We start from the raw sequence: 115,343 nt of genomic DNA, 5'->3' as shown, positions 1-115,343 counted from the left end.
TCTGACCCACCGGCAGCGACTGCACCGCCGGGCCGGCCGCGCGCTGGCCGGCGCGGGCTACGTCGAGGCGCCGAACTACCCGTTCGTCGGCGAGCAGGTCTTCGACCAGCTCGGCCTGGACTCCGACGACCCGGCCCGCCGCGTCGTCAGGCTGGTCAACCCGCTGAGCGACGAGGAGCCCGCGCTCCGTACGACGCTGCTGCCGGGCCTGCTCGGCGCGCTGCGCCGCAACGCCGGCCGGGGCAGCCACGACCTCGCCCTGTTCGAGACCGGTCTGGTCTTCCACCCGCGCGAGGAGCAGAGGGCCGCCTTCCATCTGCCCGTCGACCGGCGGCCGACCGACGAGGAGATCGCCGCGCTGAACGCCGCGCTGCCCGAGCAGCCGCGGCACGTGGCCGCCGTTCTCGCCGGTGCGCGTGAGCAGGCCGGCTGGTGGGGCAAGGGCCGTCCGGCCGACTGGGCCGACGCGGTGGAGGCGGCGCGCGCCGTCGCCCGTGAGGCCGGTGCCGAACTGACGGTCCGCAAGGGCCAGTACGGCCCGTGGCACCCCGGCCGCTGCGCCCGGCTGGTGATCGTCGTCGACGGTACGGAGCAGGTCGTGGGCCACGCGGGCGAACTGCACCCGCGTGTGCTGAAGGCGCTGGGGCTGCCGGAGCGCACCTGCGCGATGGAGCTGAACCTGGACGCCCTGGAGGCGGCCGGCGACGGTGTCCCGCAGGCGCCGGGCATCTCCACGTTCCCGGTCGCCACACAGGACGTCGCCCTGGTCGTCGACCTGCCGGTCCCGGCCGCGGAGGTCGAGGCGGCGCTGCGCGAGGGCGCGGGCGAACTGCTGGAGTCCATCCGGCTGTTCGACGTGTACGAGAACGCCGAGCAGCTCGGCGACGGCAGGAAGTCGCTGGCGTACGCGCTCCGCTTCCGGGCCGGGGACCGTACGTTGACCGTGGACGAGGCGTCCGCCGCGCGGGATGCGGCGGTTGCCCTGGCGGGTGAGCGCACCGGGGCGGTGTTGCGGGGCTAGCGCCCCTTCCGCCCCTGCATAAATGCGGGTTGGCCTGCGCAGACTCACTCATTCGGGTGGGAATCGCCGGCGATCTGGTCCTTCCGGACCATGCCCTGGACAGAATCGGACCGGCCTTTCGGGGTCGGTCCGTCTGCTTTGTCAGGGACTAATGGGGGATCCAGAGGCATGATCCGTATGAAGGCACGGGCACCCACCGCGCGGGGAGCCGTACTGCCCATGGTCTGGGGCGGTGTGGCCGTCGGCTACCGGTTCGGCTGCCCGCTCGCGCAGCAGGACGGGCTCGGTGCGCGCATCGTCACCAGCGCCGTCTTCCTCGCCGTCGGCACCGGACTCATCGTCCATGTCCGGCGCACCCTGCTGCGGGAGCTGCGGCAGGCCCGCCGGGTCGCGCGGGCGGCGCAGAGTGTCGTACTGCGTCCGCCGCCCCCGCGCCTCGACGGGCTGAACGTCGCCGCCGCCCAGTTGTCCGCCGACCGGGGCGCCTGTGTCGGCGGGGATCTGTACGAGGCGGTCGCCACCGAGCACGGGGTGCGGGTGGTGATGGGCGACGTACGAGGCCACGGACTGGCCGCCCTCGCCACCGTCGCCGCCGTCCTCGGCAGCTTCCGCGAGGCGGCCCACGACGAGCCCGAACTCGGCCGTGTGCTGCGCCGGTTGGACCGCGCCCTCGCCCGCCATCTGCGCGAGCGGGCCCGCGCCGGACACCCGGTCGCGGAGGAGTTCGTCACCCTCCTGCTGCTGGAGATCGGCCGGGACGGCGACGTGCGCGCCCTGAACTGCGGCCATCCCTGGCCGTACCGGGTCAGCGGCACGAACGTCGACCAGTTGACGCGCGTCGACCCGCTGCCTCCGCTGGGCCTGTTCCCGCTGCCGGCGGAACTGGAATCGCACTCCTGCGGTCGCCTGTTCCCGGACGACTCCCTCGTCCTCTTCACGGACGGCGCGGAGGAGGCGCGGGACGCCCGGGGGCGGTTCTTCTCGCTGCCGACCGTGCTGCGGGAGGCCGTGCACGATCACCCGGTGTCCCCTCAGTCGGTGCTGCGCTCGGTCTTCACGGCTCTCCTGCACCACACGGCGGGGCGGCCGACGGACGACATCGCCCTGCTGGTCCTGCGGAACGACCGCAGGCGGGGCACGCTTGCCCGCACGGGGACGGTCGACCCGGCCAAGCCGCCGCTTTTCGAGGGGGAGCCGGTGGCTTGGCCGGGACCCCAGTCAACCGGTAGACCACGCTGAGCGACACCGCGTGTACAGCGCGGATGCATGCGTTCCGTTCACACCCCGTGTGAAACCGAACACACTACGCTGAATGGCACCAGGCCACTCGGGGGGCATCCATGCAGCCCAACACTCTGCTCGACGCGATCCTGGACGAGGCGGGGATCTCGCACGCCGGGCTCGCCGCCCACGTCAACCAGGCGGGCCGCAGACGCGGCCTCGTGCTCCGGTACGAACACACCGCCGTGGCGCGCTGGTTGAAGGGGCAGCGGCCGCGCGGACAGGTGCCCGACCTGATCTGCGAGGTGCTGGCCGGGCGGCTCCAGCGCCCGGTGACCCTCGACGACATCGGCCTCGGGGTGCCGGGCGAGCCGAGTACCCCGCACGCCGGGTCGCTGTCCGGCTTCGTGGAGCGGGCGACCGCCCTGTGGCGCTCGGACGAACAGCAGCGGCCCCATGTGCTGGGCGCCCCCGCCGTCACCGGGACCCCGGCGGTCATGCCGGTGTGGGAGTGGGAGAACCCGCCCGAGGACGTCGACGTCTCCCGAGGCGGCCGGCACCGGGTGACCACGGCCGACATCGAGATGCTGCGGGCCGCGCGGAGCCACTACGAGCAGATGTACCGCAAGGCGGGCGGCATCGCGACCCGCACCCGGATCGTCGGCTTCCTCAACGCCGAGGCGGCGCCGCTGCTGCGCGGCAGCTACACCGACGCCACGGGCCGCCAACTGCACCGGGCCACGGGCGGTCTGGTGGCCGTCACCGGGATCTGCGCGTACGACTCCGACGCGCACGGTCTCGCCCAGCGGTACTTCCATCAGGCGCTCAGGCTCGCAAAGGCCAGCGGGGACAGGGGACTTGGGGCGTATGTGATAGCCCTGCTGGTCAACCAGTCGCTGTTCATGCGGGAGTACCGGCAGGCCGTCGCCTTCGCGGAGTCGGCGCTGCGGGCCGCCGGCCGGCACATCACCCCGGCGCTCGCCTCCGACCTGTACGCGATGCAGGCCAAGGCGTACGCCCATCTCGGCGACGCCGGCAGCGCCCTGGCGTGCATCCGGCGCGCGGAGACGGCCGCCGACCGGATCCGGCGCGGGTACGAGCCCGACGAGACCGGCTATGTGCAGCCGGGGCTGGTCAACGTGCAGGTGGCCGAGGCGCTCCTCAGTCTCGGTGAACTCGCCGCCGCGCGCGAGCACGCGGTGGCGGCCGTCGACAATCCCGCCCACGACCGGGGAAGGGTGCACCGGCTCGCCATGCTCTGCACGATCGAACTGCGCCAGGGACAGGCCGACAAGGCGGTCGCCACCGCCGTGCAGATGGCCGAGCAGGCGCGCGGAATGGAGTCCCAGCGCCTGCGCGACAGGCTGCGCGCGGTACGCGAGCACCTGGTGAGATGCGGCTCGGCCGGCACCGCCGAGGCCGCCGAACTCATCGACGGGGCACTGCGCGTACCGCTGTAGGCCCTCCACACGCCCTCTGTGGGTACCTCGTCCCTGCTGCGATATTGCCACTTACTCATCGAAAGGTGGCAGAACCGTGCAGTGGACGAAACAGAACGAACAAACTGTGTATGCAAATCGCTGGTTCAGCGTCAATCTCGCTGACGTCGAGCTGCCGGACGGCCGGCATCTCGACCACTTCCTGATCCGGCTGCGGCCCGTGGCCGTGGCCACGGTCGTCAACGAGGCGGGCGAGGTGCTGCTGCTGTGGCGGCACCGCTTCATCACCGACAGCTGGGGCTGGGAACTGCCCGCGGGTGTCGTCGAGGACGGCGAGGACATCGCCATAGCGGCCGCCAGAGAACTGGAGGAGGAGACCGGCTGGCGGCCGGGACCCCTGCACCACCTCATGACGGTGGAGCCGTCCAACGGCCTCTCCGACGCCCGGCACCACATCTACTGGTCCGACCGGGGCGAGTACGTCGGACATCCCGTGGACGACTTCGAGTCCGACCGGCGCGAGTGGGTGCCGCTCAAACTCGTCCCCGATCTGATCGCCCGTGGGGAGGTCCCGGCCGCCAACATGGCGGCCGCGTTACTGCTGCTGCACCACCTCAGGCTCGCCGACGGCTAGCGGGCCAGCGCCTGCCAGACGGTGACGACGAGGGCGCCCAGCGCGGTGAGCGCGGCGAGCGAGGGCAGGGGCCAGCGGGCGTGCTCCAGTGAGGCGAGCCGGGTGTTCAGGTCGTCCAGTTCCTTGGCCGTCTCCTTCGTGCGGTGGCTGAGCAGGTTCAGTCCTCCCTCGACCTGTGCGTAGGCCACGTCGAGGCGGCGACGTAACTCTGCGAGTTCTCCCTGGACCACGGGATGCTCTTGATCGGTGGCCACGGGTCCACTCCTTTGCGTAGTCGAAGATGCCGTTCCGCATCCCATTGCATGCGCATGAAGAGTGAACTCGCCTGGTGAGCGTGAGGGGAGAGTGCGCGAGGGGCATATGCGTGCCCGGTGCGCACACGGAGTGTGAAACGCGTGGGCCCGGCACCCATCCCGGTGCCGGGCCCACGCGCGTCGCAGGCAGTAATCAGCCGTAGGTGTAGAACCCCGAGCCGGTCTTCCGGCCCAGCCGGCCCGCCTCGACCATGCGCTGCAGCAGCGGGGGAGCGGCGTACAGGGGCTCCTTGTACTCGGCGTACACGTTGTCAGTGTGCGCGATTGCCGCTCCCACCTGCGGTTTCATGGCCTGTTGCGGGCTGGCGGGGCGCCCAGGGACTTCTCAGGGACATTCGGTTGCGGATCTTGACCGAACCACTCGTCCATGGCGGCGAGGCCCCGCTTGCCCGCCCCGGGCATGAAGTGAGCGTAGTGCGTCAGCGTGGTCTGCGGCGAGGCATGCCCGAGCCACGCCGACACGCTCACGATCGACTCGCCGGCCTCAAGCTGGGTGCTCGCGTACGTATGCCGGAGGACGTGGAACATGTCCTCCCTGGAGAGTTCGTAGATGGGGTACCGACGGCTGCGGCGTCCGTGCGTCCTGACCTTCTCGCCGACCTTCTTCAGTACGCCGGCCGTCGCGAGTGCGGGCCGCCAGCTCAGCCTGTTCCACATCGAGTAGTTGATTCGATTGCCCTGCGAGGTGATCAGGATCAACTGGACGCTGATCGGTTTGCGCTGTCGCGCTTCCAACTCGGTCGTCGGCGGCTCAGGGTTGCGCCACGGGAGCGTGCAGGCGACCGAAGGAAAACGGCGCAGATGGTCCCGGACACGCTTGGCGAGGTTAGGGGAGAGGGGAACGTCTCGCGTCTTGCCGCCCTTGGGCAGGCAGAAGTACGGCCTTCCCTTGGAGTCCCACCGCAGCTGTCGGCGGACGTGTACGACACCGGCATCGAAGTCCACATCCTCCTCCCCGAGGCCGAACGCCTCGCCTTGGCGCAGGCCGAGGCCGACACCGAGGTCCACCGCGATGCGGTATCGCTCCTGGAGGCCCGCCCGGACGGCCTCCACGGTCCGCCTGGCCCATGCCTTGGCCTTCCTCTTCGCTGGTTTGGGCGCCTTGACAGTCCGACGGGCCTTGCAGGGGTTCTTGACCAGGCGGCCGTCGTCGACGGCGGCTTCGAGGATCGTGGAAAGGTGGATCCAGATCACCTGGGCCGTGGACGCCTCGACCCGTGTCAGCAGTTGGGCCTTCCAGGTGCGCAGCACGGCAGCGTCGATGTCCCGGAGCGCGGTTGTACCCAGGAACGGGATGATGTGGTTCCAGATCTTGCTGCGCATGGGGGCAGCGGTCGACGGTTCGTCCGATCGGCTCGGCCACCAGTGCTTCTCGATGTACTGGGCGAGGGGGATCGCCCCATCGCGGGGGTCGACGAATTCGCCACGTGTGGTGTCGGTCTGCGCCTTGGCGAGCCACTGCTTCGCGTCTTCGCTCGTGTCGAACGAGCGGTCCCGGACGCCAGGGATGCCCTTCACCCGATAGCGCTTGCCCTGGCCCCACAGGGCAGTTCGCTCCCGCTTACCGGTGTCCTTGTTGGGCTTCTTCTTGAGCCAGCGGTCTTCTATGTACCCCGCCAAGGGAACGTTCTCCTATGAAATCAGTTGGGTTATGGTCGTATGGCACGGTGGGATGTTGGGCGCCGGGACGCCGAAACACCGACGCACCGCCTTCGGGCTCGTGGACAGCCTTCAAGGAGTGCGTACGGCGCGCTTCGTCGGGCCCTGGGTGAGAGGATTGAGAGCAGCGTTGGAACGTGAATCCGCCTGCTCCTGCGCTATGACCCACTCATCCAGCGCCGAGATCCTGTACATGACGCGGTGGCCCATGCGGAAGCTCGGCGGACCCTGCCGCCGGTGACGCCAGACATACAGGGTGTTTGGTGAAATGCCAAGGTATTCTGCCGTCTTGTTCAGGTTCAAGAACGCGGCTTCATGCGTGGATGTGGTCTGGTCGTGCATTTCCGGTCTCCAGGGTGAGAAATGTTGATGCACTCACGATCCGGAGAAGTCTGGCGTTGGTGAAACCGAGAAAACGTGGTAGTGCGCGCTTCGGCTCTCAGCATCAGGGGGTGCTGAGTGCGACTGTTGATAGCGGGCCTAGCAGTCCATGGCCCTGGATCCTCCCGTCGTTGAGCTGCGGTTTTGCCAGCACCAGTACGTTGACATGGGGTTCGCGCAGGTCTCAAGCCATGGTCGTCTGCCGTAGGCGAACTGCCGCGCGTCGGCGACGGGTGAAACGGCAGCGGACTGATAGCCGCGACGCTTCTGCCAAACGCCAACTGCGGCCTGTGTGATGTTGTGATCAACCAGTTGCCTGCAGGAGGTCGTTCATCCACATCATTGAGGCGCAGAAGTGGAGGGCGGGGAGGTAGCTCTCGGGCTGCGCTGCCGAATATTTCATCCGACCAGGTCGGACAGGCGTGTTGGTATGGGTGGATCACTCGGGCGAGCCGGCCTCGGTATGCCCACGACGGGGCCTCAGAAGGCGGCTCTGCGACCGTCCCGTGCGGCGGGACGTGATGTTGTTGCAGCGTGGCCACAAGAGCGACGATCGTGGTGCCGTTGATCCTCACCGCCTTCCCGTTCGGCCGCAGCGGCCGGGATTGCGGGGCGCAGAATGTGGGAAGCCGGGTCGGCACCGGAGGGCACGCGTTGGTTGGTGGCGATGGCCATCGCATCGCTGTGAAATCGACCCCCTCTGTCAAGTGCTTCGAGCGCTCGCAATATGGTCGTAGTCGTGCGCTTCGACGACAATGAGCCCGTCTTCAAGCGGAGCAAGTGGGGGATGAACCGCTACGAGTACAACCCGCGGAACCCCGTAGGCTTCGCCTTGATCGTGGTGGCCATAGGCTTCGCTGTGGTGATGCTGTTCCTGATGCACAACCACGCAGGGCCATTTGCGCCGCCGGACACGTCATGGAGTCCGGCGCCGGACATGTCGCGGTGGGCGCCGCCAGCAGAGGATCCACCCGGGATAACCCCGTCGGGGTCGGTGTATTCGCCAGGGCCATACAGGTCTGAGCGGGTGGTGAGGTGATCCCTTGAGCGCAGGCTACGCCCGTCATGCGCTGTCCGGGTTGCCCGAACGGCGGTGTAGCAGAGCTCCTGCCAAGGCCGAGTTAGGGGCTCCTTCCGTACCAGCCATTCGAGAGACGCCCCTGCATCTGACGGCGGACGCCGCCCCTGCCCCGTTCCTGGGTGCGACAAGGAGTTAGACAGAGGCAGCGGCGTGGCTGTGACGTACGGCATGGTCACTTTCCGGTCAGTCGCGGGCTATGGGCGGCGTCAAAATTCCGTGACCAGGCAAGATCACGACTATCGTGCCTGGGTTGCTTCTGTTACGGATGGAGATGGCAGGGGCACCACAAGCGAGTGGCTAAGGTGCTGCTGAGGGGCTGGCTGCACGGGGGAGGACTCGATGGCCGATAGCACGGGGGATCCGCAGGCAACTGCGGCTGCGCTGGAAGCGGCTGCCGGCGCGCTGGCCGCGTCCGGCATCGGCCCGATCGCAGGTGCCGGTGCCGCCATGGCCCGGGAGCTGCGGGTCGAGGCCGAGACTCTGACGGCCTTCAAGAACCGGGTGAACGACCTTCTGACTCGGCTGGAGAAGTCGAAGGCTGCTCCGCACAGGATTGCGGACGGCGCCCTGCCGACGGGACGGTTGGGTAACTTCGACGAGGCCGACGCGCTCCACGGTGCCTACGGCCAGGTGCATTCCCAGCTGGAGGGTCTGTCCAAGATGCTGGCACTGCAGATCGAGGGGCTGATGGTCACGGTGGACGCGTCGAAGAGCAACTATCACAATCTCGACGCCGATATTCGCGATCGTCTGCACCGCATCCGTGTCGAGGCCGACAAGCTGGCTGTCAATGAGGCCCGGCCGGAAGTAAAGGGACACGTTGGCGGCGGGGCGGATACGTCCGGCCATGGCCGACACGGCTCCACGTCGGATTCGCAGGCAGGTGACTTGTGATGTCCGTGGTGATGAGACAGCGCGACGGGATGATCTCGACAGGGAAGGCGGTGGGGCTCCATGTCTGACTTCGCCAGCCGCATGTGGGAGACGGTCAGGCAGGAGCGGTTCCTGCTCCAGGATCCCGAACAGCTGTGGGCCATGGTTGAGTCGGCCGACGGGCCGACGGCCAGCGGCCTCGGTGAGCTTCTGACGGAGGCCGCCAAGACGATCAAGGAGATCGGCGTCGATCTGCGGACCCACAGCATGGCGGTCGAGTGGGAGGGCGAGGGCGGCGCGGCGTTCCGGACCTGGTGCTACCAAGCAGCGCTGACCACAGTGAGCCTGGGCGATTACAGCGAGAACGCGGGCAAGTGGCTGGGTCACGCGGCGGACACGCTGCACGAGGTCAAGCCCCAGCTGGAGATCCTGCGGAAGCAGAGCGCGGGCCCGCGCTCGGTGCTGGAGGCGCATGCGGCGAAGGCGACGAACGTCGGCGATCACGGCGGTGGTCCGTCGGACTCCGAGGTGACGAAAGCCAAGACTCAGTACGCCAACACCCGTGCCGAGGCTGGCGGGCTGATGATGAAACTTGCCCAGTCGTACACGGCGTCGACGGAGCAGATCGGCGCGCTGGAGGCACCGAAGTTCCCGGAGTTGCCTCAGCGATTCGTGCCGGATCGGTTCGGCGGCGAAACCCATATTTCCGCCCCTACCGACGGGGGGAAGGGGACTTACCCCGGGACGCCCGTGCGAACAGAGGTACCAGTACGGCAGACAACCGTCGACTCCAGCGTGAGCCGGACAAGTCCTGTATCGAGGGTGTCCCTGTCACACCATCCAACGGATGTAGCCAGCGTGTCAGATGTGCCGCTGCCGCGACATCACGTAGATGCTGCGAACACGGTGATCGACAGCACAGGCACCCTGCCGTCTGCTCCGGTGATTCCTGCCTCCCCGTCAGCGCCGCCTGTCGGACCGGGGGGCGGCCCGGACGGTCGGACACCGTCGGTGACCGGTCCGCTCCCGTCACCTGCGTTCGGGACTGGAGCGCCGCTGCCTCCCGGTATCCGAGGAGGCGGTGAGCGTCCTGTGTACGGTGGCCGGGGCCCTCTGGCCACGCCATCCGGACCGGGTACGTCCGCGGGCCCGCGTATCCCAGGACGCGGATTCTCCGGCCCCTACGGCCCCGGTGTGACCGGCGGTCAGTCCGGCGCTGAGCCCGGGCCGACTGGCTCCTCCTCGGCCAGGAGCGCCAATGGCATCACGGGCGGTCGTCCCGTCTCGCCAACGGCGGGACGGCCTGCCGGTGCGATTCCACGTGGCAACGTCATCGGCGGCACTCCGAACGAGGAGCAAGCTCCCAGTGGCCGTGGCGCCGGGCTGAGAAGCCGTGCCGCAGGGGCCACGCCAGCCCGCGACGACGACCGCGCTGCGAACCGGGAGGGCGCGGCGCGAGGGCGAATGCCTGCCTCGTCCAACGGGATCGTCGGGGGGCAGCCCCGACCTTCCCGAGACCGCAAGCGGGCAGGTTTCACCTCGAGAGGTGTCCGATCCGCAAGCGAAGCGAGCGCAGACGAGCCGCTGCAGCAGCGAGGTGGACCATCCCGTGGTGCCTCCACCCCCGTCCCGAAGCGTGACGACCGTTCAGCCCGCTCCAGGCGCGCTGGCAGCCGCGAGACCGAACAGGCAGAGGCCAGGGAGCACCAGGCAGAGGAAAACGCGGAGCACCAGGCAGTGGAGAAGAAGAACCGACCACTCCCGCCGCCACTGCCCAAAGGGCCCGATGGAGACCTAGGACGAGAAGGATGACCATGCGCAGCCGCAGCGAGCGGGCCAGATGGCGCAGCCGGGCCGTGTCCGCAGCCGCGGGGGCCTTGTTGGCGAGCATTGCCGTTACTCCCGCGCACGCTGGCACCGTCCGCGAGCGGCAGTGGTACCTCGACGCCATGCACGCCGATGAGATGTGGAAGACCAGTACGGGCAAGGGCATCACGGTCGCGGTGATCGACACGGGTGTCCAGGCCGACCTTCCGGACCTGCGGGGCCAGGTCGTGGCCGGCAAGGATTTCTCGAAGCGCGCCGGTGACGAACGCACGGACTACGACGGTCACGGCACCACCATGGCCGTGCTCATCGCCGGCACGGGTGCCAAGGGTGCCACTACGGGCTCGTACGGCCTGGCCCCCGGGGCCAAGATCATGCCGATCCGCACTCCGGGCTTCATCGAGCGCAACCGCGCCGACGGCAACCAGGACGACTTTCCCACCGCCACGGCGAAGGCCATCCGGTTCGCGGCCGATTCCCGCGCCCAGATCATCAGCATTTCGGGAGGCAGCGCTGCGAACTCTCGGGAGCTGACGGACGCTGTCGCCTATGCGTTGTCCAAAGGCAAGCTGATCTTCGCAGCTGTGGGCAATGACGGCGACGCCCTCAACGAAGTCAATTACCCGGGTGCAACTCCCGGCGTAGTGGGCGTCGGAGCGATCGACAAAAGCGTCAAGGCAACGAAGGAGTCCGAGCACGGCCCCCAGGTCGATCTGGTCGCGCCGGGCGAGGACATCATCTCCGCCTGCCTCGGCGGCACAGAACTGTGCAGTTCACACGGCACCAGTGACGCCACCGCCCTCGCCTCCGCCTCCGCCGCCCTGATCTGGTCCAAGCACCCGAACTGGACCAACAACCAGGTCCTGCGGGTCATGCTCAGCACCGCGAGCAAGCCGACAAGCGGCAAGGAGCGCACCGACTACATCGGCTACGGCGCCGTCCGCCCCCGCATCGCGCTGACCGACCCCGGCGACCCCGGCCCGGCCGACGTCTACCCGCTGCCCGACTTCAAGCAAGCGGCACCCAAGACCCCCAACGGGTCGGCCACGGCCTCCGCGAAGGATGACGGCAGCCCATCGCCGACAGCATCCGCATCTGGGAGCGACGGGTCTGCGCTGCCGTGGATTCTCGGGGGTGCGGGAGTTGTCGTGGTTGCGGGTGGCGCTCTCGCAGCTGGGGCGGTACGCAGGCGCCGACGTGCAGCGGCGGTAGCCCAGGCTCACGTAGCCATGCCGGCTGGGCCGGGGCAGACGCCGTGGTACGGAGACAGCAATTACGGGGGGAGGTCCTGAGATGGCGTGGGACGAGTGGGAGCAACTGAAGGCCGACGCGCTGGCTCGTCGGCAGGACGGGATGCGACTGGACAGCGCTGCGGGTGCGGGAGGAAGCGGCGCCGCGGGCGCCCCTGATCTGAAGACGAACAAGGCGGGGAACGACACCGCCGTCAAGGCCTTGCAGGACGAGATACCGCGGGACACGGACAAGGCCGGCAGCCACGCCGACGAGTCCACAGCCACGGCTGTGCGGGAGTTCAGCGGCTGGCAGACCGGATCCGGGCTCAAGGACGCCCACGCGGAATGGGAGTTGCAGGTTAAGAACCTGAAGGGGCGCCTGGGGCAGGACAAGGAGGCGTTGGAGGGCAGCCACCAGCATCTCCAGTACGTCGACTACGGCGTCGGCAGTCGGACGGCGCAGATCAAGGCCGGGCCTCACCAGGGGCGCGAGGTCTAGGAAACCGGGGAAACGGGGACGGGGAGAAGGACGGGCATGCTCAGCTATCAGGACGTGGTCACCATTAAGCTCGGTGCTCTGACGACGGCGGCCACCGACTGGGAGGACATGGCTGGCGGCTTCGAGGACCTGGAGACCCTGTATGCCGCGAAGGTGGAGTCGGCCGCGACCGAGGACACGGCAGGTCTCACTGCTGCGGTCAGGGCCGCGCAATTGGCGGCCACTCGGCAGCAGTTTAAGGATGCGCAGACAGAAGCCCGCGCCATCGCCTCTCTCCTGCGGGAAGCCCATCAGGAGTTCTCCAAACTGATCGGCCACGTGAACGACGTTGTCGATCAGGTGAAGGCGGACCATATGTCCGTCAACGGCCAGGGCGAGGCGGTCTACGACTTCCGCAAGCTCACCCCCATGCGACACGACGAGGACTACCCCAAGTACGTGTCCCGGGCGAAGGCCGCCGAGGCAGCTTGGACGAAGAAGATCAAAGACGCTGTGCAGGCGGTGGATGACGCTGACCAGGGTGTCAAGCACGCTCTCTACGAAGCGGCCGGCATCAAGAGCTGGATCCAGCGTGCGTTCGACGAGGCGATGGGGCAGGGCGGTCACACCTTCAACGGCTCTGCCGTCGGGGACATCGTGGTGTACGAGGCCCGTGAGGCCAAGGGGTACGCGAACGTGATTCTGGCCGGCGACAAGCTGGACGGCGATGACCTGAAGGAGTGGCAGCGCCTCATGCGCGACAACTCCCATGACAAGGTCTTCAGCCAGACCCTCCTCAACTCCCTCGGCGCGGACAAGACCCTCAAGCTCACCAACAAGATCGACGACCTGGCGTACCTCGACGACACGAAGGACAAGAACGCCTACCTGCAGATCAACGGAGGCCTAGCCGACTCGCTGGCGACCGCCACCCGCGTCCCCGACTTCAAGGACGCGAACGGCAAACACATGCCCTTCGGATCAAAGGGCTACAACGACGCCTTCGACAACTGGCTGCGGACCGACGACGCCCAGTTCTACGTCAAGTTCGGCAACGACCTGAGAGAACACGGCACCGACAAGTACGACCTCAAGACTGTCGGGGAGGTCGACAGGGTCGCCAAGGAACACGGACAGCAGGTGCGCGGCTACCAGAGCCTGGTCACCCTGATGCAGCAGGGACACAGCAACTACTCACCGCAGTTCCTCTCCGACGTCACCGACGGCGCGATCGCCGCGGAGAAGGACCACCCGCACATCTGGAACCTCTACGGCAACTTCGACAGCAAGCACGGCGACGGCTGGTTCGCCAACGACCCGGTTGACGGTGCCCTGGGCATCATGAGCCGTGACCCTGAGGCGTCCACCGCCTATCTCGATCCGCACGCTGACGGCAGCAACGACCGCCTCCACTACCTCCTCAAGGACCGAGACTGGAACGTCGTCAATACCATCGAATTTCGGGGGGAGCATGAAAGCGACGGGCCCAATGCTCTGGACACGGACGATCGCAAGGGACTCGGCGACGCCCTGACCGCGGCAGCCACCGGTATCGACCCGCACGGGCCCCGCCCGATGGGAGTGACGTCGCACACGGACGCCAACAACAGGGTGTTCGTGCACGCGCTGGATGACCTGTCCAAACAGGGAGACGCTATGCCGTCGTCCCTGCGCGACGACATGGCGAAGATCATGACCAATCACGGTCATGAGACGTATGTGGCGATGAGCGATCCGAGTGACACCCGGCATCCCGTCGACGGTCCGAAGCTGAGTCGTGACCAGGTGCTGGAGATGACGAAGCAGATATCGCGGAGCCAGGACTCCTACAACCTGCTTCACACGGGTATGAACTACGCGATCATGGACGACATTCACGACTCTTCGCGACGCCCGGAAGACACCCTCCACGCGGCTGGCAGCGCAGTTGGTTTCATGGAGGAGGGCAGGTACCTGGCACTCAAGGGCGACCAGCACGACTACACGTGGGACAAGGCGTGGAGCTACCACCTCGCCGGTGGAATGTTGAACTTCGTCCCCATCTACGGCGATGCCTTGCAGCGTGGAGCCGACGTGATCACCAGTGCCTGGATCATGGACGAACAGCAGCATCAGGCGGACAAGCTGACCAGCGACAGTCAGGCGACCTTTCACCATCGCCAGAACCAGCTCAACGCCATTGCCCACCAGTGGTACGCGACCAACTCCCACTGGGCCGACACCCACACCGACTACTCGCACGGACAGGGCATGTACGACCAGATCAACACATCGGCCAATAACGGCAATGCACAGGCCCGCGGCCTGGCGGGAGCTCAGTGATGACACCGAGGCGTATGGCGGCGGCCCTGTTGTGCAGCGCCGTCATGGCAGCGGCGGCAGGCTGCAGCACCCACGCCACCGTCCCCGCGGACTTCTGCAAGGTCCCGGTGTCGAAAGCAGCCCTGTCACCACTCATCCCGCACGACGGATCCGTCAAGCAGACGTACACCACCTTGGAGACTCAGCCGGGTGCGGGCTGCACCCTGAGTGCCGACGGTCACCGGGTGCTGTACGTCGACATCATGCGGTCGGACCGGACCCCGGACCCGGTGGACTGGAAGACCGTGGGAACACCGTACAAGTACGCCGTCGAGCGGGCCGTGTCCTTCCCGGGACATGCGGTGATCGGAAGCGACCATGCTGTGGTTCAGGCCACTTGCACCTCTCGGACCGCATACATGTCCTTCGCGGTCTATTTCTTCGGTGACCGCGTCGAGAACACCACCACCGGCTACAAGAAACTCCAACGTTTCGTCAACGAATTTGTCCCTCGTGAAACCAAGAAGTTCCATTGCACGGATTAGGAGACGAGGCAGAGGTCGGCAGGGCCATGCTGGCCAGCAAGGAGAAGGAGAGAGATGGCCGTGAATGAGCGAAACCAGACGTCACCGTCATCCGGTCAACCGTGCGATGAGCAATGTCTGCGAGACGCCGACCGAATAGAAAAATGGTCGCTTGTCTGGGCGCTCGTGACGATGGGCATGTGGGGCTGGTTTCTCTACCTACTCCTTGTCGGCTACAAGGCCGGTGGAGTCGAGTGCCGAGCGCCGCTGTTCCATGCCGCCCAGGATTACAGTCCCTGCGACAGCAGCATGCGCCAGTGGCCCGTGCTTCTTGGCGTGCTTGCCCTGGCAGTGATTCCGACTGTCATTGCAGCGATCGCAATGGTGTACGCGAAGCTCCTCTACCGTATCGCCGGTCCGGCGAACCATAACGCAAATTCATCTGCGGGATCGCCTTTGTGAACTCCCGGGCGAGTACTTGAACCTGGACCCACCGCGCGACGGTCGTGACTACGTGTTGAGTGTGGCGTCTACGCAATAGCCATTACTTTCAGTTAGTGCTTCTTCAATATTTTGAAGTAGGTTGTGCCCAGGTTGAGCTGGAACACCATGCCGTACTGTTTGCGGATGGCGGCCACCGTAGTGGAAGACGGTTCGCGCAGACACCGTTTGACCGGTGGGTCATTTTCACACGGGCCTGTCGGTTCGCTGATGAAATTTGGTTTCCATTGGCGGTCGCGTACTGGATCCCACTTCAGGCTCTGGCTTGCGGCGTCACGCAAGGGCACTTCAGGATTTCGTTTGTCATACGGCTTCCGGTAGTAGTCGATGAGCGCTCCGTCGACTGTGTGGTTGAACTCAATGCCGGGTACGTTCCGGTCGCCGGCTGTGAGGATACCGTCGAGGACGGACACGATGTGTTTCGGGTCGGCGCCGAAGTAGGCGGTGACATTCAGACCGCAGCTGATCTTGTACAGGTCGCTGTCCCTGGTCTCCAGCCATCCCTTCGCCGTTCCGCCCCAGCAGTTGTCGCGGACCACGACCAGGCCGAGCTTCAAGGGCGTGTGCTCGACGTACGCCTGAACCACTTCTCTGAGCCCAGCTTCCGACTTCTGCCTGGCGTTGACCGCTTCCGGGCTGCCGGCAAGTTCGCGGACAGTCTTCTCCGGTACAGCCCGGTCCTCTGCCGAGCACGCGGACACCGCCAGCGCCAGAAGCATCAATGCCGCTGTCTTGACCTGCTTGACCCGCTTCATGAACGTGGCTTCCTCCCGTCTGCCCTCAGCATGCAGCCCACGTGCGGCCGGCAGCATGAGTATGTGTACTCAAAAAGCGTGTGGGGAAGCCCTGTTGGACTTCCCCACACGGTCTGGCTGGGTTACTTCTTGGGCCAGGCGCCCAGCGCGGCCTCCAGGGTGTCCGCGTACAGTCGTGCTCCGGCGATCTTCGGATGGAACGACTGCGCGGAGATGCCGAACTGGAAGAACGGCCAGTCGATCTTCGGTTCGTCGCTGTCTGTCAGATCGGTGACAATGCCGTGAATGCTTTCGGGGTCGCCGCAGACGGCCTTGCCGTGGAAGAACGCCTGCGGGTTGGCATAGCCGACGTCCACTCCGTGCTTCCTGACGAGGTCAGCGGTCTCGAACATCGTCTGTGCCAGGTAGTCGGCCACGCCGTTGAGCCACTGCGATTCCTCCGGTGAGATCCCGACGAGAGGGATCTTGTTGAGGCAGGAGGCGTCGTTGGACAGCAGCGGCGGGTAACCCATGAGGACGATCCTGGCATTCGGGGCCTTGCTGTGGATTGCCTCGATCGTCTTCTGGATGCTGGGTGCGACGACATCGCTGATGAGGTCCGGGATGGCTTCCGCGAGCGGCTTGCCCTGGTAGGGGCCGTCAGGGACGCCCTTGCCTTCGGCGTTGCCGAACTTCTTCTCCTGGCACGGATTCCCTGGCCCCATGCACTGGGTGATCACGTAGCCGAACCGGGAGTCGTTGCCGCCGATGGAGATGGTGACCAGGTCGGTGTTCTGGTCCAGGTATCCCTGATTGATCTGCGGCAACTCTCCGCTGTTGTCGTATGTCCTGTCGTTGTTGTCGGCCGGAGCGATCACGTTGTAGGTGCGGGATCCGGAGCAGGCGATGAGGTGGTAGTCCATCCGCGCGCTCCAGTTGTCGTCCAGCTCGCCGATGGAGAGCTGTTCGCCGGGGAGCTTTGCCTGCCGGGACCACGCGTAGGTGGAGCGGTGGCAGCCGTCGCGGTCTCCGGTGACCTTGTTGCGCCAGTTCGTCTCCGGGTAGTAGTCCCGGTTGCCCTCGGAGGCTCCCTCACCACTGGAGAAGGAGTCGCCCATCGCGACGACCGTGTGGTTCGGTTTACCGGGAAGGCCCTGGAAAGCGACCGCGCCCCAGGCGACGTCCTCGTCGCCGGTCCCGTCGGCGGTGGTGTTGGTCAACGTCACGGACGGGGTTCCGGTGAAGTGGAAGACGCCGAGGCTGACCCATCGGCCGGCTCGCTGCTCCACGATCCGTGTAGGGCTGCTCGTGTCAGAACCACCGATCGTGTAGGCGGCCTGCCTGGTCTGCGCCCCGGTGTCGGGAAGGTGGACCAGGACGCGCGCCCAGTTGAGGCTCTGGCCAAGAGTCCAGGTGCCGTCGATGGTCATGTAGCCGCCGTCACCGCCGAAGCGGTCGGCGTTGCGGGTGTGGGTGTACCAGTAGTGGCCGCCGTACCCGCCGCCCACCGAGTGCAGGTCGGCCTTCGCTTCGTACCGGCCTTCCGTACCCGGGTTGAACTTGAACTGGAAACTTCCTGCGGAGTGGATCGTTGCGCAGCCGCTCTGATCGCTCCAGGACGGCGTTCCGTCCGGCACCGAGGCGACGACGTTGGATCCGGCCGGTGCGGCGGAGCACACGGGCGTACCGGTCTGGAGCCGGTAGCCGCGCCCCGGTTCCTGCACCAGCTTCTCGTACTTGATGTTCTCGTGCCCGCAACTGGTGGCGCAGTCGGCCTTCCATGTCACGTTGGGCTGGTTCCACCAGTACTGCGCGTAGCACTCGGCGTCCGGGCACTTCGGCGGCGTGCTGGTGTCGCAGTTGTTCTTGGAGTTGCAGAACGCCTCCAACGGCGGCTGGACGGCGGTGCGCTGGGCAACCAGGGTCCACCAGGCGGGCCGGAAGCCGGCCGAGGAGAAGCCGGACTCGCCGGGCCAGTCCTGGCGGCCGTCGGTGGCGTAGGAGAAGCCGGTGTCCTGGGACCAGGCAGCCCAGCCCATTACCTTCTCCTCGTACGGCCAGTCCTGCGGGTGAGCCGCGTCCTTGTTCGCCGCCGGCCCGTCCACGTCGGTGTTCATGAACGGATGGCCCCAGCCCTTGGCGTAGATCGGGTTGGCCGGGTTGTTGTACCAGCCCAGGCCCCAGTGCCCGGAGTGGCTGCCGGCCTGCGAGGGAGGGTTGAAGCCGAGGTTGTAGTTCCAGACGGCGGTGAACCAGTTCTCCACCCTGGACGAGTCGTCGTTGTTGACGGTGATCTTCTGGCCGTTCTGGTGGACCTCGTTCCACTTGTCGGCGAGGATCTTCAGGGAGGCGGCCACGTTCGTCGCGTAGTCGATCGCGACGAGCTTCTGCAGACCGGGGGACAGGCTGGTCTCGCCCGGCTTCTCGTGACCGGCCATGCGCATGCCGTCGGTCACCTGGCCGACGCCGTAGCCGCAGTCGGACTTGTCCCAGTTGATCTGCCAGTAGGCGGCCGGGTCGTTGGGGTCGGCCTTGTGGCCGTAGTAGCCGTCGACGGCGGCCAGCGGGTTGCCCATCTGCCCGGGGATCGAGCCGCCCTCGGCCTGCCACAGGTTGGACTCCTGGGCCATGATGCCGAGGACCACGTTGGCCGGGATCCTGCCGCCGCCGCTGAGCTTGGGCAGGGGGAACAGAGCCTGCGGGTCGACGGTGCCGAGGCCGGCCTGAGCACGGTAGCCGCCTTGGCGGATGTAGCTGGCGCTCAGATCACCGCGTACGGCCATGTCGACGGCCCACTCGACCTGGTTCGGCGTCGGCTGGAGTGCCTGGACGCTGACGTCGTTGCGGGACACCGCGCACCAACGGTCGTCATCGGTCGGGGAACTCGGTGTCAGGCCCGCCTTCGAGGAGGAGCCCTTCGGCCGGTGCGTCGCGTCGGCCGTGGCGAGGACCGGAGAGGGATCGTGCCCCGAGCCGTCGCCGGTGTCCTGCTGCACGCCCTGTGTCAGCCTGGTCCCGGTGGTGGTGGCGGTGCTCGTGACCGTCACGGCCTGGTCACCCTCATCGGCAGGCGTCGCCGTCCGCGAGGTGGGCTCCCCGGTCTTCGTGAAGCCCTTGCCCGCGCCCTTGACATTCGCCAGGCCGGCGCGCACACCAGGAGTGAGGACCGGGTCGACGGCGAGACGGCCGTGCGAGGACACGTCGGTGCCGGCCGGGGCGGCGAGGCGGGTGACGCCGGTTCCCTCGGTGGCCAGGGCGCCCTTGGGGCGGCCGGTGAGGAAGACCCGGCCGGCATCGCCCTGCACGAGGTCGAGATCGCCGAGCCTGCCCGAGGCGATGCCCTTCGGCTTGTCGTGGCCGGTGAACAGCTTGGCGTGCGCCGTGGAGTCGCCCTTGCGGTCGAGGAAGGCGATCGTGCCGTCGGCGGTGGGCCGGATGTCGAACGGAGCGCTGTCCGCGTCCGCGAGGTTGTTCACCTTGCCGGAGCGGTCGAGGTGGACCAGGCGGCTGCCGAGTGCGGCGACCGTGCCGTCCTTCACCGGTACGGCGCCTGTAATCTCACCGCGGGCCGCCAACCTGCCCGTGGTCCTCCCGGACGCGTTCACGGTGATGACGCGCGTGCGTGTGCTCGCGGCGTCGTTCATGTCCCTGAAGCCGGTGAACGCGGCCTGGTGCGTGGTCGTGTTGCAGGACGGGTCGAAGGACGCCAGTGACGCGGTGAAGGGCAGCTTCGTCACCTTGCCGGTCGTCAGATCGACGACAGCGGCGAACGCGCCGCCCTGCATCAAGTCGGGCTTGTTGGTGAACGTGCGCGGCGCGTAAACGGCCGCGACGTGATCTCGGTCCATCAGGCACTGATTGCCGATCCACGAGTCGGCCGGCAGACCCGGCTCCCCGAGGGTGGCGACCGTCCGCCATGTGTAGGCGTCCTCGCTGTCAGCGGCCAGGATCTTGAAGCCGCCGCTGTCGGCCGCGCCCGTGACGGCCCGGTCCTGGCTGGTCTTCCAGTCCTTCCCGAGCCTGGCATCCGGGTCCTGTACCGCACCGGACGGGGGCGACTGGGGCTTCCCAGACGCCGGCCGAGGCGGGGGCCCGCTGGGTGCTGCCGTGGCCGGAGCGGCTTGCAGAAGGCCGCCCATCAGCGCCGTACACGCCGCAAGGACGGCCAATGGTATGGGTGATCGTCTTCCGGATCTCAAAGAAGTTCCCCGAATTTCTGGTGTGATGGGATGTCCCACGTCCTGGTCCGCGGGCACGCTTTGACTCGCCCATGGGCGCGCAAGGGCGAATCACATGGGCGGTAACTTCAGGTTTTCGAGCCGGACACAGAAACCGCCTTGCCCCGGTCGGGGGGAGCGCGGGGCAAGGCGGTCGACTCAGGGGGCCGGTAACGGGCCTCTATTGCTGGTTGCCGGTCCCGGCGAGGACGGTACGCGGGTTGTGGATCACTCTGAGGTGCTGACGTCGGCGACGCGCACCTCGGAGGGCGTGCCCTCGGCCGAGGGACGTGGCTTCTCGAACGGTGTACTGACCGTTCCCTGCACGGACACGCCGGGCCCGATACGCCTCGTCACGGTCTGGGTGGTCCCGTTCTCGAAATCGAACACCACCGTGTAAGTGACCGCGTGTCCCTCGTCGTTGTGGATGGCGTAGTCGGCGCTGAACACCTGCTTGCCGTGCTCGTACCGGACGCCGGAGTCCGTGATGTTCACGGACTCCGGCGAGCCGGTGTCCGGCTGGGTGCCGGCATTCATGTCGTGCGCGAGCCAGGCCGCCGCCCCAAAGACGACGGCGGCAGCCACGATCCAGCCAACGACAGTTCTCCTGGCCACCACCACGTCTCCTCTGATATCTGACGGCAGGACGGCTCAGCGTGCCGTGCTGACGCTTGCCAGGACGGCACGTGCCTTCTTGAGCAGCAGGGCATCGCGGGTCTTCGCAGCCTCCAGCTGCTGTTTGTGCGACGTGATCTGCTTGTTCTGGTAGGCGGTTTCCGCCGTGTACCAGGTGGCCACCAGCCCGGTGGTGCTCTTGCAGGCGACGTCGTCGGTGGCCATCAGTACCTGTGCCTTCTCAGGCTGAACCCCCGTCCTGCCGGGCTGGGCGAACCGGCCCTCGGCGTCGTCCAGGCTCTTCACCTGGTGTCCGTGGCCTGCCATGCAGGAGGACCAGGACGCGAGGGCGCGCTGCACCACGGGCTGGGAGCGGGTGGCCTTGAGGGACTGCCCGGCGAGGTCTCCGGCGGTGTCAGTGGGAAACAGCACGCCCACCTTCTGGTTGGCCTCGGGGATGCACGTCTCGTTCATCGCCTTGTCCCAGCCTTCGGCCGAGGACTCCTGGTCTTCCCGCGCGAGTTCGGCGTCCTGGTCCGCCTGGCTCGGCCCGCCGGTGTCCTGGGCCACCGCGAACCCGTGGGCTGCGGCCTTCGCGGGGTCGGTGATGCCGTAGCGGCGTTCCATGTTCATCTCGTTGTAGGAGGCCGCCGGCTGCGTGCCCATCAGTTTGGGCGTGTAGGAGAACCCGAGTCGCTTCATACACGCCGACTTGACGACATCCTTGGCGTTCTCGATGTCCACCATGTCGGGATAGCCGAGCATGTACTTCTCCAGCGGAAGCCGCATGCCTTTGGCCAGTCCGGAGGCCACGTCCTGCTTGGGCCAGCTGGCGCGGACCTTCGCATCCGGCAGCTGCATCGCCACCGTCTTCATCTTCTGCTGGTTCCCAGCACTCTTGTCGGCAGCCGAGTTGGCGCCGCAGGCCGCCGTGAGGGCGAGGACCGCGCCGGTGGCGGCGAGCACGAGGGGTCGGGTCTGTCGCATCAGGCATACCTCTTGTGAGAACCGTTGTGGTTCTTGATTCCGGAGCTCAGGTTCCGGGCGTAGCCGTCGGCCTTGGGATACCACTGGTTCTCCCCGCCGTAGCCATCCTCGGAATACACCGAGTACGCGGCATAGGGGTCCTGGTTCCACGCGGACGCGGCATTGTTTTCCACGCCCTGCCCGTCGCCGTCCCCCTTGTAGTGACCGCACGGGAAAGGCATCCCACCGAACGCGTCAGAAGGGAAGTCCTCGAAGACGAACCGGACGACCACCGCGCCCCCGTTCACCGTGTAACCGAACTCACTGGAGCGGTCACGGCGGGTCGCGAAGCAGGCGCTGTCCGACTGAGTCGTGGTCTCCGACCGCGAGTTGTAGTGGATCCGGAAACAGTGGTTCGGATGGCCCGTGTCGCTGGACGTGCAGTCGTTGTGCACGTATGAGGTCCCGGCGTAGGCGGGTGCTGCGGTGAGAACGCCGGCGGCTAGGGCTGCGGCGGTGGCAGCGGTCGCGGCGGCGGATCTGGCGAAACGCAAAGAGCTTCCCCCTCCTTGGAGCGAACGCGTCCGGGAGGCGGATCAGTACATGGACGCGCCCCCCGACGCGCAACGACAAGCCGATGGGCGGATGGTTGGTCTGGTCCATTCGCCCACGGCCCGGCCACTCTAGACACGGCACGAACATGCCGGTCAAGAGGCCAAGGCAGGAGCTATGTCGTCCCGGCGTGAAAGCAACTCCGGCAGCGGCGGCCATCCGGAATGCGGTGATCAAGTGTGCAACCCAGGAGGTACCTGTGTGACTCCTGTGAAGCGGAGGGGGATGCGAGGGGACCGCTGAAGCTGCCAGGGGTGGCCGGATTCAGCCCTGCCTCACCAGCATCCGAGCGAAGCGAGAGGCAGGAGTCAGACTGTGAGCATCGAGGCCGAGCACGCCCCGGTACCCGCCTGCCAGGCACAGGCGTTCGTGCCGAACGGAAGGTGGGTGGCCGAGGTACGGCATCCACAGCTTCCCGACGCCGAACCGCTGGCAGTGGCGGACGCTGATGAGGCTTCGTGAAAATGGCTCTGGCCGCAGTTGTGTGAACCACAGCGCCTGGCGCGCCAGCAGAGACAGATGCGCCGATCGCCCCGTCTCCCGACCGTAGGCCATGCTGTTGTGGTGAGTGATCCTCAACCAGCACAGCAGGCTCGTGCATCGCCACAGCGCTGCTTTTGCTTTCCATCGGCGGGTGCGGCAAGACCACGGCCAAGGCAGGGAAACCTTCATCCCAAAGAGGAGGCCCGAGGCCCCACCGTGACTCACTGCCGGTCGACCCTGCCGCTGCCCAGAAACTGGCCATCCTGTCGAACACGGACGCACACAGCCTCACCAGCATGACCTGACACACGCTGCGTGCCCCCAGCACAGGAAGCCCCTGGAGATGTCCGTTCACGTGCTGCTCTGCATGACCGTCCGAGGCGTTCACCTGCAGCCTCAAGGAAACAGCGTGCGAGTTGCAGCTCTGGGAAGTGCACCCGCCAGGAACGCCCGATGCACGCAGAGCGACAGGTGGCTGATAGCCGCAGTGCCTTGGTCGGCATCGCTACCTGACAAGGTCGTTCACGCTCCCGTGCTGGACAGCCCGACATCTTGAGCCAACTCGACCCATTCCATGTCGTACACCTCGATGCCGTCCGCGTGCGCAGTGAGCGCGTTCCATGAGTGGCGGGTGAACGAGGTCCCGCATTTCTCTCGGGTAGGGCCTGCGGCAGATGGCTGATTCCCGTGAGCACCCGTGGACGGCCTGTCGCTGGATCCGTACGCTGGGTAGCCGGTCTGGGCGGAGCACAGGGGGCGGCGTATGGGCGGTACGTGGGACGCGGATCCGCAGGCGCGGCTGGTCCGGCGCATCGGCGTCGCGCCGGCCGAGCTGGGTACGACTGGGGGCAGGGACGGCTGTCCGGACATCTGGGAGCTCGACAACGGCGACTTCGCGGTCATCGGCCGTGACCTTACGGCGGTCTATTCCGAGGGGCTGCCGGATGATGCGGTGATCGGCGGTGGAGAACGCCTCGTGGTCATCCCGCGCGTCACTCTGCTGGCCGCCAAGACGCACATTCCAGATGCGTGACCTTCTTGGCGCCTCGTCCGGCGAGCGACTGGGACTAGAGGCCTACCGGGAGGACTTCCGCAGCAGGGACTTTGCTGTTGACGGGTGCGATTCGTGGAAGCTGGAACGTTGCCAGCACTTCCGTGAGCCGGGCGATGCGAGCTGGGAGGCCTTTGCCCAGGGGAACTGGGAGGAGGCGCTGAGGCTGATCGAGGCCCAGCGTGCCGAGTTGCTCGACGTATCCCGTCTGGCCGCGCGTCATCGGTGCCGTCTGCTGCGTGTCCGTGTGGTGGAGCAGCCGCTCACGCCGTATCTGCAGTGGGAGCTGCATCTGCTGCGTGTGCGGGCCGAGTGCGGTGAGCTGATCCGCGTCATCGGCCCGCAGCACATCGCGGGATACGAACGCGAGGGTCCAGTACCGGAATTGGTCACGCTGAACGACGACACGGTGTACGAGATCCTTTACGACGCGGAGGGTGTCCTGGAAGGGGGCGTGCGCTACCTCGGTGCGGGAACGAGGGATCGTGTCGCGGCGCGAGTCGAGGAGCTGTACGTGCTGGGTGAGGACATCGGCACGTTCTTCGACCGTGAAGTGGCCCACCTCAAGCCTCCGACGGGTGCATGAGCCGCGCGAGGAAGTCAACTCCTCAATCTCCGGCACCGCCCGTGACGTCGTGCAGGCCCGCGACATACAGGGCGGGATACATTTCCACGCTCCGCCGACCGATCGCGTGCGGCCACCAGTGCCGTACCAACTCCCGTTTGCCAGCCAGGGCTTCGTCAACCGACGCGCTGAACGTGAGGCGCTGGACCGTCTGCTCGATGACGGTCTCGCCCATGCGCGGGTGCTGCTGGTAACCGGCACTGCGGGAGTCGGTAAGACGTCTTTGGTGTTGCACTGGTCGCACGCGGTCAGTGACCGGTTCCCGGACGGCCAGTTGTATGCCGACCTGCACGGCTACGACCCGCAGGCCCCGGTCAGGTACGAGCGGGTCCTTGAAAGCTTCCTGCGGGTGCTGGGCGCCCCTGCGGACGCGGTTCATGCTGAGGGGGAGCACATGGCCGCGGCCTTCCGCTCATGGCTTGCCGGCCGCAGGCTGTTGATCGTGCTCGACAATGCCGCCAGCGCGTCACAGGTCAGGCCTTTGCTGCCGGCGACGCCGGGCTGCCTGGTCATCGTGACCAGCAGGCACCGTCTGCCCGGCCTGACGATCCGAGAGGGAGCGCAGCGCCTCACGCTGGATGTCCTCGACCAGGACGGCTCGGTCGCCCTGCTGCACAGCGTCACCCGGGGCTACCGGGACGGGGACGATCCCGCTCAAGTGGCGGAGCTCGCCTCGCTGTGCGCACGCCTGCCGCTGGCGCTCAGGATCGCTGCCGAGCGTGCGGCGGGGCGGCCGTTGATGCACCTGGCGGATTTGATCGACGAGCTGCGTGACGAGTCCGGTCGGTGGGAAGTTCTGTCGGCAGGCGGCGACGAGGAGTCTGAGGCGGTGCGTCCCGTGTTCACATGGTCTTATCGGGCGTTGCCCTCAGATGCCGCCCGGCTCTTCCGGTTGCTCGGACTGCACCCCGGGCCGGACTTCAGCGACACGGCTGCGGCAGCTCTGGCAGGAGTCGACGTCCGTACCGCGCGACGCCTGCTTGACGCCGTCGCTGCCGCGCACATGGTCGATCAGACCGCGCCCGATCGCTTCCGCCTGCATGACCTGCTGCGCGCCTACGCCGCCGATCAGGCACGGCTGGAGCAGACTCCTCAGGAGTGCCACGACGCGCTGCGCAGGGTGCTGACCTGGTACCTGCACACTGCGGACACGGTCCAGGCCCGCGTCGCACCGCACGAGCCCCGCGTGGAGCTGGTACCCGCCGACGCAGGACTGCCCGAACTGCGGTTCGCCGACGAAGCACAGGCGATGCAGTGGTACGAGGCGGAACGCGACAACCTGGTGGCTGCCGTGCGCGGGGCCGCGAGCAGCGGGCTGGACCGGATCGCCTGGCAGCTTGCGGTGGTCCTGCGCGCCGTCTACATGACCAACAACCCGTTCCAGGACTGGCTCGCCACCTCTCAGATCGGTCTGGAGGCCGCCCGGCGCGACGGCGATCGAGGCGCCGAAGCCGAACTGGAGGAGAGCCTCGGCATGGCGTACGCCCAGTCGCAGTGCCTGGCAGCCGCCGCCGAGCACTACGAGTCGGCGCTGACCCTGCGCCGGGATCTTGGCGATACCTTCGGTGAGGCACTGACGCTCAACGGCCTTGGTCTGCTTGAACTGCGCCGACGCAACCTCACACAGGCACAGACGGCGTTCGAAGGCAGCAGGGATCTGTTCGCGGCGCTGAACGACGGGTTCTGGGAGCCTCGCGTGGCAGTCAACCTCGCGCAGGTGGAGCTGGAACTCGGGCACCCGGCCGGCGCACTCGGCCCGCTGCGCCGGGGAATCGAGGTATTCAGGGCCCACGGCGATCGCCACGCCGAGGGCAATGCCCTTAGGCTCCTTGCCGCGGCGGAGTTGGACAGCGGAAACCCGGATGCTGCGTTGGCACATGCCGAGCAGGCCGTAGCGATCGCCACCGAGATCCGCAGCGCAGCCGCGGAAGGCTACTGGCTGCTGGCCTTGGGCGATGCTCAACGCGCCACCGGGCACCCCACCGAGGCACTTGCCTCCTACCGTCGCGCCGCCGCACTCCAAGAAGAGTTGGGCGACCGCGGCCGCCAAGCCGCAGCCTGGGACGGCCTGGGACAGACGTATCTGCAACTCGGCCGCGCTCAGGAAGCCGCCGAATGGCACCGCCGGGCCGTGGCCACCTACCGCGACCTTGAGCAGACGTGGGAGATGGCACGATCGCTGGTGCACCTGGCGGATGCCCTGAACCGCGCCGGCACACCGCAGGAGGTCGCCGACGCGCGAGCGGACGCATGCGAGCTGCTCACGGCGTTCACCGATCCGCGCGCTGTACGGCTACGGGAAAGCATGGCCCAGCGGTGACCTCACGTCGAGGCCAGCCAGTGATCACGAGCCGGAACCGGCACCGATTCGGTGACCCACAGCGGCCCGTCCCCGCACCGCATCCTCACGCCGCTCACCTCGCTGATGCTGGTCCGCAGCACACTGACCCACTTGCCCCGGACGAGTGCCAGCGGCCCCGGTACGGCAAAGAGGCCGAACCGGTAAGCCCGCACCAGGTTGTGGATCTCCCGGGCCGGCCGGCTCCAGTCGATGACCGCGCTCTCGGGACCCATAGAACCCTCGTACGACGCCAGCGACTCGTCCTGCGGCGTGCCTGCGAAACCGTCTGCGGCCACGACCAGCGCCTGCGGCACCAGAGCCCGGATCGTGGCCCGGATCTGCGCGAAGACCACGTCGCCTACCAGATCGTCCGGCAGGGCAATGCCTCCGCGCTGCGCCACGATCGGGCCGCTGTCGAACGCCTCGTCCATCCAGTGAACGGTCACCCCGGTCTCCTCATCGCCGTGCCGCACGGCCCAATGCACCGGCATCGGCCCACGGTGCCGCGGAAGCAGCGACGGATGGACGTTCAACACCCCAATGCGCGGTACGCGCAGCACAGACGCGGGCAGGCGCCACGGAATCCCGTAACACACGACAACGTCAGGTTCGTATCCGGCGAGGCTGAGCGTGAGACCCTGCGGGCTGCGAGGGACCAGCAGATCGGGTCCTGGCGGCATCGCTGCCAGAACCTCATCCGCGGCAGCCCCACCCCGCGATGCAGCGCACACGTACGCGACCGGGGAGTGGCCGGCTGACTCGCACGCCGCTTGCAAGTCCTCGAAGCCCTCAGCCCCGTACGACATCAGCACCACGCGCATCCGTCAGCCACCTTCCACCATGACGGGCGAAACCGAACCGCAAAGCAAAGGTGCGTGATCATCTCATGGATCCGATGACATCCGTGCTCCTGCCCAGCGCCCAGTCCCTCGTCACGGCGATTCTCACCGACGGCTGGACACACGTTCGCGACGTCCTGGCGCGCCGCTGGAGCCGACAGACCGGCGAAGCGCAAGCCGACGTCGAACGCCGCCTGGACACGGCCCACCACCAGGCCGCCGGCATAGGCGATGACGAGGCAGTTCAGAGAGCGTACTGGGCTGGATACTTCGCTGCCGTTGTTGCGGAGCGCCCGACCCTGCTCGACGTCGTACGCGAGCTGCCCGACATGCCTGACCTGCACAACACCAACAGCGGAACCGTCACGAACCTCATCCAGGCTCGCGACGTCCACGGCAACATCTCCTTCGGGCCGCAGTAACGGGCGTACTGGAGGCGCGCGGCGGTGGACTTCGAACCGGACGCCAGAATCAAAGAGCTTGATCTGTCAAAGCCCGTCGAGGTCGGCCACGTGGAAGTACTGACCGGACGGCACCGTCGATGCGTTCGCGGTCTGGCTCCAGCACTCGCGCGCCGCTGGACGTCGTCCTCGTCGAGCCGGACATGGTCGCGGAGATCGACGTTGACGTAGCGCAGGATCACGGAGCCTGGCCGCACCCGGTGAGACCCGTACGGATCCGGGAGGGACATGATCCCGGAGACGTTGCCGCCTTCGGCGGGCGCGGTGCCGTCCGCTGAGTGACTGCCGCTGGTCACCCGGAGGAACTGTTGGCGGTCGTGGCACTCCCGCACCACCGATGAGGGGTGAAGGTCACACCCCGATCTGGCCGATATCGCCCTCCCGGCGACTGTCTTATCGGAACATGGAACTGCGGTTCCCACAGGGGCCGTCCTGCATGTTGCTACATACCTGCCGATCGTCTGACCGTTGGGACGGGGCGAGAGAGAAGGGACGGACCATGTCGCCGAGGTGGAGGATGACGGTGATAGTGGCTGCTGTGGCGGGAACCGTCTCGACCCCGCTCTGCTGGCTGATTGAGGGGACAAATACCGGCCAACTGGTGGGAGCGACAGTTCAGGCGGCCACAGGGGTGGGCGCATTGATTTGGGCGTGGCTTCAGCCGGCCGCACCACCGACAGCCGTGCTGCAGGACATAGTCGTCCAAACTGGCCGGGCCGAGGCGACTGGTGGTGGCCAGGCACATACGGGCATTCGCCGTCGTGACACTGGGGACAACCGAGCAGCACGGGCGCAACAGACCGGTGAGGCCATCGCCCATGGCCGAGGCAGCACTGCTGGCACCGGAATCGACTACACCGGCTAGAACTGCTCGTGGCGTTGACTGGAAGGCGAGATCGGCAATGAGGTGGCGTCGGGCAGGCAGATCGTCCCGCTCCCGGGCCAGCAAGGGTGGATCGGACCAAGCCGTCGACAGCTACCGAGGCGGTGACGGCTCCGCCCCAGGCGCCGAGGCCGCGGTGCTAGTCGAAAGGTCGGGGAGTGCCACCGCATCAGCCGCGCATGCGGTCGCCATCAGCGGCCACGTCAGCCACCTGACGGTCTCCCCGCCGCCTCCGAGGCACCCGCTGCGCTGGCCGCTCCGGTTGGGTTCAGTGCCAGGTCTTGCATCCGCGTTTCAGGACCGGAGCGCGGTACGTGCTCGGATCGACCAGGCACGCGCAGGGCATGGCACGGTGGTTCTGACTCAGGTCCTTTCCGGTGGCGGTGGGGTGGGCAAGACCCAACTGGCCGCCGCCTACGCCCACCAGGCTCTGACCGAAGGTGTCGAGTTGGTCGTGTGGGTCGACGCCAGCGAGACCGAACAGGTCGTAGGCCGTTTTGCCGACGCTGCTCGCTGTGTGGAAGCCCCACAGGCCGAACTGCCCCAGGGTCCAGAAGACTTGGCTCGGGTCTTTCTCGACTGGTTGGCCACCACTTCGCGCTCGTGGCTCGTAGTCCTGGACGACATCACGGACCCCGAGACCATGCAGCCATGGTGGCCCCCGCAATCTGTGAACAGTCGCGGCCGAGTGTTGGCAACCACCCGGCGCCATGACGCTCTGCTGTCCGGTGGCGGCCGAGCCATGGTGAACATCGACACCTACAGCGCGGAAGAAGCCGGCATCTATCTGTACGAGCGCCTCAGCTCGGCCCGCGCCACGCATTTGTTGGATGACCAAGCAGAGGCGCTGATCAAGTCTCTGGGCTGTCTGCCGCTGGCGCTATCTCACGCCGCTGCATACATGATCAACGAGGACGTGTCCTGTGCTGAGTACGTGAACCGCTTCAACCACAGCGCCGCCACCCTGGATGACCTGTTCCCACGCCAGTCAGACACCGAGGGATACGGCCGACAGGTCGCTACCGCCCTCCTCCTGTCCTTGGGTGTGGCTCAAGCGTGCGAGCCCGTAGGGTTGGCAATCCCCGCTTTGCGCCTGGCCGCTGTCCTGGACCCCGCCGGGCATCCCCATTCGCTGTGGGCGAGCGACGCAGTAAGCAACTACCTCAGCAGGCACCGCACATCACCAGCCGACGGTCCCGCCAAGGTCGCCCCCGACCAGGCGCGCGCAGCACTACGGCTCCTACACCGATACGGCTTGCTCACCGACACAGCGCAGGCCGGTTCACGTGCTGTACGCCTGCACGCTCTCACGGCACGTGCCGTGAGAGAACACACACCTGATGACGCCTGGCCGGGCGTTGTGAAGGCGGCTGTCGACGGACTGACTGAGGTGTGGGAGGCCACCTCCCCGTTCGACCGCGAACGGCTGGCCGTGTTGCGGACCAACATCGACACCCTCGATGGATGCACGGGCGACTTGTTGTGGGAGGTCGAGGGGCACCATCTCCTGCGCTGGGCCGGGCGCACCCTGACCCTTAGCTCGGCGGCGCTCCCCTACTGGCAACGGCTGACGGCCAATAGCGAGCGGCTGCTGGGCCGCACCCATCCCAAGACGCTTCTCGCTCGACGCGATCTCGCATGGACCTACTTCCTTGCCGACCGCCCCAAGGATGCGTTCGCAGTACTTCAGGCGGATTTTCCACACCAGGACCGAAGATTGGCCCCCGAGCGGCTGGCAACTTCGCAGAGTCGTTGCAGGCATGTTGATGCCATTGTGCTGCTGGAGGACACCCTTGCCGTGCGCGAACGAGTCCTGGGCCTCGACGACCCAGTGACTGTCGATTGCAGAGGCAATCTCGCCATCGCCTACTGGGAAGGGGGCAGGACGGCGGAAGCGATTCTCCTGCTCGAGCGTGCCGTCTCCAGCTGGCAGAGGATGCTGGGAGCCGAGCACGCTCGCACAGTCTCGATGGCCAAGCTTCTCCAAAGTTGGCAGACAAAACGCAAGCGACGCTGGTGGAGCAGCAAGGGAAGTTCACGCGCGACTCCCCAAGAAGCCGGGGCCTGCAGGCCCTAGTCTCGGTCCGTTCGGTGAGGGTGACCGTTGGGCACGTGCAGTTCGAGTCGGAGCGCGACGGTCCGGCTTCATCGGCCTTGGTACTGGCGGGCTTACCTATTCAACTGTCGCCAGTTCCTCGTGGAACCCACCCCGCTGATGACCGTGTGGTCGCCGGAGGCATCCCCGCCGGATGCCCCTCGCGGCGAGGACGAAGGAGAGCCGGCGCTGGCGGTGACGTACCTGACGCCGACCCACTGCTACCGGTAGGCCACGGCATGCGGCCGACCTACGGTGGCGTCGGAGCCAGCTGCCCTCTAGGGCTCAGATGTGAGCTGGACGGCGAGGCGGCTGGCTGGCGTGAAACGGGATTGCACGGTGCGTCGCCGGGTGACTGCCGGGGCCAGTGGGTAGTGTCCGAAGAGAACGAACTAGCGAGGCTCGCCCCCATCTCACCTGGGGACGGGCCTCGCGTGTTTGTCGGCAGGAGGTCAGATGCTGCCGAGCCCTTCCCTACAGGGCACGGCCGCTCAGCCCGTCATTTCGCTTGATGTCGGCGATGAAGCTGCCCCACGCCTGGGTGGTGAAGCCGAGAACCGGGCCGTGCTTCTGCCTCTTGGTGTCGCGGACTGCGACGTCGGCGGTCGCATCTGCGGGGTACTCGCCGCACTCCACGCACTCATTCTCCGTGGCACTGCGGCTGGACTTGCGCCAGTTGCGTGCGCCCTGGTCGAGGCTATCTGCCATGTTGTTCCTTCCGCGCTGTGTCAGCCAACTCACGTGGTCGAGATGGCACGACGCAAGTATGTCGCCGTCTCCTTCGTGGACAGTGCTTGGGACTGGAGCTGCGTGAACCGGTTCGCGCTCACGCGAACCTCGTTCGGCTCGTCGTTGAAGGCGTTCGGTCCACCCGACTCCACGTACGTGATGCTCCCGTCCAGCGTGTCTCCGAAGCTGAGCAGCATGAACGCCCCGTTCATGCCAACGTGCGCGCCGGCGGAGAAGGGGAGGAGCTGAAGCGTGATATTGCTCCGTTTCCCCAGGTCCACAAGGTGTGTGATCTGCTCCAGCATTACCTGCGGGCTGCCGACTTCGGTACGGATGACGGCCTCTCCGATGACCGCCCATACCTGCGGCGGGTTCTTCCGCACCAGGACTTCCTTGCGACGCTCACGCAGGGTGAGTGCGTCGTCAACCGGCAATGGGGAGTCAGCCGGCCGGATGGACTTCTGGGCCTCGATGATCGCTGCCGAGTAGTCGGTTGTCTGGAAGATGCCCGGCACAGCGAGTGGCTGGAAGGTACGTACCTCGGTCGCGAGGTCTTCCGCGTCCGCGACGTCCACGGCGGTCGGGCCGACCTTAGAGCCGTAGGCCGTCCACCAGCCGCGCGCCCTGCCGTGCTTGGCGAGCGCGACGAGTCGCTGCTTCACATCGTCGTCTCCAAGGCCGTAGATGCTCGCGTACGCGATGGCGTCGGCGACGCTGACAGCGGTGTGGCCCGACTCCTGGCGTCGCACGGTGCTGTGGCCGACGCCAAGCTTCTGCGCCACGTCCTCGATGGAGATGCCACGCTCTTCGCGCAGGCGGCGGAGCTGCCCGCCGAGAAGCCTCTTTCGGACGGTGGGAACGCCTTTGTAGGCCATGTGACCTCCACGTCAGTACTGGATCGCGCCTGTCAGTGTGTCTGTTTCTGTGCGCTGCACGCCAGTTCGGATACCCGTCAAAAGTGAAAACGTGTCACCGAGCCACTTGTCAGTTTTGGCTCTGTGCGAGATTCTACCGATGTCGCTCACGGTAGGTACCGCTCTCCGCACGACCAGTGATCTCGTGCGCCCGTGCGGCCTTGCCCAGGCGGCGGCCGAGCTACCCGCCCGGCAGCGGCGGCCGGACCCTACCCCTTGGGGTCCGTCCGCCGCCCCCCACATGACTTTCTGCGAGCGAGCCGAGGCGGCAATGACGCCACACGCACCCCAAGAGCACCACCACCCCAGCACCTCCGCGATGGAGCACGCCCGTACCGGGCCGGTGTCGCCCGCTGCCCGCACCTACGCCGACGAACACGGCGACGTTTCCGACTGGACCACCGAATGGTTCGAGATCTACGCGGAGCTGGGAGGCATCCAATGACCAAAGCAACCGCCATGCAGGAGGGGATCGCCACCGCCGCCAGCCGCGACTCGGTTGCCGCCGTCTTATATGTCTGCGTTGAGCGCAGCAAGCTGGCGCCGAGCCAGGCCACCCAGCGCGCGGAAGGCGAGGGCCGATCCTTTGCGGCGGCGCGGGACCTGCGGGTTACGGAGACGATCTGTGACCCGTACGGTGAAGCCGATCCTTGCCGCCGCGAGGGCTGGATGCGCGTGCGGGAGCTGGCGGAAGCCGGTTCGGTCGGCGTCGTGATCGTCCGCTGGCCGGCGGCCATCGCCCCTGACGGCTCACACGAGTTGCGCCACCGTGAGATCCGTTGGCTCATGAAGCGCGGGGTACAAGTGCGCTACTCGTGGGCTCCGCTCTCCCGCTCGGATGCCGGTGAGACCAAGTGAGCGCAGCGTACCCGTCGTTGGCCCTGTGCGATGCAGCCGCAGCCCGCAGTATGAGGGTCGGGTCCGCCCGGCCCGCTGCCCCACGACCCCTGTTCGACTTGCTGGGGGCGCTTGGTGCCGCGCTCGTCGACGACTACCTGGAGTTGGTCCTCGGCTGGGGTGCCGCACCGTTGCAGCCAGACGAGGTTCCGAAGATCGTGTCCTGCTTGCAGGGCTGCCTGTGGGGGCTCGTGACCGAGGCCATGAATCGCGTCCAGGGGCGTCCGGACCAGGAACTGATCAAGCGGATCGGCTTCGCTGTGTGCCTCGACGCCGAGGGGGCAGCGAAGGGATTCCATCCCGATCACGCCTACGTACGCCGTCTCGCCATGCTCGTTTCGGACCTGCTCGACCGGGTGGCCGAGGATGACGACGGTCCGCTCCCGACCTTCGATGCCCGCCCCGCGTTCCGTGGTTGGTGGTCGGCGTGAGCGAGTCGTTGCCGCGCGCGTATTGGTGCCACGTCGACCACGACGGCCAGCAGCTTCAGAACTGGGGTCCGGCCGACATCACCACCGACGCTCCCGGATTGGCCGTCGCGTGGGTGCGTGAGGCCGTTCGCAGTATCAGCTCCACGCTGGGGCGCGAGACCTTCCACGCGGTGTGGGGCTGGCTCGGTGACCACGGCGCTGTCCATGCGGCTGTCGTTGAACTGCGCAGGGGTAAGCCGTACACCTTCACGGTGCCAAGTCCCGCCGGCCGCTGGACGTGGACTGCATACCCCGTCTCCGTGCTCCCCGTGGTGGAAAGCTGCTCCGTCCCGGCTGCCCGTATGCGGCAGTTAGCCCTGGTCGGTGCTATCGGCCGGCGCCGGTGACGGACACATCTGTGCTCACGACTTTGTCAGCGCACCATCTGCCCGGAGAACTCGTCATGACGATCGTTGTTGACGCCCCGGTGAGGCTCGCCCGCCCCACGACCGGAGAAGCGTCGAATGAGTTGAACCGCGCCGCTCGGGCCGCAGGTCTCAGCATCTCGCCGATGCCCGAGATGGACCGGCCCACGGAGTACGTCGACCTGGGCAAGGTCGCTCCGGAGACGGCTGCCGAGTTGGCCCGACTGATTCGCAGCGGCATGCGGCGGGCCTACAGGACCGTCGACGACCTACAGGTTGTCTGCCAGGCGCACGGGCTTGCGATCCCGGACCTGTCCGTGCAGGAAGGCAAGATCGATCTCGGTGACGTCTCCGTCGATGCGGCTGACCGCCTGGCCTGCCTGCTCGGTGCGCCGCCCCAGCCGGAATCCCGTCTGGACTTGAACGAGTGGTCCGAAGCGCGCAAGGTCATGGACCGCCTCAGCTGCGCCTTCAAGGCCGCCACCCGCGGCGGATTCATCGACCTGTATTTCCACCCGGACTGCCTTCGCTGCGACACGGACGCGGCCATCAGCCTCGGGTCCATCCCCGTCAAGACCGCACGCCGCCTCGTCAACGCTCTCCAGTTCGGAGGCTGAGCATGACCACACAACCGCAGCGGCCCGACCTCGCCCGAACCCTCGTCGCCCGTGACGAAAGAGCGCGGGCACACCGGGCACTCCTTGTCCGCGGGCTGCTGAGCCCGACCGAGATCGACATGGAACGGCACGTCGATCGCGCCGACGCCCAGGTGCTGCGGCGGATCGTCAGGGCCCACGGCTGGCCCGGGAAGACCCTGGTCGGCGAGGACGGCGCCGAAGCCGCCTGGCACCTCGCCCTGCACGCTGACTATGACCCGGACCTTCAACAGCTGGCTCTCGGCCTCCTGGTCAGCGCTGTCGAAGAGGGTGAGGCGACGATCCAGCAGTGGGCGCACCTCCGCGACCGGTGCAGCGTCAGCGCCGGACAGCCGCAGGTCTTCGGTACCCAGCACTGCCGCAGCCCCGCTGGCATACAGATGCTGCCGACGCAGGACCCGGATCACCTCGACGCCCGTCGTGCCAGCGTCGGCCTGCCGCCGCACTATGTCGCCTGCGAGGCCCTGCGGCAGCGCCACCGCCGCGAGCCGGAGAGCGAGCAGTCTCGCGACGACGAACGGGCGCGGCCCGCGCTCGTAGGAAGCGCCGCATGACGTCCGTCGAGGAGCTCCCCGGCGACCTGGGACGCGTGGGCTAACGACGGCCGTAACCGCACGCCGCACAGCTCCAGTGGCCGGGAGTGCGTGACGGTCCTCCCGGCCACCGGTCCCAACCACGCAGCCCCCTCTGCACCACGCAGACCTCAACTTCCCTTTCATCAAAGGAACATGGTCATGTCGTTAAGTGAACTCGCCGGATGCACGGTGCTCGTGACCGGCGCGGGTGGTTTGATCGGCAGCCGTCTCACCGCGCAGCTCCGCCGGCTCGGCGCGCGCACGGTGTCGGTGTGCAGGATGGATGCCTATCCGGAGCGCACCTACCGCGACTACTTCGGCATCCGCTCCGACGACCCGGACTTCATCGTCGGTGACATCGCCGAACCCCGCCTGATCAAGAGGCTCATCCCCGGCTGCGACTACGTCATCCACGCCGCTGCCCTGGCCGACGTGGCGGCCTGCACGCGCCAGCCCCTGGACGCGATCGACAGCAACGTGGTCGGCACCCAACGGGTCCTCGACGCCGTGGCCGGCTCGCGGACCGTGCGCCGGATGGTGTTCGTCTCCTCCGCCAGCGTCTACGGCAACGGCGAGCACGGGCAGGCAGGGGCACGGTTTAGGGAGGACGCGCCGATGCGCCCGGTCTCGGTGTACGGAGCCAGCAAGGTGTGGGGCGAGCACGAGACCGCCGCGCTGCTCGGCGGTTCCGGCATCTCCTATGCGATCGTGCGCTACTTCTCGGTGTACGGCGAACCGCAGGTCATCAAGGAGCACAGCCACTCCTGGGTCGTCGCCTGGTTCGCGATGCGCGCCGCACTGGGACTACCGCTGCCCCTCAACGGCGGCGGACGCCAGGTCCGCGACTTCGTCCACGTCGACGACATCGCCACCGGCACCCTGCACGCCCTGACCGCCGAGCGGGCGCACCGGGCGACGGTGAACATCGGCACCGGCCAGGCCACGACGATCCGTGGCCTGGCCGAGCTGGTCTGCTCGCACTACCCCGGCGCCAAGCTCGTGGAGAGGCCGATGCCTCCTGGCGATCCGGAAGGCGGGCACGCCTGCACCCGCAGGATGGAAGATCTCCTGGGCTGGAGGCCGGGCATCAGCGTGGGGGAGGGGGTAGCCCGGTATGCCGCGTGGCTGCGTGAGCGCCCGGACGTGATCCCGCCGTGGCTGCGCGAGCCCACCGCGGCGTAGGCGGACGCCCTGATGCCTTCGCTCAGAGAGCTCGCCGAGAGGGGGCTGCTCGGTGATCACCAAGTGATGGACCAGCCCACGCTGGACTGGATCACCTCCCACCGGCCCGCCTCCTTCCCCGACCAGCCGTCACGTGTGCTGCATCCTCCCCTGCTGCTGATCCCGCGCACGGAGTGGTTCGCCGACGTACGGCTCGCGGATTCCATTCACGGTGTCCTGCACGGTGCCCGCGTCAGTGCGCTCGCCTCGCTCCTCGCGGGCGAGCACGGCCTGAACCGCGAGGAGGCGGCCACGTTGTGCGTCGCGGCGGCGGTGCACGACTGCCGCCGCCGTCACGACCGCGACGACGTCGGCCACGGCCGAAGAGCTGCCCGATGGTTCACACACCACCATCAGAAGGTCAGCCGCGCCTTCGGACACCAGCTCCCACCTGAGCTGATCGCCCCAGCAGCCACCGCCATGGCTCTGCACGACGTCCCCTACGGCGCGTTCTCGGCCGACCAGGTACGCGCCTACGGGCAGGCCCGGCAGTTCACGGACCTGCTGAAGGCCGCTGACTGCCTCGACCGGTACCGGCTGCCGCTGGACCGCTGGTGGCCCGACACCCGCCGGCTACGCGTCCGCGTACCCGAGTGGCTGCACCCGCTGGCCTTCGACCTGGTCACCTTCAGCGAGCAGAGGCGCCTGGACGGGGCCAGCCCGGCCGAAGCCCTCACCCACGCCCGTCAGATCCTCTACCGGTAGGAGACCCCAAGGTGCGCGCCGAATGGGACGACGCCCACACCAACTACGCCGCCCCCGCCCGGCCACCCGGCCCCGTCTCCCTCAGCGAGACCCCCACCCAGTGGCGCGAGCAACTGGAGCACGGCACCCCGAACGGGTGGCTGCTGCGCGGCAACACCATGCTGAAGACCCTGGCCGGCGGGCGCCCGATCCACCTGATGCACACCACCGCGGCCCTGGACGCGATCCGTGCGAGCGGGCAACTGTATGCCGCGGCTGGCTGCCTGGTCGGCAGCCTGTACTGCGCTCCCCTCAGCCCCGAGCCGGCGGGGCTCAGGCCCCACAACATGGGCGCCTATCTGCTGGAGACGAAGCAGAACCGCGACGTCCTGATCATCGAGATCAGCCCCAGCGCGGCGGTGCCGGTCAAGGGCATCGACTATCTACGCCTCGGCCGCATCCACCTGCACACCTACCAGGAGCACCGTGACTGCCTGACCGGCGCCGAGGACGCCCGGATTCGGCAGGCCGCTGTGGAACGCGTACGGGCAGCATCCAGGTTCCTGGACACCCTCTTGGCCGCCGCATGCGGCAGCGCGCCCCGTCCGGACACGGTGTTCGTCGACCGGCTTGCCGCCACCGTGCCGTTGGTTCCGTTCCTGGGCTACCTGTACTTCGAAGTGCTGTCCGAGTACCTGATGCTCCACTCCACCTCCCCGCAGACCAGGGCGTACGCCGACGTGGGGGAGATGAACAACCGGCTCTACAAGCAGCTCGCCTTCTCGGCGGTCGAGAGCATGCACCGTCTGTTCGACCTCGCCCTGTTCGCACCGGGCCACGACCGGCTCGTGGACCTGATCGGCGAGGTCGAACCCGCCCTCGCACCGGGCGTGGCCTCATACGTGCACCGCCGCTTGCCACACCTGTTCGCCTGCACGGCCCTTGACGCCTCACAGGACGCGGCAGCTGTCTCCTTCAAGGACACGGACTTCCTCACCCTCGCCCGTATCGCGCCCTACCTGCTGGGGCAGATGGTCTTCCGCGAGATGCGCACCGTCCCCCGCTACCCGCGGCTCTTCCCGGTGTTCGAACAGGCCAAGGCACTTCAGGCGTACGCCTACTGGAACCGCGAGGGCATCCCGACCCCGTTCAACGGCTTCCTGCCCAAAGGGGAGATCGGCGTCAACCTCGCCTACCCGCAGGGCTCCTACGCGGTGTGGACGGCCGAGGTCTGCGAACGCGGCCTCCTCCACCCGGTCGACCAACTCGACGTGACCTTCATCCCCCGCCTGACCGACCTGCGCGCAACCGCCCTGGGCAAGGCCGCCTTCCCCGCCACCCCCGAGCCCGCCGCACACTGAATCGAAAAGGAGCACCCCAGCGTGCGCATCGTCCTGCTCGGCGGCGCCGGCTACATCGGCACCGTCGCCACCCGCCTCCTGACCGCCCTGGGCCACCACGTGACCGTCGTGGACGGGCTGATCTACCACCGCGGCGACGACCCGGCACGGCTCGTGCCGACCGCCACCGACTTCCTCCACGCCGACCTGAGGGACACCGTTGCGCTCCGGCGCGCCGTCCAGGGCGCGGACGCGGTCGTGCACCTGGGCGGCCTCGTCGGGGAACCCGCCTGCGCCGTCGACGAGCGCCTGGCCGTCGAACTCAACTACGCCTCCCCAATCCTCGCCGCCGAAGCCGCCCACGAGACCGGAGTCGGGCACTACGTGTTCTTCTCCTCATGCAGCGTCTACGGCCAGCACGCCGGGACCGTGGACGAATACACCGCCCCCAATCCACTGGGCATCTACGCCACCACCAAGGTTCTGGCCGAACGCCGCCTGGCCGCCACACTCGACGACACCGCGTTGACAGTGCTGCGGCTCGCCACCGTGCACGGCCGCTCACCACGCCAGCGCCTGGACTCGGTCGCCAACCGCATGACCGCCCAGGCCGTCGTAACCGGCCGTATCCCGCTCAACGGGGGCTCCCAGCGCCGCCCCCTGGTCCACGTCGCCGACGTCGCCGAAACCCTCGCCGCAGTCCTGAACACCCCCCACGGCCACCGCGTGTTCAACGTGGGATCGGACCGGGCCAACTTCACCATCGCCGACATCGCAGAAACCGTGCAGCGCACGCTACCCGGTACCAAGATCGACCGCGGCCCGGAGCGCGACGAGACCGACGCCCGCGACTACCGCACATCCTTCGCCCGCCTCGCCGACGCCTTCCCCGGAGCATGCCGGCACTGGCTCCACGACGGCATCCGCGAGATCGCCGAGGCCATGGAGACCCGCAAACTGGGCAACCCGGACCGTCCCGAGTACGACAACCTCAAGGGCCTCATCCTCGCCCGCGGCGCCGCGCACCTCACCGCCCGGCGCACGCCTGAGTGCGAGCGCCTGCACGCCGAGTACACAGCCAGCGGCTGGAGGACCCGATGACCCCCACCGCCCCCGCCGGCACGCCGTTCTTGCCGTGGAACCAGCCGTCCATCGGCGAGGAGGAGATCGCCGAGGTCACCGACACCCTCCGCTCCGGCTGGCTGACCTATGGCCCGAAAGCGGCACGCTTCGAGGACGCCATACGCGAGGCCCTCGGCGTCCAGGACGCGTTCGCCGTGTCCTCCTGCACCGCAGCCCTACACCTCGCGTTCCTCACTCTCGGGCTCGGCCCCGGTGATGAGGTGATCACCCCGAGCCTCACCTTCTGCGCCGCCCCCAACGCGCTGCTCCAGGTCGGCGCCCAGCCCGTCTTCGTAGACATCGAGCCCGCGACGCTCAACATCGACCCCCAGGCGGCCGAGGCAGCGATCACCAGCCGGACCAAGGCCATCGTCGTCATGCACTACGGCGGCCACCCCTGCGACCTCACCGCGTTCCGCAAGCGGGCCGACGACCACGGGCTCACCCTGATCGAGGACGCCGCCCACGCCCTGCACGCCAGCCGCGACGGACAGCGCGCCGGCGCGGTGGGCGACCTCGCCGTCTTCAGCTTCTACGCGAACAAGGTGATGACCACCGGCGAAGGCGGCATGCTCGTCGGCCGCTCCGACCTCATCCACAAGGCCCGGCCGCTGGGCCGCCACGGCATCGACTCCTCCGCCTGGCGCCGGCACGGACAGCGCAACACCGCCAACTACGACGTGATCGTGCCGGGACTGAAGTACGTCATGCCCGACATCACCGCCGCCATCGGCCTGCGGCAGTTCACCAGACTCCCGGCCTTCACCGCCCGCCGCAGCGAGATCGCCACCGCCTACACCGAAGCCCTCGCCACTCTGCCCGGCCTGACCATTCCTACCGTCCTGCCCGGCGTCGAGCATGGCTGGTTCTTGTACTCGGTCCTCATCGACCCCGCCACGGCGCCCCTGGATCGCAACCAGGCCGCGCAGGTGCTGCGCGATGTGCACCAGATCGGCACCAGCGCGCACTTCAAGCCCGTGCACACCCTGGCCCCCTACCAGGGCCTGGTCACCGGCCCTCTGCCCGTCACCGAGACGGCCGCCGCCCAGCAACTGTCGCTGCCGTGCTACCCGGCCATGACCGACCGAGACGTGGACCGCGTGATCACCGCTATACGAAGGCTCTGGTCTTCCTAGCCGCCCGCCCGGAGCGTGAAGACGGCGCGCTCCGGGCCGTACTGCCTCGCCGCTGACGGCCACAGCACGCGGGCGCCCATGCCGTAGGCTGACCGCCCGCAGCACAACGAAGGGGAACATCGGCGTGAACAACGGCGCAACGCGACCCACCGTGGGGGCCGTGGTCCTGACCATGAACGACCGGCCGGACGAGTTCCCGAAGGCCATGTCGTCCCTCCTGGCTCAGGAAGGCGTCGATCTGGACGTCGTCGTCGTGGGCAACGGCTGCACCCCCCAGCAGGTCCCTGACGGTGTGCGCACGGTCACACTCGCCGAGAACGTCGGCATCCCCGAGGGCCGCAACATCGGAGCCGACCGGGTGACGGGCGACTACCTCTTCTTCTTCGACAACGACGCCCTGCTGCCGACCCCCCACGTGCTGGCCCAGCTCGTCGCCCGCCTGGAAGCCGAGCCCCGCCTCGCCTACACGCAGCCGCGCATCGCCGACCCCGACAGCGGCATCACCCTGCGCCGCTGGGTCCCGCGCCTGCGCGCGTCCGATCCGACCCGGCCCGGCATCGTGACCGTCATGGCCGAAGGCGTCGTGATGGTCCGCCGCTCCGCGTTCGACAAGGTCGACGGCTGGCCCGGCTCCTTCTTCCTCTACCACGAGGGCGTCGACCTGGCCTGGCGGCTGTGGGACCACGGATACCGCGGCTACTACATGCCCGACGTGATCGTGCACCACCCCGCCACCCACCCCTCCCGCCACGCCGCCTTCTACCGGCTCAACGCCCGCAACCGGGTCTGGCTCGCCCGCCGCCGCCTGCCCCGCCTCCTCATCCCCGTCAACCTTGCCGTCTGGGCCGCCGTCACCCTATGGCGTACACGCGGGCTGCCTGCTCTGCGTGCTTCGCTCGCCGGCTTCTTGGAAGGCCTTCGAGACGCGTGCGGGACACGGGAGCCCATGAGCTGGAACACGGTCGCCCGCCTGACTCGTGCTGGACGGCCTCCGGCCTTCTGATTCGCCACACGAATCGAGGACGCTGACAGCATGTCGGTAGCTGCTGGGCCGGAGCGTTGACGGTGCCGATGTGCAGGTCCATCTCCGCCTCGAGATGCGCTGAGAACATCATCTTCAAGTACCCGCGTGCCGGTTGAGCTTGCCGCACGAGAGGGAGGTGAGTGTCACCTTCTTCCTCGGCGGCGTTGTGAGCGCTACCACATAACATTCCGAGACGGCGGCACCGGAAAATGATCCAGGTGAGGCGTACGGGATGTTCACCTGGAAGGTCACGGAAGTGCCCGAGCTCGTTCTGACGACGACGGGTGTGCCCAGCTGCAGTGAGGTTGCCAGCTGCTGAATCCGGTCCTTGCCGGGCAGGGAAGACCCGGATGTCTTGTCCAGACGTGTTGCGAAATCGTGTGCGGTGTCGTCAGCCTCGTGAAGCGCCTTCAGGCGATTGCGGTCTGCCTGCTGGCCGTTGTCCTGCTGTCCCCATGCGAAAGCGGCAAATACCGCGACCGTGATCAGGCATATCGCTGCGCCTGCGATACTAAGAAGACGCCGGTAGCGAATCATGGAATTTTCCCTGTCCGGTGTTGCCCGCCCGCGGACTTGCTCCAGTCGGGCGGGCCCCATTTCGGTCTCTAGCTCTCTGAAGGCCTGCCTGGACGTTGCTACTTGTTCAGCGCAGCCTCCAGGGCGAGAGCGTACCGTGTGGTCCCCGTGTTGTTGGGGTGGAAGCTCTCCATGCTGACGCAGACCCAGGTGGTCGGATCTGGCTTGACGGGGCAGGAGAAGTCCCCTGGGCCAGTGGGCGCGGCAACGAAGTCGTTGATCCCAGGTGTTGATGATCCGCAGTCCTCATAGCCCTTGAATTGCGGTTCCGCGTCCTGGAAGACGACGGGGATCTTCTGGCTCTGGAGCGCGGCCACCATGGTCGTGTCCTTCTGGGTGAAGTAGTCACCCCAGCTGTTGAGCTGGATCATCGCGGTGACGCCCACGACTGACGTGCACACCGTGCTGGTGTCGAACAGGTGTGGATAGCCGAGCAGGACGATCTTCGCGTGTGGCGCCTGGGTGTGGATGTCCGATATCACCTGGCTCACTGCGGAGGCCGTCGTGTCGATCTGGCCTTTAACCGTCGAGTCTGAAGGGCAGCCGCCCCCGAGCGGAGGCACCAGGGTGCACGATTTCACGACATCGCTGAACCCGGCGTCATTGCCGCCGATCGTGAGCGTCACCAACGTGGTGTTGTTGTCGAGGAACCCGGAGCTGAGCTGCTGAACCTCGTGGTACTCGCCGAGGGTGCCCCAGTTCTTCGCCTGTCCCAGCGCAGGGTCCATTTCCCAGGTGTACGCACCGGAACACGCCACCGAATGGTAATCGAGGCTCGGGTCACTGGAGTCCGCCAACGTCCCGATCGTGCTTGTCCGGCCCGGCAGAACGGTCTGCCGAATCCAGGAGTTCTTACTCCTGCGGCAGGCGTTCCACGACCGTCCGGGAGAGGTCTGGGTGGACTGGTCGGCGTACGGCCCGACATCGGTTCCCGGTAGATAGGGCTCGGCCCCTTCTCCGGAGGAGTACGAGTCGCCCATCTGGACGACGAAGTCCTTCGGCTTTACGGAGAGAGGCTGGAAAGCGACCGAGTCCCAGGCGATGTCGTCGTCGGCGGTTCCATCGGGGCTGTAGTTCGAGAGGCTGACGCCCTGGAAGTCGCCGTTGGCCGTCGGGACGAAGTCGAACACCCCGAGGCTCACCCAGGTGTTGGCGTCAAGGTGCGTATTGATGACCCTGTTCTCGTCGGCGCCGGCGCCGGTGTGCACGGTGTAGATCGCCTGCTGGGTTTGCGCCCCGGTGTCCGGGATGTGCACCATGACGCGCGTCCAGGCGTTGAGTTGGTTGGACAGTTTCCAGGAGCCGACGATGGACATCGGTCCGGTGGCACCGTCGACGCTGGAGGACAGGCCCACGCCGGAGACCCCGGCGCTGTCGGCCCGGGTGTGGGCGTACCAGAAGTGCCCGCCCCAGCCGCCGCCGACCTGCTGAAGGTCCATGCGGGCCTCGTAGTGGCTCTCCGCATCCGGCTGGAAGCCGAAGGAGAAGGTGCCGGCGTCACCGCTGACGTTCCCGCAGTCGGAGTAGGTTGGGGTGCCGTTGGGGACGGTGGTGACGATCTGTGCGCCGGAGGGCAGCCCGCCCGAGCACTGGGGTTCCCCGTAGAGGAGGTTGTAGCCGCGACCGGGTTCGGCGCGCAGGGCGTCGTACTTCAGGCTCTCGTGGCCGCAACTGGTGGAGCAGTCCGATTTCCAGGTCGCGATCTGCTGGTGCCACCAGTGCGGGACGTCGCAGGAGGAGCCCAGGTGCTGCGGCTCGCACTGCGGCGGGGAGGCAGTGTCGCAGGCGTTGGCGCTGGAGCAGAACGCTTCCAGCGGCGGCTTGACCATGATCCGGTCCTTCTCGGTGTCCCACCAGGCGGGCCGGAAGCCCGCCGTGGAGTAGCCGGAGGCACCCGGGCGGTCCTGGTTCCCGTCGGTGTCGTAGGAGTAGCCGGTATCGATGGACTCGGTGGCCCAGCCCATCACCTTCTCCTCGTACGGCCAGTTCGCTGGGTGCGCGGCGTCGACGAACGAGGGCTTGTCGGTGACGTTCGTGGCCCCTGACTGCGCGCACATGACCCACCCGGACTCCTTGACGTTCCCGGGCAGCGTGCAGGTGATGTTCCCGTCGAGGAACGGGCCGCGTGCGGGGTCATAGAGCGGGTTGGCGGGGTTGCTGTACCAGCCGAGCCCCCAGTTTCCGTTGGCGGAAGCCTGCGACGCCGGGTTCAGGCCCGAGTTGTAGTCCCACACGGCCGCGAACCAGTCCTCCAGGTGGGCCGGGTTGTCGTCGTTGACGGCGATGGTCTGGCCGGGCTGGTGGATTTCGTTCCACTTGGTGGCGAGGATGCCGGCGGCGGCGGCCACGTTGACTGTGTAGTCGACTGCCACCGCGCGTTGCAGGTTGGCGGGCAGCTCCGTCTCGCCCGGCTTGGGGTGAGAGGGCAGGCGCATGCCGTCGGTGATCTGCCCGACCCCGTAACCGCAGTCGGACTTGGACCAGTCGATCGCCCAGTAGTCCGCGCCGCTGTTCCCGGGAGCGGAGGCGCGGCCGTAGAAACCGTTGAACGCGGCGAGCGGGCTGCTCATCTGGCCCGGCACGGCACCGGGCTCGGCCTGCCACAAATTGGACTCCTGCGCCAGGATGCCGAGCAGCACCTGGGCGGGAATGCGCCCGCCGCCCGTCAACGAGGGGAGGAGGAAGAGGCTCTGCGGATCCACGGTGCCCCCGCCCTCCTGGCTGCGCCACCCGCCCTGGGCGATCCATTGGGAGCTGAGGTCACCCCGGACCGCCATGTCCACGGCCCACTCGACCTGGTTCGGAGTGGGCTGGAGCGCGAGCGTGTTCGGGTCGTTGCGGGGAACTGCGCACCAGCGGTCGGTGTCGATGGTGGAGTTCGACGTCGCAGCCGCCGGGTGAACCTTGACCCCCGTCCGGGCTCGGCTGCCGCTGCCAGAGAGAGCTGGGGACTTCGCCTTGCCCTGCGGAGCGGTGACAGCGGAAGTGAGCGGCGCGACCTGCTCGGCAACCTGCTTTCCGGTACCGGTGACGGTCGCGGTCAGGGTGATGAGCTGCGCCTGGTCCGGGCGCGGCGGCGCGGGTGAGGACGGAGCGGGCTCGGTGCCGCCGCCGGAGTGGGACAGGTCCCGGCCGGCCCGCGCGATGTTCTCCGTTGCGGTGCGCACGGACGGGGTGAGCACCGGCTGCACCGCGAGGCGGCCCTCGGTGGACACGCTGTCATGGGCGTCGGCGTGCGGCAGGAGGCGCACCCCCCAGCCGTCTCGCCCGGAAGTGCTGCCGGTGGTGAAGACCCGCCCGTCGGTTCCGGCGTGCAGCGCCAGGGAGGTCAGCGGTCCGCCGGCGATGACGGTGGGCTTCCCCGAGTGCAGGACGTGCGCGGTGGCAACGCCCCGGTGCTGGTCGAGGTAGGCGATGACGCCCCGGTCGCCCGGGGTCAGGTCATAGGCCGTGCCGGTGGTACGTGCCGAGACCGTGGTGTGTCCGGCCGTATCGATGCGCACGATGCGATCGCTCTCGGCCGCCACCACCTGACCGTGGCCGCCGCTTGGCACAGCAGAGGTCACCTCGCCGGGTGCGGTGGCCCGGCCCACGATGTCCCCGCCGGTGTCGACGGTGGTGATCTGTGTGGCCGAAGTGCCAATGGCTGTGAAAGCCGCCGTGTGCTCGGTGGTGTTGCAACCGGGATCGAAGTACGCCAGCGTCGCGGTGAAAGGCAGCTTGACGACCCGTCCGGTATCCAGGTTCACGACGGCGGCGAACGCCCCCCGTTCCATCAACTGCTCGCGGTTGGTGAACGAGCGCGGGGCGTACACCACCGCCGCGTGCGAGCGGTCCATCAGGCAGTCCTGGCCGATCCACGCGTCGGTGAAGCCGGGCTCGGCCAGCATCGCAGCCGTTCGCCACCGGTAGGCGTCCTTCGAATCGGCGAGAAGGACACGCAGGCCCGCCGTGTCGGCGGCGGTGGTCACGGCCCGGTCGCTGCTGTTCTTCCAGCCCTGGCCCAGGGCATGGTCGGGGTCGGGAACACTGGTTGGGGTGTGGGGCGCAGGAGTGCCGGACTCGGCAGCTGAGTGCTGCGATAACGAGGCAGCGGCAGGCGGAGCTGCGGCATGGGCGGGAGCGGCGAGCCCCAGCACCGGCACGGCCGCCGCGGCGAGCGCGGCGCACGTGCGTCTGAGTGGTATCCGCATGCGCGGAGATCTCCTTCCGGTCGGTGTGTGTGCTGGGAAGGGCGGGGACTTTCGTCGTCCCGCGCGATGAACGGCTCGGGGCGGACGGGCGCCCGGGTGGGTGAAGTGGTCACGGACCCACGGGAAAGAAACGTGGGCAGGCGGGGACGGACCCGCCTACTCGACAAGGGCGAGAAGACCGAGGTGCCGTCGCCAGAGAGCCTTGCGAGAGGGCGGGCGCGAGTTCGGGGCGAGTCAGCCGGTGGTGGAGGCGAGGACGGTGCGTACGACGGCCTCGGCGGTCTCCGGCCGGTGTGAGCTCTTGGCCACGGTGGCCACTACGGCCCAATCGCCGCGGTAGGCGGTGAACCAGCCCATGATGGGTTGGTCACTGTCGGCGAAGGTATCGGCGTACGCACGCATGAGCGCCCGCAGCTCGTCCGCGACAGGGCCGGGCAGGGGGCGGTGGGCGCGGGCCGGTGCCTTCCCGCTGGTCTTCGGGTCGACGAACAGGGGTTGCTGGAAGGAGTCGCGCTGGATGGTGGCGGTGAGAGAGGCGAGGTTCAGCGTGTTGAGGCGGGGCCTCGCCCTGGCCGATGGCAGCGGCGGCTTTGTCGGCGCCGTCGAGTTCGGCTACGGCACCGTCGGCCGTGGTGAGACCGGTCTGCCAGTCAAGGCCCAGGCCGAATACGTCTCGTGCTTCGGAGGCGAGGTCCTTGCCGGTGAGTTTGTCGGCCACCGGGATAAAGCCGGTGTCGCAGGCGTGGGTGAACACGTCGGTGAACCGGGCGTTCTGGGGGCTCCAGTTGTCGGGATTGGTGAAGGTCTGACCGCCGTAGGAGGCGCTGGCGGGGCAGCCGACCGGGGTGCTGGAGTTGACTGCGCCGTGGTCCAGGAGGGCCGCGGTGGTGACGAGTTCGAAGATCTGTCCTGGGGCCTGTACGCCCTCCGGCGTGGGGTCGGCTTCTGTGCCGGTGGTACGGGTACCCAGTACGTCGCTGGTGCTGGGGCAGATGACGACCACGGATACGCCCGGATACTTGGCGGCCGCCGTGTCCACGGCCTGCTGCACCTCGGCGTCCAGTCGCGTGAGGACGTGTGCGCCCTTTCCCCCGTTCAGGGCGGTGACGATGTGTCCGCCGCCGCTGTCGCCTGCGGAGGAGAGACCCAACTTTCTCTGACGCATGAGCCCCCCTCATGTCAATGCATGGAGTGCGGAGGCAACTCGGTACCTGTGCCAAGGCGTTCCCCCGCCTTTGCGCGCGTTCACGCCGCCACTTGGCAACTGGTCTAGTCCACCTAGCGGAGCGCCTGATCATTAGACACGGCGCACACAGACTCCACAAGGTTTCTTTACGGCCGGTCGACGACCGGATTTCCACCCACCTTTCCGACGGGCAATGACCAATACTCCGTCGGCGGGCTTGCTTTCATAGGGTAATAAAGTGAAAGGCCATAATTTCAGAGGTTGCGGAACCCGATCGGCGGAGGCCGCAAGGGTGAGTTTCGGCTTCTCCCGGCAGGTCTACTTTGTAGATCTTTGAACATGGTCATGACATTGCTTGACTTCCGGCTGGGCGGGTGAATTATTCATCACGCTGGCCGCGACTACGGGTAGTTCGTAATTGGTGCGGCTGCTGCGACGGGGGCATCGCCCTGTCTGCCTCCCCAGACCCACCGTGTGCTGTGGGCGATGCGAGTTGTCGACAACTGCCCACCTGCGGGTTCGTGATCGCGGGTCGCGTATCAGCATCTTTTTTCGACCTCAACCTCCGAAGTGATCTTCACAGTTCTAGAGTTGAGGCCATGGTTGATCAAGGGGGCACAGCGGCGGCGGAGACGGATCAATCTGGGCGGCGCAGTCATACGAGGCGTCGTTCGGGGGCTGCGTCCGGGGGCCTGCTGCGCTCGTCCGCATTGATGGCCGCGGGCAGCGTGGTGTCGCGCGGAACGGGGATGTTCCGATTGATGCTCCAGGCCGCCGCGCTGGGCACGCAGGTGGTCGGCGGCGCGTACAACACCGCGAACACCCTGCCAACCAGTCTCTACACACTGTTGATCGGTGGTGCGCTGAACTCGGTGCTCGTGCCGCAACTTGTCCGGGCGCGCACCGAGCATGCTGATGGCGGACAGGCCCACGAGCAGCGGTTGGTCACCCTGGTGCTGAGCGTCCTTGCGGTCGGGACCGTCGTCGGCGTGGTTCTCGCTCCGGAGATCGTGAGCCTCTACATGCCGGACACCCCGGGCAACCACCAACAGTTCGCGTTGACGGTGGCCTTCGCCCGGTTCCTGTTGCCGCAGATCTTCTTCTACGGGCTGTTCTTCATGCTGGGCCAGGTCCTCAACGCCCGCGGCAGGTTCGGGGCGATGATGTGGACGCCGGTCCTGAACAACATCGTGCTGATCACCATGTTCGGCCTGTACCGGTGGCTCGTGCCTGCTCCCGGTGACGCCGCGTCCGTGACACCGGCCGAGGTGCGGCTGCTAGGGATCGGCACCACGACCGGGATCGCTCTGCAGGCGGTCTGCCTGATCCCCTATCTCGCCGAAACAGGGTTCAGGTGGCGCCCGCGCTTCGACTGGCGCGGCACGGGCCTGGGCAAGAGCGTGGCTGCGGCGCGCTGGACCCTGCTGTTCGTGGGGGTCAACCAGGTCGCCCTGACAGTGGTGACGCGCTACGCCAACGCGGCGGACGCGGTCGCGCAGGGGGCCGGCGCCGGCAACAGTGCCTACTTCTTCGCGCAGAACATCTGGATGCTCCCGCAGGGCATCATCACGGTCTCCCTGGTCACCGCGATGCTGCCGCGGATGAGCCGAGCGGTGACCGAGCATCGCCTGGGCGACGTCCGCGAAGACCTGTCGCGGGGCCTGCGGGTGACCGGTGTGGCGATCGTCCCGGCCGCCTTCTTCTTCCTGGCCTTCGGCCCGCAGATCGCCACGGTGATGTTCTCCTACAGCAGCAGCGGAGCGGCCTCGGCACAGCCACTGGGCCAGATGCTGCAGGCCTTCGCACTCGGCCTGGTCCCCTTCTCCGCCCAGTACCTGCTGCTACGCGGCTTCTACGCGTTCGAAGACACCCGCACCCCCTTCTGGATGGCGGTCTGGATCTCCGGCCTCGACATCATCCTGGCCACCGGCTGCCACCTCTTCCTGCCCCCGCGCTGGGCCGTCATCGGCATGGCAGCCGCCTACGCCGCGTCCTATGCCGTCGGCCTGCTCATCACCGGGCTCAAGCTGCGCCACCGTTTGGAGGGCCGCCTGGACGGAAAGCGGCTCGTACGTACGTACGGGAAACTCACGGCTGCGGCGGGCGCCGCCAGCGCCGTCGGCTGGGCGGTGGCCCGCATCTGCTCCGGTGCCGTCCCTGCTCCCGTCGTCGGCTCTGCGCTGGCACTGGCTGCCGGCGGTGTCACGATGCTGGTGCTGTTCGTGCTGCTGGCCCGCCTGCTCCGCGTCTCCGAACTGCGGAGCCTGCCCGGCCTGGGCTGACCAGTCTCAGCCGCTCTCGATTCCAGCGAAGCGGTGACCACTCGATCCCTGACCGCCGGGACGGCATCGGATGGGCCGACTGGATCTGCCCTTCATCGTTCAGCTGTGGAAGGGACGCCCGACGGCTAGGACAAGGCGTACGCGCCTGAGGGCGTCAAGCTCGACGAGGGGGTTGCCGTCCACTACGAGGATGTCGGCGCGGTACCCCTCAGCCAGTTGTCCGGTGTCGGACCCGATGCCCAGCGCATGGGCCGCGTTGACGGTGGCCATGTCGATGATCTTCGGGAGGGGAATCCCCAGGTACTGGTAGAACTCCATGCTGTTGACGATCTTGTCGAAGACCGCCCGCGTCACGCCGGCGTCTGTACCGGCGATCATCGGGACATCCAAGTGCGCCATCCAGCGCATCGACGTGAACAGTTCCTCTGCTCGGTCGTGACCGACCCGTTCGGCAAACGCTCGCCAGTTGGGGCTGGTGGCCGTGCAGACGTGGATCCCGGCGGCCTTGATCTTGGCAGCGAGATCCTCACGGAGGTCGAATCCGCCGTCCTCGGCCATCCAGGTGCAGTGCTCGATCGTGCTCACGCCTGCGGCCACGGCCGCCTCGATACCCTCGGTGCCATGCGCGTGGACAGCAACGGGCAGACCGGCGTTCTGGGCTTCCTCGACCACGATGCGGAGGTCGTCCTCGCTGAACTGGGACTGCCAGATCGCGGGGCCGCCACGGGTGAGTCCGCCGCCGGTGGCCATCACCTTGATGACGTCCGCTCCAGCCCGCACGTTGCGTCGCACCAGGGCACGGATGGCGTCTTCGCCCTCGACCTCGCCGCCGAAGAACCAACAGTGGCCCCCGGTTGAGGTCAGCGGTGTGGTGGCGGAGAGGATCCGCGGCCCAGGCAGGGCTCCATCGGCGATCACATCACGAAGGCGTACGGCAAGTCCGTTACGGTCGCCCAGGTCGCGCACCGTGGTCACTCCACTGCCAAGCAACTGGCGTGCCCGGTCGGCCATGCCGGCCATCAGCGTCTCGTCATCGCTGCCTTGCAAAGCAGCCACCGGGTCCGAACTCGCGTCGAAGGCAAGGTGGACGTGGGAGTCGATGAGCCCCGGCATCACCGTGGCGTCCGGGAAGGACTTCGTCGCAAGCCCCTCGGTTGCCAGCCCCGCGAGCGTCTCGCGCTGGCCGACCGCGGCGATGGTGCTCCCGCGTACGAGCACGGCACCGTCCTCGACGCATTCGCCGCCAGGTCCGGTGAGCACCCGACCGGCCGTGATCAGTAGGTCCGTCATGAAGTCATTCCTATCCACGTGTTGCGAGTGCGTCTGAGAGGGCCACCAGCTGTCGCGCGTCGGCGTCGAGGCTGTTCTCGCCTGGTAGGGCCACCGCGACGGCGTGGGTTGGCGCAGGCTCGCCTGCCGCTTGGGATCGCAGTGCCGACCGCAGGTAGCCGGCCAGGGCCTCGGGCGTGGCTCCGGTCTGCACGTCCTGGTGGGCCATGTAGGGGCTGGCCCTGACCAAGCCGTCCCGGCATTCGATGACTCGCCGGTAGTAGCGGCGGTGCACTCCGCGTACCGTCAGGTTTTCGCGCCACAGACCAGCGGGCTCACGGTGTAGAGCGTCCTCCGGGAACGCTTCGTGCAGCAGCTGCCACAGCGGGCGAAGGCGTCGGTAGGTCCGGCGATGCTGGCGCCAGATCCGGAATCCGGCCAGACGCAGCATGACACCGGGATAGCTCAGGCCGACGACGAAGGCCGGCACGGCGAGCGCGAACAGCATTGCCACGCTCTGGTTCAGCCCCGCCGGGACGGCGCTACCGTGCCAGGCGATCAGGTCCATCGCGATGCGGAGAGTGTTGGCCGTCGCCATGCTGACCAGTGAACTCGCGGTCATCCACAAGCCGATGGTCACGGGCTTCTGCGACATCCGGGCATAGCGGCCGGTCCACCAGGCTGTGGTCGCAAGCGCGTAGACGAGGTAGAGCTGGGCCGCGATGAAGAACACTGCGACCTGTGGAGTGTGCAGATCGGCAGTGCCATACGGACGACCTCGCACTCCGGCCGGTGTGGCGATGGTCGCCAGCGTGATGACGATCACCGCCATCGCCAGCGGCACCGCTTCAAGGCGGGCACGCCGGCTTGCTCGTTGACGATCGGTCGCGGAGTGAAGGTAGAAGGAGAGCAGCCAGTAAACGGCGCCGAGGAGCAGCACGTTCGATGCCAGGCTGGCTGCGCCCGTGCCCGCCAGGGCGTTGAGGGCGTGGTTCTCCGCTTGGAGCCCAGTGGAGAACGAACCAGCCGTGCAGAGGAGACAGAAGGTGACCGCGCGCAGCGCACGGTCCTGGGGGGCCTGGAATAGTTGGTAGACCTTCCAGAGTACAGCGAGAAGGAGGAGCGCGGCCGTCAGGTACATCGCGGAGTTCACAGCCACCCCCGCCGGTCGCCGAGGGCGGCCTGGACGCGCTGCATTGACGGATCGCTTGCCTGACGGGGAGTCACGCGGTCCAGAACGGAAGCCCATTCCAGGATGATCGTGGCGACCAGCTCTGCCTGGCGCTCGTGCGCCTCGTCGTACGACGTGCGCCGCAGTGCGCGGGTGACCATGCCCGGCGAAAGCTCGGGCATGGTCGTCTGCAGGAATGAGTCGTCGGTGTCGACACCCTGGTGATCAGCCATGATGTGGCCGACCTCGTGCAGGATTATGTGGTCCTGGTGGGTCTTGCTGGTCTCCTGTTGGTACAGGATGTAGTCGGCTGAATCCGTTGCGATCCATACCCCGAACGGCCCAGGCATCGGAAGTGGATGGGCTACCAGTCGGATGGGGCGTCCTCGACGCTCGCCAAGCTGCTGGCAGAGTGCCTCCACTCGCAACGGGGGTCGCACGTCCAAGGCCCGCAGTTCCCGCTTACAGCGGCGTCGAAGCTCTCGCTCCTTCACGAAGATCTCTCCTGCACAGATACGGCACGATCCTCCCCCTTCCTGCCTGACGGTTAAATTTCGGTACTGATCAGTCGTTCATGGGGCGGCGGCGCTCTGCCTGCTCCAGCTGGTAGACCACGTCCAGGAGATCCATCACCTGTCTGCGACGTTCCGGCGACAGCTCGCCGGCGCGCATCGCCATCAGCTTCACATCACCAGTGCCGATGGCTTCGCTCACGCGGACCTGCTGGGCCTGCAGCGCCTCCAGCTTCCCGTCGACTTTGCTGGCCACCCCGTCGTCGACGAAGTAGGCAACGGGAACGCCGAAGAAATCAGCCAGCGCCTGCAGGTGGCTGATGGTCGGGTTGTCCTTCTTGCCTTTGCGCAACTGCCAGATATAGCTCTGGGAGATGGTGGTAGCACCGCTCTTCCCGATCTCGGCGGCTACATGCTCGTTGCTGTACTCCTGCCCGCTGGGCGACCTGATGGTGTCGAAGAGATGGTTGATCTTCTCCGCCAGGGTGCGGAGCCCCTGCTCGCTCACGTGTCCTCCTTTCTGATCGATGGACCCGGGCCACTCTACCTGAGTGAAAGCACTCCCAGGCGCTTCATTCACCACAGTGGAGATCCTGCTACGCTCCCCCGCATGATTTCCACTGAGGTAGGAAGCTGTGGCAGTGAAGCTCTTCACGTCAGTGGATATCGTCGGCGCTCGCGAGGCTGACGGGACCCCAGCATCAGTGCGTCCCATCGGACTGCAAGGAGCCCCAGCGGCCCGGGGCCGACTGTTGGAAGACAGGGTCCAGCTCGGAGAGAAATGGCTGGTGGGACAGGGTGGAACACCGCTGGACTGATGCCGCAGCGTGCTCATATGGTGCTGCTCCCGCAGAGGGCGGGAGCCAACCGGCGAAGGGGGGACCGATGACGTACAAACCGCCGTGATCGCCGAACCGGGGTGGACATGAGACCGGCGCCCTGGAGCTACCAACTCCTGGACGCCGGGCCAGCACCCCGAGGGGCACCGATTCACATCTCGCGGGCGGCGGGGCTTTTGCACGAGAACCGCCGTACCGCGCTCCTACGAACAACGGAGTATCGCATGCTCGCCATGCCCAGCGGAACCCCGGCCTGCCCGGACACCGGCCGCCGGCACCGCCTCGCCGCTCAGCTCGCCGACATGATCCCCGGCGCGGCCACCATCCGCGTCAGTCTCACCGACCCGAGGCAGGCATGGCCCCACCCGCACGCCATCGTCGAGGACGAGGCCGGGGAGACGATGCAGTTGGATCGGACGACTACCCGGGTCGCAGCCCGCTGGATCCTGCGAGTCTGGCCGCACGCGGACTGGACCCGTCCGCACACCTTCGACCTCGCCGACGCGACACTCACAGGCAGCGACCTCGCCGCCGCCCGTCGGGGCCGCTGACATGGCACGGATCCGCACGATCAAGCCGGAACTGTTCATCAACGACAGGTGCAACGAGGTATCGGTCACCGCGGTACTGACCTACATCGGCCTGCTTCCCCAGGCCGACGACCACGGTCGGCACCGGGACAACGCGGCCATCATCGGCGGAGTCATCTGGCCGATGCGAGCCGAGCACACCGCCGTGCACGTCGAGGACGACCTCACCCAGCTCGCCATCGCCGGGCTGATCTGCCGGTACACCGGATGCGACGGCAGGCGGTACCTGCACATCGTCGGCTGGTTCGAGCACCAGAAGATCGACAAACGGGGCCAGTCCCGGATGCCGGTCTGCACCGACCACCACCCCGACCACCGATGCGGGCCATGCGAGGGCACCTGCACCAAGCGAACCGAGGAGTCTCCCACCCCTACCCGAGTGTTCGCCGAGGCTTCCCCGAGCACTCCCCGAGCCCTCGATCTGCCCGCGCCGCCCGCGTCGACGCCTCCCGCGCAAGGCAGCAAGGCCCCGACCGCTCAGCAGGAGGCGCCCGCAGGTATCGCCGACACCTCTGACAAGAGCAGCAAGAAAACCGCAGTTCACGCGGCATTCTCCGAGGGCTCCCCGAAGCCTCCCCGAAACCCCGGAGAGGGCTCGGCGCCTGGATCTAGGATCTTGGATCCTGGATCTTCTTTCCCTACGGGGCGCACAGCGCCCGCCGCCACCGTCTCGGCCAACGACCTGATCGGCGAATACGTCGCCTCGTGCGACGAGCGCCCGCCCAGCGACGTGATCGGGCACCTCGGCCGCATCGCCAAGAAGCTCCTCGGCGAGGGGATCGCCCCGGAGCACGTCCGCACTGGACTGCGGCGCTTCGCGGACATCCAGGGCCACCCCAGCCGCCTGCCGAGCCTGGTCAACGACGCCATGAACACACGGTCCGCTGGTTTGGTGCGACCGGGATTCGGGCTTAACGTGCCCGCTCACCAGGCGTGGACCAACCCGGTCAATGCTGCCGCCGCCTACGCCGAGGAGCTGTGATGCGCACCCGTACCCGCGACCCGCAGACCCTCGGCAGCGCGGGCACCCTGGACCGGATGGCGCGCATCCTGGCCGCCCGCAACATCGACCCGGCCACCGTCGCCGCGCTGGCCGACGAGCGTGAACCCTTCTGCCCGCTGGACGCCTTGTCTGTCGGAATGCCCCCGCGTTATCGGGGCGCGGTCGCCGACCACCCGAAGGTCCTGGCCTGGGCCCGGGACGTCGCACAGCAGGCCGTCGCCCCCAATCTGGGAGCCCGGAGGCAAGTGACCACCGGCCCGAGCCTCCTGATGGCCGGAGTGGTCGGCGCGGGCAAGACCCACCAGGCGTACGGCGCGGTCCGACGGCTGGTGCAGAGCGGCGTCGGCGTGCGGTGGCGCGCGACTACCGCCGCTGACCTGTACGCCGACCTTCGCCCTCGGCCCGGGACGGACAGTGAGCGGGAGCTGGCGGCCGTCAGCCGGTGCCCCCTGCTGATCATCGACGACCTCGGCGCGGCCAAGGCATCCGAGTGGGTCGAGGAAGTGACGTACCGGCTGATCAACCGCCGGTACAATCACATGCTCCCGACGCTGATCACCACCAACCTGGCGATCAAGGACCTCCGGGCCTACCTCGGCGACCGCGTCACCTCCCGGCTCGCGCAGATGACCACCCGCGTCGAGTTCGAGCCGGTCGACCGCAGACGCCACCGCCCCGCCGCCTGACTTACCGCCGGCCGCACCGCCGGGCCGCGTCTCCAGCGCGCCGCCCCGTGCACCTCCCGACCCAGCGCACCCCTCCGCCGACGCCACTGCGCGCGGAGAGCGATCGGAGCAACCCGCATGACCACCACGACGATCAGCCCTGCCCGCCACCGCTCGCTCGGTGACCACACCTGGCAGGACCAGGCCGTCTGCCAGAGCACCGAGTACAACCCGGTGGACCCCGAAATTTTCTTCCCCGAGCCCGACGAGACCGCCAAGATCACCGCCGCCAAGTCGCTGTGCGGCCAGTGCCCGGTCCGCCGCACCTGCCTGGACGCCGCCCTGGAAGGCGGCGACACCCACGGCATCCGGGGCGGGATGACCGAGGAGGAACGCGAGCCGCTGCACGAGAAGCTCGCCAACCGCCTCGACTACAGCAGGGTCAACGCCACCGTCGCCGGGCGCGACGTCCACCTCACCAAGGCCGAGCGCCGCGCGGTCGTGCGCGCCGCGTACCGCCACGGCCTCACCGAACAGCGCCTGGCCTGGCTCCTGAAGATCAGCGAGGAGCACGCCCAGAAGCTCTACCGGGAAACCCGCCGAGCCCTGCGAAACCGAGACCTGGGGCAGACCACGAAGGCCGCCTCAGGTCTCGAGACCGGCCGCGAGCGCCTGGGCCGCGACGACTTCGGGACGGCGGCGTGAGCATCGCGAGCGCGCCGAGCACGGCGCACGTCACCGGGTGGGACCGCGCGGTCGTCATCGCCCTCGGCGGTGCGGGATGCGCCCTGTCGTACGACGCCCTGCAGCAGATGGCCGTCGCCATTCACGTCCGAGGCCTGCTGACCTTCCTCTTCCCCTTGGTGATCGACGGGTTCATCGCGTACGGCATCCGGGCCCTGCTGGTCCTGCGCGACGCACCGCTGCGCGCCCGGCTCTACGTCTGGACGCTCTTCGGCACGGCCACCGCCGCCAGCATCTGGGCCAACGCGCTGCACGCGGTCAGGCTCAACGAAGAGAACACCCCGGCCACGGGGCTGCGGCTCGGAGACACGGTGGTCGCGGTGCTGTCCACCATCGCCCCGCTGGCCTTGGCCGGAGCGGTGCATCTGTACATCCTCATCGCCAGGGGGCCGGTCAAGGACAGTGACCGAAGCGACCGCGATGACCTCGGTCAGGCCGGTCACCCCGGTCAGCCCGAGCGCATCGCGATCACTCGGACTGACCGGGCCGGTCAGCAGCAGCCGCAGCCCGGTCAGGTCAGCGCCGGACAGCCGGTCACCGCCCTGACCGACCGGCCCCGCCTGTCCCTGGACAAGCAGACTCCGGATGCCCGGACACTGACCGGGGACAGCGCCCCAGCGGACAGCAGCAGCCCGGACCCCAGTCACCATGACCGGGAGGCCAAGGCCGCTGACCTGGGCGGACAGCCGGACACCACCCCGGCGGTCAGTGACCGACAGGACGTCACCGAGCCGCTCACCGGTCACCCGGACAACCTCCCGCCGGTCACCGACCGGCCGGTCACCCCGCCACCGGTCACCGACCGCGCCCCCCGGACAACCGGCGACCGGCGACCCGACCCGGACACCGAGGAACTGCTGGAGATCGCCCGGTCAGCGGTCAGGGCCGAGGACAAACTGACCCGCAAGGTGGTCGCCCAGGCGATCCGAGGTCAGCAGATCCCGCTGTCCAGCGACACGCTGACCGCCCTGATGGTCCAGCTCCGCCAGCAGCACGGACAGCCGGTCACCACCCCCCGGAACTGACCGCACACCCCATGGGGCGGGTGACCGAGCCGGACACCTCGACCGGTCACCCGCCCCGTACACCCCCACCCCACGACCTCCTCCCGTGAACCGGAGAGCACCGCCATGCGCACGAACCCCGCCACACCCGCCGAGGTGGACACCTGGCTGACCGTCCTGCACCAGCGCGGCCACCTCCACCGCGCCGAATCCGGTCCCGACAACACCTGGACCGTGCAACGACGTCGACACAGCAGCCCCTGGACCCTGCACCACCCGGTCCTCGCCATGGACTGGATCGAGGACATCGTCCGCGACATCCACCATCAGGACGCGGAGACGGGCCGGTGACCGCCAACGACCCGGCGGCCACCACCTCCGGACCGCAGCGTCGCCCCAACACGGCTTCCGGCGGAGCAAGTTGTCGCATACGACGGTCCTACGGCCCGTCGTATGCACTTGCCCCCGCCCAGGGGGGCGGGGTAAGTCCGGTTGGTCCCCGAGCGAGGGCGCACGGTGACCAACCGGACTCCCGGCACCAGGGGGCGTCGGTCGTGGGAGGAGAAGCAGACGACCGCGCCTCGCAGGCGCAGCCGAGCCCGAGTCAACCTGCGTTCCCCGACCGCAAGCCGCGCCGTCGCACCCGCAACCCGAGCCAGCGCACCCACAAGACGACCACCCGCCTGTCCGACACCGAGAAGACCGAGATCACCGCCGCCGCCAAGCAGCGTGCCGTCACCGTCGCCCGTTTCCTCGCCGCCGCTGGCCTCGCCGTCGCCCGCGGTTCGACCACCGTGCACACCAACGAACAGCTCGACGCCGCCATCGACGAGCTGGCCGCCTTGCGCACCGCCATCTCCCGTGTCGGCAACAACATCAACCAGATCGCTTTCGTCTACAACGCCGGAGGGCAGCCCCGCCCCGGCGAACTTGACCACGCCCTGACGACCTTGATCCGCGTCCTGGCCCGCGTGGACGACGCGGCCGACACCCTGGTCAGGAAGCGCCTCTGATGGTCCCCAAGATCCGACGCGGCTCGCGTACCCACGGCCTGCTCGTCTACCTGTACGGCCCCGGCAAGCGCGACGAGCACACCGACCCCCATCTCATCGGCAGTTGGGACGGCTTCGCCCCCGACCCCGGCCGCGACACCAGCCCCGAACCCGACCCCAAGGTCACCCTGGCCCGGCTCGCCGCCGCCCTGGACCTGCGGGTTAAGCAGGCCGGCGACAAGGCGCCGGCCCAGCACGTCTGGCACTGCTCGGTACGTACCGACCCCGGCGACCGGACCCTGACCGACGACGAGTGGAACACCGTCGCCCGCCGCCTGGTCCACGCCGTCAACCTCGCCCCCGAGGGCGATCCCGACGGCTGCCGCTGGGCCGCGGTACGCCACGCCGACGACCACATCCACATCCTCGCCACCATGGTCCGAGGCGACCTGCGCCGCCCGAGGATGAACTACGACTTCAAGAAGGCCCAGGCCGAATGCCGTCGCATCGAACAGGAGATGGGCCTGCGTCGGCTCGAGCCCGGCGACGGTACCGGAGCCAAGACGCCCACCAGCGCCGAGCGCTTCAAGGCGGAGCGGGTCGGCCGACCCGAGACACCGCGCGAGATGCTGCGTGAGGCCGTCCGCCAGGCCGTTGCCGGGGCCGCCAGCGAAGCCGAGTTCTTCACCCGCCTTCGTGAGGCGGGCCTGCGCGTCAAGCTCCGGCACGCCCCCTCCGGTGACGTCCTCGGCTACACGGTCGCGCTGCCCGGGGACCGCAACCGTGACCGCGAGCCGGTCTGGTTCGCGGGCTCGACGCTGGCCCCCGACCTTTCCTATCCGAAGATCCAGCGCCGCCTTGCCGACGGAACCCCCGACGCGGTCACGATGGCGGAAGCCGACAGCGGTCGGTCGGACTGGTCGCCGCCCGCGCGGGGACGACGCACCGCGACCGGGATCGCCGAGCACGTCGCAGTCCTCCTGGACAGCGACGACGACGATGCCGCAGCCCAACTCGTCGGGGTCGGCGAACTCCTGGACGCGGTCGCCCAGACCTCTCCGGCAGCCACCCGCGCCGAGCTTGGCGCCGCCGCTCGCTCCTTCGAACGCGCCACCCGCAGCCACGTCCGAGCCGAACGCGCCGACACCCGGGCGATCCGATCGGCGGCCCGGGGCATCATCCAGGCCGGCGGCGCGCTCGGCCGAGGAGAAGACGGCGGCACTACCGCCATGCTCGTCTCCACCCTGGTCCTGGTGGCGCTGGCCGCAGCACGCTGGCACTCCGCACGCGGTCACGCCCAGCAGGCCGAAGCCTCCCGGCAGGCCGCCGAGCACCTTCGCGCCGCCTACCACCAGGCCGCCGCCGCGCCCATGCAGGCCCTGCGCGACCAGGGCCGAGCCTTGCCCGAGGCCCAGCGGCGCACTTACGAGACCACCATCCGCGCCGCCGTGTCCGGGAACCCCACCCGACCCGGCACGAACGTGAAGAATGACGCCTTGGCCGCCACCCTGGCCCAGGCCGAGCAGGCAGGCCACGACCCCGAGGCCCTCCTGCAGAAGGCCATCACCATGCGCGAACTCGACACCGCCGAGGACGTGAACGACGTCCTGGTCTGGCGACTGCGCCGCCTCGCCCAACTCCCCGCCCACCCCGGCGAAGCCACTCGACACCCGCAGGCCGGCACCGGTCGCGCCACGCCTCCTGCCAACCGGACCGGCGTCCGGCCCACGCCTTCGGCCTCGCCCAGGACCGCCACACCGGACCCGCGCAGCCGGCCGCCGCGCCGCTGACCAGCAGCCCGGCAGGCCCACCACGGGCCTGCCGGACCGCGTGAAACACCTGGACAACCGGCTCCACCGGCTGTTACGGATGAAGAGAAGGCCCTCGACCGGGAGATGACGCTCGTGCTCAGAACGACCCACCACCACGTAGAGCCGACCCCCGTCCTGCCTGCAGTCCCCGCCGGAAGCGATCCGCTGCCGCAACTCCAGTACGAGACGCAGCCGCCCAGCGGACCCGGCGCGACGCGCTGCCTCAGCCACCCGCCGGAGCTGTCCCTGCGTGGGATCCCCGTGATGTGCTCGGCTTGCCAGGCCCGGCGCGACTGGCTCCTCATCAACCACGGCCGCAACGTCTGGGTCCGTTGCCGCTGCAGCAACCAGTGGCTCGAGCCCGAGATCGGCCGCGCCGACTTCGAAGCCATGATCGCCATCCCGGATGGGACGACCTACCCCAGCGTGGAGCAGGGCCTGATCGCACTCGGCTTCGACGGTGCCTTCGCCGGTGCCTACTTGGACTGACTGGAGCGGTCACCTCGGGCCGAGTTGTCACGATCAAACCGAATCGTCATTTTCCGGTAGCTCCCTGCTTCGCCGGTGGTGACGTGGGGGGCGGCGGAGTGCAAGCGTTGAATGGGTTGCAAGGGGTGACAGTTGGGGTGGAGTGCGGCAGGTGCCTATCTCATCCCAGGACGCCCGTCACGCGGTGCGTGATCCCGCCGTTGTCGATTCACGCCTGGGCGCTCGCCCTGACCGTGGGTATGCCGAGGCCCGGCTTCTCAGTATGCCGACGGCACCGCTCGCGACCGTACGGCAGGATGTGGCCATGACGATTCAAGGCGTGCGCTGGTTGGTGGAATCCGAGTGGTACTACAGCGTCACCTTTGCCCGTGGCATCACACCGGACGAGCTGGCCGTACGACTCGGCGCCGCAGCCGGCGCCGCGCGTCCGACGGCCACGGCGGAAGAAGCCGTCGCCCTCCTCAGCGATCCCGACGTCGGCGTCGCTCGAATCGGGGAGGCGGGGGGATGGGCGTTCGCGGCCGAGTACGGGGAGGCCCGAGGCACCCGGCACGACATCCTCACGGACATCTCGCGCGACGGCGCGGAGGCAGTGAACCTCGACCCTCAGGCGTTTCATCCGCCTCCGCTCTTCTCCTACGCCGCCGACGGCGAACTGCTGTGCTCGTTCGGCCTCGGTGAGGAGCGGCGGCGGTGGGGATCCCGTCCGGATCTGCTGCAGGATGACTTGACGGCGGCTGGCATCATCCTGCCGACCGGGGACTATCTTCGGGTGAGTGCCGAGCGGCACAGCCTGCGGATCGCGATGTCCCTGGGCGTGATCGAGAAGCGTTTCGGGCTCGCCCTGCCTCGCGACCTGCTCGAGTATGACCGGCTCCCCCTCGCCGTGGTGAGCGGCAGCCCCGCCCTTGACTCGCTGGGCAGCGACGCCTGAGACCGGGCTCGGCACGGACGTCGCAGCGGACGGGAAAGGGGGCGGGGTCGTCGGACCCCGCCCCCTCACTTGGACACCGAGCCCTTACTCGCTACGGGTTGGTTCGCTGGAAGGTGCAGGTCGTGTCCGACGCGGTGCAGTGATCGAATCCCGGCGTGGCGAGCCAGAACGGCTCGTTGTCGAGCATCCGGTTGTAAGGGACGAAGCCGCCGGTACGGCCGAAGGGCGCCAGGGCGCCGGTGTTCTGGGCCAGCGGAATGCTGGCCCGGCCGCACTTCTCCGACCAGGAGGGCAGGGCGTAGTTGTCGTCGTCGTGGATCGTCCAGGTGGTGGCGTTCAGCGGCGTGGCGTAGAACTGCGCGCACTGTTCACCTGAGGTGATACCGCTGTTGGGCATACCACCGCTCTCGTACGTCGTGGCGAAGGCGTACTCGTCGCAACTGGCGGTAGGTGTCTCGGTGCGGCCCACCCAGCTGTCGGGGCACACCAAAGCCCTGTTGTTCGTCTGTCCGTTCGCCAGATAGTGCAGCGGGGCGTTGTGCTCTTTGCTGCCGTAGTGGTGGCTGTTCTTCTCCTTCATGAGCCAGTAGTAGGCGCCTGCCGCCGGGTAGCGGTCGGTGTTCACGGTGTAGGTGGGGGTGTACGCGGGGAAGACGCATCCCGCGCTCGTGGCTCCCTTGGTGATGTCGTCGCAGCGGACGTCCAGGTCGCCGAGGGTGTTGCCGAGGCTGGCCTCCTCGGTCACCTCCGGGTACGCCGAGATCTTCCCCGTCATGTTCCAGCCGAGGGTGATCTTCTCTTGCCCGGTGCCGTTCCACAGGGTCTGGAAGGAGACGTTCGCGGCGTGGGTGTCCTCCGGGCCGAGCCAGGTCAGGCCCCCGTCTGTCTGCTGCGGCGACTGTGTGCAGTCCGTGCACGTCGAGCCCGCGAGCCAGCCCAGGGTCACTGAGCCCAGCGCAGGATCGATCTGAGTCGGCACGAGGGTGAGCTGCTGGTCGAACTCGCCGGTGTTGTTGTAGAGCTTTATCTCCTGCTGCATGGCGAAGTTCGCGATACCGACCACTTTGTCGTTCACTTTGAAGACCAGGGTGAGCGGCGTGATGGCCTTCAGACAGGCGTCCGTCCGCGTGTACCAGTCGTGGCCGGCCGTTCGCAGGTCGCACCATGGAACGATGGAGGTGACGGCGGTCATGCTCAGGGCCTTGTTCATCTTCTGGGCGAGCGGGGACTCCTTGCCCGCCGGCTCACCGATGGTCAGGCAGAGTTTGGCCCCCTTCTTGTCCGTCTTGGAGCACGTGCTGCGGCTCGTCCCGTCCGTCAGGGCCTTCGGGCTCAGGGCGGCGGATGGCAGTCCGGTGTTGCGGTGGGCCTCCTCGACGTCACCGTCCCAGCTGGGCATGGGAGCGCTGTCGTCGGGGTTGGGGAAGGTGATGCTGGGCATTCCGCTGTAGTCGCCGGGCACGAAGGCCACCGCACCCCAGGCGATGTCCTGGTCCGCAGCTCCGTTGCTCGTGGTGTTGGAGAGCCTGACCTCGGGGATGGCGTTGTTGAATCGGTAGGCGCCCAGAGAGACCCACTTGTTCGACTCGTTGGCGGACTGGTCGATCGTGACCTTTTTGATTCCGAAGGGGGTGACGACCTCGTAGTCGGCCTCCGTGGCCTGTGCTCCGGTGTCCGGGACGTGCACATAGACCATGGCCTGTTTCTCGGGCAGGGGCTGGTTCAGCTTCCACGCGCCGTCGATGGTCATCCGGCCGCCGTCACCGCCGAGGTGGCTGACGTCCCGTGCGTGGGTGTACCAGAAGTGTCCCTGGTAGCCGCCGCCGATCTGGTGCAGGTCGGCCTTGGCATCGTACTGACCTAGCCCCGGTCCGGTGGCGTTCGGATCCGGGTAAAAGGTGAACTGGAACGAGCCGTCTGTTGTGGTGGTGCCACAGTCGCTCCAGGTGTTGGTGCCAGCGGGCACGGAGCCGACGACCTTCGCACCGGAGGGTGCGCCGGAGCAGACGGGTGTGCCGTGCTGGAGGCGGTAGCCGCGTCCGGGCTCGTTGATCAGGTTTTGGTATTTGATGTTCTCGAAGCCGCAGGTGGTGGCGCAGTCGGACTTCCAGGTGGCGTTGGGCTCGTGCCACCAGTACTGGGTATAGCAGGCGGCGTCGGGGCAGCTGGGCGGGCTGGCCGTATCGCAGTTGTTCTTCGTGTTGCAGAACGTGTCGAGCGGCGGGGAGACGTGCGCCCGGTTGTATCGCGCGCTGCCTACGACCGTGTAAGGCAGGTCCGCGCCGTTCCAGTAGGCGGGGCGGAAGCCGGCCGAGGAGAAGCCGGACTCGCCCGGCCAGTCCTGTCGGCCCGAGGTGCCGTAGGAGAAGCCGGTGTCGATGGACCAGGCGGCCCAGCCCATCACCTTCTCCTCGTACGGCCACTGCTGAGGCTTGGCGGCGTCCTTGGCGGCCAATGGGTCGACGTCGGTGTTCATGAACACCTTGCGCGAAGCGGGATAGACGGGGTTGGCCGGGTTGTTGTACCAGCCAAGGCCCCAGTTGCCGTTGGTTCCTGCGTCCGCCTTCTTGTTGAAGCCGAGGTTGTAGTTCCACACGGCGGTGAACCAGTTTTCGGGCTTGGCCGGGTTGTCGTTGTTCACAGCGATCGTCTGATCGGCCTGGTGAACTTCGTTCCACTTGTCAGCGAGGATGTAGAGCGACGCGGCGATGTTGGTGGCGTAGTCGATGGCGATCGCGCGCTGCGTGCTGACCGGGCGGGAGGTTTCGCCCGGTTTCTCGTATCCGGCCTTGCGCATGCCGTCGGTGACCTGGCCGACACCGTAGCCGCAGTCGGACTTGTCCCAGTTGATGGTCCAGTAGTCGGCGAGGGTTCCGCCGGTCTGGTGTCCGTAGTAGCCGTCGACGGCCGCGAGCGGGCTGCCCATCTGGCCGGGGATGGAGCCGGATTCGGCCTGCCATAGGTTGGATTCCTGGGCCAGGATGCCCAGCTCGACCTGTGCGGGAATCTGTCCGCCCGTGTTCAGCGTCGGGGCGGGGAACATTCCTTGCGGGTCGATGGTGCCGAGTCCGGTCTGCGAGCGCCAGCCACCCTGGGTGAGGTAGCCGGAGCGCAGGTTGTTGCGAACGGCCATGTCCACGGCCCACTCGACCTGGTTCGGGGTCGGCTGGAGGGCCTGGGTGTTGACGTCGTTGCGGGGCACGGAGCACCAGGCGTCGGTGTCCACCGGGTCGTGTGACCTGGGGTCGTCGGTAGACGGGGTCATCGCGCTCATGGCAGACATCTGCGGCTTCGAGGAGCCGGTCAGTGCCGGCGACGGCGTCCCGCCTGCCGTGCTGCCGGGTTCGGCGGCAATCTGCTTCGTGTGCTTGCCCGTGCCCGGAACCGTGCCGGTGATCGTCAGTTCATGGCTGATGCGGCCGGGCGTCACCTCGGCTGCCGGCTCCTTGATCGCGGAATTGGTGAAGCCACGCCCGGCGTTCTCGATGCGGGTGACACCCGCCTTCACGGCCGGGGAGACGACCGGGTCGACGGCCAGGCGTCCGCGAGTGGAGACGTCCGCTTCGGGTGAGATGTCCAGCGACTTGATGCCGCTGGCCGTGAAGCCCTTGCCGCGGCTGGCCTTGCCCGTGAGGTAGACCGTGCCGTCTGTGCCCTGGCGCAGGTTCATCGCGGTGAGGCTGCCGCTCGCCACGGTCGTCTTCTTGCCGTGCGCGTAGGTCTGTACATTCCCGTCGGTGTCACCGGTCCGGTCGATGTAGCTGACCGTGCCGTCACCGGTCACACGGATGCCGTAGGGGGCGTGCTTGGTGGCGGCGAGCTCGGCTGTGTTGCCCTTGCGGTCGACGTGGACGAGCCGGTTTCCGGCGGCTGCGATCACACCGTCCTTGGTGGGCACGGCAGAGGTGATCTCGCCGTTCGCCGTGCTGTCCGCGACGGTGGCGCCGTTGGTGTTCACCGTGACCAGGCGTGTCTTGGTGTCGCGGAGCGCGGTGAAGACAGCAGTGTGGGTGGCCGGGTTGCACGTCGGGTCGAAGTAGGCCAGCGACGCGGTGAATGGCAGCTTGGTGACGGTACCGTCGTCGAGGTTCACGATCGCCGTGAACGCGCCGCCCATCATCAGGTCCGGCTTGTTGGTGAAGGTGCGGGGAGCGTAGACGACGGCCGTTTGGTGGTCGTCCATGACACAGCTGTTGCCGATCCAGGTGTCGGCCGGAAGCTGAGGCTCACTCAGCACCGTAACCGTCTTCCATGCGTAGCCGGTTGTACTGTCGGCGACCAGGAGATGGAGTCCGTCACTGTCGGCGGCCGTGGTCACTGCCCGGTCAGCTGAGGTCTTCCAGCCCTTCCCGAGAACCGTGTCACGGTCCTTCAGCGGGACCGCCGGCGACGTGGGCTTCTTCTCTTGTGTGGTGGTCTGCTTCTGTGCCGAGTTCTTTGGCGGTTTCGGTATTGCCGCGTGTGCGGCGCTGGTGGTGATGGCGGAAGCGATCAACGCGGTTGCTGCGGCGATGACCACAGCGGATGACCGTCTCCTCCGTCTCTGTGGTAACTGATAGCGCATGATTTGCCGGTTTGTCCTTTCAGTAGGTCCCAAGCCAGCCGATGTCGATCTGCGGCTCCTGCGGAATGGGCCGTAGAGATGGTTGGCACCACTGCGCGTGCCGCTCCCCGCGCGCGCAGTGGTGCAGGCGGTGTCGTAGGTACCGCAGCGGGCTGCGGCGCAGCTGGCTCACGTCAGCCACAGCGGCGAATCCGACCCCCTTAAGATTCGCGCCTGTTAATTCGCGCGAAAACTCAGATGTCTGCGTTCGCCAGCTGTGAGGCATTCTGGTTGTACGTCGCGTTCAGGTTTCCGAAGAACGTCCCGTACCCTTCGGGATCCCACTGATCGCGCGGGCCGCTGTAGCTGCTGTTGTAGTAGACCCAGTACACCCAGCTGGCCTCGTTGTAGACGGAAGCGGCGTCGTTCTTCACGGGCTTGGACTCACCGTTTCCGCTCGTCTGGAAGTAGTATTGCGGGCAGCCCTGCGAACTGCATGCCGGCGCCCAGACCGCATAATTCGGAACCTGGCCATAGATTCCGGTGCGGGATCCTCCGAGGTTCGCGTTATAGAAGAGGCAGAGAGTACCGTCGTAGTGAGCACATGTGGTGACATCTCCATTCCCCAGTGCCTGCGCTGACGAGGCTCCGCCGAACAGTGCGAAGGCGGCCAGGATTGCGGCACTGAAGGCAATTCGAGTACGCAAGGTATCCCTTTCGTGGTTTCTGTCCCGTGTCCCTTGACGCACACAAAAGTCACATATTTGCATGTACGCGTCAAGAGATTTAATTTGGCGCAATGAGGACGGCGGTCATTTTCAGCCACTGCAGCGACCATGCGTTACAGTTCGGCATTGGTGAGCCAGCTCTTCGAGACGGAGGCGAGCATGAAATGGAATGCGCTGCGGGCGGTTGCCGTACTGGGCGTTGCGGCAGCAATTATTACGGGGTGTGATAATTCCGATGACGGGGCCTCGCCGCGGCCCTCGGACACCCCGGTCACCTCGACACAGACCTCGCCTGCCTCGGCCACACCGTCGCAGGATTCTGTTCCCGCTGAATCCTCCAAGGCGTTGGCTGCCGAGAAGGTCAAGAGCGCTGTCGAGGACCGCATATCGGCGGATGAGAAGGAGTTCGGGTCCGGTGTGAAGTCCCCTTGTTCGACGTCGTCCCCTGACCTGTTCACCGCCAAGTGCCGGGCAGCTGCCGACGCCACGTCCAGCGCGGCTGGCTTGGCTCTGCGCGAGATCGACGGGCGTGCGGGTTTTGCGACCCTGACTTCGACCGCGCGGAGACTTCAAACAGCGGTTCGGCAATATGAGCGACTGGGATGTGCGACAGGTCCTACCGCGGCGGACACCCGTCACGCGTGCCTTGCCCCGGCGGCCATCATCGCCCAAGGGCTGGATGATCTGCGGGACGGCGCCAACCTGGGCCTGGCCGGTAAGTAGTTTCGCCATGTCTCCCTCGCTTGCCGTGTTCGCGGTTCACTGGTGTGACGTGCTGGCGGCTCAGTGACGGAGAGCCTCAAGCGGTTCGATCCGTGCGGCTCGCAGGGCGGGATAGAGGCCGGCAAGGAACCCGATGACCACACCGATGAGGGGTGCGGGCAAGACGGTGTACGGCTCCAGGACGGCGGTCCAGTTGCGTGCGAGAGACGTGCCGATGACGACCGCGACGCCTGTCGCCGTGCCCGTCAGGCCGCCCAGCGCACCCAATGTGGTGGACTCGGTGATGAACTGGGCGGTGATGTGCCGGCGACGGGCACCCAGTGCCCTGCGCAGACCGATCTCGCCCGTGCGTTCCAGCACAGCCACGAGCGTGGTGTTTGCGATGCCGACCGCCCCTACGACCAGACAGATCGCGGCCAGGATCAGAAAGAGCCCGGACATGTCTGTGCTGATCCGGTCGCGTAGTGCATGGGGGTCGACGGGCGGGACGGCGCGGAGCAAGCCGGGGTGGTCGGGCCGCAGGGCGAGGGGGGCCTGCTTGGCGATGAGCGCAGCCGCCCCGGTCCGGGTACGGATGAGTGCCTGGGCTGGGTCGTCCACCGGGGCGCCGTAAGCGCCGAGTGCCGTCTCTGCGGGGATGATGACTGAGAGCAGGCTCTGGGGCAGACGCTGTGTGTCAGCGACCACGCCCAGCACCGTGTACGCGGCTCCGTTGATGAACACGGCTGGCTGGTTCTCGACCTGAGCGATCTTCAACAGCCGGGCAGCGCTGCTTCCAAGCAGACAGACGCGTTCCTTACGCCGCTCATGGAAGTCGTTGAACAGTGCCCCCGAGGACAGTGTCGGCTGCATGGCATGGAGCGCCCCGGGCGAGGCCGCGAGGATGTGCAGGCCACTCCGGGTTCCGTCCGCGGCTTCGGACGAAGCGGCCGTGACGTCCGGGCGCGCGGACACGGTCGGGTTACGCAGCGGAACGTTCCACCACACTCCGCCGTCCACGACGCCATTAAGACGTTTCAGGCGATTGTCGGTGTCGAGCGGGAAGTCCATGACGGGCTCCTGATACGTTCCGGAGCTGACCGTGCCGGGTCCGGTGTCGTCGACGGTCACCGTGGTGTTCTGCAGCATGCTGAAGGAGTCGCCGATCTGGCCGGCGGCGGTGGAGGTCAGCCCCAGGACAGCGACGAAGGAACCGACGCCCAGGACGGTTCCGAGCATGGTCAGCGCAGAGCGCACCGGCCGTTGCACGATTCCCGCCAAAGCCTCTGCGGCGAGGTCACGCCAGGTGAACCGGGTGGGAGCCACCCCGCCGGATGGGCGCCGGATCACCAGGAACCTCCAGCGGCTCCCGCAGCCGACCGGCCGGTCGGCGACGGCTCACCCAGGTGGCCGTCCCGAATGGTGACCTGGCGCCGTGCCCGCTCTGCCACCGCAGGGTCGTGAGTGATGATGACGATGGTGGCGCCAGCCGTATTGAGCTCCGTCAGGAGGTCCATCACGGAGCGAGCTGTCGCCGAGTCCAGGTTCCCCGTGGGCTCATCGCACAGCAAGATGTCTGGCGAGTTGACGACAGCACGCGCGATGGCCACCCGCTGCCGCTCGCCGCCCGACAGGCGGGACGGCATGACCTCCAGCCGATGGCCCAGTCCTACGCTGCGCAAGGCACGTGCCGCGTTCGCCCGACGCGGCTCGCCGCGCCCGGTGACGTAGAGCTGCGCGAGTGCGACGTTCTCCAACGCTGTGCGGTGGGGCAGCAAGTGGAAGGCTTGGAAGACGAATCCCACCCTGCGCCCCCGCAGGGCGGCGCGCTCGCGCTCGGTCAAGGACGCCACGTCGATCCCGGAGAGCCGGTAATTGCCCCTGGTGGGATGGTCGAGCATCCCGAGAATGTTGAGTAGGGTCGACTTGCCGGACCCGGAGGGGCCCACCACAGCCAGGAAGTCACCGGCGTTGACACGCAGATCGGCCGGAAGCAGGGCGGTGACGGGTGGCGAGCCGGGATATGTCTTGGAGACACCCTGTAGTTCCAGGACAGGAACCGGCGGAGCGGAGGTCATCTCCCTACCACCACGCGATCTCCCGCACGGAGCGTATGCCCGCGAACAGGCGTGACCTGTACCAGACCGTCGGCCGAGACTCCCACCGTCACTGGCACCACGAGCTGCGTGCCCGACGCGGTTACCACCGTCACGGTGGTGCGAGCGTCCGCCCCGGCCGAGACCGCAGCCTCCGGCACCGCGGTCACAGCGCCGGACGTCGCTGCAGCCGTGATGGTGATGCGGACATCCTGGTCGGCGAACTTCTTGTCCCACCCTGCCTTGCTTTTGATCCTCACCGGTACGTACGCGCTGCCGTTCTGCGGAGTAGTGGTGCCGCTGTCCGACGCCGTCTTGTCGGCACCGGATCCGGGAACCACGATGGCGCCCACGGAATCAACAACGCCCATGGCGTGAACACCGGTTGCCTCAGCCAGGATGTCCGCCTTCATGCCGGAGCTGATCAGGCGCCGTTCGGAGGGATCGAAGAAGCCAGTGAGGGTCATGTCTCCGCGAGCCAGCGTGATCACCGGGCCCTTCACCGCGTCGCCCACTTGCACGGGTACGGAGACGACCCGGGCCGGCAGGGACGGCACGAAGACGGCTTCGGAAACGGGCAGCATCACAGTCGGCTCCGGCTTGGTGGGGCGGGACGCGGCCGATGAGCGGCTCTTCTGGATGCCACCACCGGGCTGCTCCGTGCCCGCGCCAGCATTGGCAGTGTCGGCAGCGGAGGCGGAAGAGCCGGTGTCGGCGGAGGTGGTCAGCGGCGCCGAGTAGCCCATCGCCGCGTACATGCGCCGCACCGCGGCCGCCGTACCGGACCCGAAGGTGCCGGACGGGTCGGAGCCTGTCGGCCAGCCAAGAGAACCGAGTCCCTTCTGCAACTGGGCAACGTCCTTCCCCTTCTCGCCGATGGTCAGATCGCGGTACATCGGCAGCGTCCCCGGCAGTGCGAAGACCGGCCGCTCGTCGTACTCCACGAGCGGCCTTCCCGCCTTGACGCGCTGGCCACTCTGGACGAAGACGCCGGTCACCAGCAGCGCGGTCGGCTGTGAGCCGTTTCCGGTGGTGGCGACGCTGGTGGGCGTGACAGAGATGGTCCGTCCGTTGGAGAAGGTTCCGCGGAAGACCACGGTGTTCTGCAGGACCTGGCGCACGACGGGGGCGGTGATGACGCTGGGCCTGGGCGCTCGCGTGCGCGCGGCAGCTTCAGCAGGTGACTGCACCCACTGAGCCGCGAACATGCCGCCGGCCGACAGCACAGCCGCACAACAGGCGGTCACCACAGTCCAGCGGCGACGGCGGTTCAGCCGAGAGCCGACAGTGGCGTCAGCCAACTCGTCAGGTGCCTCGCCGGAATCTGCCCGCGAGTGCCTCACGAGGCCGAGCCCTCGGCTATGACCTTCGCGGACCGCTCAAGGGTCTTCTGCGCAGTGGCACGCACCTGAGCCAGAGCTTCCTGGTTCTTCTCAATCAACTCCTTCTGGATGGCCGACTCCATCGCGACCCAGGTGCCGATGAGGTTCGTCTTCTGCTTGCAGGCGACATCGGTCTTCGCCATCTCGATCTCAGCGGCCGACGATGAGTCGGCCAGTCGGTCCCTGAGTGGCTCCAAAGGGGTCTGAAAACTGTAGCCGTGCTTCTTCATGCAGGTTGACCAGGAACGGAATACCGCCGTCACCTGCGGCGTGGACATGGACTGCTGGAAACTGGCGTCATTGATATTCTCGGGAAGCCGTTCCTGTAATCCCTTGCCGAGTTTCCGCTCCGCCTCTCCGGAACACCCGTGAGAGGGGATCTCCTGTCCCTTGTAGCTTTTCGGAGCCGGACCGCTGCTGCCAGGCTGCGGTGTGTCGCCGAGGAACACGCTCGATTCAGCGTCGCTCATCGGCTGCGTGCTGGCGGGTGCGGCCGGTACCATATCGGGCGCGGGATGATAACCGTAGCGTGCAGCAGTTTCGGTGTCGGAGACCCCATAACGACGGACCATGTTCGCTGCGTCACCCTTGGGGTCTGCGGGCGATTTCCACGACGCGCCGACAGCGTAGTCGAAACCGAAACGTGCCATACATTGCCGCACGAGAAGTTTTGACGCGTAGAGAATCTGCGAATGCTCATCGTTCTTTAACAGATAGTCCTCGATGGGCAGTGAGATCGATGCTGTGGACGACAGAGACGGAGTCGCAGTAGGTGATGCGTGTGGTGCCGCAAGGTTGTCTCCGGGACTTTTCTCTGAAGTGGTGGGCGAACCACAGCCACTGACTGCGGTCAAAACCCCGACAGCACTCAGCGCAAGCACGGCAGCCGAGCGATATATTCCCCTACTGGTCACTCTCGTCCCTTACCTTTTCACGCCGCAAGCGGCTGTGGGCGCCGCGGCACATCGTTTTACCGGTGCGATCAATCAGAGCAATTTAGGTCTGAGTAAGCGCTTTCAAATAGACGCGGCATGTACTCTGCCAGACGCTGAGGATTGTTTCCCGGCTCGCGGAGCCAGCATTCATCTACCTACGCCGACCGCTGGAGGGCTGAAATTCTTGGCACGCCTCGCCCCCATGCATGGATGCGAAGGACTGATGCCTATGCGGGTTCAAACGGCAGCGGACTGTGCTGGCTTCTGGATCTGACGGTCCGTGGAACGGCCGATGTCGTCGGAATTCCGACGCAGGGATTTCCCGGCACTGTAGAAAACGTCATCGCGGAACACTCGCCCTCCCCCTGGCGCTGCCAAATAGTAAGCCAGCGGTAAGACCGTACGGCACTGCATCAGGTACGCGTCAACGAATTACAAAAGGGATCTTTGTGTGCAAGTGGAGCCTTTGTGTGGGCCTTGCGTGAGGCAAATGCTGACTAATTGACGCACACCAGGCAGTCGATTCAGGCAAATCTTTAGCAAGGTTGACGCCAAGAATTCCTCATGAATTGTCACGTAGCGTGACCGCAGGCGTTGGTTGGCCCCGGTTTGAGGATGCCGTATGCTTGCGGGCTTCGAGCTTGATCAAGCGGTTGTATTCCTTGCTGGCGGCACTGGTGATGCCGGTCTCGATATGCAGATTTACATCTGTCCCACGTCCTTCGATCACCCGCACCTTGAGAACATGCAGTGAGCCTGCGGGCGTACGGCAAGGCCGCCCCTGCCGGTTGGCGTGGGGCGGCCTTCTGCGGTTGTGGTCAGACCTCGGCGAGGCGGTTGGAGAGGTCCAGGGCGGCGGTGGCGACCGCGAGGGCGGTGCACAGGCCGGTCACCTCGTAGAGGGTGGGGCGGACCAGGCGCGGCCAGTTGTCGGGGGCGGCGGGCCAGGAGGCGAGGAGGACCTCGGTGGTGGCCAGGCCGAGGTGGGCGGTGACGTCCCAGCCCGCCCGGGAGGCGGGCTCCCAGTGCAGGCGGATGCGGCCGAGCGGGAGTCTGGGGGTGCCCGCCGGGAGCCAGGAGACGTCGAGCGGTCCCTCCGGGAGGGCGGAGACGCGCTGGACCAGTGCGCCGCGCACTCCCGACGGCATGGGCCGCACGGCGAGGGCGTGCAGCGGGCGGGCGGCGAAAGGGTGGAGTCGCGGTGAGATTGGGGCCTCCTGGGCGGGGTTGGTACGGCGGGTCAGGCCCAGGCGAGGGCATCGCGCACAGTTGCCGGGAGGTAGCCCTCCTGGCCGTCCTCGGCGATGAACGCCATGCCGTCGCCCACGACGACGTCGGTGCCGAGGTAGTGCGCGAAGGGCCAGTCGGGGTTGACGGCCAGGCGGATCGGCAGGTCGGGGTCGAGGTTCTGAAGTTGGCGGAGCAGGTGGCCGACGGTCAGGTGGTGGGGCACGGGAACCTCCGAGAGCGGGATGGGCGGGTGGAGCGGTGTTGGTGGTGGAGCGTCAGCGGGCGTCGAGGCGGAGCAGGTCGCGCAGGACCTTCGGGCCGGTCGGGTCCGGCTTGGGGTGGCTGGCGCGGTGCCGCCTGAGGGACTCGTTGACGTAGCCCTTGCCGGGGTTCTTCATCTGCCAGTCGCCGCACGAGCAGATGGCCTGCGTGTAGGCGCGGCCGGGGCAGTCGGGGTGGAGCGGCTTGCCAGAGGTGGTGTGCTTGTGCTCAGCCGGGCAGCCGGTGCCGTCGGCGTGGTGGTTAGTCAGCGGCGCACGGTGAGTCAAGGAGTGTTCCTCTCGATTTGGTGGGGGCCGGTCAGTCCGGCATGCGAGCCGACCGGCGGCGGGGCGGTGCGTGCGGCGGTCCGGAGGGAGGCCAGCTGCCGGGCGGTTCAGCGGCTGGGGTTGGCGATGAGCGCGGCGAGGAAACCGGCCACCGCCTCGGAAGGGGTGTAGGGGCCGAACTCCTGGATCCAGGGCTCGGTGTCGGCGGGGATGACTCGGACCTGCCAGACGATGCCGCGCTTCCAGGCAGCGGTGTCCTCGGGGAGCCAGCCGACGTAGACGCGGCCGTCCGGGCTGGTGCAGTGCACGTTGGCCTCCGGCGTGTCGACGATTGCCCAGCCGAGTGCGCCAAGCAGTTCGAGTACTGGGCCGGCGCAGTGGTCGCTGGAGAGCCAGGCGCGTTCCTCCACGGTGGGGCGGACGACGGCGGGCAGGAGGGTGCTGGAGGCGTTCACGAGTGGACGTTCCCTTCGTTGACCTGCGGTTTTCCCGACGCCCGTACGTTGACATGGGGTGTGCCGAAGTACGTAGTCGTTTCCCGGAAGGTGCTGTCTGCCGTGGGCGAACTGGCAGCCGAGGGTGCGAGACCGGCGGGCCGGGGAATGGGTCGGCGCGGCCGGTTGACGTAACTCGGTTGCGGCGCAGGGCCGTACGGAGCCGAAGGGGCGGCAGGCGTGGGGGACTCGAGCAGACACTGGGCCGGTGCCGGGCTGGAACGCAAGATCCGCAGTGCAGGGCGGCCGTGGACGGTGGGCGACATCGCGATGGTGGCCGACGGCCAGTGGGCCGTGGACACCCAGGCCGAGGGGCAGCGTGACGCGGAAGCCGTGGTGGAGCGTCGGATCGCGGACGGGCGGTGCGTCGAGCTGACGTTGGCGGAGCTGGCCCGCGCGACGGGCTCCCGGTTCGGGGAGACCCATCGCAACGAAGACGCGGACTGACCGGTCACCGTCGGGGCATGGTCACGGCCACCGTCGCGCCGATAGCGGCCGACGGGGCGGGCTGATCCGGTGGTTGGCCCAGGGCGTGCGGTGCGTGCGGTTAGCGGGCGACAGCGGCCTGGGCCAGGCGCACCGCCGATGCCCGGTTCGCGGTCACGGCGGTGACGCGGAGTCCGACGGGCTCAAGAAGCTCGATCGCCAACCGGGCGGCGCGGGTCAGCTCGCGGTGCGACTCGTCGCGATCGCCGGCGGCCTCGGCGACCAAGTGCGCTCCGGGCCGCTTCGCCATGTCATGGGAAGTTCATTCGGCCGACTCCATCCGGGCGAGCAGGGAGCGCACCAGCGTGGGCAGGTTGTTGGGGCCCTCGCCGATCCAGACGTGATCGGTTGCCTCGCCGAGGACGTACGCGGCGTCTTCGAGCAGGCCGTTGGAGATCTCCGTGCAGGCGTCGGTGATTCGGGAGGCGGCGAGCAGGGACCGCGAGAGCACCTCGACGTAGTCGCCGGGGCTGAGGCCGGCAGCCTCAGCGGCTGTGCGGATGGCGGCCAGCTCCAGCGCGCTGAACGCGAAGTCGAACTCGTCGTCCTGCTCCGCCGGCGAGGGGGCGGCGAAGGCCGGGTCCGGCGGCTCGGCGGGGATGCCGACATGCGTGCAGATCTGGTCCACGGAGGCGGTCAGCTCGGCAAGAGACTCGGTGAGCCAGCCGAGCGCGGAAGCGTACGACGCCAGGGTGAACAGACCGGCGGGGGTGGAGGGAAGCGGCTCCTCGATGACGAACTCTTCGAGCCGGTCGTTCAGTTCGCTTATCACCCGGGGGCCGGCGGACAGCGCGCCGAGAACGGGATGCAGGTAGGAGCGGCTGGCGGAGGTGGGGTACTCGGTCGTCAGGACCCCGGAGACGCTCTGCGCGGCGTCAGTGAGCAGCCCGGCCAGTTCGGTGCGGGCCAGGTGCGTACGGTCGGCGGTCATCGCATAGGGGCCTTTCGGGAGACGGCGGGCGCGGTGGGGCTGGCTGCCGCCGGTGCGGTGGCCGGGAGGGGCGCGGTCGGGTCGAACGCGTGGAGGGATCGGGAGCGGGCTGCCTGGACTCGGGCCTCGGCCGCCGCGTCGGTGTCGGCGGGCCGGTTGAGGCCGGTGCGGTTGGTGCGGAGCTGGGCTGTGCGGTAGACCGCGTAGTCCTCCCGGGCACCGGCCGCGACGAGGTAGATCTCGCGTTTGTGGGTCGAGGTGGGCGGGGCCGGGCGGAACTGGATGACCATCCGGTAGGAGACGGCCGGGTCGACGTAGACCTTGTGGAAGCCCGCGAGGCGGCCGGTCAGCGGCAGGCAGTCGTCGCTGCCGTGGACCAGGTTCTGCAGTTCCAGCAGTGCCAGGTCGCGGATTTCGTCGGGGAGTTGGCGCAGGTCCGCGATGGCGTCCGGGTGGGCGGCGAAGGCGAAGCGGGCGCGGCTCACCTCGGCCTCCGAGGGTTCGGGCGTTGGGCCGTTCCTGCCGACGGCACGTTGCCCGTGTCGAGGCCGGCTTTCGGGATCGCGGAGGCACCCGCTGACCGGGTGAGGGCGGCGCGGGTCAGCCGGGCGGCGGCCTCACCGCGGTAGTCCGGGGGCTGCGGCAGCGGACTGCCGCGGTCTTCCAGCCAGTGCCGGGCGGCGGCCTCATCTGCGAAGGCGCCCTCGCGCATCGTGTACGTGTGGGCGTCATGGTTCGCCTCTTCGAGGAAGACACGAATCGGTGCCTGAGTGGCGTTGGAGTCACGGGTCAACGTCCACGTTTCGCACGGGGCGAAGTCCGAGGTCCGGCTGTCGAGGACCTTGTAGCGAGAGCCTGACTCCCGGATCTGCTTTTCGATCCAGAGGGTGAGATCGTCGGCGGGGTTTATGGAGTCCCTGCCGGCCTGGGCGATCCGCTCGGGCGGGCAGCCACGCTCGATCAGCCAGTTCTGGGCGAAGGCCAGACCGGCGTGGTTCGCGGTCTCGAAGGTGAACGTGCGCTCGCGCAGATCCCGCGTGATCTTGATGGCAACGAGCTGTGGTTCACCGGGGACGTCCCAGGTCATGGCCCTGTCGTGGGCGACGAGGTAGCTGTGCGCCCCCTCCGGGGTGGTGTGGTGCTCGGCCAGCACGGTCAGGTCTCCGGCCCACAAGCTGCTTTCGGCGAGTTGGGAGGCGGTGTCGGCAGGGTCGAAATCGTCGAGGCGGAAGTCGAGTTCGGACGTCACTGGGTGGCTCCCGTCAGCTCGGGCGCCGGGGTGGCCAGCACCCGGTGGTTGGGCCGGGTCGGGCTCGTCGTGCACGCGGCGAAGGGGCCGTCGGGGGCTCGGAGATGAACCAGGGCCTGGTCAAGGTGGTCGCGGTGCCACGTGGAGGGACCGGAAAGGCCGGCCTCGGCGTCAGTGAGCTGCTGCCAGGCGAGCCAGAGGGCGTGCAGCCGGGCAACGGCCTCGGGGTGCTCGTGCCACCGGTCGCACCAGGGCCGGGTGGTGCTGATCTCCCGTCCGTAGACGGGCAGGAACAGGTAGTTCACCCAGTCGCTGAGCGCGGCCAGCTCGACGGCGTACGCCTCGCCGCCCAGGGCGAGGATGAACACCGAGGCCGGGACGTCGGCCTTGTCGGCGCCGACAGCGCCTGCGGTGGGCGTGTCTGCGGTGGGCTGAGGGGTGGAGACGGGCTCGGAGCCGAGGCGGTCCAGGATGACACCGTGCTGGCGTACCTCCGCCATGGTCTTGGCGAGGGTGCTGGCGAGATCGTCGAGATCGCCGTCAGGAATGCGGAACGGCTCGGGCTCGGGGGTGGCCTTGCTGGGGTCGGACATGGCGGATCCAAGGGAGTGAGCGAGCGGGGCGGGGGCGAAGTGCGGCGCGCTCTTCTGGAGGTCACGGCGGTGCTCCCTTCGCAGGTCGGCATGGGCAAGAGGATGCGGAGATTCCGCGATTTGGTACGGCCGGGAAAACCGGATAGGGGCCCTACGGCGCGGTACAGCGGGGGCAGCGCGGGAAGGGCGGTGCCAGCAACTGCACGGCTCGGGCGGCCTGTTGGGGGACCACGCCGTTGCCGAGCGCGGTGAGCTGAGCCGGTCGGCCGAGACCCGGAGTGGCGGTCACCCAGCCAGGAGCCAGGCCTTGCATCCACTCCACGAAGTCGGCGCGCAGGCGTCCGGCAGCGTCGGTGGGCGGCGGCGCGGGGCGGGTGAGGTTCTCCCATCGGGCGATGGCGGAGGCGTACGCTCCCCATCGCCCGTCGGTTCCTCGGCTTCCGCGGCCGCCTCCGCGCACAGCGGCAGGACTACCGAAATCAGGGGCGGTCGCCAGACCTTGCCCGGACGGCGGCCAGGAGTGATGGTGTCGCTCGCCCTCGGGGTGGGCAGCAGCGACGCTGCCGCGCTCGGCAGCGTCATGTCCCCGTTGCCGTGCCGTTGGTTTGGCGAGCCCTTGATCCCGTCCCATGCCTTCGGCGTGGGCAGCAGCCACTCCACCTCGTCGGCCAGGTTCGGTCCGTGGCCGCCGCTCTTCCTCTTCGACGGGTGCTGGGAGCCGCCGTTCTTGCCGATGTTGCTCGTCGGGGTCTTGAACAGGGTGCCCGGCGGGCCAGGCGGTGAGGAAGGTCCGCTCACGACGATGGGGTGCTCCGACGTCGGAGGCACGAAGCACGAGCCACCTTGCGTCGTACCGGAGATCGGCCAGGGAGCCGAGTACGGCACCAAGTGCCCGCATAGGACGCTGGGTTGGGTCGTCTCCCAGACACCACGGGCAGAATTCCACGTCGCCAGGGGAACCGGCGGGCGAGGTGAGGAGACCTCGGACATTCTCGATCACCACCAAGCAGGGGCGGAGGGCTTCGACTGCACGGGCGACGTGCAGCCACAGCCCCGAGCGGGTGTAGGGGTTGAGCCCGGCCCGGCGGCCAGCGACGGAGACGTCTTTGACAAGGGAAGCCGGCCGTTAGGACGCACACCCGGGGCACATCGGCCCAGTTGACGGCGGTGATGTCCTGCAGATTGGGCACGCCGGGCCAGTGCCGGGCCAGGATGCGCGCGGCCTCGGGGTTGATCTCGGCGTGCCAGGCCAGGGTGCCGCCGAGCGCGGCTTGAACCCCTAGGTCCAGGCCGCCGTACCCAGAGCAGAGCGAGCCGATCAACGGCATTCGTGCGGTGGTGGTTTCCATGTCACCGGCCACGTGTGATTCGGTCCGAGGGCTTTCCGAGTTCGGAGATCTGGCGTGCGACGGCGACGGCATCGGGTGAGCGGTGGGGGGCTTCGGGCACCGGCAATTTGCCGCGCTGGGCGTCGAAGGCGGAGGCCGTGGCGCGCAGGGCCAAGGCGTCGGAGATGGGGGTGTTGTCCACGGTGCGTTCCAGAGGTAGGGACAGTCGGATGGGCTGGGATGGTGGATGAGGACGGTTCAGCCATGGGTGCGCGAGGGCGGTCGCGCGGCTGATGGCGTGAAGGCAGGGCCTGGGCATTCCGAGGGCCGTACGGCCGGTCGTGGTGTGCTGCGGGCGAGGGCGGCGTGGACCCGCGCCGTCGGGGGCCGCTCGGCCGGCGACGCGTTCGGCGGCGGCGCCGGAGCGGGGTGCCCGTTGGCGGCCTGCCAGCGGGCGTGCACCTCGTCGAGAGGCCCGAGCGCGTGCAGGGCATGGCTGATGAGCCTCCCGGGGGCCAGGGTCTCGTTCTCAGCCAGGGCGCGGATGGCGCGGGCGGAGGTGGCGGCCGTGCGGGCGACGGAGGAGCGCATGATCTGCTCGCCGAGCCACTCGGCGCTGCCGGCGCCGACGCCGTCGCAGATGGCGGTGAGCTGTTCGGTGGTCAGCGCGCCGTCGGCGAGCAGACCGCGCCGCTGGGCTTCCCACAGCACGGTGATCCGGTCGATGGGCTCGCCGCGGTGGTGCAGTGCGCCCAGGCAGCGATAGAGCTGGCCGTGGGCCGGGTCGGCGAAGTCGCCCGGTCGCAGCCAGCCGACGACCTCGTCCATCGCCTTCGGCCGCTCGACCAGGACCGCCAGCAGGAACTGCTCGTCCTCGGCGACCTGTTCCGCCCGTACGGGCGGCGGCGCGACGGGTGCTGTGGAGGCCGGCGTGGCCGGGGCGACCGGGCGCGGTTCGGACCCCCAGCGGCGCGCGAGGTCCCCGAGCACCCCGGCCAGGACGTCCGCATGGTGCAGTGCTCCCTCCACCTCGCCTTGGAGGGCGTCAGCGCGGGCTGCCTGGTGGAGGCGGATCGCATGCTCGGTCACGCTGCGGTGGATCGCTCCCTCCAGCACCATCCGGCCGTACACCGGGGCATGCTCGGGGCGCGGGCAGACCGAGATCAGGATGTGGGCGTATGCGGCGGTCAGCCCCCGGACGTGGTGGCTGGCCTCTTCGACCGCGTCGGTCACCCAGGACAGCGGCACCGGTTCCTCGGTCGCCACGGCGGGGTGGCCGTCGGTCCGGAGCTTGCGCAGGGCGGCGAACAGCGCCTGGTGGACCGGCCGGTAGAAGTGATCCGGCGCGAGCCAGTCGAGGTGTGCGAGTTGGCCGGGGTCGAGCAGCACCGAGCCGAGCGCCGCCTGCTCGGCACTCAGCAGAGCGTTCATCGCTGCCGCCCGGGGCGGGGAGTCGGCGGGTCGTCCTGCTGGGAGCGGAGATCGGCGATGGTCTGGTCGGCGGCGGCCATCGCGGCGGCGAAGCGGTCCAGCTCGCCGTTGAACGTCGGATCGGTGGCGAGGATCGAGCCGGAACCGGTGACCAGCCACCACTGGCCGCCGTGCCGGACGACCGGTGACCGGGCGAGGCGTTCGGACCGCGCCAGAGGGGAGGATGGAGTGCGCGGGGACACGAGGCCGGCGCCGAGCGAGAGCACCTTGAGCGTCGGGGCGCTCATGCCGAAAGCCCGAAGTCGTCCCGGCCCAGGGACTTGGCGATGGCCCGCTCGGTGATGGCCTTCGTCGCGCGGGCCGAGGCCGGTCCGACCACCTTGGCGGCGGGCTCCTTGTACCAGGGCCGCAGGTCGAGCATCGCCACCCGGATGCCGGTGGCGAGCAGCAGCGCCTTCCCCTTGGGGAGCGCGCGGATCCCGTCGGGGGGCAGGATGCGCTCGGTGCGCATGCTCACCGAGGTGGACTTGCCTCCGTCGCTGGTCGACACGGACGTGGTCTGCACGTCGTGGTCACCGACCTGCTTGCTCAGACGGTCGGCGAAGTCGGCGTCGTCGATACCACTTCCGATGATCTTGATCGTGGCGGCGGACCAGAGTGCGTCCATGCCTGCCTCGCCCCAACACCGCTGGCCCTGCCGGTAGGACTGCAGGATCGTCATCGGGATCACGCCCCGTGAGCCCAGATGGCTGTAAAGATCGGGGAGATCGGAGATCTTGCACACGTTGGCGGCCTCGTCGAGGACGCACAGGGCGGGCGGGTCGAGCCGCCCGCCGGAGCGCTCGGCGACGACCACCGCCGCTCGCATCACCGCGTCGGCCGCTGCCGCGATGATCGCCGATGCCGAGCCGCCGCCGTCCTTGCTGAGCAGGTACAACGTGTCACGGGAGGTGGCGAAGGCGGAGGGTTTGAACTCGGGAAGTTGCTTGTCGGGTGTGACCCAGGCGGCGATGTCCGGGTCGAGCAGGCAGCTCGCGTACTGCCGCGCGGTCTCATAGATGCCGTCCCGCGTTTCCGTGGCCCCGCTGACGGTGCCCTGGAGTTGGGCGGCGACCGCCTCGTGGCCGGCATCGGTGAGCAGGTCCACCGGCGTGCGGTCTGCAGGGGAGGCGAGCCAGGCCAGGACATCGGTGATCGGGCGCCGGTGGCTGGCGGCGGCCAGGAACAGTGCGCCCAGCGTGTTGCTCGCGGCGGTGGACCAGAAGTCGGCGCCGCTGGATTCGTCGACGCTGGCGGCGACGAAGTGCCCGGCCAAACGTTTCGCCCCGGCCAGGTCGCGGGCGTCGGCCAGGATGTCCCACCACATCTCGCGCGGGTGGTGGGCGATCTGCTGCGGGTCGAGCGTCCAGATCGTGCCGGCCTCGGCGCGGGCGTCCACTGTCGCGGTGAAGGCGTCGTTCGCCGCCTTGTTCGAGGTGAGCAGTACCGGGCCGGGAGCGGCGAGGATTGCGGGGATCGCCAGCCCGGACGTCTTGCCGGAGCGCGGGGCCATGATCGCGACGATCACGTCCTCCCAGGAGGCGCGGACCTCGGCTCGGCCCGGGGAGTGCGTGCCCACGAGGATCCCGCGGTCGGCGGGAGCGACCTCGTTCGGTTTGAGACTGGACAGGCTCGGCCGCAGGCTCTTCGCCTTGGCGGTGATCTCCTTGTCCATCAGAGGGGCGAGATCCTGCTTGCGGGCGAGGCCGTTCTTCGCACCGCCGCGCAGCCGCAGCCACACCACCAGGCCGGTGATGGTGAGGCAGACGGAGAGCAGGCCGGGGACGAGCCGCGCGCCGATCAGCAGGGCGGTGGGGCTCAGGTGCGGCCACAGTGCGTCGGGGTGCAGCAGCGCGTCGGTGGCCTTGAACGGCGCCCAGGGGCCGGTGCCGACGAGAGCGTTGGTGAGGTTGCCGGTCAGCCAGGCGAGGGAGCCGAAGACGATGGCGGCGCCGAGGATGCCGAACAGAAGGTAGAGGAGCGCGTCGGAACCGGTGGTGGTCGACGGCGCGTTGGTACGCGGGGCGGGCATGGCGGATCCAAGGAGGGAGAGCGGACAAGGCGAGGCGGGGCGCGCGGCGCTCTTCTGCTGGTCATCGGGGCAGCTCCTGTTCCGGGAAGGGGGCGGTGGTCGAGGTCATCGGGTGCGCGGCGACCGGGGCGGTGGGGCGCTGGCAGGTGGTTCGGACGTCGCGTCGGCGGAGGGCGCGGTCCGCTGGCTGGCGGCGTGCGGGGAGAAGGCGCGGGCGGCTCGGTGCCGGTCCGCTTCCGGGTTCTGGACGGCGGAAGGTTGGGTATCCGCGACCGCGTCGTCGCCGAGAACGGCGCTGAGCATTTCCCTGGTCCGCAGGGCAGGCACCTCGTCGCGGTACTTGGGGTCGCTGAGTTCCACGGGGCACGCGGCGATCATGTCCTCGGCGACCTCTAGCTCCTCCTGGACGTCCCGCAGCATGCGGGTGGCGGCGGCCAGCCGTGTCCACGTCTCGAAGGTTGGGTTGTGGTGCGGGTTCTCGAAGGTCAGGCGGGCTCGGGTCCAGTCGGCTGCTGCGGCCACGAGTTCGGTCAGCTGCGGGAGGGCTCCGACCAGGGCTCCGTTGACTTCCTCGATGATTCCGGCGACCTCATGGGGAGTTGCTGTCTCGGTGAGCCGGGCGATCATCCCCGGGACGGAGTACGGGTCGGCCGACGGGTGGGGCAGGCGTCGGACGTGCAGGGGAGTGTCGGAGCCGGACGCCTCGCCGCCGTGGGCAAGCCGGATGTTGTGCTGCATCGCGGCGCCGATGGCCTCGCCGATGCTCGGGTAGAACTCGGGCACTGTTCCTCCTCGGTCGTGGTGTTGGATCGGTGCCGGGTAGGTGGGAAGCAGGCGCAGAGCGTGCTCCCCACTCGGCCGGATGGCAGGAGGGCGTCGGGATCAGAGGGTCCGTGGGCTGGAAACCTGCGGCGGACGTACGGCTGTACCGACCCCTGGAGACGGAGTTCCGAGCGCCGAAGACGCCTTGGCCTTGTCCACTGCGGGCGATGTGGCGAGGGCCGCGTTTCGGGCGTCGGGCGGAGCGGGGGACTGCGTCTGTGCCTCGGCGCGGTCCTGCTGCGCGTAGCCGACACTGTGCAATTCGTGTCCCGCTCCAATGAGTTCGCACTGCGCTGCGCTGACGAACTCTGCAGCGAAGCCGAACCGGTCGGCGAGCGCATACGCCTCGTCGTCGAGGTCGGTGATCTGTTCCCCTGCCGTCTCCAGCGCTTCCTGGATGCGTTCCAGGACGCCGTGCTCGGGATGAAGGAGGTGATCGACCGCCTGCGCAAGGCCAGCAGCGTTCTCGGCGGCCTTGATCTGGTCGGTCAGCCGCAGGACTTCCACTCCGGCGGTGTAGAGCGCGAGAGGGTTGGCCGGAGTGGTCAAGCAACTCGTGTCGAGGTCGGGGTCCAGGCGGACGCTGTACCGGGCGGCGCGGAGCATCTCGGCTGCGTGTGAGGCGATGGCAACGCGCTGAGCCTGCGGGGTGGTGGTCGCCAGGCGGTGGCGGCGGCCGTACCAGTCCTCGATCTGCTGGAAACCGGCGTGCTTGAGGAGCGTGGCGGACAGGTCGTCGCTGGCGCCCTTCGCCGAGACGCTGCCGCTGGGCTCTGTGCTGATGGTGATGTAGGGGGCAGGCACGTGGGTCTCCTGGGCGCGGAGTGTTGGGCGTGGGGCCGGGGGCAGGTGGCCGAGTTCGGTGGCGATGCGGTGGCACTCGGTCTGGAGGTGGAAGGCGTCGCGGTAGGCGTGGTGGACGCCGCCGTCCTCGCGGGCGAGGGTGGCCACGACGTGCACCAAGCGGGCCTGGTTGCGCACGGCGATCCACCGGCAGGCGTCCGGATCGCCCTCCGGGGCGATGCCGGTGGCCGCCACCACCCGGCGGGCAACCACGGCCCACTGTGAGTCGGTCAGGTCGGGGTGCCGGGGATCGGAGCGGACCGAGCAGACCCACACCGGCTGCTCGGGCGCTCGGGCCCCGAGGCGCTCGACGGGTGCGTCGAGGGCGTGGGCCAGGTACGCCAGCGCGTCGGGCTGGGCGAGCACCTCGATCGGGGCGCCGTGGCCGTCCCCCACGATCAAGCGGGGGTTGGTGTGGTTGCCGCGCTCGCCCGGCCCGTACAGATACGCGAGCAGGCTGGCGGTGTGGCTGGCGCGCTGCAGGTGGGCGATCACGGCGTCTACCTCGAAGGGGAGTGGTGAACGGGAGCCCGGGGTGGCCGGGCCGTCGGGGAGAGAGGATCCGCGGAATCCGCGATTTGGCCCGGCCGGAGATGGGTGATAGACGCCTGAGGTCAGCGCAGCATGGGGTATCCACATCACTGGCAGGGCGAGCGATCCGGTGTCCCGCCGAAGCGGGGCACTGGGCGTCAGAAGTGGGGGTTCTCGGTGGGCCGGTCGGCTCCGGTGGCCGCCTCGAGCAACTCGGTCAGGTCGCCGGGCTCGGAGGAGCGTTGATCAATCCACCAGCCGGCGCGGGTGATCGTGCGAGCCGCCTCCTCGATCTCCTCCCACTCCGCCTCGCTGGTCTCGCCATCGAGGACCAGAGTGGTGTACGCGGCAGCCAGGAGCTGATGACGGCAGCGCACGCCCCAGGCGACGGCGCGCTCGCGGCCTTCGAGGGGCGGCATTCGGTACTGTTCCGACCAGGCTTCGGACTCGGCCTGCTCTGCGGCGCGCTTGGCCTCCAGCCATGCGGCCTTGTCCTGCTCGTCGCCCTCCTTCGTGGCCCGCCAACAGTCGGTGCACTCCTGCTTGGCGAGCCACTCGGCGAACCCCGCGCGACGGTCGGCCGCCCGGTCGGACAGGTCTCGCTCAGCCTGGTGCCCACAGGAATGGGTGATCTGCCAAATGGTCTTCACGGCCATGGGAACTGCTCCTTACGGGAGTTGGGTCAGCGGTTGCGGGAGAACGCGATGCGCGGGTCCACCGGGCGGGCCGCCGGGCCGGAGGCGGCGGGCGCGGCAACCGGCGCCTTACCCGGCAGGCCGGCGCGGGCGAGACTGGCGGCGAGCGCGGCGGCGCTGATGGGGAACTTGTGAGTGGTGAAGCCCTGGCTGCGCTGGTGGCGCGCTGCCGTCGTGTGCGCGGGTGAGCGGCGCGCGGCTACGTCTTGGGCGAGAAGGGGCTGCACCGCCACTTGGAGGTCGGATCGGTGCATCGCCTGCGTGGCGGTGGCGACCTTGCCGAGTGCCCCGCTGCGGTCGGTGGTGATGGGCAGCGTGTAGATGTCCAGGCTCGGGTTATGCCGCCAGCCGTGCTCTTCCAGGAGGAGTCGGCCGCCGAGAGCGGAGGAACCGTCGGCGGTGGCGGCGACCACGCCGAGCTGCGGATGCTCGGCGAACGCGACGTCCGGCTCAACGCGCGGGGGCCGGTCACGGGCGGGCGCTGGTTCGGAGGCCAGCGAGGGGTCGAACGCGGCGTCCACGTCAACCCGGTAGCCGGCCTTGCGCAGCAGCGCGACGGCCCGGGTAGCGCGGCCCTGCCCATCACGCTGCTGGTTGGCCAGCGAGTACAGGCTGGGGTGGTCGGGGACGGGGTGGAAGTCGAATCCCTTCAACACCCAGGCACTTGCGGCCAGATGCTTCGGGGTGGAGGCGACGATGCCGAAGTCGGGGTGGCGGCCGACCGCGACGTCGGGAAGCAGGTCGTGCTCGGGGGCGGGCATGGCGGATCCATCCGGTTCGCGCAGAGGAAGAGGGGCGGTCGAGGTCGGGGATGGTTCTGCTGGTGCGGGACACGGCGGGCTCCAGGCTGGGCAGCGGTCAGCGACCGGGTGCGGACGAGGGTCGGGCGGGAGGCGGGGAGGGACGTACCGCTGAAGCTGACGGCAGCGCGGCTGGGGTCGTGCGCCGTGCGGTCGGCGAGACCGCGAGAGCGGCGGTGACTCGGGGCGCCGCCGGTTCCTCCGGGGCGACCCGGTCCACTCGGGCCCGGACCCTGTCGGGGTGGCCGGTGTGCCGGTCGGCCAGCTCGCCGCGCATGGACCGAATCTCCAACGCGTAGGAGTCGAGCTTCTTGGTGATGTAACGCAGCCGGTTCGCGTAGTGGGGATCGGCGGGTTCGCCCAGGCCCTCCCACCAGTCGGCCGTCGTGTTGAAGAACTCCACGACCCGCTGGAGAACGCCGTCACCGGGAGCGGTCAGCTCGCTCAGTGCGGCGACGGCCTCGCTCGTATGCGCCGCCGACTGGATGGACTGGGTCAGGTGGCCGATCCGGTCGCCGAGGCTGAGCCCGTGATCGCCAGGGGGCGGCAGGCCGGGGTCGAGCAGGTCGGGATCGCACGAGACGTCGAAGCCCTCGGCCTGAAGCATGTCGAAGGCCCGGGTCACCATCTGCCGCTGCTCGACCAGGTCGGTCATGGCGGAGGGCAGTCGGTGGAAGCGCTCGCGGAACAGCACGACGGGGACGAAGCCCGCACGGTGGAGAACCGCGTCGGCAGCGCTCTCCTGGGCAGGTCGCCACAGTTCCGGTCGGGGCGGCACGCCGAGCTGATCCAGGCGCGTGTCGATAGCAGCGAGCAGGCGGGGGATGCTGCCGCCATGCCGGGCGTGAGGACCGTCGGGCTCCGAGTCGTAGATCACTTCGTGGAGCGTGGAGTCGTCGGGATGCCCGCGCGTCACCAACCAGCTCTCGGGATACCCGGGCGGGTGGTCGGTAGGCGGTTCCTGGGGCGGAGAGATGATCAGGGCGCTGCCGTCGGGGAGTTCGGCGTGGACGATGTAGTCGCTGAGGCCGTACTCGACAGTGCAAGCCAGGCCGCGTTGCCGAAGCGGCGTGGTCAAGTGGCCGTACGGGTGCTCATGCTCCGACGTGCCGGCGGCGGCTTCCTGGACGAAGGATTCGCTGGTGCGCGCAGTGATGCGTGTGCCCTCGCGTTGGAGCGTGACCAGGGTCTGATCGGGGCGCATGGGGCTTCTCCGTGGTCGGCCGTCCCCAGCGGTCGACGGCGGGAAGCCGCAGCCGCGCGGGGGCGGGTGGGGGTAGTGGTGTTCGTTGAGGATCCGGTGATCGGGCGGTTTGGCCTCGCCGGAAGTTGGCGCTAGAGCTGTCAGCGCGAGCGGCGCGCGGCAGGGGGGTCCGGCGTTGCCGAGGCCGACGGCGAAGTGGCAGAGGCACCGCGCTGGCCGGAGGCGGATCGGGCCAGGGCCGCCTGGACGCGCCCGGTGTGTGCAGACAGGTCGGCGCCGATCCGGTCGGTCAGGTGATCGGCAGCCCTGGCCAACGCCGCCCCGCTGTAGCTGAGTTCGTCGGCGTAGTGCCAGCCTTCGGAGTTGCGGATCTCGCGGGCTTGTTTCTCGTAGAGCTCCCGCGACCCGGGCATGGACCCCTCCATGAGCGCGATGACCTGATCCCACTCGCGGCGGATCTCGCCTGCTCGTTCCAGTACGGAGTCGATTCCCCGAAGGCGCAGCAGGTCGGCGCTGATCGGGCCGTCAAGGTAGTCGGCTGGTTGCACGGCGGCCCGGACGCCAGTGAGGACTTCGGGGCCGTGGGTCAGGAAGGTCTCGACGTGTTCCCAGGCGGCGGCGTCCCGGGCCAGCTTGCCGTCGGCGTAGCCGGTTTCATCGACGGGCCAGCCGTCCTCGTCGCAGTACGAGTCGGAGACCGCGTCCCACTGGTCCGAAGCCTGCGTGATGCCGTCGGCGGCGGAGGCCAGGGCCTGGATGCGCGTCCGCCATGTCGCCCGCTCGCCGGCATCTTGCGGCTGGCGGTCAGGGGTGGCGGCGGAGTCGGGGGAGGTGGGCATGGTCGTTCCTCGTTTCTATACGGGTACCTCACCGGGAACGCGGCAGCGAGCGCGTGACGGATGGTGGGACCGGAGCAGGAGCGTCGCTCTGCTGGCCGGGGGAAGTTCCCCGGGTCGGCGCCGCTGGCGAGAGGCGGGCCGCTGCTGCTTGGTGCGACCGGGAGCGGATCTCGTGGTCGACGTTCTCCGGGACGAGATGCAGTTCCTCGCCGAGGTCGGTCAGCCGGGAGGCGATGGCGTCCAACTTGGACGCGCTGCTTGGGGCACCGTGGGTGCGACACCACTCGGAGGCGATTTCGAGCATCTGATGCAGGCGGGCCACCGCGCCGAAGTCCTCCGTAACGGCCTGGTGGAACAGGTCGGTGAACTTCTCGGTCGGGGCTGTAGCGAGGCGGTCGTTCCCGTCAGTTGCCGGTGCGCCGCTGTCCGGACTCGCGGCCGGGCCGGTCGTTGGGTGGCGCTGGAGCGGCGCGGCGTCCTCGACCGCACCGAGACCAGGGACGAGCCCGGACCGGGAACCCGCGACCCCGCAGGGGCTCACTGCCGCGCCTCCTTGTGTAGCGTAAGAACTGAGAAATCGTCAGTTGCGGTGAACTCGACGCTTTTTGCATGCATCCGGGCGTCCGTGTCGAACAGCTCGCGCTCGGCCGGATGCAGGATGTGCTGGGTGATGAAGCTCCGACCTGCGACTTTCCACAGGCCCCGGCCCTTGGTCAGGGCGGACACGGCCTGGGTTTCGACACCGGTCAGGCCGAGCAGCGACGCGGCGGCGGCGAGTTGGTCGGGCTCCTGGCGGTAGATGATGCGGGTGGAGCAGTCGGCGAGGAGGCCCTCGGCCAGGACCCGGCCGCGTGAGCCGGCGTCGCCCGCGCTCAGCAGATCGCTGAGGCGGTGGATGACCATCAGGTTGGCGATGCCGAGACCGCGGCTGAGCTTCCACTGGCTCTGCATGCGCTCCAGCAGGCCGACGTGCCTCATCACGCGCCATGCCTCGTCGTAGATCACCCAGCGTCGGCCGCCGTCCGGGTCGGCGAGCGCGGACTCCATCCAGGCGCTCGCGCAGGTCATAGCCAGGACCAGCGCGGTGTCGTCGCCCGAGCCGCCGAGGCGGGATAGGTCGATGGACAGCATCGGGGTGGTCGGGTCGAAGGCCACGGTCGAGGGCGCGTCGAACATGCCGCTCAAGTCGCCGTGGACCAGACGGCGCAGGGCATGCGCGAGGTCCTGCGCGGCGGGCCCCATGTGCCCGGCGTGGTCGCCGAGAGCCCGGTCGAGGAGCTCGGCCGAGCCGAGGGTGTGCGCGATCTCGCCGAGCAGCGGCACGGTGCCGCCTGCCTCGGCCTCGGCGACGACCAGGTCCAGCGCGAGATCCAGGGCCGTGTGTTCCATCGGCTGGAGATCGCGCTTCAGCACGGTGCGCGCGAGGCCGGCCAGGAGCAGGAGACGGCGCTTGCGGACCTCGGCCGACCAGTCGTCCTCGCTCACCGAGGCGGGCCGGGCCGGAGCATCCAGAGGGTTCAGCCTGCCCGGGAGCCCTGGGCCCAGCGCGATGCTGTAGCCGCCGAGAGCCTGCGCGACGGCCGTCCACTCGCCCTTGGGGTCGCAGGGCACGTAGACCCGGTAGCCGTGGGCGATTGCCCTGGTGGCTATGGACTTGGCCAGCGCGGACTTGCCCATGCCGATGATCCCGGCCAGGACCGCGTTGGGGTTGGTGAAGCCCTCGATCCGGCCGCTGCTGTACAGCGAGAACGGGTCGTAGCAGAACGCGGCCTCCGCGTGGACGTCGCGGCCGATGAAGATGCCCTCCGCGCCCAGTCCGCCCTCGGCGAGGAAGGGATAGGCCGCGGACACGGTGGCGGTGGTCATCCGGTGGGCGGGCAGGCTGAGCTTGCCGCCGCGTGCCGAGGAGGAGCCGGGGCGTCCGGACGGCGGGTAGGTCGGCCGCAGCTCCGGGTCGAGGGCCTCCTCGTCGCGGCGTGTGGGCGGGGCTTCGGCGAGGCGGGCCTGGCGTCGGGCCGCGGCGAAACCGGCGCGGGCGGCGCGTTGCTCGGCGCGTGATGCTTTGTGGGGGATGAACAGGTGGGAGGCGCTGGCGCGGGTGCGGGGCATGAACGGTTCTCCAGACGGATGGCAGGATCAGTGGCGGACGAGGCCGGTGAATGGAGCGTGGAGGTCGGCCGGGGTGGTGCGGCGTCGGACCAGGTGAGCGCTGCGCTGGTGGCGCTGGCAGATGGTCAGCTCCGGTGCGCCTTCTGGCAGGCCGACCTGGCACGCTTCGCGGTCGGGGACCTCGCCGGAGCCGGGTCGGGGGGCCGCGTGGTAGGCGGCGTGGACGTGGTCGGCGGCCTGCCAGATCCGGGTGCGGGCGGTGCTGAGCTGGTCGCCTTCGATCGGCACGAGCCGGCCTGTGCGGGCGGCGTGTGCGTCGAGCAGGCCGTGCAGCGAGACGAGGTGGGCGTGCAGGGCGTCCAACTCGGCGCGGGTGGTGACGAGGGGACCGCCTGGCACGTTGAGCGCGCGGTGGAAGTCGAGCGCGGCGGTGGCGAAGGGCACGAAGTCCTGCGCGGTCGGGCTGGCGGTGCGGGACATGGGGGTGCTCTTTCGGAGGGGAGATGGGCCGGCATCAGGCGGCGAGGGCGAGCGGCATGGCGGCGGCGGTGAACGCTTCGGCCTGCTGCCAGGTGAGCGGCCTGAGGTCGAGCTGGGCGCCGACCGCCGCGGTCTCCACGACCGCGCAGGCGGAACGAAGCTCCTCCTCGGAGTCGGCCGAGACGGTCAGCAGGCCGGTCAGGGCGACATCGGCGTGGCCCGCGATGAGCTGGCGCTCACGGGACTTGATGTCCTGGTACTCGATGGAGTCCGCTTCGGAGTCGACCTGGCCGCGCCGTGCTCGCTCGGCGGCGTCCGCGATCACGCTGGCCTTCTTGCGCTGGACATCGCGCAGGGCGGCGTCCAGCCCCTTCGGCTCGTACGACAGCGAGAGCGTGCGTCGGACCCCGGCGGTGAACAGCAGCTGGTGCAGGAAGCCCGCCGACGTCTCGGTGCGGGGCCAGTTCTCCACCCAGTACGTGGAGTGGACGGCGGAGTCGGTCGCGATGTGGTCCGACTTCTCGACGACCACGACCGGACCGGCGGCGGCGGGGTCAGCCTCGGGGCGCCCGGAGGAGGACCAACGGTCCAGTGGGGCAAGCGCCTTGGGGTCGTATGCCGTTCGTACGACTGCCGCGATCTCGTGGGCGGTGAGCCAGCCGGTGGGGTTGAGCCCGGCGGTGCGCGCGGCCTGGTCGAAGGTCGAGGTCAACTGCGCCAGGACGCTGAAGGATCCGGTCAGACCGCCACCGGCCTGGTTGATCAGCCGCCTGGCGGCCTTGGCGTCCAGCGAGACCGCGACGTACGCCTCGTGCGGAGCCGCCGCCGGGCCCGCATTCTGGATCAGCTCGCTGTAGACCTGGCCGGCCACCGGGGCATCGGGCTGGCCGTGCTCCTCCCAGTACCGGCGCAGGGCGTCGCCGGAGTCCGGCACGGTGCGCTCGATCACCTGGATCCGGGCGACCTGACCGGTGCGGGCCAGCGCGGCGAGGGCACGCCCCCAGCCGTTGACGTTGGCGTTTTGGGTGCCCGGGTCGAGCAGCGCGTAGGCGCGGGAGGACACCTTGACGACGGCAGTCAACGTGCCGGTGTGGGGGTTGTGGACCGCCCCGTACCGGCGGTCGGGCGCGGTGACCACGCGCAGGCTGGCTGCGGTACCGGGCAGGTGGAGGAGTCCTTCGCGGACCGGGCGGCGGGAGGGCCGGGCGAGCCAGATCAACTGGCCCCGCATCCGGCGCAGCGCGTACCGGGTGACGATCGGAGCCCAGTCGGCCAGGGCCCGGCCTCGGTAGCGGACGAAGACGAGCAGGGCGATGGCAGCCCACAACGGGATGAGTTCGAGAGCGCCGACCACACCACGGGCGAGGATCACGGCGAGCAGGAGCAGGCCGGTGAGGCTCACGACGATCAGCTGCGGCGCGGTCAGGCCGAGCAGGATGCCGCGCCTGCTGCGGTGCGGGAACTTCACGGTGGCCGTGGTGGCTTCGGCCTGGGGGTTGTCAGACATGGCGGTTCCAGACAGTGGGAGTGGGCGGGAAGGGGCGGAAGGCGCGGCGCTCTTCTGGAGGTCATCGCAGGACTCCGTCTCGGGTGGTCGGGGGGAAGGGGGGCGGGCTGGAGGGACGCAGCCCGCCCCTGGGGGGTGGTGGGTCAGGACCCGGACGGCGGCTGGTTGGGGTAGACCCAGCTCGTCGGAGTCGGGGAGCCGGTCGCCGACGGACCGGTGGAGAGCGGCGGCGGTGCGCCGGGACCGCTGGGCGACACGGCACCTGCGCGGGTCAAGCTGCTGCCCGGAGTCGACGCACCAGCGGGCTGGGCGGCGGAGGGAGCAACCCCCTCAGAGCCTCCTGCTTCGGTGTCGGCAGGCCGTGTGATCAGCGCAGGGATGCCGGGGCGCTGGATCAGCGCGCGGCCCTTGTCGCCGGAGGCGTTCGGGTCCTCGCCGTACCGGAAAGTGGTCCGCGGCTTCGGGGGGCCGGCGTCGATGCCCTCCTTGCTCAGATTGCCGCCGGTGGGGTTGATGCCGGAGGCGACCCCGTCGCTGCCCGCGCCGGGGACCCGGCTCGGCCCCTGCGGAGCGGGAGTGCCGGTGCTGGCCTGCAGCGCGAGGCTGCCCGCGGTCTTCGCGGCGCCTGCGGCGACCGCCATGCCGGCGACGCCGGTACGGTGCAGGTCGTCGTGTCCGCCGCCGTCACTCGCCCAGTGGACGAACTTGTAGGTGGCGTAGGGGCAGAGGAGGACCAGGAGCATCACGACGATGCCGGCCATTGCGTCGGACAGGGCGGCCATTCCGTCCTTGGCGTCGGACTTGCCCATGGCCGAGACGCCGATCAGGAAGACCACGGTCATCAGCAGTTTTGACACGACGAGGGTGGCGGTGGCTTCGGTCCAGCCCCTCCGCCAGCGTTTGGCGACCTCCCAGCCGCCGCCGGATCCGGCGAAGACCGCGAGGGCGACCATGATCAGGACGCCGACCTTGCGGGCGACCATCACGCCCCAGTACATGAAGGCGCCGATCGCGCAGCCGAGGGCGACCAGGGCTGGGACGCCCCAGCCGAGGCCGTACATCGGCCCCAACTCGTTGACCTTGATGACGCGGCGGATCGCGTCGTCCACTGAGCTGTTGGCTGCTTGGAACAGGCCGTCGGACAGGGCGTCGACCACCGTGATGGCTACGGACGTGAAGGCGGCGGCACAGAAGGAGAAGAGGACGCCGGTCATCGTGCCGATCGCGGCTTGAGCGAGGGCGCGTTCGTCCCGTCGCCAGGCCGCGAACATCAACTGGATGCAGAACGTGCCGACGGTCAGGGCGAGGCCGATGGGCAACAGCAGCTCGTAGTTGTCCCGGAACCATCCGGCGTTGAGATCGATGGCGGTGGTTTCGTTGACGGCCTTGGCGGCGAGGTCGGCCGCGCTGGCGGCCAGCTCACCCGCAGACTTCGCGATCCACGCCCCGATGCCGTCGGTGACGGACCCAGCGGGGTTCGTGGCGAAGTCGACGGCGCCGCAGACCTTGTCCATCAGCGGAAAGTCGCAGACTCCCATGGCGATACCTCCTTTCTGGGGCGGGGGTCAGGGCGCGACGGCCGACAGGACACCGGCCAGGGCGCAGGGCTGGGAGGGGCGGCACTGGACCGCGAGGGTGGTGACGCGGTTCTCGGCGCCGCCGTGCTGCGACCCGTTCCAGGCGATCGACTGTTTGCCGGAAACGGTCACGGCGTAGACGTACGCGGTGGTGATCGCCCCGGGGTCCGCCTGCAGGGCCTGGGTGAACGAGTCGGGGAAGTGCGCCTCGTTCACGATGGCGGTGGCGAACTGGCCGTTGGCGGCCATCTCCTTCCACAGCACGCGCGAGGGGACGAGTGCGTCGACCGAGGCGGTGTCGGCGTACTTGGGCTCGCTGGTCAGCCACTTGTGCAGGGCGGCCAGCAGCTCATGCTGGGAGTAGGCGCGGGTGTCGTAGGACCACAGCGCCGCGGCTGCCGCCTTACCGAAGGTGATCGGGTCGTGTGTGGACGGGGGGACGGGCAGGTCCCCGCGGCTGTCGTGCGGAGGTGACGAAGCGGAAGCAGGAGCGGTCGGGGAGGACGAGGAAGCTGAACTCACGTGCGGCGTAGGAGCCTTGGATGAGCTCCTGCCGTCACGGGTGAGGTAGGCGGCCAGGGCAGCGAGGACGACGAGCACCACCAGGACAGCAGTGCCGAGCAGCGCCCGGCGGCGCACGCGAGATGCGCCGCCGGGGTTCGTGGATCGGGGAGACATCAGTGGACCTGCGTCCCCAGCGTGCTGAAGAACGCCACCACACCGTTCGCGGCACCCAGCAGGAGGGCCGCGCCGGCACTGACCAGCACGCCCTTCTTGCCGTTGGCCTCGGCCTGGTGGCCGCCGGAGTGGTGGCCCCAGGCCCACACACCCGCGCTGACGGCGAGCGCGCCGACCACGGCGACGATTCCGAAGAGGTTGATCGAGCCCATCACCTCCTTGAGCACCGCCAAGCCCGGCAGCCCGCCTCCGTTCGGCTTGATCCCGGGGTCGTAGGCGAGCTGGACGACCTTGTCGGCGAGATACATGATTGTGAACTCCAGTTTGATTTGATGCACGCCAAAGCCCGAGGGGGCCAAACGTCGGTGCAGGAAGGGGAGGGAGAGAAGCGCCGGTCAGACGACTCGGCGGGCCGCGAGAATCTGCGGCTTCCAGGACGCGAGGGTCGCGAGGCGGATCACGTCGCCGCTGTGCGGAGCGTTCACGATCAAGCCTTGGCCGACGACCATCCCGACGTGTTCCGGGACTTCGGCAGTCCCCCCGGTGAAGACGAGGTCACCGGGCCGGAGAGCGTCGACCGATACCGGCTTGCCCTCCTTGACCTGCGTGTACGTCGTCCGCGTGAGGGTGACCCCGGCGGCCTTGTACGACTGCTGCATAAGGGACGAGCAGTCGCAGCGACCCATGGGGTCGGGCCCGTGGGAGTCGGTGCAGTTCCCGCCCCACTGGTACGGGGTGCCGAGTTGGCCGAGCGCCCAGCGGATCGCCGTCTGGACCTTGGGTGGAGCGTCAGCCGGAATCTTGTATCCGGCCGGCACTGCGCCCGGCGGGATGGTTCCGAAGTCGGTGCCGTCCCCGTCGGCCATACAGCCGCCCCCGGTACTCGGCGGAGCACTGGCCTTGCTGTCCGAGCCGGATGGCGAGGGGCTCGGCGACGTGCCGCCAGCCTTCGACAACAGCGGCTCGATCGCCTGCTGCAAGGCAGTGGCCAGGGGCTCCCACTTCGCGTATGCCTCGGGGAAGCCGGACTTCTGCACCGCCTGGGCGGCCTGGGTGACGGACAGGGACTGCCAGCCCGAGACCTTCTCCAAGGCCTCGTAGAACATCGTCGAGGCGTGCACCGGGTTGAGGATCTCGTTCGTGGTGCCCCAGCCCTGCGACGGACGCTGCTGGAACAAGCCCAGCGAATCGCGGTCGCCGTAGGCCAGATTCCGCAGGCCGCTCTCCTGCAGGGCTGTCGCCAGGGCCACGATCTGGCCCCGGGCGGGGATGTTCATCGCAATGCCGGTGGCCTGGATAGTCTTGGCGTTGGGGATCTGCTCGGCTGGGTCGTCCAGGCCCGGCACGGAGACCGTGCCCTTGCCTCCGCCGTCCAGGATCACCTTCACCTGAGCGGCAACGGCTGAGGTATCCACGCCCTGTGTACCGCCGGTCGAGCAGGAGGCCGAAGCAGTCCCGGCCCCGATGGCGAGGATAGGAACGGCCAGCAGAAGCGGTCCAGAGGCGAAGAGACCGACGACTGCTCCGGTGGTTTTCTTCACGGACGCCGCCGTTCGCTGGGGCGGACAGCCCGGCCGGGCAACGGCGTTGGGTCAGGGCGTGGGCGTGTCAGGGCGTGCTGCATCGCAGCGGCTCCTCGCGGTTCGTAGGAGGCGCGGTGCCGACTTCTCGTGCAAAGCCGTCGGCACCGCGCCGATGTGAATCCGCCTCTCAGGGCGGGTCCGGGTCAGGGGAGTTGGTAGCTCCCGGACGCCGGATTCAGGTCATGCGCGGCAGCCAGCCGCGCTCGTAATCTCAGGCGGTGCACCGGGTCTCCTCACGGCTTCGGGATCGTGGGGTCAACGTGCCTTCCGGCCCACGTTTTTGGACGCGGAAACACGGATCAGCACAGGTCAGCGAGGGTGGAGCTGGGCTCCGCCTCGGTGACATGGCGAGACAGTAGACCGGGATTCCGGCCGCACCAAACGACCGCCGAACCCAGGCCCGAAGCACGGCGCAGGCTCGTTAGGTACGGCCGGAAATCGCGGCTAACCTCCGGCGCAACCCCGCTCCGAAAGGCCGCTGTTGACCGCCGTCCGGAGCGGGTCCAGTCCTGTCGTGCCCTGAAAGAGGCCCCGCACATGAGCTACACGCTGCACCGAGGCGACGCCCTCACCGTGCTGAAGACCCTCCCGGACGAGAGCGTCAACGCCGTCATCACCGATCCCCCGTACAACTCCGGCGGACGCACCAGCTCGGACCGCACCGGCCGCACCGCCCGCGCCAAGTACGTCACGGCCGGATCGGCGCACGACCTGCAGAACTTCCCCGGCGAGAACCGCGACCAGCGGAGCTATCGAAGCTGGCTGACCGAGCTGCTCACCGAGGCGTACCGGGCCGCTACCGAGCACTCCGTCGCCATGGTCTTCTCTGACTGGCGCCAGGAGCCGACCACGTCCGACGCCCTGCAGATGGCGGGCTGGACCTGGAGCGGCACGATCCCCTGGATCAAGCCCGCCAGTCGGCCCCGCAAGGGTGGGTTCAAGCAGTCGGCCGAGTTCATCATCTGGGGCGTCAAGGGCAGCCTCGACAAGAACCGAGACCTCTATCTGCCCGGCCACTTCATCGCTTCCCAGCCCCGCAAGGACCGTGTCCACATCACACAGAAGCCGGTCGAGATCATGCGGCAGCTCGTGCAGGTCTGCCCCGAAGGGGGCACCGTCCTCGACCCGTTCACCGGCAGCGGTTCCACAGGCGTAGCCGCCTTGCGCGAAGGCCGGCAGTTCGTGGGGGTGGAGCTGTCCTCGCATTACGCCGACGTCGCTGAACAGCGACTGTTGCAGGCGATGCAACCGACTCTGACCCAGGACGACTTCGTCTTGGCCGGGCCGGAGGCATGAGCATGAGAACGAGCAGACCAGGGCTGACGGACCGCAGACGCCAGAGGGCGGCTGGAGCATCGAGACGCCGATGTGCCAGCCGCCCTTCCTCTTGTCACGCAGCCTCGAACGCCTGCCGGATCAGCGGCCCCGCTTTCTCCAGGTCGGCCGCCGAGGCGATCCGGACCTCTAGGTCGCCCGTCCCGAGGTGACCGATGCCACGCATGTCGCGGGAGAAACCGTCCTCCAGCTCGACCGTGTCCGGGTCGATCTTGAGGTAGACCAGGATCGCTTCGTGCTTCGGGCGGAAGATGACGGAGGCGACGTTCACCATTCGGCGGTAGGCGATGTAGTGCCGAAGCTGAGCCACCTCGACCTGGCCCCAGGCGGTGAGGGCCTCGTCCAGCTCGCCGTATAGGTTCTGCAGGCAGCCAGGAATCGCACCTGCGGCACCAGCCGTGACCTCCCGCTCGCGGCGCTGGCGCCGATCCGATATCGGTCTCGTAGATCCGGGCGTGGACTCGATCAGTAGCAGGCTCAGCAGCCCACCCTCGAAGACGCGGTAGCGCACCAGGTCGATCCGCTCGCGCAGACGGTGCACCGCGACTCGGTCGTGGTGCGAGAAGCCAGCGGCGATGCAGACCATCCGAGGATTCCGCCAGTCGATCGACTCGGCGACCTCGGAGCCCAGCTTCTCCTTGACCAGTGCCTCGAACTCGTGTCGCGCGGAGTCCAACCAAGATAGGTAGGAGACAGCCTGCGACAGGACACCGCTGTCGGCGCCCTTTTTGTATTCGATCAGCGCAGGTGTGCCGTTCTCGTCCAGGCCGAGCGAGTCGATCCGGCCCCGGTGCCAAGGCCCCGTCGGGTACTCCGACGCCAGGAAGCGGATGCCGAGCATGGCCTCCATGCCTGCCTCGACCCGCCGCTGCAGCTCTACCTCCAGCGCAACCGTCGAGCCCCGCAGCTCGACGTCCTGGCCATCGGTATCCAGCCGGAACAGCTTCAGGTCGGTCACCAGCGTCCCCCTCCGCGCGATCCCTACAGGAGAAGCAATGGAAACCGGGCCCGTGGCTATTCCGATCGGGCTGTGAGCTTGCATCGTCCGCTGGGCCTGCACTGAGGACAGTCACGCGTAGGTCTGTGGGGCCTGCTGCTGAGCCTGGACGGACCGGGGTGACATTCCCTGAGATCGCCGAGCCGCACACATAGTGTCCTGATTCAGGACATAGGACCCGGAAGCTGCTCCCGGTCCGATGTGATCACTTCCTCCCGTGGGATGCCGATCAGTAGGCTGTAGCGGTGATTCGTCGGTGTCCATGCGCCTCGTGCTTTGCTTCTTCTATGGCGGAGCGGGGGCATGCGCCGAGCGAGTGTGTGCTTTCGCTGCGGGAGTCAGGGGGTGTGCGGTGAGCGGCGCGTCTCTGCCGTCGCGTATCGGTCCGTACCTCGTCGAGCGGCGGCTCGGTGCGGGCGGGATGGGGGAGGTATACCTCGGCTACTCGGTCGCGGGTGAACCGGTCGCCGTGAAGGTGATCCGGCCCGACCGTACGGATCCGCACACGCGCGCCCGGTTCGAACGCGAGGCGACGATCGCGCGTACGATCTCGGGCACGGGTCGTGTGGCCCGTTTCATTGAGGCGGACCCGTTCGCCGAGCAGCCCTGGCTGGCCATGGACTACGTTCCCGGTCGCCCGCTCTCCGATGTCGTGAAGGACCAAGGTCCGCTGTCTACGCCACTCGTGGCGAGCCTTGGCGCACTGTTGGCCGAAGGGCTTGCCGCCGTGCATGCCGCGGGCCTGGTACACCGTGACCTGAAGGCGCAGAACGTCATTCTCGGAGACTTCGGTCCGGTGATCATCGACTTCGGTCTCGGTGCCTTCGTCGGGGCGTCCAAGGGGTCGCTCACCCAAGCCGGTGTGGTCATCGGCACAGTTCGCTGCATGCCGCCTGAGCAGGCCCTGGGTGAACTGGAGGTGACACAGGCTGCTGACGTGTACGGCCTGGGCACCGTACTTCTATACGCAGCGACCGGACACTACCCGTACGACGGAGCCCGGTGGGAGGCGGTCGCCGCGCAGGTGGTCAACGCCGAGATCGGCCCCGATCTGTCCGGGCTGCCCGATGAACTGGCCCCCGTCGTGTTGGCCATGCTGGCGCACAAGGCGGAGGACCGCCCCTCCCTAGAGGAGGTGACCCGTCAATGTGCCGATCTGATGCGTCTGCTGGGTACGAGTCCGGCTCGGGCACGGCGCGCTCTGATCCAGGAGACGACGCCGAAGGACCATCCCACGATGGTGCTGCCCCAGCCTGACACGCCCATGCTGGACCGGCTCGACTCGCTTGAGAGGCAGCTGCGCGAAGAGTCGCCGTCGCCGACGGAGAACATCCCAGCGCCGCCCTCCGACGTTGCATCCGGTCCGGACACCCCGGCCGAGAGCGATGTCGAGAACGGCGTGGAGACCTCGCCCCCGCCTGTGCGGAAGCCCGAGCCTGGGAGCGGAAACGCGGCTGAACCCACGCCACAAAGGGGCCGTCCCCCCGCTTCCCGGCGGGTTGCCGACGAGCTACGCAAGCGGTACGCGATGGGCCCGGCACTCGCCTGGTCGAAGCGTTGAACTGCTCTTCCGGTCTTTCGCTGACGCGACCGGTCTGGGGCGATCCAAAGGGCGGCACGAGCACACCGCACATCACGAGCACACAGTCCAAAGAGGAGCACCACGTGACCACGGCGATGCAGCCCGAGGTTCCTGAGGCGCGCGACGCCGATGCGGCGAGGTCAGCGTACCCGGCCGGTGCGAAGCCGACCTTCGCGCCCGGCGCCCAGGTGCGCATCCGCCACGAGCAGTGGCTCGTGAAGTCCGTCGACGAGTCCCGCGACGGACTGATGGTCGAGGTCAGCGGGGTGTCCTCGTTCGTCCGGGGCACAGATGCGGTGTTCTACTCCGGCCTTGATCAGATCGACGTACTCGATCCGCGTAAGACTCGGCTCGTGCCCGACGACACCTCCAGGCACGCCAAGGCCCGCCTGTACCTGGAGGCGGTGATCCGCAAGACCGCGTTGCCGCAGACCGAGCACGGCATCGCGCTTGCTGACTCCTTCCTCATGGACCGGCAGGAGCACCAGCTGCGCCCCGCTGAGCTGGCGCTGTCCATGCGCAACCCGCAGCCCCGGCTGCTGATCGCCGACGTGGTCGGGCTGGGTAAGACGCTGGAGATCGGCATCACACTCGCGGAGCTGATCCGGCGCGGGCGCGGGGAGCGCATCCTCGTGGTCACGCCCGCCCATGTGCTGGAGCAGTTCCAGCGCGAGCTGTGGACTCGCTTCGCCCTGCCGTTGGTACGCCTGGACTCCACCGGCATTCAGCGCATCCAGCAGGAGATTCCAGCGGGCCGGAACCCGTTCGCCCACTTCAAGCGCGTCATCGTGTCCGTCGACACCCTCAAGTCGGCGACGTACGCCCATCACCTGGAGAACATCACCTGGGACGCGGTGGTCATCGACGAGTCGCACAACCTCGTGAACAAGGGCACCCGCAACAACCGCCTCGCCCGCCGCCTCGCCGAGCAGACCGATGCGCTGATCCTGGCCTCCGCCACTCCCCACAACGGCGACGCCGAATCATTCGCCGAGCTGATCCGGATGCTCGACCCGGCGGCGATCGCCGACCCCAAGAACTACAAGGTCGCCGACCTCGACCACCTCTACATCAGGCGCACCAAGACCGACCGTGAGGTGCGCGACGGCCTCAAGAACAAGCCCTGGGCCGAACGCGGCGACTCCCTGCCGGAGCCGGCTCCGGCGACGCCGAAGGAGGTCGCCGTCCTGGAGAAGCTCGCGAACGAATGGACGCCGGGCGACCCGAACCGTTCGTCGGTCTGCGCCGATCCCCTGGTCGGCTACAACTTCCTGAAGGCGTTCCTCTCCTCCCACGTTGCCCTGCGGGAAACCCTGGCCAACCGCCGTGCCTACCTGGACAACCCGAAGAGCGTCACGGCGAAGGGCAAGGCCAAGACCGCGCCCGACACCCCCGAACGGCGCGCCGCTCTCGCCGCCGAGAGCAAGGCCCTTGCGGAACTGGAGGCGCTGGTCGCGGACTTCACCGACCAGGACTCCGCCAAGCTCGACGCACTCGTACGCATCCTCAAAGACCTCAAGGTTGGCCCTGCAGCCGAGCGGCGCGTCGTGATCTTCTCCGAGCGCGTCGACACCCTGGACTGGCTGGCCGAGGAGGTCCCGGCCCGGCTCGGCTTCAAGATGAAGAACCTAGCCAAGCCCGACACGTCGCGTCCGTGGAAGGCGTATGACGGCGTCGTCGAGGTCATGCACGGCGACACCACCAACGAGCAGCAACAGCGGGAGATCGTCGACCGTTTCGGCCGGCGCGAGGAGCCGGTGCGGCTGCTGTTCACCGGTGACATCGCCTCCGAGGGCGTCAACTTGCACCACCAGTGCCACGACCTCATCCACTACGACCTGCCCTGGTCCCTCATCCGCATCGAGCAGCGCAACGGACGTATCGACCGCTACGGGCAGGCGGTCAGCCCTGAGTTCCGCGCGCTCATCCTCACCGCCGACGTGCCCTGGCGGCGCGACGAGGAGAGCGGGGAGATGCTCACGCTCGACGACCGGCTCGTCGGCGCCCGTCTGCTGCGCCGCGAGGAGCAGGCGCACGAGATCGAGACCGGTGAGGGCAGCGCCGAGGCTGTCACCGGTCTCTACGACCACAAGAAGGAAGAGGACCGTCTCACCCGCGACCTCATCAAGGGCGGCACCGTCGAACGCTCCATCAAGCAGTCCCAGCAGGAGTCCGGCGGTGTCCTGGCGGGGCTCCTCGCCGGCGCCAACGCCCGGCTCTCCGACCCGACGGTCGCTCCGACCACTCTCGGCACGGCTGCGGTGCCCGAGGCCGACGTACCCCACGTCTTCGCCGACACCAAGGCGTATTTCCACACCGCCGTGGACCTCATCTACCCGCAGGCCGAGCGCGAGGCCCTCGACTGGAAGCCGGAGACGGCGGGTGGCCGCATCGAGTTCACCCCGCCCGATGACCTGCAGTACCGCTTCCGGGAGCTGCCGAAGTCGTATCTGGAGCAGGAGAAGATCCTCACGACGCCCAAGTACGACGGCACGCTGCGCATCACCTTCGACAAGCAGTACGCCGCCGACCGGCTGGAGGCCGCCCGCAACGCCAAGCAGGGCAAGACCGACGAGCCCACGTCCCAGTGGCCCAATGTCTCCTACGTTTCCGACATCCACCCCGTGCTCGACTGGGTGACGGACAAGGTCCTCGCCAAGCTCAAGTACGACGAGGCGTTCGTCCTCGCCTACCAGCCAGACGTAGCCAAGGCCAAGCGGATCGACGCCGCTCTGCCCGCGGCCCTCACCGGCCCGGTCTACCTCCTCCAGGGCGTCTACTCCAACGCGGCGGGCAAGCCGACGGTCGTGGAGTGGATGGCCGTCACCGGCCTCGCCGCGGCCACCGCTCGCGTGTGGCGCATGGACTCGGCGTTCCTCGCCGCTTGCGGCGTGGGACCCAACATGCCCGGCCGCGCCCAGCCCGTTGACCCCGACCTCCTCCAGGAACTCGTCCCCGCGGCCGTCGACGCGGCCGAGACCCACCTGCGTGAACGCCGCGCCGACTACGACAAGCAGGTCGACTCTTACCTGGCCCCGTACGAGGATCGGGTGCAGGTCTGGGAGCAGGGAGCCCTGATCGTCGTAGGCAACCAAGAGCGTCGCCGCAAGCAGGTGTACGACACCGCCAAGCGCCGCCGCGACCTCGTGCGCCGTCTGCGGACCGACGGCGACCCGATGCTGCGGGTCCTCGGCGTCCTCGAACCCCTCCACCCCACCACCGTCTCCGCCACACACGCCGAGGAGTCCGCACGATGAGCTACACCTACGACTCCTTCGCCAACCGCGGCGAATACCTCTCCGCCCACTACTTCAGCGAGGAACTGGAAACCACCCTCAAGAAGAGCAAAGCGGGCGACGAGGGCCTGTTCACCCTGTGGACCAGCCGCGAGACCGACCCCCACGACCCGCAGCCCACTCCGCGCGAACTGCTCCCCCGGCTCCGCGGTGAGTACCTGGCCACCGTGCGCCCCTTCCTGGCCTCCCGTGCCCAGCAGGAAGAACTCGGCAGCACGTACGACGACCCCACGGGCGAGTGGGCCGAGCACCTCACCACCTGGCACACCGCCGTCCTCAAGGCCCTCGGTTACGGCGGTGACCGGCCCGAGCCGATCACCGTGCACAACGCGGGCAAGGAGTACGAACTCCAGGTCGCCTGGCACGGAGACGGCATCATCGCCCTCGACTGCGGCTGGACCGCCAAGCTCGACGACGCCCTTGACCTGGACGAGGCCGGTCAGCTCCTCCACCCCCTCAAGACCACCGACGGCCTCCTCGAAGTCGGTGAGAAGCTGGCAGGCTGGCTCTTTCAGAGCGAACTGCACGAGCTGGGCGGCGATGCGCCCCGCTTTATCGTGCTGCTCTGCGGAGGCGTGCTCGTCCTCGCCGACCGGGGAGCCTGGGCCGAAGGCCGCTATCTTGCCGCCAGTCTGGACGCGGCCCTCGCCCGCAACGACACGGCGAAAGCCGGCGAACTCGCCCTCCTCGCTGCCCTCTTCTCCCACGACATGCTCGCGCCGCGCCCGGACGGCAAGGGCCGACGCCTCGACGACCTGCTCAAGGCCTCCCGTGACAACGCCGTCGGCGTCAACTCCGAGCTACGCAGAGGACTTCAGCACTCGGTCGAGATCATCGCGAACGAGGTACTTGCCCGCCTGCGCGAGGCGGAGGTCGAGCCGCGGGAGATCGAGGACCTCAAGAAGGGCCCGTTCGCCAAGCAGCTCACCCGTGAATCGCTGCGCTATCTCTACCGCATCCTCTTCCTCCTCTACGCGGAGGCCCGCCCCGAGCTGGGCATCCTCCCCGCCGACGACTCGACGTACCAGACCGGGTACTCGATCGCCCGGCTGCGCGAACTGGTGGCGCGCGAGCGAAAGCTGGTCGAGGAGGACAGCCGGAACGGCTTCCACCTCTACGCCTCCCTCGATGTCCTCTTCAACAAAGTCAACTACGGCCACCGCCCGCACGGCACCGAAGCAGACGACGACAAGCCGACCGAGGAACGCAGCGAGCTTCGCGGACTGCGCTTCGAGCCGCTGCGCAGCGAGCTGTTCGACCCCAAGGCGATCACCCTCATCGGCCGCCGCATCCTCCACCCTCGATGGGACGAGGATGGCGACGAGCAGCCGCGGTGGCTGGACCTGCGACTGCGCAACGAGGCGTTGCACCAGGTGCTGCGTCTGTTGACCATGAAGGAGGCTGGTCAGAAGGGCAGACAGGGCGGCTTCATCTCCTACCGCAACCTCGGCATCAACCAGCTCGGCGCAGTCTACGAGGGCCTGATGTCCTACACCGGCATCATCGCCAAGGACGAGCTGGCCGAGGTCGCCAAGCCCGGTGCGAAGAAGGGCGATAAGCAATACGGCGACCCGGAGAAGGGCTCGTGGCTCATCCCCGCCGAGCGGCTGAAGCACTACCCGGAGAACACGCACGTCGTGTACTCCGCACAGGACGCCGAACAATACGGTCTGCGCGGCCCCAAGAAGTACGCCAAGGGCACCTTCGTCTACCGACTGGCCGGCCGTGACCGCGAGACGTCCGCCTCGTACTACACCCCCGAGTCCCTCACCAAGGTCACCGTCGAGCTTGCCCTCAAGCACCGCCTCGACCAGGAGAAGGACGCTGACGGCAACACAATCCAGACCCGCGCCAGCGAGCTCCTGCGCTACACGATCTGCGAACCGGCCCTCGGCTCCGGCGCGTTCCTCAACGAGGCGATCAACCAGGTTGCCAAGGAGTACCTGAGGCGCCGTCAGGATGAGCTAGGTGTGAGCCTGGACACCTCGAAGGCGCTCGATGCCGAGCAGAAGGTGAAGGCGTACATCGCCCTCCACAACGCGTATGGGATCGACTTGAACGCGACAGGTGTGGAGCTGGCGGAGGTGTCGCTGTGGCTCAACACCATGCATCCCGGCATGCGCGCCCCTTGGTTCGGGCTCCACCTGCGACGCGGCAACTCCCTTATCGGCGCGCGACGTTGGATTTACGACGCCGAGCGCATTAAGAAGGAGCGGACCATCGGCGCGCAGACGCCGACCAGGCTGCCGTTTCGGGCGACCGAGGACGGCGCGGAGCAGCTGCTGCCGGAGGGGGCCGTGCACCAGTTCCTCCTGCCCACGCCCGGCTGGGGTGCGGTCGCGGGGGCGAGCGGCGACGCGAAGAAGCTGGTCGAGCAGCTCGCCGGGGCACAGGTGGAGCAGCTGAAGGCGTGGAAGAAGGGCGTCCAGACCAAGCCCAAGACGACGGGCGGCAGGGGCAGCCAGCTCGCCCGGCTGCAGGCTGCGGCCCAACGCGTGGAGTTCTTGTGGAAGCTCGTCGCTAAGCGCATGGAACTGAGCGAGCGAGAGATCGCCCGCACCATCGATGTGTGGGGGGCCGATCTTGAGGAGGACGCTGAGGAGTACGCCTTCCTGCGCCGCGACAAGCAGAACCCGGACCGGAGCCTGCCGCTGACCAAGGAGCAGGTCTTCAAGGACCTCTTCGAGGCGGAGGGCTCCCCGTACTGGCGGCTAAAGCAGGTCATGGATGCGTGGTGCGCGCTGTGGTTCTGGCCGCTGGAGAAGGTAGGGCTGCTGGACGGCACCGACGCGGAGTACGCCACGGCGCCGGTGGTGACGGCGCAGGCCGGGGCCGACCTGGATGCGCTGTTGTCGTCGGTGACCGGGCCGGCCGTTGAGATCGAGATGCCTGTGCCCGAGCCCACGCCCGCGCCACAATTCATTGAGAGCCGACTGCTGTTTGCCTTGGACGGTGACCAGATGTCCTTGGGTGAGGACGGAGGCGGCGACGGGCTCGTGGAGAAGAAGGAGGTCAAGAAGGCGCGTACCTCCTCCGCGCCAAAGAAGGCTGGCGGGCCGGTACGCCGCCGCGACATCATCCCGCTCGCGGACGTGGACGACTGGATCGCCTTCCTGGAGTCCATGGTGGGCACGGGGCCGGTCCCGGAGAACACCCTTGCCACGACTGTCGACTCCCTCACGGAGCTGAAGGCTCTCGAAGACCTGATCCAGGCCGAGATGGGCATGGACGATGCCCGTAAGGCGGTCGAGACGCGGTATCCGTGGATGCGGGTGGTCCGCGACATTGCAGAGGAACAGGGTTTCCTGCACTGGGAATTGGACTTTGCGAGCGTCTTCAACGGCGAGGCAGGCGGATTCGACCTGCAGGTAGGTAACCCGCCGTGGGTGCGACCGGAGTGGAAGGAGAACCCGGCCCTTGCCGAGTATGAGCCGTGGTTCATGCTCACGGAGAAGCCCAAGGCGGAGGAGAAGAATCGACGTCGGGAAGCTGAACTCGCGCGCGAGGAGGTGCAGGCATACCTGCTCGGCGAGGCCACGAATACGGTGACGTCGGCGAGCTTCCTGTCGGCGCCAACTGTCTATCCGCTGGTTTCGGGGACCAAGCCGGATTTGTATCGGGCGTTCATGTGCGAGGTATGGGATCACGCCGGGCGTGGAGGGACAGCCGGGATGGTGCACCCCGACACTCACTTCCGGGGGGATGCGGAGGCGGCACTCCGCGCGGCGGCGTATCGCCGGCTGCGGGTGCATGGAGGGTTTGTCAACCAGCTCAGACTATTTCCGGACCCGGTTGGGCATTCGGCTGAATTTGGAGTCCACGTTTACGGCGATCCGCGAGAGATCGATTTCATGAGTTTGTCCACCCTGTATTCGGCGGACACCTTGCGCCTGTCCTTTACTGCGAGTGATGACGACAACGCCCCCGGCGTGAAATATCAAGGAGACTGGGACGAGCGCCCACACCCAAGGCGCTTGATCCGTGTCAACTCGGATACCCTGCGGCGGTGGCGTCGGCTTGCGGGGGATGAAGGGCCGTTGGAACACACACGTCTGCTCGCGCCGGTGAGTACGGCAGAAGACCCGGCGATCGACGCGCTGGGCTGCTTCCCTCTGCGTCTTGTTGCATTGAATCCGGATATTTTCATTGGATTCGACGAAGGTGCCGCCAAGAAAGCGCAGTTCGGCCCCGCTAGGAATCAGAGGCTTCTCGATTACAACACGGGCGTGGACGGTCAGAGCGACTACCACGCGCGGTCGTGGAGCGACGTCATCCTCAAGGGGCCGCAGATCGGCGTGGCCAACCCATTGTTCAAGCAGCCCAGCCAGGGCAGCGGGGAAAAGCGTGGCCTGGACCCCAAGTTGCTTGCAGACGACGCTGCGCCAGAGTCGGAATACCGGCGCGTGGCTCCGCGTGACGTGTTCCTGGGCGAGCAGGACAGGTGGACCGATTGGGAGAAGTACGAGGCGCTGCTCGTGTCGGAGGAAGAGCGGGAGCGGGCAAGGCTGGCGGTGGCGCAGCAGCGCAACATAAGGCCGGAAGAGGTCAAGGATGAGCAGATCGATAAGTTCCTGATGGTCAAGTCCAGCAAGCCATACACTGGGCTTTTCCGCTGGGCATGGCGGAATCAAATTGCTCCGGATACCGAGCGTGCTTTGTATACGTCACTGCTGCCGCGTGAGGTAGCTCACGTCGGAGGGATTCGTAGTGCCGTAGTGTCGTCGCCGCGACACTCAATGCTCATTGGTGGGTTTTGGTCAGGACTGCCGATCGACTACTTCTTGCGAACACTCGCATGGAAGCATTTGCATGAGAGTCAGGCCAAGATCTTGCCTGTCCCTCAAGGGGATCACCCCTTGGCCCCCGCTCTCCTCCTCCGCACCCTCCGCCTCAACGCCCTGACCACCGCCTACGCCGACCTCTGGGCGGAGCTCTACGATCCCATGTGGCCAGGCTACGAGCTCTGGGCGGTCAAGTGGCCCAACTTGAAGACTGAGTTGCACCAGGTCACCCCCACCTGGCAGCGCAACACCCCCCTGCGTACCGAATACGCCCGCCGCGCGGCGCTCGTCGAAATTGACGCGCTCGTCGCCGTCTGGCTCGGCATCGACGTGGACACGCTCATTGCCATGTACCGGGCCCGTTACGGAATCATGCAGGACTTCGACCGTGCGACCTGGTTTGACAGTACGGAGCGGAAGATCGCCAGTTCCCACCACACCTATGGCTTCGGGCAAACCAAAGAACACGCCACCCAGTTCGACGCGTACCAGAAGGCCCCCGAGACCGCCCCTGTCCCCGACGGCTACACCCCTCCCTTCTACAAGGCCGACCGCGAGCGCGAAATGCGTGAAGCCCACGCCTACTTCAAGAAGCGCCTCGACGAAGCCGTAGCGAAGGGTCTCTGGGACCCGGAGAAGATGGAGGTCCCGACCCCGTGAGGCCCACCCTCGAAGCACAGGGACTCAAGGAGAGCCTGCTCCAGTACCTGTCCACGACGTACGGCCTCGCGGACGAAGGCGCCCGGAAGGCCCTGAACGCCTTCCTCGGGGACGAGACGACGGGCATGTTCCGCGGCCCGTACCTCCGCCTGCGTACCCCCTTCACCCCGGCCGGCGACGGCTGGCAGCAGCACCTGGACTGGGTACGAACCGACGGCTGGACTCCGTACGCGCACCAAGCCCGCGCCTTCGCCCGGCTCACCTCGAAGGACGGCCACACACCCCATCCCACCCTCGTCACCACAGGCACCGGCTCCGGCAAGACTGAGTCGTTCCTCTACCCCGTGCTCGATCACTGCGCCCGCGAACGCGGGGCCGGGAACAACGGGGTCAAGGCGGTCTTCCTCTATCCGATGAACGCCCTGGCCACCGACCAGGCGGCCCGTATCAACGGACTCCTCACCGACTACGACGAGCTGAGCGGCGTGCGCGCCGGCCTGTACATCGGGGAGAAGGCGGCGACGCACTACGACCGGGTCTACACCCGCCGCCAGGACATGCAGCTGTCCCCGCCGGACATCCTGATCACCAACTACAAGATGCTCGACCTGCTCCTGCAGCGTGCCGCCGACGCGCCGTTGTGGGACGCCAGCGACATCCGCTATGTGGTTGTCGACGAGTTCCACACGTACGATGGCGCGCAGGGCACCGACGTTGCCATGCTGCTGCGCCGCCTCGCCATCGCCGTCGATGCCAACCAGCCTGGCAAGCCGCTCGGCTCGATCACCCCCGTCGCCACCTCCGCGACCCTCGCCTCCGGCAGCGATGAGGATGGGGTACGCCAACTCCTCTCCGTGGCCACCAACATCTTCGGCACGGAGTTCACCGAGGACTCGATCGTCGGCGAGGACCGGCTGACGGTCGACGAATTCATCCTCGGCGAGGACGAGTCGATCCCGGACGCGCGATTCCTTCCCGGCCAGGCCACGCCCCCCGAGACACTTACCGCCCTGCCGGACCCGGCGTCCGGCCCAGAACAGCTCGCGGACCTCGCCGAGGCCGTCACCGGAAGCCGGATCACCGACCCGGTCGCCCTCGGTGCCGCGCTCAAGCGCAACCGGCTCACCTACGCAGTCCTGAACGCCTTCGACGGCACGGTGCGCACCTACGACGAGGTGCTCGACGTGATGCGCCGCAGTGGGGCGAAGAGCTGGGACGAGGCGATCACGACGCGGCCACAGATCGCCGCGCTGGCACTCGCCCGCTTCGTGGCCCTGCTGTCCGTGGCGCGCGACCCGGACGCGCCGGCCGAGCTCGGCCGCCCCTTCGTCCAGGTCGAGGTTCACCAGTGGGCGCGATCCGTCACCCGCATGCTGCGTGGCGTACTGCCGTGGCCGAAGGCCGAGTTCACGTGGGATACGGCCGGGGTACAGAACCAGTCGCGTACGACGCCCAACACGACCACCTCCCGCGACACCAAGATCTTCCTGCCCGCGGTGTACTGCCGCGAGTGCGGGCGTTCCGGATGGTCGGTCCTCGCCCCCGAGTCGGACTTCGAGGAGCTGAACTTCGAGGCCCACAAGATCCGCCGAGCCACCGTCACCGCCGAGAAGGCCAAGGTGCGCACCCTCGTGGCGGCCACCGACAACGAGGCACGTGAGGGCAACGGTCGTACCGCAATGGACCCGGCGGCGCAGAGGTCGCTGACCACCGGCGGCCCGGGCGTGCTCATGGTGCTCGATGGTCTATCCCAGCGTCTGCGTCTTCCCAATCCCCAGGGCGACTACGACGACGAGGGTAACCCGGCTCCTGCTGGCCCCGACTCCGCCTTCGTCCTCGTGCAGCTTGGCGACACGGCGGAGCGCGCCGCCAAGGACGACTGGTGCCCGGCCTGTGGCACGCACAACGCGATCCGCTTCGTCGGTACGGGTGCCGCCGCTCTCGCCGCTGCCTCCGTCACCCAGCTGTTCACCAGCGGGGAGATGGACAAGAAGCAGCGTGAGACGAAGACGCTGATGTTCAACGACTCGGTGCAGGACGCCGCGCACCGCGCCGGATTCGTCGCCTCCCGCTCGTACACCTTCTCCTTGCGGGCCCTGTTTACAAAGCACCTGAGCGAGCAGCGGCCCAGCGCGCTCAACGACCTCGTCGCCGACGTCGTCGCGGCCACCACCGACCGTGAGACACTCGCCGCCGTCGTCCCGCCGGACCTGCACGACGACACGGGTGTGGCGCGTCTGCTGTCGGGCGCGGGGCGGGGCGGGGACCGGAAGACCTGGGATCTGATCGGTGAACGGTTCGCGTTCGAGGCCGTGATGGAGTTCGGCCATCGCTCCCGCAACGGCCGTACCCTCGAACTGACCCGTACCGCAGCCGCCTGGGTGGACATCCCCGACGAGCAGGCGGCAGTGGCGCTCGTGCGCGCCGCTCATGAGGAGGCCGTCCACCGCGGGTTGACGCTCACCGAACACGACGATGCCCGCTATCTGGCGTTCCTGCGCGGCTTGTTGGAGCGGCTGCGTACGCGGGGGGCGGTCGGGCACCGGTGGCTGGAGAAGTTCCTCGACGAGGCGGGTACCAGCCGTTACTTCATCTGGGGCGGTCGCCCGCGCGGCATGAAGGCCTTCCCCAAGGGGGTGTCCGCGCCGACCTTCCTGCTGGCGCGGCCCAAGCCGAGCAGCGAGTTCGACTTCGCCGCCGGACGTCTGTCCTGGTATCAGACCTGGGCGCAGCGCTGCCTCGACATGACGCGAGAGCAGGCCGACGAGTTCTGGGTGCGGCTGCTGCCGCAGCTCACCGACGCCGGGCTGCTCGCCGCGCGTACCCCGAGCGACTCGGCCGCCCGTCTGTACGGCCTTCAGCCGGGCGCCGTCCGGTTGCAGTTGCTGACCGATGCCCAGGTCAACGAGGCGTATGTGCGCTGCCCGAAGTGTTTCTGGGAGCAGACTGTCCATCCCTCGCTGCTGGCGCAGTATCACGGGCAGCCTTGCCAGGCGTATCGCTGTGCGAAGGGGCGGCTGGTCGCTGGTGATCGGTGGCTGGAGACCGTGGACCGGCACGACCGGGACCGGGATTACCGCGACGACTACTACCGCAGCCTGTACCGACGAGCCGGCACCTACCAGGTCATCACCGCCGAGCACACCGGTCTGCTCTCTCGCGGCAAACGCGAACGGGTCGAGGACGCCTTCCGTAATGGCGAGGGATTCAACGATCCCAATGTGCTGTCCTGCACGCCCACCCTGGAGATGGGCATCGACATCGGCGACCTGTCCGCCGTCGTCCTCGGCGCCCTGCCGCGCCGGCCGGCCAACTATGCCCAGCAGGCGGGCCGGGCCGGACGCCGTACTGGCAACGCCTTCCTGCTGACCATTCCCGACCGCAAGCGGCGCGACCTGTACTTCCTCGACCGGCCTCGGGACATGATCGACGGGCGGATCGTGCCGCCGGGCTCGTATCTGTCGGCCATCGAGATCCTGCGCCGTCAGTACACCGCCCACCTCTTGGATCTCGCGGCGCGCGGTCGGCTGCTGCGCGAGGACGGCAGGCCGCTGGCCGCGCTGTCACGCCGGGTCGACGAGCTCTTCGGTCCCTCCGGCTATCTCGCCGACTTCACCGACGCCGCCCTCGCCCACGGCGAGGAACTCGTCGCGGGCTTCCTCGCCCTGTTCCCGACTGGCGTGAGCGGCACCGCCCGGGAAGAGCTGGAGAAGTACGCGGTCCGTGGCATCCGCAGCGCGATCGAGAAGGCCGAGCGGGAGTGGGAGCGCGAGAACCAGAAGCTGCGCACCCGTATCCGTACGATCCGTTCCGCGATCGACGAGCTTAAGGACGGCGACGACGAACAGGCGAGCACAAAGGCGGAGTTGGAGGCCGAGCTGGGTGCCATTTCCAAGCAGGGCGCCACACGGCAGCGTCAGCCCGCCCAGACGGTGCTGTGCGACCTCGGTCTGCTGCCCAATTACGCCCTCATCGACGCCTCGACCACTCTCGACGCCACCGTCTTCTGGCCCGAGGGCACCACGCCCGAAGGCAGGCCCCGCTACAAGTCGAAGTCGTTCTCTTACGGGCGCCCGCGTGGCTTTGCCCTGTCCGAACTCGCCCCTGGCAACACGTTCTACGCCGAGGGCTACAAGCACCGGATCACCGGTATCGACATCGTCACCGGCCGGGACCAGGACTGGCGCCACTGGCGCTTCTGCCCCTCGTGCGGCTACGTCCGCACCGAGGACGCCGAGAACGACATCACGCCCTGCCCGCGCTGCGGGGAGGCGGGCATCGCCGACTCCGGTAGCCTGTGGCAGATCGTTCAGCCCAGCGTCGTGACGGCCCGTGACAAGCGGGAGGATGCCAGGATCGGCGACGAGAGCGACGACCGCGACCGCCGCTTCTACACCGTCGTCGACATGGTCGACATCGCCCCCAAGGACTTCGCGGTGGGCAAGTCCTGGCGGCACACCAAAGAGATCTTCGGCGTCGACTACACCCGCCGTGCCGTCATCCGCCGTATCAACGCCGGACCGCTCAGCATCGGCGCCCAGGAGAACGAGCAGATCGCCGGAAAGCCGGTGCGCATCGCCCCCTTCCACGTGTGCACCGCCTGCGGAGCCGCGAGCGCTGACGGCCGGCCGGTCTTCGACGACGACCGGGACGCCGTCGACAACTCCGCCAACCGCCAGCGCGAACTCAAGCACCACACCCCCTGGTGCCCGCTGCGGCGCGGCAAGAAGGGCGTACCCCAGGAACCGGTCCTGCTCGCCCACGAACTGGAAACCGAAGCACTGCGCATCCTGCTGCCAGCCGCGACCGTCCTCGTCGAGGAGAAGGTCCACTCCTTCCAGGCGGCTTTGCGCCTGGGCGTGGACGGCGCCTTCGGCGGCGACCCTCAACACCTCGCCACCACGCTCGCCACCATGCCGGACCGCGACACCGCGGAGAAACGGCACTTCCTCGTCCTGTACGACCGTCTCCCGCACGGCACCGGCTACCTCGACCGGCTCACCGACCCCGCCGCCTTCCGTCAGGTGCTCGAGGGCGCCCGCCGGCTGCTCGTGGAGTGCCCCTGCAACGAGGAGGGCGGGCAGGCCTGCCACCGCTGTCTGTACCTCTACGCCGACGAGCAGTACATCGAGCGCGTCTCCCGCCAGGCCGCCCTGGAGATCCTCGACGAACTCCTGGGCACCGACACCGACGCCTGGGACACCAAGAAGGTCGGCAACACCGATCAGATCGGTCTCGACGGACAGGTCGAGTCCGACCTGGAGGCACGCTTCCTCAAGGCCCTGCGCGGTTGGGCCGGACAGCGCGGCGACGCCGTGCTGGAGGAGAGCGGCGACAACAGCGCCTACCTGCGTCTCGACGAGGTCGGCACCGTGCACGGCTGGCGTCTGACAGCGCAACGCAACGAGGGTTACACCCGTACCGACTTCACCTTCGAACGCGTTGACGGCCCCAAGCAGAAGATCACCGTCTACCT

The 115,343-nt window shown here is 68.2% G+C and carries 103 protein-coding genes and 2 pseudogenes (2 of these 105 only partly in view); 48 read left to right on the top strand and 57 right to left on the bottom strand.

Translation table 11 applies throughout. The features are described from left to right. From pheT to AC4OXY_RS14290, 4 genes are all read left to right on the top strand, one after another. Positions 1 to 1,021: the 3' portion of a phenylalanine--tRNA ligase subunit beta gene (gene pheT / locus AC4OXY_RS14305; RefSeq protein ID WP_402068767.1), read on the top strand. Its footprint begins 1,502 nt before the window's first position; the window shows 1,021 of its 2,523 coding nt (coding positions 1,503-2,523); the start codon falls outside the window, past its left edge; it ends in the stop codon at positions 1,019 to 1,021. Between the two features lie 168 nt (positions 1,022 to 1,189). After that, positions 1,190 to 2,260 carry a PP2C family protein-serine/threonine phosphatase gene (locus tag AC4OXY_RS14300; protein WP_356022170.1) on the top strand — a complete coding sequence of 357 codons (1,071 nt, stop codon included), beginning with the start codon at positions 1,190 to 1,192 and terminating at the stop codon, positions 2,258 to 2,260. A gap of 101 nt (positions 2,261 to 2,361) precedes the next feature. Beyond that, positions 2,362 to 3,702, top strand: a complete 1,341-nt coding sequence (locus AC4OXY_RS14295; protein WP_356022168.1) for an NsdA family TPR-like regulatory protein — start codon at positions 2,362 to 2,364, stop codon at positions 3,700 to 3,702. Positions 3,703 to 3,778: 76 nt separating this feature from the next. Continuing rightward, positions 3,779 to 4,315 carry an NUDIX hydrolase gene (locus AC4OXY_RS14290; protein WP_079173747.1) on the top strand — a complete coding sequence of 179 codons (537 nt, stop codon included), beginning with the start codon at positions 3,779 to 3,781 and terminating at the stop codon, positions 4,313 to 4,315. Here the strand turns inward: AC4OXY_RS14290 and AC4OXY_RS14285 are convergent. The 4 genes and pseudogenes from AC4OXY_RS14285 to AC4OXY_RS14270 all read right to left on the bottom strand — a co-directional run bounded on the left by AC4OXY_RS14285 (position 4,312) and on the right by AC4OXY_RS14270 (position 6,630). Beyond that, the gene (locus AC4OXY_RS14285) at positions 4,312 to 4,569 is read right to left on the bottom strand and encodes a hypothetical protein (RefSeq protein WP_356022165.1); all 258 of its coding nucleotides are present in this window, start codon (positions 4,567 to 4,569) and stop codon (positions 4,312 to 4,314) included. The genes AC4OXY_RS14290 and AC4OXY_RS14285 overlap by 4 nt on opposite strands. A 193-nt stretch (positions 4,570 to 4,762) precedes the next feature. Beyond that, a pseudogene (locus AC4OXY_RS14280) lies at positions 4,763 to 4,882 on the bottom strand (3-hydroxyacyl-CoA dehydrogenase family protein); the annotation flags it as partial. 32 nt (positions 4,883 to 4,914) lie between these two features. Beyond that, positions 4,915 to 6,249, bottom strand: a complete 1,335-nt coding sequence (locus AC4OXY_RS14275) for a tyrosine-type recombinase/integrase (RefSeq protein WP_362616927.1) — start codon at positions 6,247 to 6,249, stop codon at positions 4,915 to 4,917. Between the two features lie 111 nt (positions 6,250 to 6,360). Then, positions 6,361 to 6,630 carry a helix-turn-helix transcriptional regulator gene (locus AC4OXY_RS14270; protein WP_362616925.1) on the bottom strand — a complete coding sequence of 90 codons (270 nt, stop codon included), beginning with the start codon at positions 6,628 to 6,630 and terminating at the stop codon, positions 6,361 to 6,363. A gap of 778 nt (positions 6,631 to 7,408) precedes the next feature. Here AC4OXY_RS14270 and AC4OXY_RS14265 point away from each other — a divergent pair. From AC4OXY_RS14265 to AC4OXY_RS14235, 7 genes are all read left to right on the top strand, one after another. Further along, positions 7,409 to 7,708: a hypothetical protein gene (locus AC4OXY_RS14265; protein WP_362616923.1), complete on the top strand. Its 300-nt coding sequence runs from the start codon at positions 7,409 to 7,411 to the stop codon at positions 7,706 to 7,708. Between the two features lie 381 nt (positions 7,709 to 8,089). After that, positions 8,090 to 8,644: a DUF2563 family protein gene (locus AC4OXY_RS14260; RefSeq protein ID WP_362616921.1), complete on the top strand. Its 555-nt coding sequence runs from the start codon at positions 8,090 to 8,092 to the stop codon at positions 8,642 to 8,644. Positions 8,645 to 10,431: 1,787 nt separating this feature from the next. Further along, positions 10,432 to 11,742: a type VII secretion-associated serine protease mycosin gene (gene mycP / locus AC4OXY_RS14255; RefSeq protein ID WP_362616919.1), complete on the top strand. Its 1,311-nt coding sequence runs from the start codon at positions 10,432 to 10,434 to the stop codon at positions 11,740 to 11,742. Position 11,743: 1 nt separating this feature from the next. After that, complete coding sequence (locus AC4OXY_RS14250; RefSeq protein ID WP_362616918.1) at positions 11,744 to 12,181, top strand: hypothetical protein; 438 nt, start codon at positions 11,744 to 11,746, stop codon at positions 12,179 to 12,181. 36 nt (positions 12,182 to 12,217) lie between these two features. Then, positions 12,218 to 14,482, top strand: a complete 2,265-nt coding sequence (locus tag AC4OXY_RS14245) for a hypothetical protein (RefSeq protein ID WP_491994012.1) — start codon at positions 12,218 to 12,220, stop codon at positions 14,480 to 14,482. 14 nt (positions 14,483 to 14,496) lie between these two features. Next, complete coding sequence (locus AC4OXY_RS14240) at positions 14,497 to 15,006, top strand: hypothetical protein (protein ID WP_362616915.1); 510 nt, start codon at positions 14,497 to 14,499, stop codon at positions 15,004 to 15,006. A gap of 54 nt (positions 15,007 to 15,060) precedes the next feature. Beyond that, positions 15,061 to 15,447: a hypothetical protein gene (locus tag AC4OXY_RS14235; RefSeq protein WP_362616913.1), complete on the top strand. Its 387-nt coding sequence runs from the start codon at positions 15,061 to 15,063 to the stop codon at positions 15,445 to 15,447. A 92-nt stretch (positions 15,448 to 15,539) separates the two neighbouring features. Here the strand turns inward: AC4OXY_RS14235 and AC4OXY_RS14230 are convergent, their stop codons facing one another. The 5 genes from AC4OXY_RS14230 to AC4OXY_RS14210 all read right to left on the bottom strand — a co-directional run bounded on the left by AC4OXY_RS14230 (position 15,540) and on the right by AC4OXY_RS14210 (position 22,572). Next, the gene (locus AC4OXY_RS14230; RefSeq protein WP_362616911.1) at positions 15,540 to 16,241 is read right to left on the bottom strand and encodes a hypothetical protein; all 702 of its coding nucleotides are present in this window, start codon (positions 16,239 to 16,241) and stop codon (positions 15,540 to 15,542) included. Between the two features lie 122 nt (positions 16,242 to 16,363). Then, positions 16,364 to 20,359 carry an SGNH/GDSL hydrolase family protein gene (locus AC4OXY_RS14225; RefSeq protein WP_362616909.1) on the bottom strand — a complete coding sequence of 1,332 codons (3,996 nt, stop codon included), beginning with the start codon at positions 20,357 to 20,359 and terminating at the stop codon, positions 16,364 to 16,366. Between the two features lie 306 nt (positions 20,360 to 20,665). Next, positions 20,666 to 21,052 carry a hypothetical protein gene (locus AC4OXY_RS14220; protein ID WP_491994011.1) on the bottom strand — a complete coding sequence of 129 codons (387 nt, stop codon included), beginning with the start codon at positions 21,050 to 21,052 and terminating at the stop codon, positions 20,666 to 20,668. Positions 21,053 to 21,088: 36 nt separating this feature from the next. After that, positions 21,089 to 22,039 carry a hypothetical protein gene (locus tag AC4OXY_RS14215; RefSeq protein ID WP_362616907.1) on the bottom strand — a complete coding sequence of 317 codons (951 nt, stop codon included), beginning with the start codon at positions 22,037 to 22,039 and terminating at the stop codon, positions 21,089 to 21,091. Next, positions 22,039 to 22,572 carry a peptidase inhibitor family I36 protein gene (locus tag AC4OXY_RS14210; protein WP_076085334.1) on the bottom strand — a complete coding sequence of 178 codons (534 nt, stop codon included), beginning with the start codon at positions 22,570 to 22,572 and terminating at the stop codon, positions 22,039 to 22,041. Before AC4OXY_RS14210 ends, AC4OXY_RS14215 begins: the two co-directional genes overlap by 1 nt. 373 nt (positions 22,573 to 22,945) lie before the next feature. Here AC4OXY_RS14210 and AC4OXY_RS14205 point away from each other — a divergent pair, with 373 nt between their 5' ends. The 4 genes from AC4OXY_RS14205 to AC4OXY_RS14190 all read left to right on the top strand — a co-directional run bounded on the left by AC4OXY_RS14205 (position 22,946) and on the right by AC4OXY_RS14190 (position 27,109). Next, the gene (locus AC4OXY_RS14205) at positions 22,946 to 23,092 is read left to right on the top strand and encodes a hypothetical protein (protein WP_362616906.1); all 147 of its coding nucleotides are present in this window, start codon (positions 22,946 to 22,948) and stop codon (positions 23,090 to 23,092) included. A gap of 784 nt (positions 23,093 to 23,876) precedes the next feature. Next, positions 23,877 to 24,146, top strand: coding sequence for a hypothetical protein (locus tag AC4OXY_RS14200; protein ID WP_362616904.1), 270 nt, complete (start codon positions 23,877 to 23,879; stop codon positions 24,144 to 24,146). Next, entirely contained in the window at positions 24,139 to 24,750 is a 612-nt protein-coding gene (locus AC4OXY_RS14195; RefSeq protein ID WP_362616902.1) for a DUF6879 family protein, read from the top strand. The genes AC4OXY_RS14200 and AC4OXY_RS14195 overlap by 8 nt, the downstream gene beginning before the upstream one ends. Further along, complete coding sequence (locus AC4OXY_RS14190) at positions 24,743 to 27,109, top strand: ATP-binding protein (protein WP_491994010.1); 2,367 nt, start codon at positions 24,743 to 24,745, stop codon at positions 27,107 to 27,109. Before AC4OXY_RS14195 ends, AC4OXY_RS14190 begins: the two co-directional genes overlap by 8 nt. A 2-nt stretch (positions 27,110 to 27,111) precedes the next feature. On the opposite strand, the gene AC4OXY_RS14185 is transcribed toward AC4OXY_RS14190, so the two are convergent. Next, positions 27,112 to 27,951 carry a methionyl-tRNA formyltransferase gene (locus AC4OXY_RS14185; protein WP_362616898.1) on the bottom strand — a complete coding sequence of 280 codons (840 nt, stop codon included), beginning with the start codon at positions 27,949 to 27,951 and terminating at the stop codon, positions 27,112 to 27,114. Positions 27,952 to 28,025: 74 nt separating this feature from the next. Here AC4OXY_RS14185 and AC4OXY_RS14180 point away from each other — a divergent pair, with 74 nt between their 5' ends. Both AC4OXY_RS14180 and AC4OXY_RS14175 read left to right on the top strand, forming a co-directional pair. Beyond that, positions 28,026 to 28,391: a hypothetical protein gene (locus AC4OXY_RS14180; protein WP_143658579.1), complete on the top strand. Its 366-nt coding sequence runs from the start codon at positions 28,026 to 28,028 to the stop codon at positions 28,389 to 28,391. Between the two features lie 941 nt (positions 28,392 to 29,332). Further along, positions 29,333 to 31,390 (top strand): tetratricopeptide repeat protein, encoded by a 2,058-nt coding sequence (locus tag AC4OXY_RS14175; protein ID WP_362616941.1) that lies wholly within the window; start codon positions 29,333 to 29,335, stop codon positions 31,388 to 31,390. A 492-nt stretch (positions 31,391 to 31,882) separates the two neighbouring features. Here the strand turns inward: AC4OXY_RS14175 and AC4OXY_RS14170 are convergent, their stop codons facing one another. Further along, on the bottom strand, positions 31,883 to 32,116 hold the full coding sequence (locus AC4OXY_RS14170) for a DUF397 domain-containing protein (protein ID WP_076085356.1): 234 nt from the start codon (positions 32,114 to 32,116) through the stop codon (positions 31,883 to 31,885). A 29-nt stretch (positions 32,117 to 32,145) separates the two neighbouring features. After that, entirely contained in the window at positions 32,146 to 33,012 is an 867-nt protein-coding gene (locus AC4OXY_RS14165; protein ID WP_362616896.1) for a helix-turn-helix domain-containing protein, read from the bottom strand. A 310-nt stretch (positions 33,013 to 33,322) separates the two neighbouring features. On the opposite strand from AC4OXY_RS14165, the gene AC4OXY_RS14160 reads away from it, so the two are divergent. The 12 genes from AC4OXY_RS14160 to AC4OXY_RS14105 all read left to right on the top strand — a co-directional run bounded on the left by AC4OXY_RS14160 (position 33,323) and on the right by AC4OXY_RS14105 (position 42,520). Next, positions 33,323 to 33,496, top strand: a complete 174-nt coding sequence (locus tag AC4OXY_RS14160; protein WP_362616895.1) for a hypothetical protein — start codon at positions 33,323 to 33,325, stop codon at positions 33,494 to 33,496. Then, positions 33,493 to 33,909: a hypothetical protein gene (locus tag AC4OXY_RS14155; RefSeq protein WP_362616893.1), complete on the top strand. Its 417-nt coding sequence runs from the start codon at positions 33,493 to 33,495 to the stop codon at positions 33,907 to 33,909. The genes AC4OXY_RS14160 and AC4OXY_RS14155 overlap by 4 nt, the downstream gene beginning before the upstream one ends. Beyond that, positions 33,906 to 34,379, top strand: a complete 474-nt coding sequence (locus AC4OXY_RS14150) for a DUF6415 family natural product biosynthesis protein (RefSeq protein ID WP_491994009.1) — start codon at positions 33,906 to 33,908, stop codon at positions 34,377 to 34,379. The genes AC4OXY_RS14155 and AC4OXY_RS14150 overlap by 4 nt, the downstream gene beginning before the upstream one ends. Beyond that, positions 34,376 to 34,765 carry a hypothetical protein gene (locus AC4OXY_RS14145; RefSeq protein ID WP_362616890.1) on the top strand — a complete coding sequence of 130 codons (390 nt, stop codon included), beginning with the start codon at positions 34,376 to 34,378 and terminating at the stop codon, positions 34,763 to 34,765. Before AC4OXY_RS14150 ends, AC4OXY_RS14145 begins: the two co-directional genes overlap by 4 nt. Positions 34,766 to 34,821: 56 nt before the next feature. Further along, complete coding sequence (locus AC4OXY_RS14140) at positions 34,822 to 35,400, top strand: hypothetical protein (RefSeq protein ID WP_362616888.1); 579 nt, start codon at positions 34,822 to 34,824, stop codon at positions 35,398 to 35,400. A gap of 2 nt (positions 35,401 to 35,402) precedes the next feature. Beyond that, entirely contained in the window at positions 35,403 to 35,993 is a 591-nt protein-coding gene (locus AC4OXY_RS14135; protein ID WP_362616886.1) for a DUF6624 domain-containing protein, read from the top strand. A gap of 180 nt (positions 35,994 to 36,173) precedes the next feature. Continuing rightward, entirely contained in the window at positions 36,174 to 37,196 is a 1,023-nt protein-coding gene (locus AC4OXY_RS14130) for an NAD-dependent epimerase/dehydratase family protein (protein ID WP_362616884.1), read from the top strand. A gap of 12 nt (positions 37,197 to 37,208) precedes the next feature. Then, positions 37,209 to 37,940: a hypothetical protein gene (locus AC4OXY_RS14125; protein WP_491994008.1), complete on the top strand. Its 732-nt coding sequence runs from the start codon at positions 37,209 to 37,211 to the stop codon at positions 37,938 to 37,940. 11 nt (positions 37,941 to 37,951) lie between these two features. Next, a complete protein-coding gene (locus AC4OXY_RS14120; protein WP_362616882.1) occupies positions 37,952 to 39,280 on the top strand; it encodes a hypothetical protein in 1,329 nt (442 codons plus the stop codon). A 21-nt stretch (positions 39,281 to 39,301) separates the two neighbouring features. Further along, entirely contained in the window at positions 39,302 to 40,360 is a 1,059-nt protein-coding gene (locus AC4OXY_RS14115; RefSeq protein WP_362616880.1) for an NAD-dependent epimerase/dehydratase family protein, read from the top strand. Beyond that, positions 40,357 to 41,517, top strand: coding sequence for a DegT/DnrJ/EryC1/StrS family aminotransferase (locus tag AC4OXY_RS14110; RefSeq protein ID WP_362616879.1), 1,161 nt, complete (start codon positions 40,357 to 40,359; stop codon positions 41,515 to 41,517). Before AC4OXY_RS14115 ends, AC4OXY_RS14110 begins: the two co-directional genes overlap by 4 nt. A 124-nt stretch (positions 41,518 to 41,641) precedes the next feature. Then, positions 41,642 to 42,520, top strand: a complete 879-nt coding sequence (locus AC4OXY_RS14105; protein ID WP_362616878.1) for a glycosyltransferase family 2 protein — start codon at positions 41,642 to 41,644, stop codon at positions 42,518 to 42,520. 114 nt (positions 42,521 to 42,634) lie between these two features. Here the strand turns inward: AC4OXY_RS14105 and AC4OXY_RS14100 are convergent, their stop codons facing one another. The 4 genes from AC4OXY_RS14100 to AC4OXY_RS14085 form a co-directional block, all read right to left on the bottom strand. Continuing rightward, entirely contained in the window at positions 42,635 to 43,078 is a 444-nt protein-coding gene (locus AC4OXY_RS14100; protein WP_362616877.1) for a hypothetical protein, read from the bottom strand. A gap of 98 nt (positions 43,079 to 43,176) precedes the next feature. Then, a complete protein-coding gene (locus AC4OXY_RS14095; protein WP_491994007.1) occupies positions 43,177 to 47,310 on the bottom strand; it encodes an SGNH/GDSL hydrolase family protein in 4,134 nt (1,377 codons plus the stop codon). Between the two features lie 234 nt (positions 47,311 to 47,544). Beyond that, positions 47,545 to 47,667: a hypothetical protein gene (locus tag AC4OXY_RS14090; protein ID WP_362616874.1), complete on the bottom strand. Its 123-nt coding sequence runs from the start codon at positions 47,665 to 47,667 to the stop codon at positions 47,545 to 47,547. A gap of 10 nt (positions 47,668 to 47,677) precedes the next feature. Continuing rightward, entirely contained in the window at positions 47,678 to 48,475 is a 798-nt protein-coding gene (locus AC4OXY_RS14085) for a penicillin-binding transpeptidase domain-containing protein (RefSeq protein WP_362616873.1), read from the bottom strand. A gap of 620 nt (positions 48,476 to 49,095) precedes the next feature. On the opposite strand from AC4OXY_RS14085, the gene murJ reads away from it, so the two are divergent. Continuing rightward, on the top strand, positions 49,096 to 50,778 hold the full coding sequence (gene murJ, locus AC4OXY_RS14080; RefSeq protein ID WP_491994601.1) for a murein biosynthesis integral membrane protein MurJ: 1,683 nt from the start codon (positions 49,096 to 49,098) through the stop codon (positions 50,776 to 50,778). Between the two features lie 99 nt (positions 50,779 to 50,877). On the opposite strand, the gene AC4OXY_RS14075 is transcribed toward murJ, so the two are convergent. The 4 genes from AC4OXY_RS14075 to AC4OXY_RS14060 all read right to left on the bottom strand — a co-directional run bounded on the left by AC4OXY_RS14075 (position 50,878) and on the right by AC4OXY_RS14060 (position 54,238). After that, positions 50,878 to 52,068, bottom strand: a complete 1,191-nt coding sequence (locus AC4OXY_RS14075) for an amidohydrolase family protein (protein WP_362616871.1) — start codon at positions 52,066 to 52,068, stop codon at positions 50,878 to 50,880. A gap of 10 nt (positions 52,069 to 52,078) precedes the next feature. Next, on the bottom strand, positions 52,079 to 53,200 hold the full coding sequence (locus tag AC4OXY_RS14070) for an MAB_1171c family putative transporter (protein WP_351573797.1): 1,122 nt from the start codon (positions 53,198 to 53,200) through the stop codon (positions 52,079 to 52,081). Next, on the bottom strand, positions 53,197 to 53,568 hold the full coding sequence (locus tag AC4OXY_RS14065) for a hypothetical protein (protein WP_362616869.1): 372 nt from the start codon (positions 53,566 to 53,568) through the stop codon (positions 53,197 to 53,199). Before AC4OXY_RS14065 ends, AC4OXY_RS14070 begins: the two co-directional genes overlap by 4 nt. 214 nt (positions 53,569 to 53,782) lie before the next feature. Further along, the gene (locus AC4OXY_RS14060) at positions 53,783 to 54,238 is read right to left on the bottom strand and encodes a helix-turn-helix domain-containing protein (RefSeq protein WP_076085404.1); all 456 of its coding nucleotides are present in this window, start codon (positions 54,236 to 54,238) and stop codon (positions 53,783 to 53,785) included. 555 nt (positions 54,239 to 54,793) lie between these two features. Between AC4OXY_RS14060 and AC4OXY_RS14055 the strand changes: the two genes are divergently transcribed. The 10 genes from AC4OXY_RS14055 to AC4OXY_RS14010 all read left to right on the top strand — a co-directional run bounded on the left by AC4OXY_RS14055 (position 54,794) and on the right by AC4OXY_RS14010 (position 62,801). After that, the gene (locus AC4OXY_RS14055; protein ID WP_362616868.1) at positions 54,794 to 55,120 is read left to right on the top strand and encodes a transcriptional regulator; all 327 of its coding nucleotides are present in this window, start codon (positions 54,794 to 54,796) and stop codon (positions 55,118 to 55,120) included. Position 55,121: 1 nt separating this feature from the next. Further along, complete coding sequence (locus tag AC4OXY_RS14050; protein WP_362616866.1) at positions 55,122 to 56,141, top strand: hypothetical protein; 1,020 nt, start codon at positions 55,122 to 55,124, stop codon at positions 56,139 to 56,141. After that, positions 56,141 to 56,848 (top strand): ATP-binding protein, encoded by a 708-nt coding sequence (locus AC4OXY_RS14045; protein WP_491994006.1) that lies wholly within the window; start codon positions 56,141 to 56,143, stop codon positions 56,846 to 56,848. Before AC4OXY_RS14050 ends, AC4OXY_RS14045 begins: the two co-directional genes overlap by 1 nt. A 117-nt stretch (positions 56,849 to 56,965) precedes the next feature. After that, positions 56,966 to 57,532 carry a WhiB family transcriptional regulator gene (locus AC4OXY_RS14040; RefSeq protein WP_362616863.1) on the top strand — a complete coding sequence of 189 codons (567 nt, stop codon included), beginning with the start codon at positions 56,966 to 56,968 and terminating at the stop codon, positions 57,530 to 57,532. Next, on the top strand, positions 57,529 to 58,596 hold the full coding sequence (locus AC4OXY_RS14035) for a DUF2637 domain-containing protein (RefSeq protein WP_362616862.1): 1,068 nt from the start codon (positions 57,529 to 57,531) through the stop codon (positions 58,594 to 58,596). The genes AC4OXY_RS14040 and AC4OXY_RS14035 overlap by 4 nt, the downstream gene beginning before the upstream one ends. Positions 58,597 to 58,701: 105 nt before the next feature. Beyond that, positions 58,702 to 58,926, top strand: coding sequence for a hypothetical protein (locus AC4OXY_RS14030; protein WP_362616860.1), 225 nt, complete (start codon positions 58,702 to 58,704; stop codon positions 58,924 to 58,926). Positions 58,927 to 59,129: 203 nt separating this feature from the next. Then, positions 59,130 to 59,588, top strand: a complete 459-nt coding sequence (locus AC4OXY_RS14025; protein WP_362616859.1) for a plasmid mobilization protein — start codon at positions 59,130 to 59,132, stop codon at positions 59,586 to 59,588. Further along, complete coding sequence (locus AC4OXY_RS14020; RefSeq protein WP_491994005.1) at positions 59,588 to 61,357, top strand: relaxase/mobilization nuclease domain-containing protein; 1,770 nt, start codon at positions 59,588 to 59,590, stop codon at positions 61,355 to 61,357. The genes AC4OXY_RS14025 and AC4OXY_RS14020 overlap by 1 nt, the downstream gene beginning before the upstream one ends. Positions 61,358 to 61,462: 105 nt before the next feature. Then, complete coding sequence (locus AC4OXY_RS14015) at positions 61,463 to 61,867, top strand: hypothetical protein (RefSeq protein ID WP_362616856.1); 405 nt, start codon at positions 61,463 to 61,465, stop codon at positions 61,865 to 61,867. 304 nt (positions 61,868 to 62,171) lie between these two features. Next, positions 62,172 to 62,801 carry a DUF6461 domain-containing protein gene (locus tag AC4OXY_RS14010; protein WP_362616855.1) on the top strand — a complete coding sequence of 210 codons (630 nt, stop codon included), beginning with the start codon at positions 62,172 to 62,174 and terminating at the stop codon, positions 62,799 to 62,801. Between the two features lie 91 nt (positions 62,802 to 62,892). On the opposite strand, the gene AC4OXY_RS14005 is transcribed toward AC4OXY_RS14010, so the two are convergent. Further along, complete coding sequence (locus AC4OXY_RS14005) at positions 62,893 to 67,038, bottom strand: golvesin C-terminal-like domain-containing protein (RefSeq protein ID WP_491994004.1); 4,146 nt, start codon at positions 67,036 to 67,038, stop codon at positions 62,893 to 62,895. A gap of 154 nt (positions 67,039 to 67,192) precedes the next feature. Between AC4OXY_RS14005 and AC4OXY_RS14000 the strand changes: the two genes are divergently transcribed. Continuing rightward, complete coding sequence (locus AC4OXY_RS14000; RefSeq protein WP_362616851.1) at positions 67,193 to 67,357, top strand: hypothetical protein; 165 nt, start codon at positions 67,193 to 67,195, stop codon at positions 67,355 to 67,357. 241 nt (positions 67,358 to 67,598) lie between these two features. Here AC4OXY_RS14000 and AC4OXY_RS13995 read toward each other — a convergent pair whose 3' ends face one another. After that, the gene (locus AC4OXY_RS13995) at positions 67,599 to 68,051 is read right to left on the bottom strand and encodes a hypothetical protein (RefSeq protein WP_362616849.1); all 453 of its coding nucleotides are present in this window, start codon (positions 68,049 to 68,051) and stop codon (positions 67,599 to 67,601) included. A gap of 150 nt (positions 68,052 to 68,201) precedes the next feature. Between AC4OXY_RS13995 and AC4OXY_RS13990 the strand changes: the two genes are divergently transcribed. Beyond that, positions 68,202 to 68,795, top strand: a complete 594-nt coding sequence (locus tag AC4OXY_RS13990; protein WP_362616848.1) for a hypothetical protein — start codon at positions 68,202 to 68,204, stop codon at positions 68,793 to 68,795. A gap of 60 nt (positions 68,796 to 68,855) precedes the next feature. Here AC4OXY_RS13990 and AC4OXY_RS13985 read toward each other — a convergent pair whose 3' ends face one another. The 9 genes from AC4OXY_RS13985 to AC4OXY_RS13945 form a co-directional block, all read right to left on the bottom strand. Continuing rightward, complete coding sequence (locus AC4OXY_RS13985; protein WP_362616846.1) at positions 68,856 to 70,100, bottom strand: ABC transporter permease; 1,245 nt, start codon at positions 70,098 to 70,100, stop codon at positions 68,856 to 68,858. Between the two features lie 20 nt (positions 70,101 to 70,120). Further along, entirely contained in the window at positions 70,121 to 70,852 is a 732-nt protein-coding gene (locus AC4OXY_RS13980; protein WP_362616844.1) for an ABC transporter ATP-binding protein, read from the bottom strand. Continuing rightward, entirely contained in the window at positions 70,849 to 71,991 is a 1,143-nt protein-coding gene (locus AC4OXY_RS13975; RefSeq protein ID WP_362616842.1) for a peptidoglycan-binding protein, read from the bottom strand. Before AC4OXY_RS13975 ends, AC4OXY_RS13980 begins: the two co-directional genes overlap by 4 nt. A gap of 218 nt (positions 71,992 to 72,209) precedes the next feature. Beyond that, positions 72,210 to 72,902: a hypothetical protein gene (locus AC4OXY_RS13970; RefSeq protein ID WP_362616840.1), complete on the bottom strand. Its 693-nt coding sequence runs from the start codon at positions 72,900 to 72,902 to the stop codon at positions 72,210 to 72,212. Positions 72,903 to 73,749: 847 nt separating this feature from the next. Then, the gene (locus AC4OXY_RS13965) at positions 73,750 to 73,923 is read right to left on the bottom strand and encodes a hypothetical protein (protein WP_491994003.1); all 174 of its coding nucleotides are present in this window, start codon (positions 73,921 to 73,923) and stop codon (positions 73,750 to 73,752) included. An 82-nt stretch (positions 73,924 to 74,005) separates the two neighbouring features. Continuing rightward, positions 74,006 to 74,335, bottom strand: a complete 330-nt coding sequence (locus AC4OXY_RS13960; RefSeq protein ID WP_362616838.1) for an esterase — start codon at positions 74,333 to 74,335, stop codon at positions 74,006 to 74,008. A 92-nt stretch (positions 74,336 to 74,427) separates the two neighbouring features. After that, positions 74,428 to 74,640: a hypothetical protein gene (locus AC4OXY_RS13955; protein WP_362616837.1), complete on the bottom strand. Its 213-nt coding sequence runs from the start codon at positions 74,638 to 74,640 to the stop codon at positions 74,428 to 74,430. A 52-nt stretch (positions 74,641 to 74,692) separates the two neighbouring features. After that, on the bottom strand, positions 74,693 to 74,965 hold the full coding sequence (locus AC4OXY_RS13950; RefSeq protein ID WP_362616835.1) for a hypothetical protein: 273 nt from the start codon (positions 74,963 to 74,965) through the stop codon (positions 74,693 to 74,695). Between the two features lie 107 nt (positions 74,966 to 75,072). Then, positions 75,073 to 75,420: an SPDY domain-containing protein gene (locus AC4OXY_RS13945; protein WP_362616833.1), complete on the bottom strand. Its 348-nt coding sequence runs from the start codon at positions 75,418 to 75,420 to the stop codon at positions 75,073 to 75,075. A gap of 219 nt (positions 75,421 to 75,639) precedes the next feature. On the opposite strand from AC4OXY_RS13945, the gene AC4OXY_RS13940 reads away from it, so the two are divergent. After that, positions 75,640 to 75,906 carry a hypothetical protein gene (locus AC4OXY_RS13940; RefSeq protein WP_362616832.1) on the top strand — a complete coding sequence of 89 codons (267 nt, stop codon included), beginning with the start codon at positions 75,640 to 75,642 and terminating at the stop codon, positions 75,904 to 75,906. A 100-nt stretch (positions 75,907 to 76,006) separates the two neighbouring features. Here the strand turns inward: AC4OXY_RS13940 and AC4OXY_RS13935 are convergent, their stop codons facing one another. From AC4OXY_RS13935 to AC4OXY_RS13815, 25 genes and pseudogenes are all read right to left on the bottom strand, one after another. Next, positions 76,007 to 76,195, bottom strand: a complete 189-nt coding sequence (locus AC4OXY_RS13935) for a hypothetical protein (protein ID WP_362616831.1) — start codon at positions 76,193 to 76,195, stop codon at positions 76,007 to 76,009. A 12-nt stretch (positions 76,196 to 76,207) separates the two neighbouring features. Then, entirely contained in the window at positions 76,208 to 76,876 is a 669-nt protein-coding gene (locus AC4OXY_RS13930) for a hypothetical protein (RefSeq protein WP_362616829.1), read from the bottom strand. Beyond that, positions 76,873 to 77,361 carry a hypothetical protein gene (locus tag AC4OXY_RS13925; RefSeq protein WP_362616827.1) on the bottom strand — a complete coding sequence of 163 codons (489 nt, stop codon included), beginning with the start codon at positions 77,359 to 77,361 and terminating at the stop codon, positions 76,873 to 76,875. The genes AC4OXY_RS13930 and AC4OXY_RS13925 overlap by 4 nt, the downstream gene beginning before the upstream one ends. Beyond that, on the bottom strand, positions 77,358 to 78,125 hold the full coding sequence (locus AC4OXY_RS13920; RefSeq protein WP_362616825.1) for a glycosyl hydrolase: 768 nt from the start codon (positions 78,123 to 78,125) through the stop codon (positions 77,358 to 77,360). The genes AC4OXY_RS13925 and AC4OXY_RS13920 overlap by 4 nt, the downstream gene beginning before the upstream one ends. After that, positions 78,122 to 78,718: a DUF4913 domain-containing protein gene (locus tag AC4OXY_RS13915; RefSeq protein ID WP_362616824.1), complete on the bottom strand. Its 597-nt coding sequence runs from the start codon at positions 78,716 to 78,718 to the stop codon at positions 78,122 to 78,124. The genes AC4OXY_RS13920 and AC4OXY_RS13915 overlap by 4 nt, the downstream gene beginning before the upstream one ends. A gap of 151 nt (positions 78,719 to 78,869) precedes the next feature. Next, positions 78,870 to 79,763, bottom strand: a complete 894-nt coding sequence (locus AC4OXY_RS13910) for a DNA cytosine methyltransferase (protein ID WP_491994600.1) — start codon at positions 79,761 to 79,763, stop codon at positions 78,870 to 78,872. A gap of 121 nt (positions 79,764 to 79,884) precedes the next feature. Further along, positions 79,885 to 80,046: pseudogene (locus AC4OXY_RS13905) on the bottom strand (DNA cytosine methyltransferase); the annotation flags it as partial. Positions 80,047 to 80,068: 22 nt separating this feature from the next. After that, positions 80,069 to 80,248, bottom strand: coding sequence for a hypothetical protein (locus tag AC4OXY_RS13900; RefSeq protein WP_362616814.1), 180 nt, complete (start codon positions 80,246 to 80,248; stop codon positions 80,069 to 80,071). Positions 80,249 to 80,304: 56 nt separating this feature from the next. After that, positions 80,305 to 81,477, bottom strand: coding sequence for a DnaB-like helicase N-terminal domain-containing protein (locus tag AC4OXY_RS13895; RefSeq protein WP_362616813.1), 1,173 nt, complete (start codon positions 81,475 to 81,477; stop codon positions 80,305 to 80,307). Then, complete coding sequence (locus AC4OXY_RS13890) at positions 81,474 to 81,764, bottom strand: hypothetical protein (RefSeq protein ID WP_362616812.1); 291 nt, start codon at positions 81,762 to 81,764, stop codon at positions 81,474 to 81,476. The genes AC4OXY_RS13895 and AC4OXY_RS13890 overlap by 4 nt, the downstream gene beginning before the upstream one ends. After that, the gene (locus AC4OXY_RS13885; protein WP_362616810.1) at positions 81,761 to 83,548 is read right to left on the bottom strand and encodes a type IV secretory system conjugative DNA transfer family protein; all 1,788 of its coding nucleotides are present in this window, start codon (positions 83,546 to 83,548) and stop codon (positions 81,761 to 81,763) included. Before AC4OXY_RS13885 ends, AC4OXY_RS13890 begins: the two co-directional genes overlap by 4 nt. A gap of 105 nt (positions 83,549 to 83,653) precedes the next feature. After that, a complete protein-coding gene (locus AC4OXY_RS13880; RefSeq protein ID WP_362616808.1) occupies positions 83,654 to 84,331 on the bottom strand; it encodes a hypothetical protein in 678 nt (225 codons plus the stop codon). A gap of 99 nt (positions 84,332 to 84,430) precedes the next feature. Next, positions 84,431 to 85,708, bottom strand: coding sequence for a hypothetical protein (locus AC4OXY_RS13875; protein WP_491994002.1), 1,278 nt, complete (start codon positions 85,706 to 85,708; stop codon positions 84,431 to 84,433). 194 nt (positions 85,709 to 85,902) lie between these two features. Continuing rightward, a complete protein-coding gene (locus tag AC4OXY_RS13870) occupies positions 85,903 to 86,400 on the bottom strand; it encodes a hypothetical protein (RefSeq protein ID WP_362616804.1) in 498 nt (165 codons plus the stop codon). 26 nt (positions 86,401 to 86,426) lie between these two features. Continuing rightward, positions 86,427 to 87,200, bottom strand: a complete 774-nt coding sequence (locus AC4OXY_RS13865) for a hypothetical protein (protein WP_362616802.1) — start codon at positions 87,198 to 87,200, stop codon at positions 86,427 to 86,429. A 97-nt stretch (positions 87,201 to 87,297) separates the two neighbouring features. Continuing rightward, complete coding sequence (locus AC4OXY_RS13860; protein WP_362616801.1) at positions 87,298 to 88,443, bottom strand: hypothetical protein; 1,146 nt, start codon at positions 88,441 to 88,443, stop codon at positions 87,298 to 87,300. A gap of 140 nt (positions 88,444 to 88,583) precedes the next feature. Next, on the bottom strand, positions 88,584 to 89,282 hold the full coding sequence (locus tag AC4OXY_RS13855; RefSeq protein ID WP_362616799.1) for a hypothetical protein: 699 nt from the start codon (positions 89,280 to 89,282) through the stop codon (positions 88,584 to 88,586). Between the two features lie 28 nt (positions 89,283 to 89,310). Further along, a complete protein-coding gene (locus AC4OXY_RS13850; protein WP_362616797.1) occupies positions 89,311 to 89,823 on the bottom strand; it encodes a hypothetical protein in 513 nt (170 codons plus the stop codon). Beyond that, on the bottom strand, positions 89,820 to 91,391 hold the full coding sequence (locus AC4OXY_RS13845) for a putative type IV secretion/conjugal transfer ATPase (protein WP_491994001.1): 1,572 nt from the start codon (positions 91,389 to 91,391) through the stop codon (positions 89,820 to 89,822). The genes AC4OXY_RS13850 and AC4OXY_RS13845 overlap by 4 nt, the downstream gene beginning before the upstream one ends. A gap of 27 nt (positions 91,392 to 91,418) precedes the next feature. Then, positions 91,419 to 91,871 (bottom strand): DUF6238 family protein, encoded by a 453-nt coding sequence (locus tag AC4OXY_RS13840; protein ID WP_362616788.1) that lies wholly within the window; start codon positions 91,869 to 91,871, stop codon positions 91,419 to 91,421. Positions 91,872 to 91,905: 34 nt separating this feature from the next. Then, positions 91,906 to 93,378, bottom strand: coding sequence for an SCO6880 family protein (locus AC4OXY_RS13835; protein ID WP_491994000.1), 1,473 nt, complete (start codon positions 93,376 to 93,378; stop codon positions 91,906 to 91,908). Between the two features lie 143 nt (positions 93,379 to 93,521). Further along, a complete protein-coding gene (locus AC4OXY_RS13830) occupies positions 93,522 to 94,916 on the bottom strand; it encodes an SCO6881 family protein (protein WP_491993999.1) in 1,395 nt (464 codons plus the stop codon). A gap of 27 nt (positions 94,917 to 94,943) precedes the next feature. Continuing rightward, positions 94,944 to 95,633 (bottom strand): hypothetical protein, encoded by a 690-nt coding sequence (locus tag AC4OXY_RS13825; RefSeq protein ID WP_491993998.1) that lies wholly within the window; start codon positions 95,631 to 95,633, stop codon positions 94,944 to 94,946. After that, complete coding sequence (locus tag AC4OXY_RS13820) at positions 95,633 to 95,941, bottom strand: DUF6112 family protein (protein ID WP_491993997.1); 309 nt, start codon at positions 95,939 to 95,941, stop codon at positions 95,633 to 95,635. Before AC4OXY_RS13820 ends, AC4OXY_RS13825 begins: the two co-directional genes overlap by 1 nt. Before the next feature lie 87 nt (positions 95,942 to 96,028). After that, a complete protein-coding gene (locus AC4OXY_RS13815) occupies positions 96,029 to 97,174 on the bottom strand; it encodes a C40 family peptidase (protein ID WP_491993996.1) in 1,146 nt (381 codons plus the stop codon). A 579-nt stretch (positions 97,175 to 97,753) separates the two neighbouring features. Between AC4OXY_RS13815 and AC4OXY_RS13810 the strand changes: the two genes are divergently transcribed. Then, positions 97,754 to 98,512: a DNA-methyltransferase gene (locus AC4OXY_RS13810; protein WP_491993995.1), complete on the top strand. Its 759-nt coding sequence runs from the start codon at positions 97,754 to 97,756 to the stop codon at positions 98,510 to 98,512. 94 nt (positions 98,513 to 98,606) lie between these two features. On the opposite strand, the gene AC4OXY_RS13805 is transcribed toward AC4OXY_RS13810, so the two are convergent. After that, a complete protein-coding gene (locus tag AC4OXY_RS13805) occupies positions 98,607 to 99,509 on the bottom strand; it encodes a DUF5655 domain-containing protein (RefSeq protein WP_491993994.1) in 903 nt (300 codons plus the stop codon). A gap of 391 nt (positions 99,510 to 99,900) precedes the next feature. Between AC4OXY_RS13805 and AC4OXY_RS13800 the strand changes: the two genes are divergently transcribed. The 4 genes from AC4OXY_RS13800 to AC4OXY_RS13785 all read left to right on the top strand — a co-directional run. Next, entirely contained in the window at positions 99,901 to 101,109 is a 1,209-nt protein-coding gene (locus tag AC4OXY_RS13800; protein WP_362616773.1) for a serine/threonine-protein kinase, read from the top strand. 104 nt (positions 101,110 to 101,213) lie between these two features. After that, positions 101,214 to 104,387 carry a DEAD/DEAH box helicase gene (locus AC4OXY_RS13795; protein ID WP_491993993.1) on the top strand — a complete coding sequence of 1,058 codons (3,174 nt, stop codon included), beginning with the start codon at positions 101,214 to 101,216 and terminating at the stop codon, positions 104,385 to 104,387. Continuing rightward, positions 104,384 to 109,867: a hypothetical protein gene (locus AC4OXY_RS13790; RefSeq protein WP_362616769.1), complete on the top strand. Its 5,484-nt coding sequence runs from the start codon at positions 104,384 to 104,386 to the stop codon at positions 109,865 to 109,867. The genes AC4OXY_RS13795 and AC4OXY_RS13790 overlap by 4 nt, the downstream gene beginning before the upstream one ends. After that, on the top strand, positions 109,864 to 115,343 hold the 5' portion of the coding sequence (locus AC4OXY_RS13785) for a DEAD/DEAH box helicase (protein WP_362616767.1). It continues 1,234 nt past the right edge of the window; 5,480 of the gene's 6,714 nt are visible here — the first part of the coding sequence; it begins with the start codon at positions 109,864 to 109,866; its stop codon lies beyond the right edge, outside the window. The genes AC4OXY_RS13790 and AC4OXY_RS13785 overlap by 4 nt, the downstream gene beginning before the upstream one ends.

Source organism: Streptomyces sp. HUAS MG56 (assembly GCF_058673395.1).
The sequence above is the reverse complement of the archived record's forward strand: the minus strand, read 5'-3'. Positions and strand labels throughout refer to the sequence as shown.

Bases quoted from the DNA above. Each gene is read 5' to 3' on its own strand.
- AC4OXY_RS14300 (WP_356022170.1), top strand. From the start codon at position 1,190: ATGATCCGTATGAAGGCACGGGCACCCACCGCGCGGGGAGCCGTACTG.
- AC4OXY_RS14295 (WP_356022168.1), top strand. From the start codon at position 2,362: ATGCAGCCCAACACTCTGCTCGACGCGATCCTGGACGAGGCGGGGATC.
- AC4OXY_RS14270 (WP_362616925.1), bottom strand. From the start codon at position 6,630: ATGCACGACCAGACCACATCCACGCATGAAGCCGCGTTCTTGAACCTG.
- AC4OXY_RS14260 (WP_362616921.1), top strand. From the start codon at position 8,090: ATGGCCGATAGCACGGGGGATCCGCAGGCAACTGCGGCTGCGCTGGAA.
- mycP (WP_362616919.1), top strand. From the start codon at position 10,432: ATGACCATGCGCAGCCGCAGCGAGCGGGCCAGATGGCGCAGCCGGGCC.
- AC4OXY_RS14250 (WP_362616918.1), top strand. From the start codon at position 11,744: ATGGCGTGGGACGAGTGGGAGCAACTGAAGGCCGACGCGCTGGCTCGT.
- AC4OXY_RS14245 (WP_491994012.1), top strand. From the start codon at position 12,218: ATGCTCAGCTATCAGGACGTGGTCACCATTAAGCTCGGTGCTCTGACG.
- AC4OXY_RS14240 (WP_362616915.1), top strand. From the start codon at position 14,497: ATGGCGGCGGCCCTGTTGTGCAGCGCCGTCATGGCAGCGGCGGCAGGC.
- AC4OXY_RS14235 (WP_362616913.1), top strand. From the start codon at position 15,061: ATGGCCGTGAATGAGCGAAACCAGACGTCACCGTCATCCGGTCAACCG.
- AC4OXY_RS14230 (WP_362616911.1), bottom strand. From the start codon at position 16,241: ATGAAGCGGGTCAAGCAGGTCAAGACAGCGGCATTGATGCTTCTGGCG.
- AC4OXY_RS14225 (WP_362616909.1), bottom strand. From the start codon at position 20,359: ATGGGCGGCCTTCTGCAAGCCGCTCCGGCCACGGCAGCACCCAGCGGG.
- AC4OXY_RS14215 (WP_362616907.1), bottom strand. From the start codon at position 22,039: ATGCGACAGACCCGACCCCTCGTGCTCGCCGCCACCGGCGCGGTCCTC.
- AC4OXY_RS14200 (WP_362616904.1), top strand. From the start codon at position 23,877: ATGGGCGGTACGTGGGACGCGGATCCGCAGGCGCGGCTGGTCCGGCGC.
- AC4OXY_RS14195 (WP_362616902.1), top strand. From the start codon at position 24,139: ATGCGTGACCTTCTTGGCGCCTCGTCCGGCGAGCGACTGGGACTAGAG.
- AC4OXY_RS14185 (WP_362616898.1), bottom strand. From the start codon at position 27,951: ATGCGCGTGGTGCTGATGTCGTACGGGGCTGAGGGCTTCGAGGACTTG.
- AC4OXY_RS14180 (WP_143658579.1), top strand. From the start codon at position 28,026: ATGACATCCGTGCTCCTGCCCAGCGCCCAGTCCCTCGTCACGGCGATT.
- AC4OXY_RS14175 (WP_362616941.1), top strand. From the start codon at position 29,333: ATGAGGTGGCGTCGGGCAGGCAGATCGTCCCGCTCCCGGGCCAGCAAG.
- AC4OXY_RS14170 (WP_076085356.1), bottom strand. From the start codon at position 32,116: ATGGCAGATAGCCTCGACCAGGGCGCACGCAACTGGCGCAAGTCCAGC.
- AC4OXY_RS14165 (WP_362616896.1), bottom strand. From the start codon at position 33,012: ATGGCCTACAAAGGCGTTCCCACCGTCCGAAAGAGGCTTCTCGGCGGG.
- AC4OXY_RS14160 (WP_362616895.1), top strand. From the start codon at position 33,323: ATGACGCCACACGCACCCCAAGAGCACCACCACCCCAGCACCTCCGCG.
- AC4OXY_RS14155 (WP_362616893.1), top strand. From the start codon at position 33,493: ATGACCAAAGCAACCGCCATGCAGGAGGGGATCGCCACCGCCGCCAGC.
- AC4OXY_RS14140 (WP_362616888.1), top strand. From the start codon at position 34,822: ATGACGATCGTTGTTGACGCCCCGGTGAGGCTCGCCCGCCCCACGACC.
- AC4OXY_RS14135 (WP_362616886.1), top strand. From the start codon at position 35,403: ATGACCACACAACCGCAGCGGCCCGACCTCGCCCGAACCCTCGTCGCC.
- AC4OXY_RS14130 (WP_362616884.1), top strand. From the start codon at position 36,174: ATGTCGTTAAGTGAACTCGCCGGATGCACGGTGCTCGTGACCGGCGCG.
- AC4OXY_RS14125 (WP_491994008.1), top strand. From the start codon at position 37,209: ATGCCTTCGCTCAGAGAGCTCGCCGAGAGGGGGCTGCTCGGTGATCAC.
- AC4OXY_RS14110 (WP_362616879.1), top strand. From the start codon at position 40,357: ATGACCCCCACCGCCCCCGCCGGCACGCCGTTCTTGCCGTGGAACCAG.
- AC4OXY_RS14100 (WP_362616877.1), bottom strand. From the start codon at position 43,078: ATGATTCGCTACCGGCGTCTTCTTAGTATCGCAGGCGCAGCGATATGC.
- AC4OXY_RS14095 (WP_491994007.1), bottom strand. From the start codon at position 47,310: ATGCGGATACCACTCAGACGCACGTGCGCCGCGCTCGCCGCGGCGGCC.
- AC4OXY_RS14090 (WP_362616874.1), bottom strand. From the start codon at position 47,667: ATGGGCTGGTTCACCGCCTACCGCGGCGATTGGGCCGTAGTGGCCACC.
- AC4OXY_RS14085 (WP_362616873.1), bottom strand. From the start codon at position 48,475: ATGCGTCAGAGAAAGTTGGGTCTCTCCTCCGCAGGCGACAGCGGCGGC.
- murJ (WP_491994601.1), top strand. From the start codon at position 49,096: ATGGTTGATCAAGGGGGCACAGCGGCGGCGGAGACGGATCAATCTGGG.
- AC4OXY_RS14075 (WP_362616871.1), bottom strand. From the start codon at position 52,068: ATGACGGACCTACTGATCACGGCCGGTCGGGTGCTCACCGGACCTGGC.
- AC4OXY_RS14065 (WP_362616869.1), bottom strand. From the start codon at position 53,568: ATGCCTGGGCCGTTCGGGGTATGGATCGCAACGGATTCAGCCGACTAC.
- AC4OXY_RS14055 (WP_362616868.1), top strand. From the start codon at position 54,794: ATGCTCGCCATGCCCAGCGGAACCCCGGCCTGCCCGGACACCGGCCGC.
- AC4OXY_RS14050 (WP_362616866.1), top strand. From the start codon at position 55,122: ATGGCACGGATCCGCACGATCAAGCCGGAACTGTTCATCAACGACAGG.
- AC4OXY_RS14045 (WP_491994006.1), top strand. From the start codon at position 56,141: ATGCGCACCCGTACCCGCGACCCGCAGACCCTCGGCAGCGCGGGCACC.
- AC4OXY_RS14040 (WP_362616863.1), top strand. From the start codon at position 56,966: ATGACCACCACGACGATCAGCCCTGCCCGCCACCGCTCGCTCGGTGAC.
- AC4OXY_RS14030 (WP_362616860.1), top strand. From the start codon at position 58,702: ATGCGCACGAACCCCGCCACACCCGCCGAGGTGGACACCTGGCTGACC.
- AC4OXY_RS14020 (WP_491994005.1), top strand. From the start codon at position 59,588: ATGGTCCCCAAGATCCGACGCGGCTCGCGTACCCACGGCCTGCTCGTC.
- AC4OXY_RS14015 (WP_362616856.1), top strand. From the start codon at position 61,463: ATGACGCTCGTGCTCAGAACGACCCACCACCACGTAGAGCCGACCCCC.
- AC4OXY_RS14010 (WP_362616855.1), top strand. From the start codon at position 62,172: ATGACGATTCAAGGCGTGCGCTGGTTGGTGGAATCCGAGTGGTACTAC.
- AC4OXY_RS13980 (WP_362616844.1), bottom strand. From the start codon at position 70,852: ATGACCTCCGCTCCGCCGGTTCCTGTCCTGGAACTACAGGGTGTCTCC.
- AC4OXY_RS13970 (WP_362616840.1), bottom strand. From the start codon at position 72,902: ATGGCACGTTTCGGTTTCGACTACGCTGTCGGCGCGTCGTGGAAATCG.
- AC4OXY_RS13960 (WP_362616838.1), bottom strand. From the start codon at position 74,335: ATGCCGTCGGGAGTGCGCGGCGCACTGGTCCAGCGCGTCTCCGCCCTC.
- AC4OXY_RS13935 (WP_362616831.1), bottom strand. From the start codon at position 76,195: ATGGCGAAGCGGCCCGGAGCGCACTTGGTCGCCGAGGCCGCCGGCGAT.
- AC4OXY_RS13930 (WP_362616829.1), bottom strand. From the start codon at position 76,876: ATGACCGCCGACCGTACGCACCTGGCCCGCACCGAACTGGCCGGGCTG.
- AC4OXY_RS13915 (WP_362616824.1), bottom strand. From the start codon at position 78,718: ATGTCCGACCCCAGCAAGGCCACCCCCGAGCCCGAGCCGTTCCGCATT.
- AC4OXY_RS13895 (WP_362616813.1), bottom strand. From the start codon at position 81,477: ATGAACGCTCTGCTGAGTGCCGAGCAGGCGGCGCTCGGCTCGGTGCTG.
- AC4OXY_RS13890 (WP_362616812.1), bottom strand. From the start codon at position 81,764: ATGAGCGCCCCGACGCTCAAGGTGCTCTCGCTCGGCGCCGGCCTCGTG.
- AC4OXY_RS13885 (WP_362616810.1), bottom strand. From the start codon at position 83,548: ATGCCCGCCCCGCGTACCAACGCGCCGTCGACCACCACCGGTTCCGAC.
- AC4OXY_RS13870 (WP_362616804.1), bottom strand. From the start codon at position 86,400: ATGGCCGTGAAGACCATTTGGCAGATCACCCATTCCTGTGGGCACCAG.
- AC4OXY_RS13865 (WP_362616802.1), bottom strand. From the start codon at position 87,200: ATGCCCGCCCCCGAGCACGACCTGCTTCCCGACGTCGCGGTCGGCCGC.
- AC4OXY_RS13860 (WP_362616801.1), bottom strand. From the start codon at position 88,443: ATGCGCCCCGATCAGACCCTGGTCACGCTCCAACGCGAGGGCACACGC.
- AC4OXY_RS13855 (WP_362616799.1), bottom strand. From the start codon at position 89,282: ATGCCCACCTCCCCCGACTCCGCCGCCACCCCTGACCGCCAGCCGCAA.
- AC4OXY_RS13845 (WP_491994001.1), bottom strand. From the start codon at position 91,391: ATGCCCCGCACCCGCGCCAGCGCCTCCCACCTGTTCATCCCCCACAAA.
- AC4OXY_RS13840 (WP_362616788.1), bottom strand. From the start codon at position 91,871: ATGTCCCGCACCGCCAGCCCGACCGCGCAGGACTTCGTGCCCTTCGCC.
- AC4OXY_RS13835 (WP_491994000.1), bottom strand. From the start codon at position 93,378: ATGTCTGACAACCCCCAGGCCGAAGCCACCACGGCCACCGTGAAGTTC.
- AC4OXY_RS13830 (WP_491993999.1), bottom strand. From the start codon at position 94,916: ATGGGAGTCTGCGACTTTCCGCTGATGGACAAGGTCTGCGGCGCCGTC.
- AC4OXY_RS13825 (WP_491993998.1), bottom strand. From the start codon at position 95,633: ATGTCTCCCCGATCCACGAACCCCGGCGGCGCATCTCGCGTGCGCCGC.
- AC4OXY_RS13820 (WP_491993997.1), bottom strand. From the start codon at position 95,941: ATGTATCTCGCCGACAAGGTCGTCCAGCTCGCCTACGACCCCGGGATC.
- AC4OXY_RS13810 (WP_491993995.1), top strand. From the start codon at position 97,754: ATGAGCTACACGCTGCACCGAGGCGACGCCCTCACCGTGCTGAAGACC.
- AC4OXY_RS13790 (WP_362616769.1), top strand. From the start codon at position 104,384: ATGAGCTACACCTACGACTCCTTCGCCAACCGCGGCGAATACCTCTCC.